Source organism: Mesorhizobium sp. f-mel, from assembly GCF_053850215.1.
Genome location: NZ_JBSPTO010000021.1, coordinates 1 through 103,287, shown reverse-complemented (window position 1 = coordinate 103,287; position 103,287 = coordinate 1). Strand labels below are relative to the sequence as shown.

88 protein-coding genes and 9 pseudogenes are annotated in these 103,287 nt (G+C 59.4%); 48 read left to right on the top strand and 49 right to left on the bottom strand.

The genetic code is table 11. The features are described from left to right. The coding region (locus ACWUKX_RS22670) for an ATP-grasp domain-containing protein (protein WP_456009075.1) at window positions 1-497 on the bottom strand (497 nt) is incomplete at its 3' end. Between the two features lie 1,297 nt (window positions 498-1,794). Between ACWUKX_RS22670 and ACWUKX_RS22665 the strand changes: the two genes are divergently transcribed. From ACWUKX_RS22665 to ACWUKX_RS22625, 9 genes are all read left to right on the top strand, one after another. Beyond that, on the top strand, window positions 1,795-3,048 hold the full coding sequence (locus ACWUKX_RS22665) for a methylaspartate ammonia-lyase (RefSeq protein WP_456009074.1): 1,254 nt from the start codon (window positions 1,795-1,797) through the stop codon (window positions 3,046-3,048). 16 nt (window positions 3,049-3,064) lie between these two features. Next, window positions 3,065-4,216, top strand: a complete 1,152-nt coding sequence (locus ACWUKX_RS22660; protein WP_456009088.1) for a CaiB/BaiF CoA transferase family protein — start codon at window positions 3,065-3,067, stop codon at window positions 4,214-4,216. A gap of 134 nt (window positions 4,217-4,350) precedes the next feature. Beyond that, complete coding sequence (locus ACWUKX_RS22655; RefSeq protein WP_456009072.1) at window positions 4,351-5,253, top strand: HpcH/HpaI aldolase/citrate lyase family protein; 903 nt, start codon at window positions 4,351-4,353, stop codon at window positions 5,251-5,253. A gap of 136 nt (window positions 5,254-5,389) precedes the next feature. Next, window positions 5,390-6,316 carry a LysR family transcriptional regulator gene (locus tag ACWUKX_RS22650; protein WP_456009070.1) on the top strand — a complete coding sequence of 309 codons (927 nt, stop codon included), beginning with the start codon at window positions 5,390-5,392 and terminating at the stop codon, window positions 6,314-6,316. A gap of 201 nt (window positions 6,317-6,517) precedes the next feature. Beyond that, window positions 6,518-7,951 carry an NAD-dependent succinate-semialdehyde dehydrogenase gene (locus tag ACWUKX_RS22645; RefSeq protein WP_456009068.1) on the top strand — a complete coding sequence of 478 codons (1,434 nt, stop codon included), beginning with the start codon at window positions 6,518-6,520 and terminating at the stop codon, window positions 7,949-7,951. A gap of 13 nt (window positions 7,952-7,964) precedes the next feature. Beyond that, a complete protein-coding gene (locus ACWUKX_RS22640; protein WP_456009087.1) occupies window positions 7,965-9,500 on the top strand; it encodes a fumarate hydratase in 1,536 nt (511 codons plus the stop codon). A gap of 198 nt (window positions 9,501-9,698) precedes the next feature. Continuing rightward, the gene (locus ACWUKX_RS22635; protein WP_456009066.1) at window positions 9,699-10,184 is read left to right on the top strand and encodes an Lrp/AsnC family transcriptional regulator; all 486 of its coding nucleotides are present in this window, start codon (window positions 9,699-9,701) and stop codon (window positions 10,182-10,184) included. Window positions 10,185-10,359: 175 nt separating this feature from the next. Beyond that, the gene (locus ACWUKX_RS22630) at window positions 10,360-11,766 is read left to right on the top strand and encodes an aminotransferase (RefSeq protein ID WP_456009064.1); all 1,407 of its coding nucleotides are present in this window, start codon (window positions 10,360-10,362) and stop codon (window positions 11,764-11,766) included. Between the two features lie 1,299 nt (window positions 11,767-13,065). Further along, complete coding sequence (locus ACWUKX_RS22625) at window positions 13,066-13,911, top strand: LuxR family transcriptional regulator (RefSeq protein WP_456009062.1); 846 nt, start codon at window positions 13,066-13,068, stop codon at window positions 13,909-13,911. A gap of 183 nt (window positions 13,912-14,094) precedes the next feature. Here ACWUKX_RS22625 and ACWUKX_RS22620 read toward each other — a convergent pair whose 3' ends face one another. Further along, window positions 14,095-14,937: a 2OG-Fe(II)-dependent halogenase WelO5 family protein gene (locus tag ACWUKX_RS22620; protein WP_456009061.1), complete on the bottom strand. Its 843-nt coding sequence runs from the start codon at window positions 14,935-14,937 to the stop codon at window positions 14,095-14,097. Further along, window positions 14,927-16,186, bottom strand: coding sequence for a diaminobutyrate--2-oxoglutarate transaminase (gene ectB / locus ACWUKX_RS22615; protein ID WP_456009059.1), 1,260 nt, complete (start codon window positions 16,184-16,186; stop codon window positions 14,927-14,929). Before ectB ends, ACWUKX_RS22620 begins: the two co-directional genes overlap by 11 nt. A gap of 1,204 nt (window positions 16,187-17,390) precedes the next feature. On the opposite strand from ectB, the gene ACWUKX_RS22610 reads away from it, so the two are divergent. The 3 genes from ACWUKX_RS22610 (at window position 17,391) to ACWUKX_RS22600 (ending at window position 21,911) form a co-directional block, all read left to right on the top strand. Further along, a complete protein-coding gene (locus ACWUKX_RS22610) occupies window positions 17,391-18,134 on the top strand; it encodes a winged helix-turn-helix domain-containing protein (RefSeq protein WP_456009058.1) in 744 nt (247 codons plus the stop codon). A gap of 986 nt (window positions 18,135-19,120) precedes the next feature. After that, entirely contained in the window at window positions 19,121-20,509 is a 1,389-nt protein-coding gene (locus ACWUKX_RS22605; protein WP_456009057.1) for a metallophosphoesterase family protein, read from the top strand. A gap of 985 nt (window positions 20,510-21,494) precedes the next feature. Then, window positions 21,495-21,911: a hypothetical protein gene (locus tag ACWUKX_RS22600; protein WP_456009056.1), complete on the top strand. Its 417-nt coding sequence runs from the start codon at window positions 21,495-21,497 to the stop codon at window positions 21,909-21,911. A gap of 489 nt (window positions 21,912-22,400) precedes the next feature. On the opposite strand, the gene ACWUKX_RS22595 is transcribed toward ACWUKX_RS22600, so the two are convergent. The 14 genes and pseudogenes from ACWUKX_RS22595 to ACWUKX_RS22530 form a co-directional block, all read right to left on the bottom strand. Beyond that, a complete protein-coding gene (locus tag ACWUKX_RS22595) occupies window positions 22,401-23,186 on the bottom strand; it encodes an ABC transporter permease (protein ID WP_456009055.1) in 786 nt (261 codons plus the stop codon). Next, on the bottom strand, window positions 23,186-24,103 hold the full coding sequence (nodI, locus tag ACWUKX_RS22590; protein ID WP_456009053.1) for a nodulation factor ABC transporter ATP-binding protein NodI: 918 nt from the start codon (window positions 24,101-24,103) through the stop codon (window positions 23,186-23,188). The genes ACWUKX_RS22595 and nodI overlap by 1 nt, the downstream gene beginning before the upstream one ends. Next, window positions 24,088-24,429 (bottom strand): hypothetical protein, encoded by a 342-nt coding sequence (locus ACWUKX_RS22585; protein ID WP_456009052.1) that lies wholly within the window; start codon window positions 24,427-24,429, stop codon window positions 24,088-24,090. Before ACWUKX_RS22585 ends, nodI begins: the two co-directional genes overlap by 16 nt. A 31-nt stretch (window positions 24,430-24,460) precedes the next feature. After that, window positions 24,461-24,715, bottom strand: a complete 255-nt coding sequence (locus tag ACWUKX_RS22580) for an exopolysaccharide production repressor protein (protein ID WP_051505826.1) — start codon at window positions 24,713-24,715, stop codon at window positions 24,461-24,463. A 9-nt stretch (window positions 24,716-24,724) separates the two neighbouring features. Beyond that, complete coding sequence (locus ACWUKX_RS22575) at window positions 24,725-25,048, bottom strand: hypothetical protein (RefSeq protein WP_456009051.1); 324 nt, start codon at window positions 25,046-25,048, stop codon at window positions 24,725-24,727. Window positions 25,049-25,370: 322 nt separating this feature from the next. Then, window positions 25,371-26,726, bottom strand: coding sequence for a chitooligosaccharide synthase NodC (gene nodC, locus ACWUKX_RS22570; RefSeq protein ID WP_456009050.1), 1,356 nt, complete (start codon window positions 26,724-26,726; stop codon window positions 25,371-25,373). Then, a complete protein-coding gene (gene nodB / locus ACWUKX_RS22565) occupies window positions 26,713-27,441 on the bottom strand; it encodes a chitooligosaccharide deacetylase NodB (RefSeq protein WP_456009049.1) in 729 nt (242 codons plus the stop codon). The genes nodC and nodB overlap by 14 nt, the downstream gene beginning before the upstream one ends. After that, window positions 27,396-27,986 (bottom strand): NodA family N-acyltransferase, encoded by a 591-nt coding sequence (locus ACWUKX_RS22560; protein WP_455850758.1) that lies wholly within the window; start codon window positions 27,984-27,986, stop codon window positions 27,396-27,398. The genes nodB and ACWUKX_RS22560 overlap by 46 nt, the downstream gene beginning before the upstream one ends. Window positions 27,987-28,805: 819 nt before the next feature. After that, window positions 28,806-29,006, bottom strand: a complete 201-nt coding sequence (locus ACWUKX_RS22555; RefSeq protein WP_456009085.1) for an SAM-dependent methyltransferase — start codon at window positions 29,004-29,006, stop codon at window positions 28,806-28,808. A 687-nt stretch (window positions 29,007-29,693) separates the two neighbouring features. Then, window positions 29,694-29,864: an ATP-binding cassette domain-containing protein gene (locus ACWUKX_RS22550; RefSeq protein ID WP_456009083.1), complete on the bottom strand. Its 171-nt coding sequence runs from the start codon at window positions 29,862-29,864 to the stop codon at window positions 29,694-29,696. A 189-nt stretch (window positions 29,865-30,053) separates the two neighbouring features. After that, on the bottom strand, window positions 30,054-30,272 hold the full coding sequence (locus ACWUKX_RS22545; RefSeq protein WP_456009048.1) for a hypothetical protein: 219 nt from the start codon (window positions 30,270-30,272) through the stop codon (window positions 30,054-30,056). After that, window positions 30,269-30,597, bottom strand: a pseudogene (locus ACWUKX_RS22540) (transposase); the annotation flags it as partial. The pseudogene ACWUKX_RS22540 and the gene ACWUKX_RS22545, both read right to left, overlap by 4 nt. Window positions 30,598-30,748: 151 nt before the next feature. Next, window positions 30,749-31,807, bottom strand: coding sequence for an NADP(H)-dependent aldo-keto reductase (locus ACWUKX_RS22535; protein WP_456009047.1), 1,059 nt, complete (start codon window positions 31,805-31,807; stop codon window positions 30,749-30,751). A gap of 866 nt (window positions 31,808-32,673) precedes the next feature. After that, window positions 32,674-33,438 carry a sulfotransferase gene (locus tag ACWUKX_RS22530; protein ID WP_456009045.1) on the bottom strand — a complete coding sequence of 255 codons (765 nt, stop codon included), beginning with the start codon at window positions 33,436-33,438 and terminating at the stop codon, window positions 32,674-32,676. A 185-nt stretch (window positions 33,439-33,623) separates the two neighbouring features. Between ACWUKX_RS22530 and ACWUKX_RS22525 the strand changes: the two genes are divergently transcribed. The 3 genes and pseudogenes from ACWUKX_RS22525 to ACWUKX_RS22515 form a co-directional block, all read left to right on the top strand. Then, entirely contained in the window at window positions 33,624-34,565 is a 942-nt protein-coding gene (locus tag ACWUKX_RS22525; RefSeq protein ID WP_456009043.1) for a LysR family transcriptional regulator, read from the top strand. 346 nt (window positions 34,566-34,911) lie between these two features. Beyond that, the gene (locus ACWUKX_RS22520) at window positions 34,912-35,502 is read left to right on the top strand and encodes a NodA family N-acyltransferase (protein WP_027155288.1); all 591 of its coding nucleotides are present in this window, start codon (window positions 34,912-34,914) and stop codon (window positions 35,500-35,502) included. Between the two features lie 138 nt (window positions 35,503-35,640). After that, window positions 35,641-35,987 (top strand): annotated as a pseudogene (locus ACWUKX_RS22515) (hypothetical protein); the annotation flags it as partial. 62 nt (window positions 35,988-36,049) lie between these two features. On the opposite strand, the gene ACWUKX_RS22510 reads toward ACWUKX_RS22515, so the two are convergent. The 13 genes from ACWUKX_RS22510 to ACWUKX_RS22450 form a co-directional block, all read right to left on the bottom strand. Beyond that, entirely contained in the window at window positions 36,050-36,949 is a 900-nt protein-coding gene (locus tag ACWUKX_RS22510; RefSeq protein WP_456009041.1) for an SIR2 family NAD-dependent protein deacylase, read from the bottom strand. Between the two features lie 38 nt (window positions 36,950-36,987). Then, entirely contained in the window at window positions 36,988-37,200 is a 213-nt protein-coding gene (gene nifT / locus ACWUKX_RS22505) for a putative nitrogen fixation protein NifT (RefSeq protein ID WP_027155285.1), read from the bottom strand. Beyond that, on the bottom strand, window positions 37,197-37,523 hold the full coding sequence (locus ACWUKX_RS22500; protein ID WP_456009039.1) for a nitrogen fixation protein NifZ: 327 nt from the start codon (window positions 37,521-37,523) through the stop codon (window positions 37,197-37,199). The genes nifT and ACWUKX_RS22500 overlap by 4 nt, the downstream gene beginning before the upstream one ends. Before the next feature lie 70 nt (window positions 37,524-37,593). Beyond that, window positions 37,594-37,788, bottom strand: a complete 195-nt coding sequence (locus ACWUKX_RS22495) for a 4Fe-4S binding protein (RefSeq protein ID WP_027144865.1) — start codon at window positions 37,786-37,788, stop codon at window positions 37,594-37,596. A 36-nt stretch (window positions 37,789-37,824) separates the two neighbouring features. Continuing rightward, entirely contained in the window at window positions 37,825-39,276 is a 1,452-nt protein-coding gene (gene nifB, locus ACWUKX_RS22490; RefSeq protein WP_456009038.1) for a nitrogenase cofactor biosynthesis protein NifB, read from the bottom strand. A 240-nt stretch (window positions 39,277-39,516) separates the two neighbouring features. Beyond that, window positions 39,517-41,223: a nif-specific transcriptional activator NifA gene (nifA, locus tag ACWUKX_RS22485; RefSeq protein WP_456009037.1), complete on the bottom strand. Its 1,707-nt coding sequence runs from the start codon at window positions 41,221-41,223 to the stop codon at window positions 39,517-39,519. Between the two features lie 657 nt (window positions 41,224-41,880). Beyond that, complete coding sequence (locus ACWUKX_RS22480; protein ID WP_455850695.1) at window positions 41,881-42,180, bottom strand: ferredoxin family protein; 300 nt, start codon at window positions 42,178-42,180, stop codon at window positions 41,881-41,883. Window positions 42,181-42,192: 12 nt separating this feature from the next. Next, complete coding sequence (locus tag ACWUKX_RS22475) at window positions 42,193-43,500, bottom strand: FAD-dependent oxidoreductase (RefSeq protein ID WP_456009036.1); 1,308 nt, start codon at window positions 43,498-43,500, stop codon at window positions 42,193-42,195. An 11-nt stretch (window positions 43,501-43,511) separates the two neighbouring features. Further along, window positions 43,512-44,618: an electron transfer flavoprotein subunit alpha/FixB family protein gene (locus ACWUKX_RS22470; protein WP_456009035.1), complete on the bottom strand. Its 1,107-nt coding sequence runs from the start codon at window positions 44,616-44,618 to the stop codon at window positions 43,512-43,514. Window position 44,619: 1 nt separating this feature from the next. Further along, complete coding sequence (locus ACWUKX_RS22465) at window positions 44,620-45,483, bottom strand: electron transfer flavoprotein subunit beta/FixA family protein (protein WP_027155277.1); 864 nt, start codon at window positions 45,481-45,483, stop codon at window positions 44,620-44,622. Window positions 45,484-45,664: 181 nt separating this feature from the next. After that, window positions 45,665-46,048 (bottom strand): nitrogenase stabilizing/protective protein NifW, encoded by a 384-nt coding sequence (gene nifW / locus ACWUKX_RS22460; RefSeq protein ID WP_455850760.1) that lies wholly within the window; start codon window positions 46,046-46,048, stop codon window positions 45,665-45,667. A 60-nt stretch (window positions 46,049-46,108) separates the two neighbouring features. Beyond that, window positions 46,109-47,287: a cysteine desulfurase NifS gene (nifS, locus tag ACWUKX_RS22455; RefSeq protein WP_456009034.1), complete on the bottom strand. Its 1,179-nt coding sequence runs from the start codon at window positions 47,285-47,287 to the stop codon at window positions 46,109-46,111. Window positions 47,288-47,361: 74 nt separating this feature from the next. Further along, on the bottom strand, window positions 47,362-47,682 hold the full coding sequence (locus tag ACWUKX_RS22450) for an iron-sulfur cluster assembly accessory protein (RefSeq protein WP_455850699.1): 321 nt from the start codon (window positions 47,680-47,682) through the stop codon (window positions 47,362-47,364). Between the two features lie 1,170 nt (window positions 47,683-48,852). Between ACWUKX_RS22450 and ACWUKX_RS22445 the strand changes: the two genes are divergently transcribed. Together ACWUKX_RS22445 and ACWUKX_RS22440 are read left to right on the top strand one after the other, a co-directional pair. Further along, window positions 48,853-50,592, top strand: coding sequence for an ABC transporter ATP-binding protein (locus ACWUKX_RS22445; protein WP_456009082.1), 1,740 nt, complete (start codon window positions 48,853-48,855; stop codon window positions 50,590-50,592). Then, window positions 50,592-52,493: an ABC transporter ATP-binding protein gene (locus ACWUKX_RS22440; protein WP_456009033.1), complete on the top strand. Its 1,902-nt coding sequence runs from the start codon at window positions 50,592-50,594 to the stop codon at window positions 52,491-52,493. Before ACWUKX_RS22445 ends, ACWUKX_RS22440 begins: the two co-directional genes overlap by 1 nt. Before the next feature lie 186 nt (window positions 52,494-52,679). Here ACWUKX_RS22440 and rpoN read toward each other — a convergent pair whose 3' ends face one another. Then, a complete protein-coding gene (gene rpoN / locus ACWUKX_RS22435) occupies window positions 52,680-54,095 on the bottom strand; it encodes an RNA polymerase factor sigma-54 (RefSeq protein ID WP_456009031.1) in 1,416 nt (471 codons plus the stop codon). A 2-nt stretch (window positions 54,096-54,097) separates the two neighbouring features. Continuing rightward, window positions 54,098-54,706, bottom strand: coding sequence for a redoxin family protein (locus ACWUKX_RS22430; RefSeq protein ID WP_455850702.1), 609 nt, complete (start codon window positions 54,704-54,706; stop codon window positions 54,098-54,100). 663 nt (window positions 54,707-55,369) lie between these two features. Between ACWUKX_RS22430 and ACWUKX_RS22425 the strand changes: the two genes are divergently transcribed. From ACWUKX_RS22425 to ACWUKX_RS22340, 18 genes and pseudogenes are all read left to right on the top strand, one after another. Beyond that, a complete protein-coding gene (locus ACWUKX_RS22425) occupies window positions 55,370-56,065 on the top strand; it encodes a nitrogen fixation protein NifQ (RefSeq protein WP_456009030.1) in 696 nt (231 codons plus the stop codon). A 141-nt stretch (window positions 56,066-56,206) separates the two neighbouring features. Continuing rightward, the gene (locus tag ACWUKX_RS22420) at window positions 56,207-57,439 is read left to right on the top strand and encodes a cytochrome P450 (protein WP_456009029.1); all 1,233 of its coding nucleotides are present in this window, start codon (window positions 56,207-56,209) and stop codon (window positions 57,437-57,439) included. A gap of 45 nt (window positions 57,440-57,484) precedes the next feature. Beyond that, window positions 57,485-57,694, top strand: a complete 210-nt coding sequence (locus ACWUKX_RS22415; RefSeq protein ID WP_456009028.1) for a ferredoxin — start codon at window positions 57,485-57,487, stop codon at window positions 57,692-57,694. A gap of 170 nt (window positions 57,695-57,864) precedes the next feature. Continuing rightward, on the top strand, window positions 57,865-58,473 hold the full coding sequence (locus ACWUKX_RS22410) for a nuclear transport factor 2 family protein (protein ID WP_456009081.1): 609 nt from the start codon (window positions 57,865-57,867) through the stop codon (window positions 58,471-58,473). A 140-nt stretch (window positions 58,474-58,613) separates the two neighbouring features. Then, on the top strand, window positions 58,614-60,188 hold the full coding sequence (locus tag ACWUKX_RS22405) for an SDR family oxidoreductase (protein WP_456009026.1): 1,575 nt from the start codon (window positions 58,614-58,616) through the stop codon (window positions 60,186-60,188). Between the two features lie 231 nt (window positions 60,189-60,419). Then, window positions 60,420-61,502, top strand: a complete 1,083-nt coding sequence (locus tag ACWUKX_RS22400; protein WP_456009024.1) for an LLM class flavin-dependent oxidoreductase — start codon at window positions 60,420-60,422, stop codon at window positions 61,500-61,502. A 2,172-nt stretch (window positions 61,503-63,674) separates the two neighbouring features. Further along, window positions 63,675-64,568 (top strand): nitrogenase iron protein, encoded by an 894-nt coding sequence (nifH, locus tag ACWUKX_RS22395; RefSeq protein ID WP_027155260.1) that lies wholly within the window; start codon window positions 63,675-63,677, stop codon window positions 64,566-64,568. Window positions 64,569-64,656: 88 nt separating this feature from the next. Further along, window positions 64,657-66,156, top strand: coding sequence for a nitrogenase molybdenum-iron protein alpha chain (gene nifD, locus ACWUKX_RS22390; protein ID WP_456009023.1), 1,500 nt, complete (start codon window positions 64,657-64,659; stop codon window positions 66,154-66,156). A gap of 122 nt (window positions 66,157-66,278) precedes the next feature. Beyond that, on the top strand, window positions 66,279-67,820 hold the full coding sequence (gene nifK, locus ACWUKX_RS22385; protein ID WP_456009022.1) for a nitrogenase molybdenum-iron protein subunit beta: 1,542 nt from the start codon (window positions 66,279-66,281) through the stop codon (window positions 67,818-67,820). A gap of 60 nt (window positions 67,821-67,880) precedes the next feature. Then, window positions 67,881-69,368: a nitrogenase iron-molybdenum cofactor biosynthesis protein NifE gene (gene nifE, locus ACWUKX_RS22380; protein WP_456009021.1), complete on the top strand. Its 1,488-nt coding sequence runs from the start codon at window positions 67,881-67,883 to the stop codon at window positions 69,366-69,368. An 8-nt stretch (window positions 69,369-69,376) separates the two neighbouring features. Next, the gene (gene nifN / locus ACWUKX_RS22375; RefSeq protein WP_456009020.1) at window positions 69,377-70,759 is read left to right on the top strand and encodes a nitrogenase iron-molybdenum cofactor biosynthesis protein NifN; all 1,383 of its coding nucleotides are present in this window, start codon (window positions 69,377-69,379) and stop codon (window positions 70,757-70,759) included. Then, the gene (gene nifX / locus ACWUKX_RS22370; protein ID WP_027155255.1) at window positions 70,725-71,225 is read left to right on the top strand and encodes a nitrogen fixation protein NifX; all 501 of its coding nucleotides are present in this window, start codon (window positions 70,725-70,727) and stop codon (window positions 71,223-71,225) included. The genes nifN and nifX overlap by 35 nt, the downstream gene beginning before the upstream one ends. A 15-nt stretch (window positions 71,226-71,240) precedes the next feature. Then, window positions 71,241-71,720 (top strand): NifX-associated nitrogen fixation protein, encoded by a 480-nt coding sequence (locus ACWUKX_RS22365; protein ID WP_027155254.1) that lies wholly within the window; start codon window positions 71,241-71,243, stop codon window positions 71,718-71,720. A 225-nt stretch (window positions 71,721-71,945) separates the two neighbouring features. Continuing rightward, on the top strand, window positions 71,946-72,812 hold the full coding sequence (locus ACWUKX_RS22360; RefSeq protein WP_456009019.1) for a universal stress protein: 867 nt from the start codon (window positions 71,946-71,948) through the stop codon (window positions 72,810-72,812). Window positions 72,813-72,927: 115 nt separating this feature from the next. Continuing rightward, window positions 72,928-73,062: pseudogene (locus ACWUKX_RS22355) on the top strand (CCE_0567 family metalloprotein); the annotation flags it as partial. Next, window positions 73,059-73,376 carry a ferredoxin III, nif-specific gene (gene fdxB, locus ACWUKX_RS22350; protein ID WP_027155252.1) on the top strand — a complete coding sequence of 106 codons (318 nt, stop codon included), beginning with the start codon at window positions 73,059-73,061 and terminating at the stop codon, window positions 73,374-73,376. The pseudogene ACWUKX_RS22355 and the gene fdxB, both read left to right, overlap by 4 nt. Window positions 73,377-73,409: 33 nt before the next feature. Then, entirely contained in the window at window positions 73,410-73,604 is a 195-nt protein-coding gene (locus tag ACWUKX_RS22345) for an exopolysaccharide production repressor protein (RefSeq protein ID WP_456009080.1), read from the top strand. A gap of 190 nt (window positions 73,605-73,794) precedes the next feature. Further along, window positions 73,795-74,808, top strand: coding sequence for a 1-aminocyclopropane-1-carboxylate deaminase (locus tag ACWUKX_RS22340; RefSeq protein WP_456009018.1), 1,014 nt, complete (start codon window positions 73,795-73,797; stop codon window positions 74,806-74,808). A 135-nt stretch (window positions 74,809-74,943) separates the two neighbouring features. Here the strand turns inward: ACWUKX_RS22340 and ccoS are convergent. From ccoS to ccoN, 8 genes and pseudogenes are all read right to left on the bottom strand, one after another. Then, window positions 74,944-75,093 (bottom strand): annotated as a pseudogene (ccoS, locus tag ACWUKX_RS22335) (cbb3-type cytochrome oxidase assembly protein CcoS); the annotation flags it as partial. Continuing rightward, window positions 75,090-77,381 (bottom strand): cation-translocating P-type ATPase, encoded by a 2,292-nt coding sequence (locus ACWUKX_RS22330; RefSeq protein ID WP_456009017.1) that lies wholly within the window; start codon window positions 77,379-77,381, stop codon window positions 75,090-75,092. The pseudogene ccoS and the gene ACWUKX_RS22330, both read right to left, overlap by 4 nt. Continuing rightward, window positions 77,378-77,893, bottom strand: a complete 516-nt coding sequence (locus tag ACWUKX_RS22325; protein ID WP_455850715.1) for a FixH family protein — start codon at window positions 77,891-77,893, stop codon at window positions 77,378-77,380. The genes ACWUKX_RS22330 and ACWUKX_RS22325 overlap by 4 nt, the downstream gene beginning before the upstream one ends. After that, window positions 77,890-79,449, bottom strand: coding sequence for a cytochrome c oxidase accessory protein CcoG (gene ccoG, locus ACWUKX_RS22320; protein WP_456009016.1), 1,560 nt, complete (start codon window positions 79,447-79,449; stop codon window positions 77,890-77,892). The genes ACWUKX_RS22325 and ccoG overlap by 4 nt, the downstream gene beginning before the upstream one ends. A 378-nt stretch (window positions 79,450-79,827) precedes the next feature. Beyond that, the gene (ccoP, locus tag ACWUKX_RS22315; RefSeq protein ID WP_456009015.1) at window positions 79,828-80,691 is read right to left on the bottom strand and encodes a cytochrome-c oxidase, cbb3-type subunit III; all 864 of its coding nucleotides are present in this window, start codon (window positions 80,689-80,691) and stop codon (window positions 79,828-79,830) included. A gap of 2 nt (window positions 80,692-80,693) precedes the next feature. Beyond that, window positions 80,694-80,843, bottom strand: coding sequence for a CcoQ/FixQ family Cbb3-type cytochrome c oxidase assembly chaperone (locus tag ACWUKX_RS22310; RefSeq protein ID WP_027155246.1), 150 nt, complete (start codon window positions 80,841-80,843; stop codon window positions 80,694-80,696). A 10-nt stretch (window positions 80,844-80,853) separates the two neighbouring features. Then, on the bottom strand, window positions 80,854-81,585 hold the full coding sequence (gene ccoO / locus ACWUKX_RS22305; protein WP_456009014.1) for a cytochrome-c oxidase, cbb3-type subunit II: 732 nt from the start codon (window positions 81,583-81,585) through the stop codon (window positions 80,854-80,856). Between the two features lie 10 nt (window positions 81,586-81,595). Beyond that, window positions 81,596-83,206: a cytochrome-c oxidase, cbb3-type subunit I gene (gene ccoN, locus ACWUKX_RS22300; RefSeq protein WP_456009013.1), complete on the bottom strand. Its 1,611-nt coding sequence runs from the start codon at window positions 83,204-83,206 to the stop codon at window positions 81,596-81,598. A 147-nt stretch (window positions 83,207-83,353) separates the two neighbouring features. Between ccoN and ACWUKX_RS22295 the strand changes: the two genes are divergently transcribed. After that, window positions 83,354-83,872 carry a hemerythrin domain-containing protein gene (locus ACWUKX_RS22295; protein WP_456009012.1) on the top strand — a complete coding sequence of 173 codons (519 nt, stop codon included), beginning with the start codon at window positions 83,354-83,356 and terminating at the stop codon, window positions 83,870-83,872. Here the strand turns inward: ACWUKX_RS22295 and ACWUKX_RS22290 are convergent. Next, a complete protein-coding gene (locus tag ACWUKX_RS22290) occupies window positions 83,869-84,615 on the bottom strand; it encodes a Crp/Fnr family transcriptional regulator (RefSeq protein ID WP_456009010.1) in 747 nt (248 codons plus the stop codon). The genes ACWUKX_RS22295 and ACWUKX_RS22290 overlap by 4 nt on opposite strands. Before the next feature lie 135 nt (window positions 84,616-84,750). Here ACWUKX_RS22290 and hemN point away from each other — a divergent pair, with 135 nt between their 5' ends. Beyond that, on the top strand, window positions 84,751-86,124 hold the full coding sequence (hemN, locus tag ACWUKX_RS22285; protein ID WP_456009008.1) for an oxygen-independent coproporphyrinogen III oxidase: 1,374 nt from the start codon (window positions 84,751-84,753) through the stop codon (window positions 86,122-86,124). Between the two features lie 319 nt (window positions 86,125-86,443). Here the strand turns inward: hemN and ubiM are convergent, their stop codons facing one another. Continuing rightward, window positions 86,444-87,613 (bottom strand): 5-demethoxyubiquinol-8 5-hydroxylase UbiM, encoded by a 1,170-nt coding sequence (gene ubiM, locus ACWUKX_RS22280; protein ID WP_456009006.1) that lies wholly within the window; start codon window positions 87,611-87,613, stop codon window positions 86,444-86,446. A gap of 195 nt (window positions 87,614-87,808) precedes the next feature. Here ubiM and ACWUKX_RS22275 point away from each other — a divergent pair, with 195 nt between their 5' ends. Continuing rightward, complete coding sequence (locus ACWUKX_RS22275; protein ID WP_456009004.1) at window positions 87,809-88,024, top strand: hypothetical protein; 216 nt, start codon at window positions 87,809-87,811, stop codon at window positions 88,022-88,024. 326 nt (window positions 88,025-88,350) lie between these two features. Here the strand turns inward: ACWUKX_RS22275 and ACWUKX_RS22270 are convergent, their stop codons facing one another. Continuing rightward, window positions 88,351-88,878 (bottom strand): hypothetical protein, encoded by a 528-nt coding sequence (locus tag ACWUKX_RS22270; RefSeq protein ID WP_456009079.1) that lies wholly within the window; start codon window positions 88,876-88,878, stop codon window positions 88,351-88,353. A gap of 343 nt (window positions 88,879-89,221) precedes the next feature. Here ACWUKX_RS22270 and ACWUKX_RS22265 point away from each other — a divergent pair, with 343 nt between their 5' ends. From ACWUKX_RS22265 to queC, 6 genes are all read left to right on the top strand, one after another. After that, on the top strand, window positions 89,222-90,391 hold the full coding sequence (locus ACWUKX_RS22265; RefSeq protein WP_456009002.1) for an MFS transporter: 1,170 nt from the start codon (window positions 89,222-89,224) through the stop codon (window positions 90,389-90,391). A 338-nt stretch (window positions 90,392-90,729) separates the two neighbouring features. Continuing rightward, a complete protein-coding gene (locus ACWUKX_RS22260; RefSeq protein WP_456009000.1) occupies window positions 90,730-91,575 on the top strand; it encodes an efflux RND transporter periplasmic adaptor subunit in 846 nt (281 codons plus the stop codon). Further along, window positions 91,572-91,823, top strand: coding sequence for a hypothetical protein (locus tag ACWUKX_RS22255; protein WP_456008998.1), 252 nt, complete (start codon window positions 91,572-91,574; stop codon window positions 91,821-91,823). Before ACWUKX_RS22260 ends, ACWUKX_RS22255 begins: the two co-directional genes overlap by 4 nt. Window positions 91,824-92,506: 683 nt before the next feature. Then, the gene (gene queE / locus ACWUKX_RS22250) at window positions 92,507-93,142 is read left to right on the top strand and encodes a 7-carboxy-7-deazaguanine synthase (protein WP_456008997.1); all 636 of its coding nucleotides are present in this window, start codon (window positions 92,507-92,509) and stop codon (window positions 93,140-93,142) included. Continuing rightward, window positions 93,139-93,492: a 6-carboxytetrahydropterin synthase QueD gene (queD, locus tag ACWUKX_RS22245; RefSeq protein WP_456008996.1), complete on the top strand. Its 354-nt coding sequence runs from the start codon at window positions 93,139-93,141 to the stop codon at window positions 93,490-93,492. The genes queE and queD overlap by 4 nt, the downstream gene beginning before the upstream one ends. A gap of 4 nt (window positions 93,493-93,496) precedes the next feature. Further along, on the top strand, window positions 93,497-94,225 hold the full coding sequence (gene queC, locus ACWUKX_RS22240) for a 7-cyano-7-deazaguanine synthase QueC (RefSeq protein ID WP_027155425.1): 729 nt from the start codon (window positions 93,497-93,499) through the stop codon (window positions 94,223-94,225). Between the two features lie 184 nt (window positions 94,226-94,409). Here the strand turns inward: queC and ACWUKX_RS22235 are convergent. The 4 genes and pseudogenes from ACWUKX_RS22235 to ACWUKX_RS22220 all read right to left on the bottom strand — a co-directional run. Continuing rightward, a pseudogene (locus ACWUKX_RS22235) lies at window positions 94,410-94,604 on the bottom strand (transposase); the annotation flags it as partial. Between the two features lie 221 nt (window positions 94,605-94,825). Next, on the bottom strand, window positions 94,826-95,092 hold the full coding sequence (locus ACWUKX_RS22230) for a nitroreductase family protein (protein WP_456009077.1): 267 nt from the start codon (window positions 95,090-95,092) through the stop codon (window positions 94,826-94,828). Window positions 95,093-95,141: 49 nt separating this feature from the next. Beyond that, window positions 95,142-95,315 carry an AMP-binding enzyme gene (locus ACWUKX_RS22225; RefSeq protein WP_456008994.1) on the bottom strand — a complete coding sequence of 58 codons (174 nt, stop codon included), beginning with the start codon at window positions 95,313-95,315 and terminating at the stop codon, window positions 95,142-95,144. A gap of 229 nt (window positions 95,316-95,544) precedes the next feature. Further along, entirely contained in the window at window positions 95,545-96,654 is a 1,110-nt protein-coding gene (locus ACWUKX_RS22220; protein WP_456008992.1) for an omptin family outer membrane protease, read from the bottom strand. A gap of 761 nt (window positions 96,655-97,415) precedes the next feature. Between ACWUKX_RS22220 and ACWUKX_RS22215 the strand changes: the two are divergent. Then, window positions 97,416-97,529, top strand: a pseudogene (locus ACWUKX_RS22215) (monooxygenase); the annotation flags it as partial. 28 nt (window positions 97,530-97,557) lie between these two features. Here the strand turns inward: ACWUKX_RS22215 and ACWUKX_RS22210 are convergent. After that, window positions 97,558-98,790: a cytochrome P450 family protein gene (locus ACWUKX_RS22210; RefSeq protein WP_456008991.1), complete on the bottom strand. Its 1,233-nt coding sequence runs from the start codon at window positions 98,788-98,790 to the stop codon at window positions 97,558-97,560. A gap of 184 nt (window positions 98,791-98,974) precedes the next feature. Here ACWUKX_RS22210 and ACWUKX_RS22205 point away from each other — a divergent pair. Continuing rightward, window positions 98,975-99,444 (top strand): annotated as a pseudogene (locus tag ACWUKX_RS22205) (ISNCY family transposase); the annotation flags it as partial. A gap of 1,382 nt (window positions 99,445-100,826) precedes the next feature. Further along, a pseudogene (locus tag ACWUKX_RS22200) lies at window positions 100,827-101,224 on the top strand (transposase); the annotation flags it as partial. A 1,318-nt stretch (window positions 101,225-102,542) separates the two neighbouring features. On the opposite strand, the gene ACWUKX_RS22195 reads toward ACWUKX_RS22200, so the two are convergent. After that, window positions 102,543-102,923, bottom strand: coding sequence for a transposase (locus tag ACWUKX_RS22195; RefSeq protein ID WP_456008989.1), 381 nt, complete (start codon window positions 102,921-102,923; stop codon window positions 102,543-102,545). 174 nt (window positions 102,924-103,097) lie between these two features. Between ACWUKX_RS22195 and ACWUKX_RS22190 the strand changes: the two are divergent. Beyond that, window positions 103,098-103,287: pseudogene (locus tag ACWUKX_RS22190) on the top strand (cytochrome P450); the annotation flags it as partial.

Below are 103,287 nucleotides of genomic sequence, written 5' to 3'. Positions count from 1 at the left end.
CGGACCCCGAGGCTACCGCTGCCTACCGCTGGCTTAACAATCACCGGAAGGCCTATCTCCGCGGCTGAGCGTTCAATATCCGTCGCGTTCGCTGCCAAGCGATAAGCCGGTACTGGAAGACCGGCGTCCGCGAGGAGCTGACGTTGAGAGAATTTGTCACAGCATCGTTCAATCGATGTGGGGTTCGGTCCCGGTAGATTGAAATGCCAGCAGAGCTTGCCAACTGTCGCATAGAAGGACTCGTCGTCGCCCGCAAAGCCAGTGATACCAGCAATCTCAAAGGTCTCACCCAGCCGGGAACATTCGCGGATCAGCGCATCGAGATTGGTCGTATCGACACGGATTGCCTCTCTCCTTTCGGCCGCAAGATAGTCGTACTGAGTGGAATCAGCCGACAGGGTAATTGGATAAAGACCAAGACGCTGGGCCGCTTGGACGTAGAGCAGACCATTACCCTTTGCATTGCCTTCAACCAGGATGAGAGCTCTTTTTGCCATTGACCGTCAACTCCGAGATTTGTGTGCTGTGCGGGTTCTGAGGCTAAATCGGCATCAGCTTTTCTTATACGTGCCTGACCTCAGTTTTGCGGCGAAGCTACCATTGTCAGCGATCTGCGCTCGTAAAGAATAGGTAAAGTTATTTAAAAGATCTGTTGCGACGTGTTGTTTACCGGACATGTGGTATGCCCTGGACATTGTCGGAGCCTCGCAATCGAGTTCGACCTCTAGAAATTTAAACATAAGCTGACAGGCGGTGTCATAGGCCAAGGCGAAAGTCGGGCGTGGAGCAGCGCTCGCGCACTGGCCCGACTTGGTTCTCGGCCGTCACGCTTGTTCATGCGGGCCCGTAGCGCCGGATTCGCATGGCGGCCATCGAGGCAGATCACCGGCAGCCCGTGTTTGAGCCAGAAGCAAACTAGCCTGAGAAATTCAGTGCGCCCCGATGGCGCGTATCGCTAGTGGAGGAAGGTTCCACCCACGATAGTAGTCGCTTCGTCTGGTAGCTGACGAGCGGCTCGGTCGGGCAAACTGGCCGGGTCGAAGCCTCGTGACAAAGCCCGCCTTGGGCGATGAGCAATCCGATGGCAGTAACGTGAGTGAGAGCGCCGGGAGACTGGCAAGGAGTATGTGGTGGAAGTCCACTGCGATGAAAGACTAGCAACCCACGCCGCCCGATCCGTGCGCAGGCGTCCGCGAGGGCTTCGGCGAAGCGTCGGTAGGGGAGCGTGCAGGCTAGCCATGGAGCCACGAAAAGCGTTATGATTTCGGGTGCCGACGTTGTTCACCTGATGGAAGGCGAGATCGGCGGGCGCGTTATTGCGAGCGTCCGACGGACACGGCGGGGTCTGAGACCCTGGCATGTACGGACGCTCCTTGTGCGGGAACCGAGAGATCTCTGGATCGACCATCGCTATCGACTTCATCCTCGGCCTGGCGCGCACCACGACCTTGCGTCCTGCATTCGATGGCTCGCTATCTGATCCCATTGATATTCGCGCGCCTACCAAATCTATCGTTTGCGCGGTAAAGTCTACATGTGGACGCCGACGAGGTGGTGGCGCTCCTTGCGAGACCGCTCAAACTCTGAGGCTCTGGGCGCATCGAACTGTTGGACCACAACAACAGGAAAAGGACATGATATGCGTTAGGGCAAGCGCCAGCCATCTCAAACCGCGATGGCACTATCCAGGACATTATATTGGCGAATTCAACGCCAAGTGGCACATACTAGGCATTAGCGGAACGAAATGCATCCGGCCTCCAACGCTGTCAAATCCAGATCGAGTGAAGTGTAGTGCAGATCAAAGACGTCCTTCTCGCGCCTGGTAATGGCGCATTTTTCTATGACGATCAGGCTGCTATCCGGGCCGGCGCAACCCAGGATAGTCTCATCTATCTCGACGAACCGATAACGCCCGGGTTCGCGTCAATTCGAGTTCCGGCATCTTCGCTCAGCATCGGGCTTGCTCTCACCGACGGCACCGTTGTTTGGGGCGACATGATGGGCGTTCAGTACTCAGGTGCCGGCGGGCGCGATCCTGTGTTTGAAACTGCTCACATCTCGGATTTGATATCGCGGGTCGTGGCGCCGCGGCTTCTCGATGTCGATGCGTCTGGTTACCTTGATGCCTGCGCGAATGTCTTCGACCCCTTCGAACATAAGCGGCTACCTCTCGCCATTGAGTATGGCGTCAGCCAGGCGCTGCTTCGTACTGCGGCCCATCTCCACCGCATGACAATGGCGGAGGTCGTATGTGCTGAATTTGAACTGCCGCTGCCGACGCGCAGGGTCCCGATTTACTGCCAAAGCGGCGATGCTCGGGAAATCAACGTCGACAAGATGATTCTGAAGGCCGTGGATGTTCTCCCCCACGGCCTAATCAACTCAAGGCAGAAATTCGGCGTCGATGGCCAGACCTTCATGGAGTTCGTGAAGTGGGTTGCAGCGCGCACTCGCGAAATCGGCCGCCCGGGGTATCATCCCGTGCTGCATTTCGATGTGTATGGCTGGATTGGCCTGGAAATCGGCCTGAAGCCAGAACGCATCGCCGACTTCATCTGCAGGGTTGCTGATACCGTTCCGGGTTTTACGCTCAACATCGAGTGCCCGGCCGATTTTGGTTCCACACAGGCCCAAATTAATGACTACGCTCGAATTGTATCGATCCTGGATGACCGGGGTTCCAGCGCTCGCATTGTCGTAGATGAGAGGTGCAACACGCTCGAGGATATTCGGCTCTTTGCCGAAGCCAAGGCCGCGCATCTCGTTCAAATCAAGACCCCGGATGTGGGCTCAATTGCCGACACGGCGCGTGCCGTTCTCATTTGTAAGGAGAACCAAGTTGGAGCGTATGTCGGAGGAAGCTGTACCGAGACAGATCTCTCCGCCCAAGCTTCTGTCCACGTATCGGTGGCAACCCAGGCCGACGTGATGCTTGCAAAGCCCGGAATGGGTGTCGACGAGGCATTCTCAATTGTTGGGAATGAACAAAGCCGGTTGCTGGCGATGCTGAACCGTCGTCGGGCTCAAAACGAAAACGTTGGATGAAGAGCGCGGTGCCGCCATGCAGAATTGCCTCGAGGGGATCACTGTCGTTGCCGTGGAGCAGGCCGTTGCTGCACCCTACGCCTCGTCTCGTCTTGCGGACGCAGGCGCCCGGGTGATAAAGATCGAGAGGCCAGAAGGGGACTTCGCCCGAAATTATGACAACTTGGTCCATGGGCAGAGTGCTTATTTCGTCTGGCTTAATCGGGGAAAGGAATCGGTATGCCTGGACCTGAGATCGGAGGTGGACCGTGATGTCCTGGAATCGCTCATCGCCAATGCTGACGTATTCATCCAGAACCTGAAGCCGGGCAGCATCGAAAAACTGGGTTTCGGGTCTGCGGATCTCCGTCGACGCTTTCCGCGGCTGATCACCTGCGATATTTCCGGTTTTGGGGTTGGGGGGCCATTTTCCCACCTGAAGGCTTACGATCTCATCGTGCAAGCTGAAACGGGTCTGTGCGCCATCACCGGTACGCAACAGGGACCAGCACGGGTAGGGGTGTCGGTTTGCGACATCTCGGCCGGCATGACGGCGCATAGCGCCATCCTACAGGCACTGTTCCACCGCGAGCGGACAGGTGAAGGCGCCGGCATACAAGTCTCGCTGTTCGATGCCATCGCCGACTGGATGAACGTACCGGTGCTTCAGCACGGCTATAGCAGCTACGAAACGGTTCGCGCGGGCGTGACCCACCCATCGCTTGCCCCTTATGGCGCCTACCGTTGCGCCGACGGCAAAGACGTCATCTTCTCGGTCCAGAATGACCGGGAATGGGTGAACTTCTGCGAGAAGTTCCTCAAGCAGCCCGGACTCACACGCGAACACGGGTTCGCAGACAACATGGAGCGGCTCGGTAACCGTGCTCGTCTGGATGAGATCATCAAAAGGCGTTTCTCTGAACTCTCCAGCGAGGTAGCGATGCAGGAGCTTGAGGCGGCCGGTCTGGCATACGGGCGATTGAACGAGATCTCGGACGTTTCGCAGCATCCACATGTTCGCAGAGTGAAGGTCGGTACACCTGGAGGGGCAGTCGAGGCTATAGCGCCCGCTGCGATTTTCAACTCCGAGAAGCCTTCACTGCGCCCCGTCCCGGCGCTCGGCGCTCACACGGAGGCTGTTCGCGAGGAGGTCCAGGCCCAGTTACGCCCAAAGGCCCCGTGCGCGTGAACGCGCGATAGCCCATGAGCGGTGAGGCGCTCACGACTTAGGAAACCATCGCTGCCGCCGGCTTGGCCGTCAATCTGGCCGCCAAGAAAGGCAATTGCCACCGCACTCACTCGAAATCGAGTAGGAGAATCTCTATGGGGAGCGACACCATTCCTGCCGTCCGTAGCGCGACCTCAGTTCCCCGCTGGAGATCCCTGCTCTTTGTCCCCGCCCACGTCGCCCAGTTTGTGGAGAATGCTCATGAGCGGGGTGCAGACGGAGTCATACTCGACCTCGAGGACTCGGTCCCGCAGGATCGGAAGGGCGAGGCAAGGCGGCAACTTACTGAATCAGTGACCAAGGTGGGTCGTAAGGGTGCGTCGGTTTTGGTTCGCGTGAACCGTGGCCTGCGCGCCTTGGCCGCCGATCTCGACGTAGCGGTCATGGCGGGCGTTGATGCACTTGTTCTCCCCAAGGTGGAATCGGCGGAGTGGGTGTCAGAGGTCGCGAATGCCGTAACGGGACTTGAACTCGAGAAAAGTCTTGCACTGGGGCACATCCGGTTCATTGCCCAGATCGAGACCCCGGCAGCGTTGCAAAGACTCCCGGCTATTGCGTCGGCCCATCCAAGGATCATCGCAATGGCACTCGGTCCTGAAGACTTCAGTGCCGCTGTCGGCGGCGCTCCGGAATTTGACCTGCTCCTAGCGCCAAACCTTGCCGTGCTGTTCGCTGCCCGTGCGGCCGGCTTACTCCCTCTGGGCTTTATAGGAAGCATCAGCGAGTTCTCGGACACCCGCAAACTCCATGAAGCCGCGATGCATGCGCGACGGCTTGGCTTTGCCGGTGCCCTGGCGATCCATCCGGCACAGGTGGCCATCTTGAACGAGGCTTTTTCGCCCGGCACAGAGGAGATCGAATGGGCGCGCCGTGTCGTCGCGGCGGAAATGGATACCGCAGGGCGGGGTCTATGTGCCTTCGCGATGGATGGCAAGATGATTGACCCGCCGGTGGTGCGGCGCGCCCGCGAAATCCTCGCCCTAGCCGGCAGTGACTGACCTGTACCTCTAGTCAACCAACGGGAAGGCGTGCCTGTTTCCGGTGAACTCGGCGATATTGCAGCTTGCTCACCATCTCGTTTCGCGATAGGTATGACGAGCCTGGGGAGAATGCCTCAGTTAGGTTCCTTAACCCGTGGAAATCAGGCAGTTAAAATATTTTGTTGGCGTAGTGGAGGCAGGCAGTTTTACGAAGGCATCTGCGCTCCTCCACATCGCTCAAAGCGCCCTTAGCCTGCATGTGCGTCAGCTCGAGGAACGCTTCGGCACCCAGCTTCTTGTACGCGACAGAACCGGCATCAGCGTGACGGCGTCCGGAGCCAAGCTACTTGAGCGGGCGCGGACGATTCTTAAGGAAATCCAGCTCACCGAGGCGGAACTGACCAATACCGTGACCTCTCCCTCCGGAGAGGTGACTATTGGCATTCCGTCCGGCGCCGCTCGTGTCCTCAGCGGTCCACTGCTTGAGTCGGTAAGGAACGAACTACCGAGGATCTCCCTCAAGATGATCGAGGGTATGACGGGGCCGTTGGAGGAGTGGATGGCAGCCGGACGCTTCAATCTGGCGGTTCTCTACCGCACCGAAGACAGTGTTGGGCGAATGACGGTCCTGGCGCGCGAAGAGCTTTCTCTGGTGGCGCCGACGGAGGAACCCCCTTTCGAAGACTCGGTATGTCTTGCGGACCTCCACGCGTTCCCGCTGGCGGTTCCTATGCGAAATAACAATGTCAGGCGTTCAGTGGCTGATGTCGTTGCACAGCACGGTTGTATGCTGGATGTCAGGTTTGAAGTGGACTCCCTCTCGACCATCATCAACATGGTCATAGAGGGAAAGGCATATTCTATTCTCGCCCCGTCGGCCGTTCAGAAAGAAGCCGCTCAGGGACTGGTCCGGACGGTCAAAATCGTGGATCCGGTGATTACCCGTTCCGTCGTGCTTGCAGTAAACCCGAAAGATGAGCGTTCTCCGGCCGTCTCCGCGGTCCGCAAACTCATCCCCAAGGTCGCTAGGGCACTGATTGAGAACCGGCACTGGTCAGCCACGGCTCCGGACGCGGGCTGATAAACGGTTCAACCGCATGACACGCTACTCCTCTTGCCGCTGCGGCTAAGGCCGTAACGATCTGGATTCCAGATGGTCTTCGGCAATATTCCATATTTGACCAGCCACAATCATCGCGTTGAAATCAGCGGAAGAGCGAGTTCAGCGGTTTAGATCTCGAACGGGGCTCGTATACAAAAAAACACACAAGCGGAGCACGCAATGTACGACGCCACGAGCTACGAGCTTTTCATTAACGGCATGTGGCGAGCCGGTAGTGACGGAACCACTCTGCCGGTGATCAATCCGGCGACGGAGAAGGTATTTGCATTCGTGACCTCAGCGTCGGCGCCGGATATGAATGAGGCCCTCGCTTCGGCAGAGCGGAGCCGCACGGCTTGGTCCTCATGGCCTGCAAAAGACCGTGGCGAGATCCTCGTAGCAGCAGCCAGGATCCTGGCAACGAAGGTCGAAGCCGCAGCCAGGGACCTGTCGGCCGAACAGGGAAAGACGATTGCCGAAGCGACGGGTGAGTATGCGCGCGCTGTCGAAACGCTGGAGTGGAACGGCAGGCACGCCGAAGAGCTATCGGCCCCGCTCCCGTTGGGCTCGAACCGGATGATTGTGCCGGAGCCTCTCGGTGTCGTTGCTGCCTTTACACCCTGGAACTATCCCGCCGTACTTATCGCCCGCAAGCTCGCTCCTGCATTGGCAGCAGGCTGCCCGGTGATCCTAAAAGGGGCCGAAGAGACGCCAAGCGCGGCTATCCATATCGTCGAAGCCTTGCGCCAAGCGGGTCTTCCGGACGGGGTGGTCAATCTCGTCTTTGGTGTGCCGGTGCTAATATCCCGACATCTTCTCAGTTCGCCGATCGTGAAGGTCCTGACTTTTACGGGCTCCACGGCGGTCGGAAAACAGCTGGCGAAGCTCGCCGCGAATAACTTGCAGCGGTGCATCCTTGAACTCGGTGGGCACTCCCCGGTCATCATATGTGAGGATGTCGACCTGGCAAAGGCCATACCGGCAATCTTAGATTACAAGTTCGAGTGCGCGGGCCAGAGTTGCAATGCGCCCAGCAGAATCCTCGTCGCGCAGGCTCTTTATGAGGAATTCCTGACCCGGATGACTGAAGCCGCCAGCAAGATCAAGATCGGCCCACCGGACGAACCGGCGACCGAGATGGGACCGATGGCAAACGTGCGGCGAATCGAAGCCATGCAGCGTCTGATCAAAGATGCGGTCGATCGCGGCGCACGCGTCGAGACAGGTGGCACCCGCCTCAACCGGCCGGGCTTTTACTGGCCGCCAACCATCCTGACAGGGGTGCGAAAGGATGCGAAAGTGCTTCATGAAGAGCCGTTCGGGCCGATCCTCACTGTGGCGCCGTTCGGCACGATCGAAGAGGCGATCGAAGAAGCCAACGCCACCGAGTACGGCCTGGCCGCCTACTTCTTCACCGCCGCCGCCGATGTGAAACAGAAGCTGATCAACGGCCTTTCAGCGGGCGCAGTCAGTGTGAATTACCTGAAAGGGGTTTCCGCAGACGCGCCTTATGGAGGCGTCAAACAGAGTGGCTATGGATATGAAGGGGGCGAGCAGGGGGTGCGGAGCTTCCAAAACCTGAAAATGGTCAATGGGCTTGGGTCATTCGGATGATTTCGTGAATAACATGACACGGACCATCGCCGGCAAGGACATCACAAGGAGCGTTGCAGACGCCCTTCAATATATCTCGTACTACCATCCTGCGGACTATATCCGGTACCTTTCGCAGGCTTACGTGCGCGAACAGAGTCCGTCCGCGAAGAACGCCATCGGGCAGATTCTGCTGAACTCCCGCATGGCGGCCTTCGGGCGACGCCCGATCTGCCAGGACACCGGCCTCGTGGTGATCTTCGCAAAGATCGGCATGGGCGCCCGCATCAAATCAACGGCCAGTTTCGCGGACCTCGTGAATGAGGGCGTCCGTCGGGCATATCTCGACCCGGACAATCCCCTTCGGGCATCGATCGTGGCGGATCCGCTCGCCGGAAGGGTCAACACTCGTGACAACACGCCGGCGGTCATCCACATCGACCTCGTGCCCGGCAATCGGATTGAGATCACCATTGCCGCAAAAGGGGGCGGGTCGGAAAACAAGGCGCGTTTCACCACCCTGAACCCCAGCGCGTCCGTTGCCGACTGGGTGGTCGACACCGTTTCGACCCTTGGCAGCGGATGGTGCCCGCCCGGCCTGATCTCGGTTGGCATCGGTGGTAGTGCTGAAAAGGCGATGCTGCTGGCCAAGGAGGCCATGAACGAGCCCATTGACATGTCGGAACTGATCGCCAGAGGGCCGTCAAGCGCAGAGGAGGCACTGCGGATTGAGCTGTATGAACGGATTAACGCGCTGGGCATCGGCGCCCAGGGCCTTGGTGGTCTGACGACAGTCGTAGACGTCAAGGTTGCGACCTATCCTACCCATGCGGCGTCCAACCCCGTGGCGCTAATTCCGCAATGCGCCGCCAACCGGCACCTGAAGTTTAGCTTGGACGGCTCTGGACCCATCAGGCTTGAGCCGCCCGATTTGCGCGAATGGCCAGAGATTGGGATCGAGGAATTGAAGCCAGCCGGCGTCCGGCGTGTTAACCTAGATGCGCTTACGAAGGAAGAGACGGCATCGTGGCGCTGCGGGGAAACCCTCCTCTTGTCCGGAAAGATGCTGACGGGCCGTGACGCCGCCCACAAGCGAATGGTCGACTTGATCGATGCCGGCAAGCCGCTTCCGGTCGATCTGCGGGGACGCGTGATCTACTATGTCGGACCAGTCCGCGCGGTGAGGGATGAGGTAGTCGGGCCGGCTGGCCCAACAACCTCCTGCCGCATGGACTGCTTTACTGATAAGATGCTCGCCGAAACCGGGCTTTTCGCGATGGTGGGTAAGGCGGAGAGGGGTCCGGCAGCCATCGAGTCGATTGTCAGACACAGGACGCCCTATCTCATCGCAGTGGGTGGCGCTGCCTACCTGATTTCAAAATCGATCAAGTCGGCGCGGCCTGTTGCCTTCGAGGACCTGGCTATGGAAGCCATCCATGAATTTGATGTGCAGGACATGCCGGTCATCATGGCTGTCGATGTTGAGGGAAACTCCATTCACAATTCCGGACCTGTTGAGTGGCGTAAGCGCATGGCGGCCGACAGTATCGCTCGCAGCATCGGCCTGTAAATCTTTGCGGCTATGCAATCGGGTCGGCCTTTCGAAGCCCATCGAAGCGCTGCACAAGTCCGGCGGATCGTCTTTTGCCCCACTCACCGGCAGCCAACGAACAAATCTCTCCCCCGCCTACCGGTTTGACGTAATTGATTTCAACAATACATTGGTTAGGCATCAATTCCACGCCGACAGCGGGTAGAGTAAAAAGTCATGAAGCCGAAACCCAACACTGTGCGCCTAGACGCCTGGGATATCCGGATTCTCTCGGAAGTCCAGGCAAACGGTCGGATTTCGAAAAGCGAGCTTGCGAGACGCGTTCATCTTTCGGCTTCGGCTTGTTCGGAGCGGCTCCGTATACTTGAAGCTGCAGGTATCATTGAAGGATATTACGCGCGGCTGAGTCCGGCCCTCACTGGGGGCGTGGTCTTCGTGATGGTGGAAGTGGTGCTGAACCGCCACCGTCTCGAGGACCAACGACATTTCGAGACCGCGATTCAAGAGATCCCGGAAATCCTGGACTGCTGGGCTATTGGGGGACGGATTGACTATCTGATGCGCGTCGCAGCTCCTTCAATGGCTGCGTATCAGGATCTCATGGAGGGACTGCTGCAGGCAGGCTTGGGAATCGATCAGTACTACAGCCTTATTGTGACGAAACCCGTCAAATCCAATTCCGCGATTCCCTTGGCCGCCTAGGGATCGGTGACTTGGGGGGGGGGCGTGGTTTCGACGGCGATTGAGGCCAATTCCGCGAATTCGTTGGCTACGGACGCGCATTCCCGCGAAACGCGAGGTGTGTTTGCCGATATGATTATCTCTAAAGAGGCGGTTGACTGGGTGTTCTCCGCCGAACGATTGCAAGGAGAAGACGATGAGCCTGATCAATCTAGGAACCGAGCAACTCCGCGAGAAGGATCGAAGCTTCGTTTTTCATCCATCCACGCACTTAGCCAAGCATAGTCGCGGCGAGACGCCGAACCGGATCATGGCCGGTGCAGAAGGCGTCTACATCTGGGATACGGATGGCCGAAAGAGCCTCGATGGTTTCGGCGGGCTCTACTGCGTCAATATGGGATATGGATGCACGGAGATTGCCGACGCCATTGCCCGGCAAGCCCACGCGTTACCTTTCGCGCATGTCTATGCCAGCCAGGGCACGGAGCCAGTCGCCCTCTTGGCGGAGGCAGTAATCGAATATTTCGGGCAGGAGATGCGAAAGGTCTATTTCGGCCTTTCAGGCTCTGACGCAAACGAAACCAACATCAAGCTGGTCTGGTACTACAACAACATTCTCGGCCGCCCTGAAAAGAAGAAGATCATTTCGCGACATCGGGGCTATCACGGATCCGGGCTGGTCACAGGAAGCCTGACGGGCCTTCCCTTCTTTCACGATTTCTTCGACCTACCTCTGGACTTGGTGCGCCATACAACGGCGCCGCACCACTATCGCCAGGCGCATGACGGCGAAAGTGAGAAAGCCTTCTCCCGGCGTTGCGCCGACGAACTTGAAGCTCTTGTCCTCGCTGAAGGCCCGGAGACGGTTGCAGCCTTTATCGGAGAGCCGGTACTTGGGACCGGTGGCATCGTTCCGCCACCAGAGGGATACTGGACCGCCATTCAAGGGGTGCTCGATAAGCACGATATCCTGCTAATCGCAGATGAAGTCGTCTGCGGCTTCGCGCGAACCGGCGCGAAATTCGGGTCCCACCTCTATGGTATGCGTCCGGACTTCGTCACCATCGCCAAGGGTTTGAGTTCCGCTTACCTGCCCATCTCCGGGTCCATCATCGGCGATCGTGTCTGGTCGGTCTTAGAAGAAGGCACGGAGAAGCATGGGCCTCTTGGCCACGGATGGACGTATTCTGGTCACACCCTCTGTGCTTCGGCCGCGCTTGCGAATATTCAATTGCTTAAGGAAAGAAACATCTTGGAACATGTCCAGGACGTCGGGCCCTACTGGCATGCTCGCATGAAAGCCGAACTGGGGGGCCATCCCATGGTCGGAGAAGTTCGCGGCGTCGGCATTCTTTCCGCCGTGGAATTAATGCAGAACCCAAAAGAACGGGTACCATTCAAGCCCGAACTTCAGGTCGGCGTTCGCGCCGCCGCAGCTCTGCTTGAAAACGGCGTCATCGCGCGTGCCATGCCCCATAGCGATACCCTCGGCTATGCGCCGCCACTGATCATCACCCGCAACGAGATCGACGTCATAGTCGACGCGACCGCAAAATCGGTGGATACGACCTATCGCGCGCTGAAGGCGGAGGGTGCGATGTGATTCTGACGGAGCCAGCGAATACAAGCCATTCAGATCGATCTATGGCGCACATCACTGTGCCGACGGATAGGACGTGATCCTTTCAGTTCAAGCGATCGTGAGTGGGCGAACTGTTGCGCGAACCTCCTGAAACAGCCTGGACTCACGCGCCGTCCTGGTTTCGCCGGCAACATGGAGCGTCTCAGCAATCGGGCCCTCTTGCACGAGATTATTGTTGACGCCTTGCGCAACTACCAAGCGACGAAGCGATGAACGAGCTCGAAGCAGCAGCATCGCCTACGCCGCCTATATCAGCAGGCGGATATTTCGCAGCAGCCGCATCTGAGTCGAGCGGCCGTGTCGACCCAAGGTGGAGACGTCGACGTGATCGCGCCCGCCGCAGTGTTCCCAGAAATAGCTCCGGCGTTCCGCCTGTTGCCGCCCTTAGCGCCAAAGAGTTTCGGATTTCCCTGCGGCAGCAGGCGCACAGGTGATCAACCGATCGCCTTGGCGGTGCGATGTCAAAGACAATAGGTGATGGCCGTTTTCGCTATCTGGCCGCACAGGTGGCGGCGACAAACTGATGTCAGGCGGCCCTGGTCATGGCTTTCCATTGGCTATGGCGGTCAGCCGGTAGAGATCGATCTGGAGGTTGGGCACTTCTGGAGTTCTGGCGTCGCGGGACGAAATGGTTCTGAGCGCAGAGAAGAACGAACGAACCTCTGCAGGCCTACCGGCGAGCGGAAGCCCCTGCATGGTGTTCTCCGTGTTCGTAATGGAAGTGCGGCCGTGGTGTCGCAATCGCCGAGCAAGGCAATTCTTTTCCCATAAGAATGATCGCCAATCGGATCGGACGCGCAGCTGATGCGGCTTTCGGTGGAGCTACGAATCCGGAGCAAGCAAATTCGTTATGAGGATCTGGAGAGGCACGGCGCCTCCATGGCAATGGTCGCCAAAATTCATGTAGGGGCCGATCAATTCAGGCTGCTGCGCCACCCGTTGAGAATCCCGGACGGTCTTCAGCCGCGAGGAACTGATCGGAGGGTCTGGGTCGGAAACATTTCCAGCTGAGCACACGTCGCATAAGCAGCCTAAACTCTTCAGAATTTGAAGAGATGTCTCCAAATTTTAAACTTTCCGAACAGCTAGCGTAACCTACACTTTACTAAAGATCACTTTCCGGGTCGGGTGATGTGATGCATCTTTGGCGATGCCGGCCTGCCGAGGACGGTGAAGAGCAGCCCTACAGCCGGCAGGTTTTGTGCACCAGTGAACATCCGGCGCAAATGGCTGCCCGCAATTGGCTGCTGAGGAGAGACTATGGAACGCCCGCAGATGAATGCGGCCTCTCATTTTCTAGGGCTGGCAACCAGAGTGTCCGACCAGTTTTCTATGGTGCCGTCGCTGCATTTCCCGAAGGCGCCTAGAGGAGAACTTGCGGTCGAGTTTGGGCGCTTTATCGACCAGACTGATGGTATTGCTCAATCCGAGCAATTGTTCGAGCTACTATCGGCTTTTGCCTTGAATCTTGATTTCCCGTGGATCGCCTATGACTCTCTTACACCCGACCAAAAATGTTTAATGCCCGTCTTACGCGATGAGGCGGTCATGCTGAATTATGCTGATGAATGGCAGAAGCGCTATTTCGAGATGGCTTATGACAGGATAGCCCCCATTTTAAAGACGTGTGGAAAGCGGGCAGGCCCCTTTCGATGGAGCGAGGTGTATAACGACGCAAGCACGACTGAAAACGAGCGGCGCGTTTTCGACGAGGCTGCGACGTTCGGCTTGAGGTCAGGCATTAGCGTTCCATTGCACGGCCCCCATGCCACCTTCGCGATCATGAGCTTTGCTCAACCCTGGGCCTGCGAACTCCAAAATAGAACAATTGCTTATTTGCAGTTTGCCGCTTTACAATTTCATCTTAAGGTCGCGAAATATACAAATCCGAGTGACGTCAAGGAGGCGCCTAGTCTTTCTTTGAGAGAAACTGAGTGCATTCTATGGGTTGCGAGAGGTAAATCGTCTTGGGAGATAGGAATAATACTAGGGATATCGTTAAACACGGTCAATTTCCACATAAAAAATGTAATGCGAAAATTGGATGCTGCTAACAGAAGGGTCGCTGCTGTAAAGGCCCTGAACTTCGGAATTATTGAGTTGTAAAAAGCGGTAAGATACTTTGCTATCGCGGCCCGCGGGCCGGCAACATCTGAAACGTCAGGACGAGCAGAATGATGCCGGCCCTTCGAACAGCACGACAGTCTGTGACGGGAGGGCGTTCCCGTCACAAAGGATGTTGACGCCTAAACTGCCGGCGGAAGCCAGTCAGTCGCTGCAACATCAACTTCAGGTCCACCAGAGAACAAGATCCGGCCGCGCAAATCCGAAGAAGCAGTTCAGCAGAAGGCGACGCTTTCCGTTGCCTGATTGTCGGGTGACACCGTGAACGAAACCGCCGTCGATTAGGACGATATCCCCGGCCTTGAGCTGGAAGTCGTGACAAGGAAAGGCATCGAGATAAGCTGCCGAATAGGGATAGCCCGTGGTCTCCACACCCTGCGACTTGCGATCGGTGACTGTCGGCTTATGACTCCATATCCGCACATTGCCGCCTTCCTCGGGCATGCTGGCATAGAAGTTGAGCGCGGCGACGGTGTTGTCCGCCACCGCAGGAATCTCGTAACTGCTCCCGGCAGATACGACTTGAGCAACGTCGTCGTGAGGCTCCAAGGCATACATGCCCGTGCCAGACCAAGACAGGGCACGACAAACATTGGCTTGGCCGTCCTCCGAACGAGCCAGTCGCAATTCAATGCCCTGATTGTGAAGCTCGCGCTTCAGGGCGTCGAATACTCCGCGGACCGGATCAACCAAGGTACCAAAAAGAGCGTTGACGAAGGGTCGCGCATCTTCCGCCTGTGCGAAATAGGTGGCTGCATCGTTCCTGTAGTGTGAAGCGCCGACATACTGTCCGGGAACGCCGTCTTTGCGCTCTTTGAGACCGGGATTGCGAACAAAGTTCGCGGTGATCTCCTCGGCCACTTCGCTACTGAAAGCTTGCTTGATGTGCAGGCCGGTGATGTCACCTTTCAGCACCGAGATTATCTCCGCAGTGCTGATCGAGCCCGTGCGTTCCGCGAGCGTAAGAGGCGAGATGGCTGGCGCCTGAGATACTTGGTCAGTGGTCATTGGCTTGCTCCTGTATTGCCTGATCGAGGATGGCGATGCCATCATGGAGTTCGTCATCGCTGATGGTTATGGGTGGGAGGATTTTGATGACGTCGCGATACGGCCCTGAAGATTCGATCAGCAGGCCGTTTTCGAACGCGACATCGTGCACACGGCCGACAATGGCCGGTGAACGGCACTTGAGGCCGGCCATAAGGCCGCGGCCGCGCTTTTGTTCGATGCACTTAGGAAATTTCGCAACAAGGCGATCAAGGAGTGCTTGCAGTTTGACGGCTGTTCGCTCGACGCCTGCAGTGAACTGCCTGTCGGACCACAATTTGCACATGGCCCCTGCAGTCACGAAGGCGAGATTGTTACCTCTGAAGGTCCCGCTATGTTCTCCGGGATTCCATATGTCCATATCGGGGCGAATCAGAACAATGGAAAACGGACTACCTGAACCGCTGAAGGATTTCGAAAGGCATACGATGTCGGGTTCGATTTTGGCGAACTCGAACGAGAAGAAGTCGCCCGTTCGCCCCGCACCTGCCTGAATGTCGTCCACGATGAAAACGACGCCGTGCCTACGGCAAATGCGCTGAATCTCTGTGAGCCACGCTGCGGATGCGGTGTTCATGCCGCCTTCTGCCTGGATGGTCTCCAGAATGATCGCGGCGGGCTTTTCGATGCCGCTCCCTTGGTCGCCCAATATGTAGTCGATATAACTCGCGGAATCGAAAGCTGGGTTCGGATAGCCGTCGTAGGGCACACGGACCACATCGTGGCGAGCCACGCCGCCTAGCTCCCTGGTTGACGCCGAACCCGACACCGCCAGCGAGCCGAGCGACATGCCGTGGAACGCATTTGTGAAGGCCATGACGCTTGATCGGCCGGTATATTTTCGCGCCAGCGCCAGCGCCGCTTCGTTAGCGTTTGTGCCGGTTGGTCCAGGAAACTGTATCTTGTAAGAAAGGCTCCGGGGTTTCAGAATAGAATCGACAAACACTTCAATAAATTCACGCTTTGCAGCCGTATACATATCAAGTGACAAAAGGATATTCCCGCCGGATAGATATTCAATTGCTGGCGCCATAATGTTCGGGTTGTTATGTCCGTAGTTGAGTGCGCCGGACCCCACAAGGAAATCAATATAACTCTTGCCGGCCTCGTCCCAGATTGTCGCTCCAAGGGCTTTGGTAAACACTGTGGGAAACGACCGCCCATAGCGACGGACGTTAGACTCATAAGCCGCGAAAACGTCGGTATTCATTTAGGGATCCCTCTGCACGTAGGCATTGCGTTCAACTAGATGGCAACTAGACGCGTTTGGTCGGCGATCGATATTCTTCAGCCAATCACCGAGCCACAGGGTATGGATTACGCATTCTGGCCATTCATTTCGTGGATACCGTTGTGGCGCCTTGCCAATCACTCCATCCATGGCGGTCTCCTTCGCAATTAAGTGGTTCAATGACCACAAGCACGCTGTTCTCAGATCGCGCGAGCTGTGCGCGATCGCGGGCCCTAACGTGCGCGCGTTTCGGCGGAAGTTAACTCATATTGAATGACGCGTGTTCGCGCTCACTGACCTGTAATAACTGAGAAGCGCGAACAACCAACCTACTAAGGCTGGTAGTCTCCTGCGATCCAGAGGGACGTTTGTATCCTGCACATAGGCTCGCGTCGTCCATTCCGGATAAACTGACCCGTTTCAGTGTTTCGATGATCGGCTTCCGACCTAGAGGATCAGGAGCTGTTAGCGCTTGATACGCAGCTGATTTAAGTTGTCTGCCGAGTCGTGGAGGTTGGGAGACACTTGCCCCGCGGAGAAATTCCCGTCGACCATTTCTGGGAAAATGCACTGCAACCGACACTAATGTCGGGTTTGTCGAGTCGGCGACACGGTGGCGTTCGGTCTGCTTGTTGCTGCAACTCGCTAGACCTTAATAATATATAGAAAACTTTTTATTGGCTCTTCGCCTTAGTTGGCATGAATCTTGAAGCTCCTTTTCGGAAGGCGGCAGGAGCTGCCGTATCATGTCGTAGATGACATCGCGAACGATGGAACGACGAAAGGAAGCCAAAGTGTCAGGCCTGCATCAGATAGCTCGTGCTCGCACGAAGGGCGTCTCGACTTTGCTGGCGACGCTCCCCCCACAGTTAATAGGTAGCGTGGACGTGGATCCCTCAGAGCACCGCTTCCATTGCATCGGCCGGCGCCGGCTTGGGGGCGCGTTATCGAAAATTGACCTCCATTGCCGCTCCCGGGAGAGGCAGACCGCCGATGTAGGGTACTTTATTTTGGGTGCATCTGTTTACGGCAACCCGAATTTCCGACTGGTCGCAGGCCGTCGCGGGAGTGGTCGGTAGGATCGGACAGATGAAACGATTTGGCAGGTGCAACGGACCGGCCCTTACGAGTAAGTTGCCGATGACACCGGTGCCGCTCCTTGATTGACGCAGGGAGCCCGCAGATGAAGCCACTGGTTCTGATCTGTTCGGAGGATGCTGAGTTCTACCTGTTCCTCAGCCACATCCTGGAGGTGGACGGCTTCGCGACCGAGCTGGCCGGCGGCGTCGAGGAAACGGTCTGGCAGGCCACTGAGCGAGAGCCCCAGGCTGTCGTTCTCGACTGCCAGCCGGCCAGCGCTGTGGGGCAGGCGATCTGTGCCCGGTTGAAAGGCGAAGTTCGGACCAGCGCCCGAAGGGTAGTCGCCCTAATCGCGCCCGGCGCCGAGCACCAGCACCTCGATTTGCTCAAGAGCGGCATCAACGAGAGTTTCGTGCGGCCCTTCGCGCCGGCCAAGCTGCTCGCCTACCTGCGCGCGGAGCTGGGGATGGCGCCCCTTGGTTCCGATGGCGGGGAGGGCGGAGGGTCGCTGATCTTCGGCGAGCTCGAAATCCGGCCTGCCAGCCACCGGGTGCGCTGCAACGGCCATCAACTCCATCTGGGGCCGATCGAGTTCAACCTCCTGTGTCATCTGATCGAGAATCCCGGCCAGGCGTGCAGCCGAGACGAACTGATCGCCACGGCTTGGCCCGCTAACATCCATGTCGGCCCGCGCACCGTCGACGTCCATATCAGTCGGCTCAGACGGACCCTGAAGAAGGTCTCGTCCGAGAACGTCATCCGTACCATACGCTCGGCCGGCTATGCCCTCGAAGAGCACGAAACCTGGCCTGACTGCGCACCAGCAGCTATTGCTAAAGGGCAATAACTTTCGCTTTGGAGTGATATGGCCTTCCCGACCAGGTCCACCGCCTCGTTGACTGCGTCATAGAGCCGATCACGCTCTGCCGCAGTTGCGCAAGATCCCGAATGTCCCCCGCGAAAGCGGCGGACCGGCGCGACCCACCGCAGACTCTGCCGTCTTATTTCGCTGCCCCTGTGGCACAGCGGAAGCAGAAACTGGCGGTTCGACGCGCTTCGAGCCATCTCGCTTCCAGATGCCGAGGGTATGTAAACTGAATTTGACGCAAGCCGTGCGGCGGTTGATCCTCAAGAAAAATGCGCATAGCGCCATCGAAATTGGGAACCTGCAATGCAAGGGGTGTGAGACCTTCCGGAATCTCGAGAACGAGGCAACCATATGGCACCGATACCTCCATCACATCGTGATCTGGATCTCCGGCTACAGCACACTGCAAGGTTCGTGACCGAGCAGCGAGCCTCATCCGGTATCGCCCACATCGTAACGGGGGTATCTGAAGTCGCCGTCGCCGCTTCGATTGACTTAAGCGGCAAGCTGGAAGCCGAGTTCAACCGTCAGAGGGGCGGAGACGGTCGAGATCGGCCCTGCCAAACTCGAACAGAGGGATCGCTGTAACCGGTGCCAAGGTGGGGAGGGCGCGCTTCTTTATGCAGCCGCTGGCACCTCGAACCAGTGGGTTCGTCCGATCTCGTGGTATGCCGCGGTCCGGTATCGGCATGCAACGAGGACGCCTTGATTGTTCTCCATCAAACACAGGTGCGGTCCACAACTAATCGCCGTCGCTTTCCGGTCGCCACGTGGCCGCGAGTTTTGCGCGGCGTGCCCTGCCGGTGTGCCTCCCAACCGGCAGGGCAGTTTTTCAAAGCGCCGGATGGCGCTTTCGCAAATCGATGTTTGAGAAGAAGGTGATCCGCAGGTCGAAATACGTTAAGTGGTAGGACTTTCAAGATTGCGCTAATTATGACTGATTTTCTGTATTCGAGGAGAGGGACTTGGGAACTTGGGGCCGTAGCCTCGCCGCTGCGCTAGTTTTAATTCTTGCAACGTCCTCCCGCGGCGCACAGGCCGAACCAATCGTCATCGGCGTAATCGGCGATCAAACGGGGGCAAGCGATATTGACGCCTCCTATGCGGTCCTGCAACGAGGTGTCGAAACGCTGAACAACGCGGACTCGCTGCCCGATGTCGTGCTGCACGTTGGTGATTTGATTGAAAGCACACAGACGGTTGAGGAGATCGAGAGGCGCTTCGCTCAGGCGACATCAATCCTCGGTACCTTGAAGATGCCCTGGTATCTCACGCCCGGTGATCATGATGTCAATCCACCTAGTTTCGTGCAAAACTCGACTGACAGATCGCGCGAGCAGCTATTCCAGCAATTGTACGTGAAGATCAATCCTGGAATCGTTGGCAGGCTCTACTACTCCTTCGACATCAAGAATTGGCATGTAGTAGCGCTCGACAGCCTCGAGCACCTGCACACCGACCCAAGGTGGGGGAATGTGTTCTACGCCCGGGTCAGCGACGAGCAATATGAATGGCTGGAAAAGGACCTTAAAGCAAACACGCCCGGTAAGGATGGCGTGATCGTCTTTACTCACCAGCCGCTTTGGTACAATTGGACCGGATGGCAGCGCGTCCACTCTCTGCTCGCGCGGTATCGCGTTAGTGCAGTTGTCGCCGGTCACACTCACTACAATCAGCAAGATTCGAAATTGGACGGAATACAGTACTGGGTAGTTGGGTCGACCGGCGGAGACACCAAGCATGGCAGTTCGAATGCAGGTGAACTCCATCACGTGACCCTTATTTCGGTCGCAAAGGACGATGTTACTTTTGCAATGGTCCCGCTAGCACCATTTGTGCAAACGACTTGGACGGACAAGGAAGTCATGGATCAGGTGCAGGCGCTGTCGATCATAATGGGAAACATATACAACGTGGATCGAGCCTCCGCCGTGTTTCTTCAGAATGGCAGGCTCACCGGAAGCTGCGACGCAGATTCGCCCGCCACAATTGCTCTGCCCGAAATCGGTAACGCCATCGCCAGACCTGTGAGCGCGTCCATTGCTTTTTCTTCGCCAACAATAGAAGTCGTCTCGAGCTTGTTCGGCGACAAAATGTGCGAGTTACAGCCCGATCCGTTCACCTGCCTCCTAGAGCCATCCGCGGGTGTGGCTGTTGCCAACAACTCGGTCGTGGAAGTCTCGAAATACCCTCCCGCCGCGGCTCTTTGGACCGCAATGATCGGGCCTAGAAGCGGCCGATCGGTCCAGGTCGGGGATCCAATTTCCGTTGAATTGAAAATGAGCTTCAGCGAGGGCAACCAGACTTACTCGTTGACAACAGTCGGCAAGACCACGGTAAAGGCTTGCAATTGAAGGAACTCCGAGCGCTGCATCTCGCAGGCCTTTTTCGGCGTCGTCGTCCTACCTAGGCGCCCGCGGCTGATGGCGCTCGCCGGGTGCTCGTGAACCGAGCCCGCTTTTCTTCGGCAGGCTCAGGCGGTCTTTCGGCTTCGCCCCTGACGCGGGGCAGCCTCTCGGCTGCCGAGGCAGCGTCGGAGCCGGTTGCGGCGAGGGTTCCGGCGAGGCCGCCGGGGTCTGGTAGCCGAGCGAGGAATGCGGCCTCGCGATGTTGAACAACACGACGAGAGAACGCCCACGGGACCGAGGAACGCGAGTTTCTTTATCCATGGCATCCCTGGGCCGGGCGTTGTGTTCACGTTCATGAGGTGATCGAGAAGGCTGACCGGGTGGTTTTCCGCTGCAGTCTCTCTGGGCACGCCCCCGATCGATGGCTGGAGGTTCCGGCCTGGATGTTTGATCGCGCGGTCTGCGCCACGTGGCGCATTGCCGCTGCCCCACATGTTGATCCCAGAACGCTTGGCGTCTTGGTGACACTGCTGCAGGACGCGACGGCCAATTCCCCCAACCCCATCGCAATTGGAGGATTCGGGCGCAGCATCGGGTCCTCACGACGCGAATCGGGGGGAGGTCCATGCCGCGCCAGCCCACGACATATCAGTTCGATCTGTTCCGGCTGTCTCGCTCGCAAACATGATCCGCCTCCCGGCAACATGGTAGTCTGGCGCGGCATGACCCGCTTGCACGACATCGCCTTCGGCATCTCCATTGGATCAAGCCGACGATGTGGGTAATCGGAAACCTCGCCGGAGGCGTATAGCGCCCGAAGGGTTTTAAGAACGCCGGGGCTCAATGCAACCGGGCTTGTCGGCCGTGTTCGCTTCGTGAGAGGCGAAGGCGGATTATGCGACGCCACGCTGACGGACGTGCGGGAGGAGTTATCAGGGCCAGGAACCGTTGCTCCTTTGCGGCATTTAAATCTGACGCAGGAGCGATCCCGATGAGCGTTATGCAGGACCTCTACCACAGCGAGATAAATGTTTCGGTGTCGTGGTTTTGGGATGGCGGCATCGAGGTGAAGCTCGGCGATCCCCTCAACGGCTTCGTCGCCGAGGATCGCGTTCAATGTTGGGGCCAGGTCGAGCCCTGGCTGCGCGACAAGGCGATCGAACACTTCCCCGACAGCCTCAGGTTCTGGCTGCTCGGCAATCTGCGGGGCGCGCTGGCCGGATGTGTGGCTGGCGGTGGCTGCGCGGCGAGAAGCGCCATTGCAGTATGGCGGCAATCCCGACGCTCGAAGAGGAGGACGCGCGGCGGCCGAATCGCGAACGGCAAACCTTGGTCGGTGAGCAGACGCGGCTCATCAACCGCATCACGGCGATTCTCGCCCGCTTCGGCATTCGCAGCTTCCGCTTAAGTCTGCAATGGTCCGCGCGCGGCAAATCGGCTTGGGAGATCGGCCTGCATTCTGGGAATTAAGCGCCGCACAGCAGCGTTTCATCTCGCCGCTGATCTTAGGCGAGCTCGAAATCCGGCCTGCCAGCCGGTTCGGCCGCGTCGTGGATTTGCGTCACAGAGCCGGTCAAGCTCAACCGCAGTAGCGCAAACTGCCGAATGTTTGCCGCCGAGGCCGCAGAACGGCGCGACCAATCTCCGACGTTGCTCTTACGACGGCTAACTCATCGCACCGATGCCGCGACAATCTGGTAGTGGCCTCTCACCTCGGCAGTACTGACCTCATTTATGCCGGCCACCATCGCACCGTGAGTCGCGCGCGCCCTGCGGCTCCGCATTTCGCTCTCCCAAGCTCACCGTGCCCACGCCGAGCGCGCTTACCTTCAGGCCCTCGAGCAGTTTATGATGTCGCATCGGCCATCTTCTTTTTCTCGTATTGGCCGTCAGTGCGTCAAGGCATGAGGCGTCGGCGTAGCAGTGCCGATGACAGGAAGAACGGCAACACTGTGTAAATGCACAGTGCGCCGATATGCAGGCCGACGCTGACGGCCGGGCGACCAAGCATCGCCGGGCGAATAAGCTCGATCGAATGTGCAAGCGGCAGAAAGCCGCCCACCTGCTGAAAAACGCCAGGCATCCGGCCCACCGGGAAGACAGCCCCGGATAAGAAAAGCATGGGTGTGATGACCAGCGTCTGGTAAAAAATGACGTAGTCGTAACTGGGCGCAAGCGCCGTCACCACCATCGCCAGGCTCGCGAAAGCGAGGCCAGTAAGAGCAATGACAGGCAGTGCATAGAGAGCGGATGGCCATGCCACATAGCCCAGCATTGTGGCCACAATCATGATTCCGGTGCCGGCTAGAAAGGCCTTCGTGGCTGCCCACGCCAATTCACCCAGCACGATGTCGCCGAGCGTGAGCTGTGTGTACAGGATTCCTTCCCAAGTCCGCTGCATGCGGCCGAAAGTTGCATAGATCGTTTCGAAAGTGGAGGAGGTCATTGCGCTCGCGGCGACCATGCCCGCTGTTAAAAACGCAATGTAGGACGTGCCCTCAACGCGCCCCACCATTATTCCAAGGCCGAAGCCGAGCCCGAACAGGGAGATCATAGGGTCGGCCAGGTTGCCGATAAGCGAGGCAAGCGCGACTTTCTTCCATGCTAGATAGTTTCGGCGCCATACAGCAATCCAATTCCACGCATTGGCTGGCATAGCCGCCGCATAACGTTCGCCTATCATCATTTCTCCATCTCGCGTCCTGTCAGCCGCAAAAAAACGTCTTCCAGATTCGGCGGCCGCTGAAGCAGACGCAAACCCGCGCGCCCGTGCAGCTGCACGCGGACCTGCTCCGGATCGGGCGCATAGCAAAAGAGCGTCTCACCGCTCACCTCGATGCGCTGTACATAGGGCTTGATCATCGCAGTCAGTTCATTCGGATCACCACCGTATATCTCAAGCACCTGGCACCCGATCTGTTCTTCGATCAGTGCGTGTGGGCGACCCTCTGCGATAATGCGCCCTGCCTCCAGTACGCACAGTCGGTTGCACAGCCGCTCGGCCTCTTCCATGAAGTGGGTGGTCAAGATGATCGTCTTGCCCTGCGCCAGGAGCTTGCGCAGCCTCTCCCAGATCAGGTGGCGCGAGTGCGGATCAAGGCCTGTGGTGGGCTCGTCCATGACAAGCAGCTGTGGGTCGTTGATCAGCGCTCGCGCGAGCGTCAGGCGGCGCTTCATCCCACCGGACAATGCGCCGACGCGGGCATCGGCTTTGCTCTCGAGGCGAGCGAACTCGAGCAGAGACGGTATGACCGCTTTGACCGCGCGCGTGCTCATGCCGAAGTAGCGCCCGAACACCAACAGGTTCTCACGTACGGTGAACTCAAGGTCGAGGTTGTCGAACTGCGGGACGACCCCGATGCGCCCGCGTGCCAGGCGAGCGCGTGCTGGTACTGGGATGCCGAGCACCGTGATCTTACCGGCGTCAGGCGGTGTCATGCCGAGAAGCATACGCGTAATCGTACTTTTGCCCGCGCCGTTCGGGCCCAGCAGGCCGAAGCATTCTCCTGCCGCAACAGTGAACGACAGCCCGTTCACTACCAATTTGTTGCCATATGACTTGCTCACGCCGTCCAGGTCGATGGCTAGCGTGGTGGACATGCGCTCGCCTCCCCCTGCAAAACGCCGTCGACCAGCACCACGTCCCTTGGAGAAAACTGCGAAGACTCGAGGGGAGAGAGGAGGGGCACGCCGCTGATGACCAGAATCTGCGAATTGGCCTCACCGTGCCAGCACTCGCTCACGCGCTTATCACCATCCCTAGCATCCTGACCGCCTCCCGCGACTGCGGTCCCACTCGTGTCAAGATACCCGGCGATCTGATTGGGCAGACCCTCGTCTTGCCTCTCCTGTTCAAAGTGACAGAAGAGGCATCCGTCCTCGACATGGCCAATCGCCCCGTCACGCGTCAGCTTCATGCCGTCCATGCGCATAGTGCCTCCGTTTGACGCACGCACGCTAGTCAGCCTTCACAGAGAGGTCGTCACTGCTTGCAGTCAGATGCCGTTTCGCTTCCTGTGTGTCTGGTCGTGAACCGGTTGTGGAGCTCCGCTCCGTCCTCCACATCAAATAAAGCATGGCTAAATAGTACCCGACCTGAGTGAGCACGGCGCAGAGAACCGTCTGACCGAACGAACCAGTCAAGTAATAGGTCGCCGCGGCGAAGGCCGCTGATGCACCGATCACGTGTATCAAGAAATATGATGCTTCCATTCGGCTCTCCTAGTCTCCCGCTTTCGTCGGCCGGAATTCGATCCACCCCGAATCGAACTTCGAAACCGGAGCACGCTGTCTTTGTTGATGATTCACATCTGCACCTGCTGACGGTCGGCCTGGTCTTATGGGGCATGCTGTTGCGGTGTCCGCGCCGGCGGCGTGCCCCAGCACCGACCAGTGGCATCGCGCGCTGAACGAAAGCCAAATGCCGCCCGACGCGAGCATAGTCGCCAGCTTTCGGATAGCCGCGCGCATATCGGCCTTGACCGCGGCGGCCGTATAGAATTCCGCAGCGACGATCAGACTGAGCGGCTCCTGGCTCGAGAACATTTCAACCTCTCCGACCCCTCAGGCAGATGTGTTGCGGCTCGTTCATCGGTTCGCGCCTTCGAGGTTGTGCTCGCGGCACGACGGCGATGACCGTGAGCCTGCGGCAGTGCGGCGAATGTTCCGTTAAATCCCCCGGCCGGGCATCCGATTTGGAGCGCGTTTGTAGTAGGCCACTGGGAAAGCGACAGCTCGGCGCTTGCGCGTGAGACTCCCGCTCCAACGGCTTGCTGTCCAGTCGCCATGAATCGTCCGTGGCCAATTCTAGCGACCAGTGGCGACTGTCGTGCTCTGTCAAGACGTGTCCCCAATATCAGATAGGCAATCACTCTTGGCTGCCGATGCCGGATGAGGTCACCGTCGAGAACTCTCTCAAAAGAGTGGGCCTGCGCGATGGCGCCGCATTATCCGGCAGGTCCGTGGCTCTCGAACCAACATCGTGGTCTGTGATCGCGACGCCTTTGCCACCGCCGCTTGGAACCGTGGCAGCAGAGTCTCGCGACAACCAATCGCTGTTGCTCAATGTGCAAAGCGCATAGGCCTTCAACGGAAGCAGAAGAAAGAGATTGATTGGCGTGTGTAGACAAAACCCGAGAAACCGGAGTTCGCGAGCACGAAACGCTGCCACGCCGCAGCGGATCATGGTCATGGCCGCAATCATGATGCCTGTCCACCAAGGCACCGAGCCAGTCAGCGCCAGGTGCGCAATCCCTGTTGACACCGAAACGGCGAGGAGCAGCGGCCCGACGTTTTGTCCGACCACGTCCAAGGTCAGATAGCGATCTAGGCTGGGTAGCAGACGCAGCGAAAGCAACGTGTCTCTGAAGGTGCTCCGTGCCCATCGCAGCTGCTGGCGCAGATATGGCCGCAGCCGATCCGGCACGACCGTTGCCGCAATCGCGTCCGGAATGTACTCGGTTCGCAGGCCTGCTTTCAGCATGAGGATCGTGAGATGGCGGTCCTCACCGAAGTCGCTTAGCTTCCCACGAAACAGCTGCGTTTCGTACTGATCAAGAACCATGAGAAGTGCCGACCGGCGGTACATGGCACATGGTCCACAGCAACACATGACCGCACCGAAACGAGCCTGCGCCGCGCGCTCCTCGTTGCAAGCAAGCCAGTACTCCATGTCGATCAAGCGGGTCAGCCAATTCTCGTTCCTGTTGCTGGCTATCAACTGACCCATGGCCGCGCCGATCTGTGGATCCCTCATTTTCAGCGCAAGCTTCGTGACGACGTCAGAAGCCAGTGTCGTGTCGGAGTCGACGTTGAGCACCAAGTCTCCGGATGAGCGGCGTATGGCGGCGATCTGCGCCTTGCGCTTTCCAACATTCTGCGGCAGCAGAATGAAGTTGAACCTCCGGTCGAGCGCGTAGAGATCGTGAACAGGTCCCAAAGCAAGGCGATTTGCGGAGCCGTCATCGACCACAAAGACCCGTAGTTTTCCGGCGTAATCTTGGTCCGCAATTGAGGCTAGGCAGGCCGACAGCGTGTCCGGGTCCTCATTGTAGCAGGGAATGATGACGTCCACACTCGGCAGAAGCTGGGAGCGGGCTTCGCCATCCGAGGGCGACGAAAGGTCTGCCGGCGAAGCATAAACCGTCTGCATGCTTTTATAGGCCGCCGAGAGCAGCGCGTAGGTTGAGACAGCACCAGTGCTGATGGCGTCAAGCAGGTTCATGGGATTCCACTTCGTTCAGTTGTGTCGGGAGGGAGCGGATTGCAAATCCCCGCTCATGCAGCTCTGGAATGAGACGAGACAGAGCCGTCAGCGTCTGGTCCCGCAGACCGGCCTGAGTGTCCGGCCTGAACTCGTTAGGAGGGCAGCCATCGTGCAAGAGCACGATCGCGCCCGGCCGGACAGAGCCACTTACTGTATCGACAATCGCGTCGACGCCAGGACGAGACCAGTCTCGAGGGTCGATCGACCAGTGGACCGGCGTCAGGCCAGCGCGCACACAAGTCGTGAGTGCTTGTTCCGTCCAGGTGCCATACGGAACGCGCATATGCGCCACTGAGGCTTGGGGGCAGGCAATCCGAATGACCCTGTTTGCCTCAAGTATTTCATAGTGTATCTGGCTAGGTCGGCATTCGGAAAAGTCGGGATGCGTCATTGTATGATTAGCGACCCTGTGCCCTTCTGCAATCATTCGTTGGATGAGTTTGGGCTGGTCTGCCGCATACGCCCCGATGACGAAGAAAGTTGCCGACGCCTGGTTTTCCGCCAGCAGATCGAGGACGTCCGGTGTGCAAACCGGATTAGGACCGTCGTCAAACGTCAAATAAACTGCGCGCCGGCCAGTGCCGTCGGCACATTCACCACGGACTTCGGATATGCAGTTGAGGGCTCTCACAGCTCTGGTCCGTTCCGATCGATTATCGTGCCGGACGGCCATTCGGACATCGGCTGTGCAATCGGGAGAACAATGAGGACTACGTCCTCCGTGCGGGTGGGCGGTTTGTCCAAACGCGCACATGGGAGGGTCGATCGCATGCGGATCCCAGCCATGATCGTCGCCAGACCGTGTCGGCTGAACCTTGCAATATGATGCTGCAGCGCGGGTCGAACCGTCCCGAAGGCGAATGGGATCTTGAGCTCCTGCAGTAAAGGATGCATGACCCGGACTGAATGGCCAATCCAGAGTCCCTCAAGATCCGGACGTACCCCATACAGGCCAAGTTCACCCACCAGCAGATCGACGGCGCCAATCCTGATGAAGCGGCGCAGCAGGCCGATGTGAGCCGCCACCCCCTTCGAGTCGTAGCCGATGGCACGCAGCTCGGGCCTCGCGCCGCCCCAACTTTGGCTGCCTTCGAATGGCTTTGCGTTGAAACTCCCGGTCTGCCCATAGATCTTGCGAAAGAACGCGGCAAGTTCCACATGGTCGTCAAGATCGAGTTCATTTTCCCAGCACAGTCTCCAGCGCAATTTAGAGCGCATGGAACAACTCACCATTTCTTGCTGTTCTGTTGACTCACGCATCACGCGATCCGATTTATAAACAACTTGAAAGCTATCCGTTGCGGTTTGAGCAGATTAGCTGGAGCTTGGTCAGTTAAGCAAGCGCGATGTAGCTTGCTCACACTGACAAAGAGCGTGGACGCAATGGACACGATCCTCGATTGACGCTCTGAATACCACGAGAGGTCTTTCTCCTTACAGATCTGAATCTAAGCTTCGACTGCTTAATGCAGCATTTGCTAAACTAGGTAAAATCGATTGTTTTGATGGAAGTCATCCATGGCGTGGATAAGCCATCGTCACCCTGAGCATCAGGCGTCACGAGCAGCTTGTTCGCCCATTCACCACCCCATGCATTCAGGCCGCGCCTGGCGACGGCCATACTTGGTCCAGATAACCCACGTCTGATAGGCAGACCGGCGCCTTGCTTCTCCTGATCAAAGTCACAGAAAGGTGTCGGTCCTGACACGGGGCGCTCGCCCCGTCTGCGTCAGCTTGAGGCCACAAACTCGCATAGTGCCTCCATGTTCAATGCCCGCGGGCTATCCAGGCTCCATAAAGACATCTTTACTGCTTTCGCTCAGAGGCTGCCGCGGCTCCTGTGTGTTTTGACCGTGGAACTTTTGTGGAGCTCCGCTCCGACCTGAACACGGCATAAAGCATCGCTAAGAAGTACCCGACCGAACGAGCACGTGGCAGAGAACCGTCCGAACGAACGAACCGGTAAGGTAATAGGTCGCGGCGAAAGTCGCCGACGCGCCGATCAAAGTTATCAAGAAACGTGATCCGTCCATTCGGCTACCTTGGCCTCCCGCTTTCGTCTGCCAGAATTCGAGACAGCCAAAGCCGGCTTGGGCTTCGAAAGCGAGCGAACAACAAGTCTTTGTTGATGGATTCACTTCGGCACTGCTGAAGATCGACCTGGATCAAGATCTCGTTCAACATGGCAATTAAGGTCTCGGCGCCAACGACGTGCCCCCAGAGGCCGGCAAGTGGAATTGCCGAAAACCAGATGCCCTTCCGGCGAGAGCATGCTCACCAGGTTTCCGAGGCTGTGCGCACATCGGGTATCCCCCCGAGGAAGTAGTAGACATCGCAGTTCGCGAGCACGGAACGCTGCCACGCTGCAGCGGACCTTCGCCGGCTCCAGGATCATCAGGGGCGGATCTTGGCTGTCATCGCCATGTGCCGCGTGCCGGAGCCGAGTGCTCGTTGATTTCTGTCACAAACGATTCCGCTGTCACAAACAAACCCAGCAAGCCACGCGGTTGCAGCCAGCAGGGAGGACTTCCTCATTTCTGTCTCCGTTAATCAATTTGGGAAGGATTAATCGTGTCAAAGCCACCTGCAATGTGGGTCGCAGGGTGGCGGGCCATCGCAAACCCGAACATAGAGACCATTGCTGACGATATCCTGACGAAGTCGCGGTCATCGTCAAAGATTGGGGTTGGTTTCCGACTTTCAATTACCCACCTCTTGCAGGTGATGAATCGCGCGTGCTTCCTTGTCTGGCACGGAATCACGGGGGCAATGCCATCACGGAGGGCTAACGCATGGTTTGTGGCGCCCCTACTCTTAGCAGATCAGCATGGCCTTCCCCCCGCAACCATCCGCCCTTTGTCCAGGGCCACAATCTTGTCGGTCAAATGAATGGTGCTCAGTCAACGAGCGATGACGACGACGGTCTTACCGGCCCGACGTAGTTCCGCTATCCCTCCCAGGACAGACGTCTCGGGGACCGAAGAGAGAGGAGCCCGCCTCATCGAGGATCAGGATCTCCGGATGCCGGTACAGAGCCCACGCCAACGCAAGACACTGTTTCTCGCCGCCGGAGAGGCGTCGCCGTTGTTGCCGGATAGGGCCGGAAGCTACCGGGCCAGTGCGCTGCTGTATCCCTAATTTAGCAGATTTGCTGGATATTCTCGATGTCCGGCTCGAACTCGCCTATCATGCTGTTGAGAAGTTCACCTGCGAGCGATGAAATCTGCGCGCGTCGCGTTGTTGAAGCAGGATTTTTGCCGTGTAATGGAAGCGTCTTGTTGGATTTCAGTCCAGCCGTGGCCTCTTGTCCATTCCGTCATTGCCCTGGCAGGAGAAAGCGACATAATTGCCCCGCCCGCGCCGAACATCTACCGGTGACGCAGCCGAAGCGAATTCACCGGACCCGTTGGGCCCGAAGAGGATGTAGCCGGGCTCCACCATGTTGCGATAGCTGTCAACATAGTCGGGCATCTCAACGATCCGCCAGCGGCCGAGCAGGTTCATGCCGTGGCAGCCAAATGCCTCGGCAGGCGAATGAGATTGTAGGCCGCCAGGTTCAAGGTGAAGGCAGCATTCACACGGGCACGTCGTCCAGCTTGACCTTGGCCATGCCGGCGGATGACTTGATCCACCAAACACCTCCTCGATCCGCTCGCGGCAGCGCTGGCTGGCGGCAAAACTTTGCCCTCGCGCAGGTCCCTGATGAAAGCGCGCACGTCATAGGCTTTGTCGGTGCCCAGCGTATGCGCCCTTCGTGAGGGCCGGCGCTTCACCATGGCTAGCGCCGCTCCCGCTCGGCCGATCCTGTCGGCGGAGTGACGCCGTCAATGCCGTGCTCCTGGACAACATGTCGGTCGAGCAGCTTGCTCGCGCGGTGGCGATGGTCGGCGCCGTGCGCGATCACAGAAGCACTATCGAGTAGCCAGAGGCTTCGGTCAGAGCCACTGGATCGAACCCGTGGCATCGTGGCGAACGGGTTGTTAGGCTGCGGGTGGCGTTCCATAACGCTGGTAAATGGCTTGAATTCCATCGAGGACCTCGCGTGAAAGGCTGACGTCCACACTGGCGATGTTGTGCTTCAGTTGCAGCACGGAGGTGCCGCCCACGAGGGTACTTGCAACGAACGGGCGGCTGGTGACGAACGACAACGCGCCATGCACCGGGTCAATGCCATGTTCTCGAAAAAGCGTGGTGTAGGCGAGGGCCGCGTGCTGGGCCCTTTCATTGCTGTAGCGAAAGAACCGTTTGAACAAGTTCAGCCGAGAGCCTGCTGGAAGCTGCCCCCCCAAATACTTGCCAGTCAATGTACCCATCGCCAGCGGCGAATAGGCTAGGAGGCCGACCCGTTCGCGCTGAGCCATCTCGGCGAGGCCGTTCTCGAAGTCGAGGTTGAGCAGATTGTACGGATTTTGTATACTTACCACGCGGGTCAAACCGTGTATTTCCGCGTAATGCAGGAAGCGCGCAAGACCCCAAGGTGTTTCGTTGCAGAGCCCGATGTGACGAACCCGACCGCTTTTGACGAGCGCGTCCAACGCTTCCAGCGTCTCCCGGATCGGGACCGTATCCTTGTCGAGTTCGTACTGGTAGTCTAGCGATTGAAAGACGTTGGTGCTGCGGTCGGGCCAGTGCAGTTGGTACAGGTCAATATAGTCCGTCTGGAGCCTTTGAAGGCTGGCGTCTAGGGCCTCGAACAGATTGGCGCGTGTATAGCTGACGCGGCCGCCGCGCACATAGGGCAGGTTCGCCTTGCCTGCTCGAACCGGCCCGATAACTTTGGTCGCGAGCACGACGTCTTGCCTGCGGCCGGTGTTATTGCGTAGCCAACTGCCTATATAGGCTTCCGAAAGTCCATGTGTCTCCGCGCGGGGTGGCACAGGGTACATCTCGGCCGTGTCGACCAGGTTTATGCCAGCCTCTAGAGCTGCATCCAGTTGCGCGTGCGCCTCGGCTTCGGTGTTCTGCTCTCCCCAGCTCATAGTGCCCAAGCCGAGCGCGCTAATCCTCAGGCCGCTCCAGCCAAGTTCACGATAGTGCATCGGGTATCTCCTTCTTCTCGTATTTGTGGTAAGTGCACCAAGGTATCAGGCGTCGACGCAATAGTGCCGCCGAAACGCCTAGATTGAGGCTCTGCCAAACGAACAGAAGGGTTTCTCTCGAGCCGGGCTGCAGACGATCATCCTCAAGGTCCCAAGTTTGAGCTTCGAATTCTTTAATGCAGCACCTTCTAAAATTGGCAAAATCGATTGTTTTGATGGCATTCATCCAAGTCGTGGATGAGGGCGCCGCGAACATGAGCAGCATCAAGCACGACCAGCTTTCGCCCATTCCGTTTGACGCGTCTTATGTAAAGGCCGATGCGACACCATTATGCCAAGTCAACCTTGAGCAAGGCGGCCCGCTCTCGCGGGAGGATCTACAGTCGAACAGCCGACGAAAGCGGCATCAGAACGGGCTAGTTCAAGGATTTCCGTTGCAATGCCATAAGGCGGGGGCCGCAAACATCCCACTGTAAGAGACCCACCGCAGCCGCGCCGAGAAGGGCAAGAGCGTAACAGAGCGATAGTGGGAAGGGGCGACGGCGATTCTCGAGCCGGCAGCATAGGAAGCGCCAGGATCGGATACGCCGTTGCGGGAATGTTTTCCTGTTGCGACACAACGACGTGGTCGAGGCCGTGAATGGTGGCGCCAGTCACCCTGAAAGCGCGAGAACTCGTGCTGGCGAGAGATCATGTCACGGTACTCGTCCACAAGCAGAAGCTGGGCCAATATCGCATGGCGGTGAAGATTTGGATGCCACATGCGCGCCCCCACCGTCGAGCCACTGCGGAGCTGCGCCCATTGCCGCCTAGGGGCAGGTAAGCTCGCGTCCGCCGGAACCCGGAGCCTAACGAGGGACAGGCCGTCATGTGAGATTGGGACGATCCTTCAGATGGTCACCGACGTCAAAAAATCTCGCATAAGGTCCGCCTGCGAAATGGCGCCGCAACTCTTCAAAATTTTCTATCGTTTGATCCAGGGGGCGCGCTTCCTGGCGCTTAAGGATAGGGTTACCAGACAGCCCAAACGCCGGAACCCCCAGGAAATCCCAAATCTTAGCCAAGCACGCCGACGGTTTGCCAAGAAGGCTCTCGTACTCGACCACATGCAAGTCAGTGGACGCGAAGGAGTGTGCGACGCGATTGTGGAATTCGTCCGCGGCCTCGAAATAAGCTTCGCAGCAGGCGATTGCCAGTTTGACGGATGGAGCCGCATCGTTGTCCGAACTGACCTTCAGCCACTGCCGGGTTTGCCTCGCCTGTGTCAGTGATCGCAGCGATTCCAAGGTGTTTTTGCGGACCAGCAGAATGACCTTGAGGCCTGGCCATCGGGCGAGCTCAGCAAAAAACCCCGGACGCTCATTGAACTGAGGTTCGTTGATCTTGCAACCAACACGCGTCACCTTCTTGTTGGTTGCGTTGGGGTAGCGCAAGTAGGCAAGCTCAAGAAGCGCGCGATCGCTGCCTGCCAAGCGATCTTTATCGAACCAATTCGTATCGTAGGTGTTGAGCAACTCACCGTTGCTCAACACGTTCGGATGCTCGTTCAGCAATTCTTCCAGGTAGTGCGTGCCCGTCCTTGGCATCGCAAGGATCACAAATGGGCCAGGCGACGGCATGGGATGGCTCATTGCCTCTGTCTCCGATCAACATTGCTGATGATAATTCGTCTGGGCCGAAAGCAGGGCAAGTGAACAGCCTCTTTATATATGTCTGAAGGTAGCTCTCGCGATTGAATTTTTTCTATGCAGGACTTCACAAACCGCGTAAAATTGATTGTTTCGATGTATCCCATCCGCGTCATGGATAATGACACATGCGCTTCAAGGGCCTTGATCTAAACCTGCTCGTCCCGCTTGACGCTTTGATGAACGAGCGGAACCTCACCGCTGCCGCACGCAGCATCAATCTGAGCCAGCCCGCCATGAGCGCGGCCGTCGCCCGGTTGCGCGACTTTTTCCGCGATGAGCTATTTACGATGAGGGGCCGCGAACTTGTCCCCACTCCGCGTGCGCAAGATCTCGCCCCCGCGGTTCGCGAAGCTCTGCTTCACATCCAGCTCTCAATCATTTCCTGGGACAGGTTCAACCCAGCACAGTCGCAGCGCCGCTTCAAGATCAGCCTTTCAGATTTCATGACCCTTATATACTTTCAAAAGGTCGTAGAGCGTGTCGCGCGGGAAGCTCCCGCCGTCAGCTTCGAGTTCGTACCTCTCACCGATCACCCTGACGAGCTTCTCCGCCGCGGTGAGATCGATTTTCTCATCCTTCCGGACGTGTTCATGTCGAGCACGCATCCCAGAGCAGCACTGTTCGACGACACACTCGTGTGCGTCGGCTGCCCCACAAACAAGCATTTATCACGCCCGCTTACGTTTGAGCGATATATGTCGATGGGACACGTTACGGTCAAATTCGGGCGTACGCGGCAGTCCTCTATCGAAGAATGGTTTTTGCTCGAGCACGCTCGCAAGAGACGTATCGAGCTCATCGTGCAGGGCTTTAGCATGATCCCGGCTATGCTGTCAGGCACAGAGCGGATAGCGACCATACCCTTGCGGTTGGTGGAATATTTCGCACAACTGATACCCCTGCGGATCGTCGAACTTCCGGTGCCGCTTCCCGCATTCACCGAGGCCGTACAATGGCCCGCGCTTCACAACAACGACGTGGCAAGCATTTGGATGCGGGAAATACTATTACAGGAAGCATCCCGCTTGGCTTGTTCGCACCACGCTGGAGCGCTCAAGAGCTCCTAGTTTCGAAGAACGCAAGGAGGTTTCCGTGCTGATTGCCTTGCCCAATCCGGCCTGAGGACAGTTCTTCTAGCCGTACGAGACCTCAGCAGGGGACCGGCCGCGTGGCTAACGGGGCGACATGCCCGACTCGTGTGGTTTATACTCGCCCCCACGGCGTGGGACCTGTAGGCGGAAGGCCGTACTCGAAGGCAGGTAGCGCACTCCCATTCATGACGTCGATGGTGTTAATCCAAACAACAAATTTTACCAACCTCGGCCGGGTGTTGCATGAACCACGCCCAGAGTGAAGCAGCTGTGCCTGGCACCGGACCAGTGCTTCGAATGATGTAAGCAAGGGGTAGCGTCCATGAGCTCTGAAGTGCGGTGGAAATTGTGTTGGGAGAGTGAGCTGGAACTCTCCGATCACAAAGAACTCGCCGAGTTCTTCAGAACTATCTTTGCACGGACCGGCTCCTTCAACGCGAAGCCATTCGAAAGCCACCGCAGTTGGGCCGGTGCCAGGCCTGAGCTGCGCGCAATCGCCTACGATTCGCGCGGCGTAGCGGCTCATTTGGGCGCTCTGCGCCGTTTCATAAAGGTTGGCGATGAAGATCTGCTGGTGGCCGAGCTCGGATTATACGGTGTGCGCCAGGATCTTGAAAGGCTTGGGATAAGCCATTCAATCAGCGTCATGTATCCGACGTTGCAGCAGCTTGGCGTGCCCTTTGCTTTCGGTACCGTTCGGCACGCGATGCGCAGCCACATGGAAAGGTGGTGTCGGGGCGGTCTAGCGGCCATCAAATCGGGCGTGCGCGTCCGGTCGACCCTCCGGGATGTGTTTGCCGACCTGCCGCCCACTCGCGTCGAGGACGCACTCGTGGTCGTTGTGCCAGTTGCGCGCCAGATCAATGAGTGGCCCTCGGGTACCTTGATTGACCGAAACGGCCCGGAGCTATGAAAGGACACCTATGCCCACTATCCGACAGGCCAACCAGATTTCTTGGAGCAACCGGCCGTCCTCAAACGCAGGGGCGCGGTGCTGGCACTGATCGCGGGCCCGCTGGCCCCATCGGCCGCATGTCGAAGGAATGGGAAGGGGCCGCAACGCGCGATGCGTGCCTGCCTGGCCGATGCCGGGCAGGAGGTCGAGGAAGTTGACTGTTTCAACGCGCACGGCAGCGGCACAAAAACCAACGAAACCGGAACAGTCGCGATCAAGCGTCGCCTGCGTGATGCCATATGTGAAGGTGTCGTGCCGCCTACGGCCAACTATCGTGAGCCGGATCCCGATTGCGATCTCGACACTACGCCCAAGGTGGCGAGCGAGAGCGAGAGCGAGTGACGCTGAGCAACACTTTCGTTTTTGGCGGCACGAATGCCGTTGTGTTCCAGGAGGGTGTAGGCATCCGACACCGGACCTTGGTGACGAAGCCGTCGCCATAGGAGCGCCGCCAGCCGCACTCATCTCAGCCGGGGGCGTGATCCAGTGTCGACTGGAGCCTGGCTCAACGGTCCTGGCCACTTGGTAACAGGCCTGAGCCGGCAAGCCGAGCCGCAGCTTCGCTTATCGGCATGTCAATGACTGTGACTGCGCACGCTGCCAGGAAACGGCGTTCGTTTCTGGTCAGCACCGACCCATCGATTAGCGCGAAATGTGGGCCGTCGGAGCGCTTCATGATCTGCCGGGCATAGGTGCGCAGCATCTGATCGTCGAAGCGGCAGCCGACGAAGAAAAACCCCCGCTTGCTGCGCCGCTGCTTCACCTGATCAGGGATCGGCGTCTGGATGTCGATGTCTGTCAGCGCTTCGACATAGTCGGAATCTGAGATCAGGAAGTTTGCCGCCGGCCTGACACTGCCATGAGGCACATAGAGGACCGTCTCAACCGGTGGTACCGCGTCGAGTTCGTTTCCGGACAAATCATAGGCTTTGGTCCAAATGTCCCTGGTTTCTTTCGCCCGCGTGACGCCTTGTATCTCGACGACATCCGTTCGGCCGGTCGCGACCAGGGCCGCGCGCATGGCGCCATCATACCAACTGTCGACGATGAGCGAGAGCGGCAGCGTGGCGAGCCAGGCGTGGAGGACCGTCGGCGCTGCCGGCCCGGCGAAGATCTCGGCCATCCAACCCTGGAGCGTCCGGCGACGCCGGCGCTGCTCAATAAACTGCGCGACAGACCACATATTGGTGCGGATCTTGGATGGAGCCGGGGCGCGCTTGGTAAGGGCCGCGGCCACCGCCTCAGGACTATGCGGTACAACGGGCTTTGCGCAGCCGAGCTGGAGGAGACCCGGGCCAAGGTAAGGAATGATCGCGTCGGCGGCGAGCGCTCCCTTGAGCAGGTCAAGCCGCGTGTCCGCATGGCTGTCCCGAGTGATTAAAAGATGGCGCGGGAAGGTGTTCATGCTCAGTCCTCTTGGCTTTATGCCGTCAATCCGCCGTCCTAATCCCCGTCGGATATTTTCCTGGCCTCAACGGTGATTGGCAGGCGCGTATCTCGCGGAAGGTCGGGCAGGACGAAGCGCCAGCCGTTCCTGAGCATTACGGCCCCGCCCCACAAGCCTTCATTCTCAACCTGAATGATCGGCTCTTCGAGATCCTTCTTGGGAACATAGGCCGACAGGCCGGCGCTGGTCCTGCGGATCATCAACTTCATCCGGCTGCTCCCTTGCTAGGAGCAGACGTAATTTCCGCGCTACGAAGAACCCCGGGATTCTCGAGGCTCACCATTTCGCGCGCCCGCATTCCCACGACTGTGCCACGGCCGATCCATTCGACCGCATAGATGTAGAACTGCTGGAGAAAGGTGCCGATGTCACGCACGTACCCTTCGTCACCCTTCAACACGAGGTTTTCCCCGATCTCCCTGCCGGGGTAGGTCCCGTCATTCTTGATGTGACGGGTTGCGCGGACCCGTTCACCCGGCATGAATCGTGGAGGCTTGCGGATTTCGACCTCCTGTTCGCGCCAGAGAATCATGGCTGTTCTTCCTTTTCGCGGTTGGAGGTTGGAATGGAGAACTCAAGGCGCCTCGCCAGCCGATCGGACGTCAGGCGGGAACGCAGGTCATCTCCACCGGACAGACCGAGGCGCATTGCTGTGTGTCGAAGGTGTCCTTGCATTCGGTGCACTTCTCCGCGTTGATAACGTAGGCCTCGCCTTTGAATTTGATCGCACCGGAAGGACATTCGAACTCGCAGGCACCGCATTGGGTGCATTGGGATGCGATGATCTTGAACGCCATTTTTTCTTCAACTCCTGGTCAGTTGATTGAGAGATCTCAGGCCGTCGCGGCCAATGGTTTGGCCCCAAATTCGGCGGCGTAAACCGTGCTGATCGCGGTCTCGATATGCTCATAGCCATAATCATCCATTGCCCGGATTCCGGCGCCCCTGAGCTGAGCTTTCGGGCAATCCCCGATCTTGGCGCACAGCACGACGTCTATTCCTTCGAGGGCAGCGATCACGCCTTTTAGGGTGGCATCTTCACCCCAGCCACCCAGGCAATACTGCTCGACCGTCCGATGCCCGACCAAGCTGATTCCTTTCGGCGAGGCCTCGTAGACCTGGAACTCTCTCGCGTGACCGAAGTGTGCGTTGACGCGGCCGCCGCCCTTGCTGGCCACGGCGATAAGAAGTGACTTGCCCGAGCCCGCTCTTTTGACCAGTTCGGTCGCCTGGCTTTTAGCCACCGCTCGATCGCCGCGCTCGCGCGCGACCACCTCACGATAGGCCTCGCGCCTGCTTGCGTCATAGGTGACCTCGTCGGAGATCTGTTCGAGCGTGAACTCCTGGCCACGATCATCGCCCAGCAGGCCAACGGCATCGGCCCGGCACTGCCGGCAATGGCGCATCAATTTGGCACCGCCGTCCAGACGATCTTGAAGAGCCTTCAGCTCCATCGCCTTTGGGCCTCGCTGCCCGGTCAGGCCGTAATGGGTACCGTGCTCTCGGTTCGAAATCAGCGGCATGATGTTGTGCAGGAAGGCGCCGCGCTCCTTGACCCATTTATTGACCTCGATCAGGTGCTCGTCGTTGACGCCGGGGATCATCACTGAATTGATCTTGGTCAGGATGCCACGCGCCGTCAGCATCTCCAGGCCCAACATCTGCCGCTCGTGCAGGATCCGGGCGGCTTCGACCCCGGTGTAGCGGCGGTGCTTGTAGAAGATCCAAGGATAGATCCTTGCGCCGACTTCCGGGTCGACCATGTTGATGGTGATTGTCACGTGGTCGACATTCATGTCGCAAAGCTCGGCGACATGGTCCGGCAACGCCAGCCCGTTGGTCGAGATGCAAAGCTTGAGGTCGGGGATTTCGTTGACGATGCGTTCGAATGTGGCCTTTGTCTTGTGCCAGTCGAAGCAGGCGTCGCCCGGTCCAGCGATGCCGAGCACGGAAAGCTGCGGTACTTCATTGGCGACCGCGATCACCTTGCGCACCGCCTGGTCTGGTGTCAGCTTTTCCGAGACGACTCCAGGTCGGCTCTCGTTGGCACAGTCAAACTTGCGATTGCAGTAATTGCACTGAATGTTGCAGGCCGGGGCGACCGACACGTGCATGCGCGCGAAATAATGGTGCGCCTCTTCTGAATAGCACGGGTGGTCCTTGACCTTCTCCCAAATGGCCGGCTCCATGTCGCTAGGCCTTGCGGACGAGCCGCAGGTTGAAGACGCGCATCCAGCCGATTTCGCGGTGGTTTCGCTTTGAAGCGAAATCTTCGGTGCCGACATCGAATGGCTCTGCTCCTGGCTGACTTACACATCCAGTCGCAAGAGCTATGCCAGCCCACCAAAAGGGGACATTCACCCGAAATCTCGGCTTTTGGTGTCTGATTTGTCAGATTGCCTACGACCTGGATTTGTCGGGCTTCCGACATTGGAGAAGCGTATGGGCTCGCCAGAGCGCTTGTCTCTGGTCCCGCACAGGGCGGGGGACTCCGAAACTTCACATGGTTCAGACGTTAAACTCGTCTAAAATTTCTTCACCTCGATACCGTGCCGGCGTAGAGCATAGCCGACTTGCCGCGGCGTGAGGCCGAGGAGACGAGCCGCTTTAGCCTGGTTGGAGCCTGCCTTTTCCATCGCGTCGATCAGCCGCTCGCGTTCCGTCAGGCGCGGGCTGCCCATTGCGTGACAGTTGGGATCGTTCCGATCGGCCGACGGCTGCGATCCATCTCGGTCCATGGTGCCGCGAGCGAGATCGACCACGCCATTGGTACCATTCGAACAACCAGTTCCCTTCCAAATGAGCGAAGAAAGACACTGGCCATTCCTGCAGGCGAAATCCGACGGAACTATCGTCTTCGACCGGGCAAGTGTCGCCGTCCTTCGCACGCAGTTTTCCAGCTCGCGAACATTGCCAGGGAGGTAGCATTGCGACACGACGTCAAGGGCCGAGGGCGCGAAAGCAAGCTCACAATGGTTCTCCTTGTTGAACCGGTCGAGGAAGGCTTCGGCCAGACGGGGAATATCGCCAGGTCGGTCTCGCAGTGGAGGCAGGATAATCGGAATCACACTGATGCGATAATAAAGGTCAGCCCTGAACTCACCATTCACCACAGCCCTTTCAAGGTCCTTGTTGGTGGCGCATATAAGCCGAACGTCGACTTTCAGTGTTCTGTTGCCGCCGACCCGCTCCAGTTCACCTTCCTGCAACACGCGCCGCAGTTTGGCTTGAAAGGCAGGCGAAATCTCACCGATCTCATCAAGCAACAAGGTACCGCCATTCGCCAATTCGAAACGGCCGGCGCGTTGCGCGATCGCCCCGGTAAAGGCGCCCTTCTCATGGCCAAACAGCTCCGATTCCAGAACGCTTTCAGGCAATGCGGCGCAGTTCAATTTGATGAAGGCCTTCGTGCTGCGGGTCGAAAGTTTATGGATCGCTTGCGCGAAGAATTCCTTGCCGGTACCGCTTTCACCCCGCAGAAGAACGGTCGTATTGGTCCTCGCGACAATTGGAACCAGATCGAGAACCTGCTTGACTGCCGGGCTTTCCCCGATGATTCCGTCGATTTTGACGGAGGGATATCGGCCGCGATCGGACCTTTCGTCGTCGCGCCGTTTGCCCGGTCCAGCTTGCCGTTCGACCAGATGCTGAGCATCAATGTTTCGCACGCGGTGAAGATGGACAACTTGGCCGACAAGATCTGCGACCATGGTCAGGAAGCACAGGTCCTCGTTGTGATGAACGTAGCTCGGTTCTTCTCTGAGTCGCTCGATCGACAATATTCCGAGGGCTTCATCCTGCGCCCTTATCGGGATACCAACAAAGCTTAGCCCAATAGCTTCGTCGTTGGACGCCCTTGCGACGTCACCCTGAAACGGTTCGGACTTGCTGACGTCCTCTATGATGACCGGTTTCGCCGTAGCGACGATCTGGTCGATTATAGCCTGTGGTATGGCGTGACGAGTGATGGATTGCGGTGGATTGACGTTGCCGGGCGTTGCGGCGATCTCCGGCTCTCCATCAGCGCTCAGGACAATGATTGCTCCATGACGCATTCGCACAAATGAAGACAGGATCGTGACGACATTGGCCAGTGTCGTCTCCAGCGGGGCAGGGGCGGTTAGGATCTTCGATATCTCGTACAGCCCCCTGAGCGAGATAGCCGTTATGCGCATGGTTTCGGTGGCCCAAGGCCCTGCTTTATCGCCCTCATCCCGCCGCAAGTGACCCATGGAAGTGCCTCCGAATTTGTCTAGGATGCACTCGCCAAGCACACCTTTACGCTGAGTTTCTGAGATATGTGTCCCTAGCAATCATGACAAGATTAGGGTCGACTTGCGGCTTGCGGTTGGTGCAAACGGTCGGCCGGGGCGGCCTGTACACCCAGGCACAGATCCTTGAAGCTTGCCCGCCAGCACCGCCATCACCCGATGATGGCGCAACTCGTCGCGGTCGTTCAAGTCCTCATAGCCGAGCGATGGCGAAGATGCGCTGACCCACCAGCGTCCTCACCGCGTGCTCATCAATGCGGCATTGCGGACATCCATGAGCATTGGGCAAAGGGGCCAACCAACCCGATCGCCAGTGTCCGCCAGGCCCAGCAGAAGTGCGTCAGTATCCGAGCGTTCGTTCGACCGTCAAAACCGGCAATTGGCGTGCCGTTCAGGCAGGCGCAAAAATCGAATTGATCCGTCATCACTGTGGCTGCATCGGGGCGCTCCTCATTAAGGCTAAGCTGGTTTCGTAAAACAACTTTCCCCTTTTCGGAACCCCGATGCACTTCAACAATGCGAGAGGTGCGCGGTTAACGGGTAGAATGCGATGCGACGTGTTGCCACAATTATAAGTTGTACCCGGGCTCGCTCTGCTAAGAACGCTGAATGCGCCAACTATCCGAACTTGAAGAGGACACCGAAACCGCCGCGCGGATAATTCCACGTGATCTCGCCACTGGCCTCGCACAGCACTCGGCATGTGCCACACTCCATGCACCCGTCGGCGGCGATCTCAACTTGGCCCGTGGCGTTCAGCTCATAGCATTTGGCAGGGCAGATGCGTGTCAACGCGAGCAGGTTCGGGCTCGGGCTTTGGTGAGGTCGCACCTTGATATGCGGACGCCCTGCATCAATGAGATAACGGTTTTGATATAGCTTATCCTCGACGCGTACGGCCGGCACTGTGATCGTCATTTTTGCTCTCCCTCAGCGCCAGGCGAATGCCAGGCGAAGCGCGTCGCTGACCAGCCCCCAGCGCGAACGCGCTTTTATGAAGGCATCAGTGGTCGCTTTTTCCTTATCGATTTTCGGAGTGCCGTCGACCCGCACGAGGTTCTGAGCGGCCAGAGAAATCAGCTGCGGGTATGTCATGAAGAAATTGTGCGAGTTGGTGTGCAGCAGTGCCGGCATGTCCTTATGCTTTCGCAAGTCTTTGAGGACAAACGAATTGTCCAGCATGGTTTTGTAAAGGACGAGGTTACGCTTGGTCATCGGGGCGTTCCGGCTCTTGATCTGAACGATCGCCTCGCCTGCGATGCGGCCGGACGTCATGGCGAGGTTCGAACCCTCACGGTGAACCGCGTTGTTCAATTGCGCTGCATCACCGACTGCCACCCAACCGTCGCCGAAGAGCTGTGGGATCGCCTTATAACCACCTTCGGGAATAAGATGGGCGGCATATTCCTTCACCTCCGAGCCCGCTATCAGCGCCCGGACCGAAGGGTGGTTCTTGAATCCGTCGAGCAGGACGTAGGGGCTCTCCATCGTGGCGGCGAAATCGGAAACGAGGCAACCGATGCCAAGTGAGATCGATTCCTTGTTGGTGTAGAGAAACGCTAACCCGGTCATGCTGCGGGAGATGGTGCCCGCCGCCTCGATCACGCAGCCTTCATTGCCCTTGAGGCCGAAGCGCTGCTCGATCACCTCTTCGGGCAGGAAATGCATTTCCTTGACGGCCAGTGCCACGGTTTCTGGCCTCGGCATTTCGCGCAGGCCCGACCGCGTGCCAAGCAGCCCGTTAACGCCTTCTGCGAGTACGACCACATCCGCCAAGATCCTTTCGCCGGCTCTGTCGGTGCGAACGCCTATGACCTTGCCCGTGATATCGTATGCGAGCTCCGTCGCCGTCGTCTCGCACAGGACGGTCGCGCCGGCCTCGCGCACCTTGCGTGAAAACCACTTGTCGAACTGGGCGCGGATGATTGTGTAACGGTTTGGCTTTGCCTCGTTGAAGTCGTCGGACCGATAGTGGATCCCAGCATGGGATGTCTTGTCCATCATCCAGAAGCGCTGCTCGATCAGATGCCGCTCAAGAGGCGCGTCATCCCGGAAGTCCGGGATGATCTTCTCCAGCATGTGCGCATACATGATGGCGCCCTGGACATTCTTCGAGCCCGGATACTCGCCGCGCTCCAACTGCAACACCTTCAGGCCGCAGCTTGCCATCGTGAAGGCAGCTGCGTTCCCGGCCATGCCGGCCCCTACGACGATAGCGTCGAACTTTTCCTCGAGCATAGCCGTCTCCCTTAGCTCGCAAGCTTGTCGCGACTGTGCGGCGACAGCCGCCGGGTGAAGGCTTCCGTCAACGCCGGCAGGAAGCGGATCGCATCGGTGGCGATACCGATATGGGCGAAATCGAAAATCGGCGCGTTCGGATCGGTATTGATGGCCACGATCAGATCGGCGCTTTCAATGCCCACCCGGTGCTGGATGGCGCCGGAAATTCCGGCCGCGATGTAGAGCTTCGGCCTGATGGTCTTGCCCGTCTGGCCGATCTGCCGTTCCGCCGGCATCCAGCCCTTCTGGACCAGCGGACGCGAACAGCCATATTCGGCGCCGAGCGCCCGCGCGAGCTTCGTCACAACCTGCAGGTTCTCCGCCCCGCCCAGCCCGAGGCCTCCCGCAACGACGACATCGGCATAGGCCAGATTTGCCTTTACCGACTGCGCATCGGGCAGGAAGCCAAGGACCTTGGTGACGATCTCGTCCTCGAGCATCGACACCTTGTGTTCGACGACCCGGCCGACCGGCTTTTCCATACGCTGCGGCATCGCCATGACTCTCGGTCGCACTGTCGCCATCTGCGGCCGGCAGTTGAGCGTATAGATGGTGCATAGCAAGGAACCCCCGAAAGTCGGCCGGGTCGCGGCAAGCGAACCGTCAGGATCCACGTCAAGTTGAGTGCAGTCAGCCGTGAGACCCGTCAGCAGGGTAGTCGCCACGGAGCCGGCAAGATCCCGGCCACGCATGGTGGCACCCAGAAGCAGGATCTCGGGTTTGTATGTATTGACCAGGTCAGTCATTGCCCTAGTGAAGGGCTCGTTGCGATAGTCGGCGAGCAGCGGCGTCTCCACGATATAGACAAGATCGGCACCATAGGCGAAGGCCTGGGCGACGGCATACCAAGAGGCCTCTCCCGGCGGTCCGAGCACGACTCCCGCAAGCTGCACGCCAAGCTTGTCGGCCAACTTGCGACCTTCCCCGAGCAGTTCGAAAGAAACCGGATGGACTTCGCCGCGCTCCAGCTCGATGAAGACCCAGACGTGCCGATAATCCTTGAAATGCTCGGGCAGATCCTTCTTCATGCCGGCACGATTGCCGGCAGGCGGGGTTTCTCGGTTCACGCTCGACATCCTAAGCTCCTTGCCCTGAGCCACCCTCGAAGGCCAATTCGTGTTCCAGCGCCGGCTGGCGCGCGAAAATTGCGGCAATCAGCTCGTCAGCGAGATCACGCAGCGCCTTATCTGCGGTGTCGATTTGCACCGCCTTTTCTGCCCGGCTGGTCGGGGCGAACACACGCTTCACGACAGTGGGCGATCCGCGAAGACCGCATTTGCCGAGGTCCCCGATACCGGCGTCGGCCGCACTCCACTTTACGATCTGACTGCGGGCGGCGCGCAGGGCATCGTGCAGCGAGCCGCGACGGATCTCGTTAATACCTTCCAGCACCGTAATGAGACAAGGAAGCTTGCTCTTCAGCTTCTGCGTGCCGCTCTCCGTACGGCGCTCGACCGTGATCTCGCGTGCATCGAGATCAAGGGAGGCGATCCTTGCGACGTAGGTGAGTTGCAGGAGGTCGAGGCGCTTGGCGATGCCCGGCCCGACCTGGGCAGTGTCGCCGTCTATTGTCTGCTTGCCGGTAAAGACGATGTCTGGCGGGCCGAACGTCTCACCGATCTTGCCAATTGCCTGAGAGAGGGCGAACGAGGTCGCCAGGGTGTCGGAGCCGGCAAAAAAACGGTCGGTCAGGAGCACCGCGCGGTCGGCGCCGTAGGTGAGCGCCTTGCGCAGTGCGTCCTCTGCCATAGGAGGACCCATGGTGAGCACGGTGACCTCGCCGCCATCGATGTCGCGTAGTGTGAGTGCTGCTTCAAGGGCGAACAGATCGTATGGGTTGATGATGGTCGGCACACCCTGGCGCATGATCGTGTTGGTCACCGGGTGGACGCGTATCTGCGCGGAGTCCGGGACCTGCTTGATACAGACGACGATATGCATGCGGTCTCTCTGGCTCCTATCGGGATGCGGCTTGGCGCTTCATCTGCTTGCAAGCACCATTCGTGCCAACCGTTGAGCATCGCTCCATACCTTTGAGCCGCGGTACTCTGCTTCTGAGGTGTGTCCGTGAGAGGCGGGTTTGTCGGCTTCACGACATTGTCGTGTCGCAACCGTGTCGCGTTCACTCCTTTCCGAACGGTTTCAGGATGGAATCGAATGGGACGAAGGGGCGGCCCGGCGTGGCGGGGCGATTTGGATCGTGGTCTTTGAGCACCTTGAAGACCCGGTGCCTGAGCGGCGAGGACGTCGCGAAGTCCTCATAGGCCCGTTCCAGTGTCGCGCGCGCGCGCGCCGCGATCACCTGGTCGGTGAGACCGGAGAAATCCTCTTCGGCGAGATATTGGCCCATGCGCTTCATGATGTGGAGCCGCGAGACATCGAGCACCTTCGGATCATAGGAGACGCCAAGGGCCACGAAGAACTCCTCCGCAGCAGACAAGCCTTTCAGCCGCGTGAGAATGTCGGTGACGTCGATGATTGGCCTTTCGGTGGAACAGTGGCTCATTGTAAACTCCCTGGTAATGATGGTCTCGGGCTCGGCTTCCTTCTCGACCAAGATCCGCATTCAAATCCCATCGCCGTTTCCGGTGCAGGCCGGGAAGGGATCACGGAGCTTCGCCACGAGTGCGGGCACGACCTCGAGCACCCGGTCGATTTCCATCCCGTTGTTGTCGCGCGACAAGGAGAAGCGGATTGCCCCTTGTGCCGCGCTGCTGGCAACGTTCATTGCTTTCAGGACATGGCTGAGCTCCTGCGAGCCGCAACCGCAGGCCGAGCCAGAGGAACAGGCGATCCCCTCGCGATCGAGAAGGAGCAGCAGGCCATCGGCCTCGACATTCTCGAACGCGATGTTGGTCGTATTCGAGAGCCGATCCAGCGGATCGCCGGTCACGAAAGCGTCTGGAATGCGCTGGAGAAGCCCGCACTCCAACCGATCGCGGAGAGACTTTATGAGCTTGCTGTCCTCAGCCATGAATTTCATGGCAAGTTCGGCTGCCTTGCCAAGCCCAACGATGCCAGGGGTATTCTCCGTGCCGGCGCGCCGGTTGCGCTCCTGGTGCCCGCCCTTGATCAGCGAACGGAAGTGCACGCCGCGCTTCACATAAAGTGCACCGATCCCTTTGGGGCCGTGCAACTTGTGACCGGAGAGCGACAGCATGTCGATTGCCGTCGATTTCAGGTGGATCGGGAGTTTACCGACCGCCTGCACCGCGTCCGTATGGAACAGGGCACCGACTTCCTTGGCCAATTCAGCAAGCTCGGCGGCAGGGAAAATCGTGCCGGTCTCATTGTTCGCCCACATGATCGAGACGATTGCCACGTTCGTGGTCAGCGCCGCCTTATAGGCATCGACGTCGAGCCGGCCACGGTCATCGACCGGGATCTTGTGCACCTTGAGGCCGCACGTCTTCTCAAGATGCTCGCACAGCTTCAGCACAGCCGGATGCTCGACCGCGGAGGTCACGATCTCTGTGCGGTGAGGCATTACCCCCAGCGCCGAAAGGATCGCCGCATTGTTGCTTTCCGTTCCGCCCGATGTGAAGGCGATCTCATCGTCGAATTCCGCGCCGATCAGCGCTTGCACCTGCTGGCGCGCCTTTTTCATGGCCACGCTCACGGCAGCGCCAAATCCGTGCTTTGACGAAGGATTGCCGAACTGATCCATAAACAGCGGCCGCATTGCTTCATAGACTGCAGGATCCACTCGCGTGGTCGCGTTGTTATCGAGATAGACCGGCCTCATGAAGCTCTCCTTAGCTGACCGAAAACACGCATTAGGGCAGACCCGAACGTCGACGGGTCTCTTCTCTCAGGCCATCAGCCGAAGGACTTCCCACAAGCGCATTTTTCACGTCCGTTCGGGTTATCGAAGACAAAGCCAGAGGATTCGAAGCTGGTGACGAAATCGACCGTCATACCGGCGACATGGAGTTGCGAGCTTACGTCCACGAACACCCTGACGCCGCCTGTCTCGATGATCGCATCGCCCTCACGTGCGAGGCTCTCCAAGCCCATCAGATACTTCAGTCCCGCGCAGCCGCCCCCCTCGACTTTAATGCGCAGGCCTTCCGCCGGCTCCTCGGCTTGGGAAAGCGCGGTCCTTACCGCGGTGACAGCATTTTCGGTGAGCGTGATCATGGGACGCCTTCTCCTCGAGTGCGCGATGCGTTCGCCGATGGCGACGCATGTGCCGTGCCAAGGAGAAAGGTGTTTTCTAAAACAACGTGATGTTTTTAGCACCGGCACGTCGCAGGTCGTAAATCGTCGGACATCGCACAACACGCAGCCGGTGCGATGGCGTGGGTAGGGCTTTTCCCGCGCATCCGCTCTTTCCCTAGAAATGCTGGGCACCAAACACCCACTGTCGGCTTTGTCGAACCCACAACATCGCGGTGGCCCGCCAGCCTCTCTTCAAGCCATTGAATAATCTGGAAAGCTGTTCTGTGAGGCTCTTTCGAGGCAGTTGGCATAAGTTTTGATGCTCCTTCGTTGCGAGGCGGCAAGAAAGCGACCGCCATTCATGTCACCCGTGACATCGCAGCGAAGGAAGGACAGCATCATGTCAGGTCTGCCTCAGATCCCCATTCAATGGGCCTCGTGGCATTTACATTGGCCACCTCCCAAAACACGTTCGCCGCCATTGTCGACCTTCGGCAAAAGATCTTGATCATCAGCTGCGACCCATCGCCGATTCCATCGGCACACCGCCGCTTCTGCTTCGACGTTTCGGAGCGCGCAGAGACCGGTAGCGAACTGATTGACGATGAGATCGCAGCCATAAAGATCGATGCCGGCGAGGCGACTACAATGGAGTCAGCCGGCTTTCGCGTGGCGAGCTGCGGGACGTCCTGCCCCGCAGTCTCCTACCCTTATCACTACCAGCGGTCTTCGCCTTCGAAAAGCTGATCGACCCCGATTCGATGTGGATGCGATCGCATACCCGCCGCCGACCCATTGGGCCGCGGTATGGCAAAGATCATCCGACGCAGTGCCGTCTCAATGACCATCTCGAAGGACTCGCGTCTTTCGATCACGCCGAGCTCAGCCGTTCACCTGCTCGTCACGCTGAACTTTAACGCCGGGAACATCGGAAAAATGGAACGCCAACCTTGGGTAATTGTGCTCCAGCAAGTGCTTGTGCCGGTAGGCCGCCCAACGTGCTCGCCAGTGCTGCGGCAAACAGATCTGGAACTTACGCCCGTGAACAGTCATGCCGATGGCGCAGCAAACAATCCGAGGAATCCGTTCGCACATGTCGAGGCGGCGGGCTGGGGCCAGGGCCTGAGAACGCTCACGCGTATTACCTATATGAATTTGCGTCACCGGTGGCAGGTTGCTTTCGCTATTGGATCGACGGTCATCGCCGCAACCCTCCAGCTGCTCATTCCTAAACTGCTCGGTCAGGCCGTTGACCAGGTCCGGATCGGTGAGGCCATCTCCGGCGGTGCCGTCGAACAAGCGCTTTGGATATCGGCTCTCCTGCTGCTCGCCGTCAGTGTGCTGCGCGGCCTATTCACGTTGGCGCAGAACTACTTTGCCGAATCGGTCGGGCATCACTTCGCCTATGAGCTGCGGCTCGCCTGCTATGAGAAGATCCAGCGCCTCAGCTTCTCCTTTCACGACCAGGGGCATTCAGCCGATCTCATCACCATCTGCATGCTCGATCTCGAAGGTGTGTGCTGGTATTTCTCCACAGCGCTGGTCCGCGCTGTCCTGCTGGCCATGTTAATCGGCATTGGCGCCTACATTCTGCTCTCCACCAATCTGGAGCTCGGTGTTCTGGCGCTGAGCTTTGTGCCCTTCGTCGCATGGCGCTCATCGCGAACCCAGCTCAAGCTGCGCGCCACCTGGTTCGAACTGCAGGGGCGGCTCTCTGTTCTGAGCCGCGTCATGGAGGAAAATCTCTGCGGCATCCGCGTTGTCCGCGCTTTTGCCGCACAAGCCTATGAGATGCTGAAGTTCGAGCGTGCCTCCAAGAACGCGCTCGCACTTGCCCAGGAACGCGCCGACATCTACGCGCGCGACACTTCGGCGATGACCTTCTCCTTCTTGTTTGCCATGGGGCTGGTCCTCTGGATTGGCGGCAGCAAGGTCATCGCCGGTGAGATCAGCGTCGGAACCCTCACGACCTTCCTGACATTCATGACCGTCCTGCAAATGCCGGTCCGCCAAATCGGTTTGATGATCAACGCTTTCGCTCGCGCTTCGACATGCGGTTCACGTCTGTTCGGCTTCCTCGACCTGGACATCACGATTAAGGACGCACCCCACGCTAGTCCCCTCGAGATCAGCGAGGGCACTGTGCGCTTTGATAATGTCTCGTTCGCTTATCCTGGCGCTGAAAACCGCCAGATCCTGCGGAATATCAGTTTCCAGGCCCGTAGAGGTGAGACTGTCGCTATCGTCGGTCCACCTGGCTCGGGCAAGTCGACAATCGCTCACCTGATCCCGCGTTTTTACGATGTCACCGGCGGCACCATCACGCTTGATGGGCAAGACATCCGCAATGTCACTCTTTCCTCGCTTCGCACGGCGGTCGCGGTCGTGCAGCAAGATCCATTCTTGTTCACCACAACGGTGGAGAACAACATCGCTTATGGAGACCCCTGGGCCAACGAATCGCGGATCGAGCGCGCAAGCGAATCTGCCCAGCTGCACAACTACATCCTGGGTCTGCCCGCTGGCTACAAGACGGTCGTGGGCGAACGTGGCGTTTCCCTCTCGGGCGGCCAGCGCCAGCGTCTCACAATTGCCCGCGCGATGATGCTGCGCCCATCAGTCATTGTTTTTGACGACTCGACCGCGGCGATCGACGCGGCCACCGAACAGCGCATTCGCTCGGCCATGCGCCGTTTCGCCAAAGACCGCGTGACGATCATCATTGCCCACCGGCTGAGTTCCGTCATGCACGCCGATCAAATCCTTTTCGTTGAAAATGGCGAGATCGTCGAGCGCGGGACTCATGAAGAACTTCTGGTCAATGCAGGGCGCTATGAGGCTCTTCACAATCTTCAGACGCGCCCACGCGATGATGACGGCGCGAACTGATGTCGCAGATCGCCGACGCTGAAAGCGAACGCAACGGTGTCCGCGACGGTACGCGCCCGCCGCGCGCTGTCGTCGGCTCGCATCGGATCGAAGACGAGGTGTTCGGACAGGCTTTTGACAAGAACATTGTTCGGCGGATCTGGGCATTCGTTGAGCCTTACCGGATTAAGGCTGTTATCGCGGTTGTCGCAGTCCTGATCTGCGCCGGCGTGCAGCTTCTCATCCCGCTGATCATCCGCTACGCGGTCGAGCACGCCATCACTCCGGGAAGCCGCGATCGCTCTGCGCTGCTTGCGGCCGCTGGCGCCTTTTTTCTCGCGATTCTGGTCAATCGCGTTGCCAGCTACATGCAACAGAGCGTGATCGGCAAAATGGTCGAGGTTGTGCTCTTCGACATTCGCCGCGCCATGTTCGGCCATCTGCAGAAGGTGTCCCTTTCCTTTATGGACCAGACCGAGGTCGGACGTCTGATGTCGCGACTCCAGGGCGATGTCAGTTCAATCCAGGAATTTCTCGAGACCTCAGTGCTTTCGGTGGGCGATATCGCCCTTCTATTCGGCATCATCTTCGTCATGCTGTGGCTGGACTTATCGTTGGGGCTCCTTACGCTTTCGGTCTTGCCAGTCCTCTTCATCGTCCGCATGGTCTGGCTGCCGAGCGCCCGCAATGCCTTCATGGCCGCGACTGAGACCAACTCGGCCACCAATGGCGCGCTGGCCGAGGCCATTCATGGCGTGCGGGCCGTCCAATCCATGGATCGCCAGCAGGTCAACTTTCTCCTCTATGACGACAAGGCCCATGCCAATCTCAAGACGCAACTGACAGCTGCCAAATACGCCCAGGTCATGGTGCCGATTGTCGATACCCTCACGGGCCTTGCCATGGCCGCCATCGTCCTGGGCGGTTCAAAGGTCGTGAACGACCCCACTGATGTGGGCGTGACCATAGCATTCCTGTTTTATATCCAGCGCTTCTTCGACCCGATCCGCTCGCTCACGCTGCAGTATTCTGTCATGCAACGCGCAATGGCGTCGGGCAAACGGCTGACAGAGGTGCTCGACCTGGACATCGAGATTCAGGACAAGCCGGACGCCAAGGCGCTTTCGCCGCAGATGGACGGTTCGGTCGAATTCAGGAATGTCACTTTCGGCTACGATCCCAAACATCCGGTGCTGAAAAACATTTCCTTGAAGATCAGCCCCGGGGAGACGGTCGGTCTGGTTGGCCCAACCGGTTCGGGCAAATCGAGCGCCATGGCACTCGTTCACCGCTTCTATGACGTCCAGCGCGGCCAAGTGCTGGTCGGCGGACATGATGTGCGCGATCTGACCCAGGAATCGCTCGGACGGCAGGTCGCCATGGTCCTGCAGGAGCCGTTCCTCTTCACGGGGACGATTTTCGACAACATCCGCTATCACAGGACGGACGTGACGCGCGACGCGGTGATCGAAGCCGCCAAAGCCGTCGGCGCCCATGACTTCATTGTGAGCCTGGCCGGCGGCTACGATGCCCCTTTAGGCGAGCGCGGCGGCAATCTCTCGCTCGGCCAGCGCCAGCTCATCAGTTTCGCTCGCGCTCTCGTGGCCGATGCCAAGATCCTGGTCCTCGACGAGGCGACCGCCAACATCGACAGCTACTCGGAAATGCTAATCCAGAAAGCTCTGACAAAGCTTCTGGAAGGTCGCACCGGCTTGGTGATTGCCCACCGTCTTGCCACGATCCGCGATGCCGACCGCATCATCGTGCTGCAGAACGGAGAAGTGATCGAAACCGGCAACCACGATCAGCTGATGGCCATGGGCGGGCTGTACTTCAAACTCTACAATCTCAATTATGCCTCGTTCGACGACCTTCCCGAGGAGCAACTCGATATCACCGCGCAAACGGGGGGCCGAACTTGATGCCGCGGGCAGCTGTTCACGCGATTGCCAGGACCGGGTTCAGCACCCGGCGGAGCGACCGCACCCCAGCGGGGCGCGACCTGAGCCGGACAAACGCCACAGCCACCTCTCACACCAATCAAGAACGCCCTCGACTTGAATCATGAAGCTTTCGCCGCGGGGACGAGCGGGCAGATTTGATTGCCATCAACGCCAGCCACGCTTCTCCCGGCGCCGTTGCACGGAGGAGGGGATGTTCATTGCCTCCCGGTATTTCATGACGGTGCGGCGAGCAAGGTCGATGCCGTTTTCCCTCAGCCGCACAGCAATGTCCTCATCGGAAAGCACGGCATCTTCTGCGGCGATCATCGCCTTGATCTGATGGCGAACGGCTGAGGCGGAGTGGGCGTCGCCGCCTCCGCAAGAGCCGATGGCGACGCTGAAAAAATATTTCAGTTCGAACACGCCACGCGGCGTGGACATGTACTTGTTCGACGTCACCCGGCTGACAGTCGACTCATGCATGTTGATAGCATCAGCGACGGTTCTGAGATTGAGGGGCCGCAGATGCGCCACGCCATGTCTCAAAAAGGCATCCTGCTGGTGCACGATCTCAGCGGCCACCTTAAGGATCGTCTTTTTGCGTTGATCGAGGCTGCGGACAAGCCAATGCGCGTTCTCCATGCATTCGTTTAGGAATGCCTGATCCTGTGGGTTATGGGCGGTGAGCCGCGAGACTTTGACGAAATAACTTTGGTCGATCAGCACCTTGGGGAGCGTGTCAGGATCAAGTTCGACATTCCATCCACCTTCGCGCGACGACTGCACCCAGACCTCAGGTTGTATTTGTTCCGGCCCTCCTGATTGGAATCGGTTGCCAGGCTTGGGATCGAGCGCATGCAGTTCGTGCAGCATGTCTACAAAGTCGTCGTCATCGACCCCGCAAAGCCGCTGCAATGCCTTGAAGTCACGGTCAGCAAACATCTCGAGATTGGCCACCAAAGCTGCCATCGCTGGGTCGAACCGGTCTTGCTGACGCAACTGTATTTCAAGGCACTCGCCGAGAGTTCGCCCAAATAGCCCCGGTGGGTCAAAAAGCTGCAAGGCTGCCAGAACCCTTTCCACGACAGACAGGGGAACATTCAGGATTCCCGCCAACTCCAAAAGGTCCACCCGAAGGTACCCGATGTCGTCCAGATGATTGGCAAGCGCGCCGGCAATCATCCGCTCCTGTGGGTTGAACGCGGTGAAGGCGATCTGGCGAGCGACATGTTCGAGCAGTGTTTCGGGATTGGCGACATAGCTTTCCGGGGTATGGTCTTCCCCTGACCCGGCAGCGGGTTTGTCGCGCGTTGACTTCTCTTCCCTGAGCCGCTCAGAAGGCTCGGCCCCGTTTTCGCGTTCGCCCCTGGGCGGATCCTCGCCCAAAACCGACGGGACATCACCATCAGCCTCACTGTCGTTTGGAGCCAGCTCCAAAAGGGGGTTCTTCTCGACTTGCTGCTCTACGAATTGGCGCAGTTCAATATGCCCCAGTTGCAGTAACCGAATCGACTCGATGAGTTGAGGTGTTAGAACCAGAGATTGCTTCTGGCTCTGAAGCAGGCTTGCTGAGGGCTTCATGATTATCGCAATGCCCCTAGCGTGCGCGCAACCGGGCTCTGTGGGACGTTGACTCCACTAGGCCATACCGCGGCCGTGGTTTTTGCGCCCCTCAGGGTTTCAAGAATGTTCTGCGGGGACGAGACGCCATAGGGGTCGGTTTCGCAGTTGTCGGAGAAACCTTCCTCCTCGAACCATTGCTCCACCACACCATCGTTGATCACGGCGGCGTAACGCCAGGAGCGCATGCCGAAGCCGACATTGTCCTTGGCCACCAGCATACCCATCTTGCGCGTGAACTCGCCCGAGCCGTCCGGAATGAGCTGAACTTTCCGCAGCCCCAGGGCCTTGCCCCAAGCATTTATGACGAAGGCGTCGTTGACCGAGACACAGTAGATCGCCTCAACCCCCTCTTTCTCGAACTCATCATAGAGCGCTTCAAAATCCGGCACTTGGTAAGTCGAGCAAGTCGGCGTGAAGGCACCAGGCAGCGAGAACAGGATGACGCGCTTGCCCCTGAAATAGTCGTCGGAAGTTTTGTCATCCCAGCGGAACGGATTTGGCCCGCCAATAGATTCGTCGCGAATACGTATGCGAAACGTCGCGAAGGGAATCCTCTTGTTCACGGTCATCAAGTATTGCTCCTATAGAAGGGAAACTGGCGCAGTGCTTCTCTGTGGGGTCGACGCAACATCGACACTGGCCGGCATGGGTCAGGCGTTCTGGGGCCCGATCCTTGCCGTCTGCGGCAACGGTCAGGCTCCCGCTCTTCGGCACCCGGCGACGTCGATCTGGGTGACTTAGGTTCTCTGGCACGCCTTCTACGGCCATGCCGTTGGAAGGGGTATCGACGACGAATTGCTTGTCCTCGAGTGGTGGCCAACGTAGCCGCCAAAGGCGGTCGCATATGCGTTTGTCCAGCATTCAAGCCACATCGACATTGCCCCTCGCTCTGCAAGGCTCATCTCCTCGGTCCGTGAAGCGTTCGCTCATCTCCATGCACGGATCGTGCCAAAGGAGAAATCGCTTCTGAAACAAGGTGGCGGTTCCAATTTGCTTTGTCGCATGTCGGACATCGGCGTCGGGTTTGTCGAATCGGCGACGCTCGTGTCGTCCGCGTTCTTCTGCGCTCCCACTAAACGCACGAGAAATGCCTTCCAGGTTCTTGTTGTGTCGCTGGCGGCGCAGTTGGCACGGCGTTTGAATCTGATCACCACGAGCGGCTGGACGCTGCCGGTAGGCTTTCAGGTCGCGGGCGACATCGCGGGTCGAGGCAACGAAGCAGGGAAGCAAAAATGTCAGGTCAGTCCCACGAGGGCATTATTTGGAAAACGGGCGTCACCCGCCGAGTTCGAACGCCCTATCGCCCTGATCGGTTACCACACGCACAGTCACCCGGCGCCGGCCAATGGCCTTCGATCGATCCGGCGGTCAGGTTCGACGAGCATGTCCTTGGCTGTGTCCTCTCAAGAGCGCTCGAGGAGATCAATGCCGGCGAGGCGACCGCGACACAGGCAACCGGCCTTTCGCGTGCCGATCTGCGTGATGTCCTGACGGACCGTTTCCGCCATCTCCCTATCAGTGCGTTCGCCCTGGAAGAGGCGACCGACGTGGAGCCGGAGATGGAGGAACAACTCCTACGCGACCTGCTGCTGGCGCAGGCCCGGCCGCAAGATCCGGCGAGCGCCCGGTTTGCCAAAATTATCGCCCGGCGCGCCATGCGCGATCACCATCTCTGGCAGGATCTTGGCCTATTCAACCGGGCCGAACTCAGCCTCTTGCTCGCTACGCATTTTCCGGGACTGGCAGCCGGCAACACCAAGAACATGAAATGGAAGAAGTACCTTTACCGCATGCTCTGCGAGGCTGAAGGCCTTTCCATATGCACTGCGCCTAGTTGCCGCCAATGCAATGATTTCGAAAGCTGCTTTGGCTCGGAGGAAGACGAAAGCTGCCTTGCACGGATCAGGAACGACATCGGCCTGAATTAAAAGCTGCTTCCGTCAGAGGTATGAGGCCGCCAGAGCTCACACGGCGGTGTCGCTGGGAGGAGGGAAGTTCCATCGCTTCGCACTTGTGACAGTGCGCTCGAGCCGGAGGCCGAACCCCATACGGTCCCAAGGAGGCGTCAGATGAGGAAAAATGAAGGTACGAGCAGTCCGGTCCCGGACCATGTCCCGCTCGAACTGGTAAGGGACTTCAGCCTGTTCACGTCGCCTGGGATGCCACCCACGGCCAACGGGGATCCCCACGCAGCCGTGGCCTGCGTCCATGCCGGGCCACCGATCTTTTACGCCCCCCACAACACGCGCGATGGCCGGGGTACCTGGGTCATCACGCGCGCCAGAGACCAGCGCAGGGTGCTGCAGGACACCGAAACCTTTTCCAGCCACCGCAGCATCTTCGCCTCCGCGCTCGGCGAAAACTGGCCGATGATCCCACTCGAACTTGACCCACCGGCTCATGGTATTTTTCGTTCACTACTCAACCCACTGTTTTCACCCCAGCGGGTAAGAGCGCTGGAACCAGCTGTCCGGGAGCGGGCGATCGCACTCATCGACAGGATCGCCGCCTCTGGCACAAGCTGCGATGTCATGAAGGATTTCGCCTTCCCTTTCGCGGTTAACATCTTTCTTCGTTTTCTCGGGCTATCCGACCACCGCCTCGACATATTTGTCGGCTGGGGGAAGGATCTCCTCCACGGCGAGCCTGTCAAAAGGTCGGCAGCGGCCCAGCGGATTGTCTCTTTCATCGACGACCTTGCAGCCCTGCGCCGCAAGGTACCTGTCGGTGATTTCATGACCTTCGTCGTGCAGGCTAAGGTCGAGGGTCGCCCGCTGACCGACAAGGAAGTCCGCGGCATCGGCGTGCTCGTGTTCGTCGCGGGGCTCGACACGGTTGCCGCAGCGATAGGCTTTGATTTGTCCTATCTTGCGCGCAATCCGAAAGACCAGGAATGGCTGCGGAGCAAGCCCGAACGCATCGTGCTGGCAGCCGAAGAATTGCTGCGCGCCTTTCCGACCGTGCAGATGCTCCGCGTGGCAACCAAAGATATCGACTTCGAAGGCGCGCCCATCCACAAGGGCGACTATATTTCCTGTGCCACGATGATTGCCAATCGTGACCCGACGGAATTCGCATGCCCCGACACGGTCGATCTGGCACGAGAGGAGAATTGCCACACCGCCTTTGCCCATGGTCCCCACCGCTGCCTTGGCTCACACCTTGCACGGCGCGAGATTGTCATTGGCCTGGAGGAGTGGCTGGCGCGCATCCCGTCGTTCCGGATCAAGGAAGGTACAGCGCCCATCACCCACGGCGGCCATGTGTTCGGGATCGAAAATCTGATCCTGGATTGGTGCTGACCAACGCCGTCCCCGAGCCGGGAGAACAAATATGGAGCTCGTGCCATGCGCATCATCGTCGACAAGGCCAAATGCCAGGGGCACGCGCGATGCTGGGCACAAGCACCGGACGTCTTCAAGCTTGATGACGAGGGCTACATCCTGCCCGGTGACATCAAGGTGGCAGTGGGAGACGAACCGCTGGCGGCAAGGGGCGCGCGATCCTGCCCCGAACGTGCACTGGAAATCGATGGCACGGCCGCAGCCGATTGGTGACCGTCTTTGTCATCGGGCGTGTCGCGGCTTGGCCGCATCAGGCCGCGCCCAAGACACGCAAACAGCCAGGCGAGGGGCGGTCCACCGTGTCGATCGAGCGCCGAACAATCGTTGTTGCGCAACTGAATGCGCCAAAACGCCTCTTCCAACTTAGAACTTGGGACAAAGCAATGGACCATGCAAAAGTTATCGAACTGCTCGACCGGGAGGCCATCCGCGATTGCCTTTATCGGTACTGCCGCGGAATAGACCGCGCCGACGAGGCGGCACTGCGCAGCGCGTACTGGCCCGATGCGCATGACAATCATGGTGCCTATTGCGGCCCGGCCGAGGGGTTCATCCAGTTTGCGCTGGATATCTTCAAGACCCGACCTCGCTACGTCCATCAGGTCACGAACATCCTGATCGATTTCATCAGCCCGGCTAAGGCCGCCGTCGAGTGCTATTTCACCGCGCTTCAACGCGGACCCGACAAGGCCGGCGAAATACGCCAGGAGCTTCTCTGCGGCCGCTATTGCGATGTGTTTCAGAAGCGGGAAGGGGCGTGGCGCATTGCCGAACGGACGGTGGTCTACGACTGGCAGGAGGAGCAGATCCCGCCGGCGGGCTTCGAGCCAGAGCGGTTCGGGCCCCGGCAGCCGGTCGGAGCACCGCATCCAGTCGACCCGGTCTACGCGCTCGCCGCGCGCTGCGGCGGAGGCGAAAAACTAGGACTGTGCTGCAATGTCCCATCCCCTCTTCCGGCGGAGGCCTGTCCGCTTGCCATGCTGCGGAGATAATGGGTGACCCAGAGCGGACCGGGCCCACTTGGGGCGGAAATGAACTGTCACCAGGACGTGCTTCTGTGCCGAAACCGATCCTTCCGTCACATGGCGTCGCAGGGCCGAGATCGGTGGGCGCTGATGGCAGCGAAGCTCTCATGAAGCCGCTGGCAGCACGCATCGTGATCATAACAGGCGCTGCAGGCGGGATCGGCCGTGTCCTGGCCGATACGCTTGCCGCGGATGGAGACGTCGTCGTTGCCGTAGACCTTCCCGGCAGGGGGGTGCTTGAACTGGCCCGCCATCTCGGCCGCCCGCATCTCGGCCTCGAGTACGATGTCTCGAAAGAAGACGACATCCTTGCGCTTTACCGCCGGGTCGAAGCACAGTTCGCGCGGATCAGCGTACTCGTCAACAACGCGGGTATTGGGCCCACCGTGGACGCGACTGTCGACACCAGTATCGAATCCTTCCGACGCACCCTGGCGGTAAACCTGATCGGGCCCTTCGTCATGGCCCGCGAAGCAGCGAGGCGGATGCAGCCGGGCGCTGTCATCGTCAACGTCGCCTCGATATCGGGCTTGGTCAGCAATCCCAAGCGCCATGTCTACGCTGCGTCGAAAGCTGGCCTGATCTCCTTCACGAAATCTTTGGCGTGCGAGTGGGCTTCGCGCGGCATTCGCGTCACGGCGGTAGCACCGGGCTATGTGCGCACTTCGATGACCGCGGCACTTGAACGTGACGGCAAAGCGGACCTGGCGGCGGTGCGCCGCCGCGTGCCGATGGGGCGCGCGGGGCGCCCCGACGAGGTCGCCCGGGCCGTACGATTTCTGGCCAGCCCGCAAGCGAGTTACATCACCGGTTCGGTGCTGACGGTTGATGGTGGTTGGATGTCCTTCAACCAGCCGGGCGATGCACATCCGCCGGTGGATGGGACGCCAGGAGCCGAACTCTCCCGTCCAGCCGAGCACACCGGCGCGCGGACCGTGCTTGTCACGGGCGGGGCAAAGGGCATAGGCGCGGCCGTCGTTCGTCGCTTTGCCGCGAACGGGGACACCGTAGTGATTGCCGACAGAGATCGCACTGCCGCGACAGAACTCGCTCGATCGCTCGGCGGCGAGCATGTCGCGAAAGCCGTGAACCTGAACGTCGAAAGCGACGTGGTGGCGCTGTTCGACGCATTGAGGGGGCGCTTCGGCCGGTTGGAGGTCCTCGTCAACAGTGCTGTTGTTGCCAACATGTCGGCGGTCGACCAAATGCCGGCACAGACCGAACACGTTCTTGATGTGACTCTTACCGGCGCCCTCACTTGCGCGCGTGAGGCGATCAAGATGATGCGCCCCGGAGGCATGGTCCTTCATATTGCACCGTTCAACACCTCTCTGCCCTTGGCACCGCGCCATGCATATGCGGCATCCAAGGCGGGGTTGGAAATCCTGACCCGGTGCATGGCGGCCGAACTGGGTCCGGACGGCATTCGGACGGCCACCGTCGCTCCTGGCTACATCCGCACGCCTGGCAGCAGCATCGACCCGAAAGCGATCAGCCGGCGCATCCCGATGGGCAGGATGGGAGAGGCGGAGGAGGTCGCGGACGCAGTGCTGTTCCTCGCTTCGCCAGACGCTTCATACATCAACGGCTCGATCCTCTACGTGGACGGCGGTTGGACTTCGTTCGGCGCTGCAGGATTCGCCAGCGAACGCGATCAGGAGTCAACCGAGGACTTGGAATGATTGTCGACTGAGCTGGCGGGCTGCGGCTGGTGCACGGAAGCGCGGCGCAAGGCGAGGCCGCATTAGCGCCAACCTTCCGGGCGCGGCTGCGATCGCCGAACCGGAAGCGGCTTGCCGCAATCGTGGTGGACTGAGCCACCACGAAGACAGCATCGACACCGCGGCCAACGCCGTCGACACACGTCTCAAGCATCCCCCGCTCAGCCAACCTCCGTGAAACAAGGAACCACCATGGAATTCGCGACATTCATCCTGGCCGCTCAACGCGGCTATCATCAATCGTCCAGCAGTGTGATCCGCAACTCCATCGAACAGGCGGTGGTTTCGGAGCAGGCTCAATTCAACACCGCCTGGTTCGCCGAGCACCACTTCAATAATTACAGCCTGATTCCGTCGCCCTTGATGATGGTGGCGCACTGCGCCGGCATGACGAACACCATTCGGCTCGGCACTGGCGTCTGCGTTCTCCCGCTCTATCAGCCACAGCGCCTGCTCTCCGAGATCGGCTTCGCCGACGTCGTTTCGAACGGCCGCCTCGAACTCGGAGTCGGCTCGGGGTACCAGCAGTTCGAGTTCGAGCGTTTCGGCGTCGATGTCGATGAGGCGCCGGCTGTATTTTCTGAATATTTGGCGATTCTACTCAAGGGCCTCAACCAGAAGATCTTCGAACACAATGGCCAGTATGAGAAGATACCGCCGACGGCGATCTCCGTACGCACCCTTCAGAAGCCGACCCCGCCGATCTGGATCGCCGCCGGATCCGCGCGCAGCATGGGCCGGGCGTATCGTGAGGGACACAATCTTTTTGTCACAGCATTCCACAACAGCTTGGAGACCATGCGCATGCTGCGCGAAGGCATCGAGAAGGCGGCGGCTTCCGAGGCTAAGAACGTCGCGCACTCGAGGATATCGCTGCTGCGCTGCTGCTATGCCAGCGACAACGCCGCGGAAATCAACAGCTATCTCGACAATGCCCGTTTCCAGCGCCGGCTATCTGAAGCACTGCATCAGCGCCGCCAGCAGAGCCAGGACGGCTACCTGCTGCAGGAAACACCTACGCAGCAGGATCTGTCCTTCGAGAATATGCGCGAGAACTTGCCGATCGGCAGCGTGAATCGCGTGATCGATCGCCTACTGGAAGAGATAAACATCCTGAAACCGGACCAGATCGCGATTCAGACCCAATTGGGAGATTTCGACCACAACACGATGCTGCGCCAGCTCGATCTCTGGGGGGACAAGATCATCCCGGCGGTCAACAAATCGCTTGGTCACACCGTGGTTTCAAATTCGCAGCGGCCTGGTTTGAATTAGACTGCATTGGCGTGGCGCTGTTCGCCATCGGAGATCGTCACCGGACGCTTGTCGATGCTGCCAGCATATCGCTTCAGGCCGCGGTTCGGTCGGGATCCTTTTCAAACAACGTCGCTCTTGGTTCGACAAAGCGCGCCCCCGCTTTCACGGCATTTGGAATCGGAAACCAGTTTCAACCTTCGGCGTAATGGCGCGGTTCGTCAGGCTGTCGTCAGCAATGACCTCTATCGGGGCCCTAGTGATCCGCCTGCGAGTCAAAGCCGGCAGGGTGACTTTGATCCCGAATTGATTACGGAGTAGAAATGAAGAGGTCCTTCCTGCTGGCTGCCACCGCGATTGGCTTGCTCGCTGTGTTTATGACGGCGAAATCGTTTGCGTCCGAAGTCAACGACCGCTCGGCTCCGGCACCCACAGCACCCACAGCACCCACGGCACCCACAGCACCCACGGCACCCACGGCACCTACGGCACCCACGGCAATCACGGCACCAAGCGACGGCCGCCAAGATGCCACCCGCGATGCGACCAATTATCTTATGACCGGCCAAAGACTCCTCTGCTTCCTACGGCTAGCGAAGTGCACCGATCCTCGGTTCTGAGCGGTGTTGGCTCTCTCCATAGGAATGAGACCTTGCCGTTGGCCATGCTGATGGCCGAGATCAGTCAGCATCTACGCCGATCTGCCTGGCCCGTGATGGCTGTTCCGTCAGGACGTCGTCAGCAGCGGTGCATAGGTTCATTACATCGACCCGCCCCCACCCTGCGGCTCAAAGCCCGCAGAGTGGCTTCGACTCTATCTGCCGTTCCCAAATTGACCAACGGAGACAGAAATGAAGAGGACCATTCTGCTGGTAGCGACCGTAATTGGCTTGCTGGGTCTGCTTGTGACAGCAAGATCGTTGGTGTCCGTGGCGGCTCCGGTAACGGCCACGGCACCAAGCGACGACCGCCAAGATGCCACCCCCGATTCAACCGATGATCCTGATTTAATACCCGACGACGAGTTCATCTGCTGGTTCTTACCGCGACGGATCTGCGGGAATTAAATCTGAGGGCGAGATCTTTTGCGTCCGATGTCAACGACCACTCGGCTCCGGCAGCCACGGCGCAAAGCGATGCCAACCCCCGATGCGACCGATGGTCTTGGGGCCGGCGAAAGAGTCTTTTGCTTGCTAACGGTTAGGAAGTGCGCTGATCCTCACTTTTGAGTGTAGCGGCCTCAAATGCCACTCAGGGGAATTGGCGATAGTGGCGCGAAGGGTATCCGCCGAGATCAGTCAGCATCTACGCCGATCCGCCTGGCCGTGATGGCTGCTCCGTCAGGATGTCGTCAGCAGTGCATAGGTTCATTAAATCGACCCGCCCCCACCCTGCGGCTCAAAAGCCGCAGAGTGGCTTCGACTCGATCTGCCGCTCCCAAATTGATCAGTGGAGACAGAAATGAAGAGTGCCATTCTGCTGGTAGCGACCGCGATTGGCTTGCTGGATTTGTTTGTGACAGCGAAATCGTTTGTGTCCCTAATCGATCAATCGGCTCCGGTAACGGCCAGGGCTCCAACCGACGATGATAGGCCATAACGCCACAACCGAAGCAGATGGTCATGCTGTAAAGGACAACTACGATTTCATCTGCCTGAACCCACCGCGATGCGCTTGCTGGGGTCATATCTGAGAGCGAAATCGTTTGCGTCCGAAGTCACGACCACTCGGCTCCAGCAACGGCCGTGGCAACAGGCGATGACAGCTTGGATGCCAGCGCCCATCCAGCCGATGATCCTGCTGGTGGAGGCCGACGGCAGCACCCAGGTCGCACACGGGCTCTCTCGCGCCCGCCACTGGCGGTTTTGGTAGGCGGAAGTCTCTCACGATAGCTGTATGAACGGCGTCATCCACGTGGCCATGGTCAGGGTTTGTCGATTGCGGAGCTGTGGCTATGGGCCATCGTCGACATAACCAATCGACACCTCTGTAGGCTTTGTCGGATCCGCGACATGGGTATTTAACCAATCAGCCGTCTGCATGAGGCTAAGCAGCTGAAAACAGTCAGTAATTTTTTCTTTCAGGTCGGTCCAGGCAGGTTGGCACGAGTTTTGATCCTCTTGGGAGCGGCATGATCTGCCGACCGGTCATTCGCGTATTGGCCCAATAGATGGAACAAGGAAGGAAAGCTACATGTCGCGTTTGCGTCAGATCGCATTCTACGGAAAGGGGGGCATCGGGAAGTCTACTACCTCCCAAAACACGCTCGCTGCCCTGGTCGACCTCGGGCAGAGGATTCTCATCGTAGGCTGCGACCCTAAGGCCGACTCTACCCGTCTCATCCTTAACGCGAAGGCGCAAGACACCGTGCTCCACCTCGCCGCACAGGAAGGGTCCGTCGAAGATCTCGAACTCCAAGACGTGCTGAAGATCGGTTACAAGGACATCAAGTGTGTCGAATCCGGTGGACCCGAGCCGGGCGTCGGTTGCGCAGGCCGCGGTGTCATCACTTCCATCAATTTTCTTGAGGAGAACGGCGCCTACGAAGACGTGGACTACGTCTCGTACGACGTGCTCGGTGACGTTGTGTGCGGCGGCTTCGCAATGCCTATCCGCGAGAATAAGGCACAGGAAATTTACATCGTCATGTCCGGTGAGATGATGGCGCTCTATGCTGCCAACAACATCGCCAAGGGTATTTTGAAATATGCCCATTCGGGAGGCGTGCGTCTCGGCGGTCTGATCTGCAACGAGCGCCAGACCGACCGCGAACTCGATCTGGCCGAGGCTCTCTCTAAAAAGCTGAATTCCAAGCTCATCCACTTCGTGCCGCGCGACAACATCGTCCAGCACGCCGAACTGCGCAAGATGACGGTGATCCAATATGCGCCGGACTCCAAGCAGGCCGGGGAATACCGCGCGCTTGCCGAAAAAATCCATGCCAATGGCGGTCAAGGTACCGTCCCGACTCCGATCACCATGGAAGAGCTGGAAGACATGCTGCTCGACTTCGGCATCATGAAGACGGAGGAGCAGATGCTTGCCGAACTTGCCGCAAAGGAAGCCACACCTGCGGCCGCTCAATAGTCCCGCCCAGGGCGCCGGGCATCCCGGCGCCTTCACCGAACGGGCGTCTACCAGGCGCCAGCCGAAGAAACTCAAAAAGGGCAGCTTTATGAGCCTTGACTCCCAAAATGACGGCGCCTTGCACACCAAGCTCATTGAGGAAGTGCTATCGCGATATCCAGACAAGACGGCAAAGCGGCGCAAGAAACACTTGGGCGTCGCTACCAGCAGCCAAGAGGTTGCCGGAGAAGCGGAGGCTCTCTCCGAATGCGACGTCAAATCGAACATCAAGTCCATTCCCGGTGTGATGACAATCCGGGGCTGTGCCTATGCCGGTTCCAAAGGCGTGGTGTGGGGACCGGTGAAGGACATGGTCCACATCTCGCATGGGCCCGTCGGGTGTGGCCAATATTCCTGGTCGCAGCGCCGCAACTACTATGTCGGCACCACGAGCATCGACAGTTTCGTCACGATGCAGTTCACTTCCGACTTTCAGGAAAAGGATATCGTCTTCGGCGGCGATAAGAAGCTGGAAAAGATCATCGACGAGATCGAAGAGCTTTTCCCGCTGAACAAGGGCATTAGCATCCAGTCGGAATGCCCGATCGGGTTGATCGGCGACGACATCGAGGCGGTCTCGCGCAAGAAGGCCAAGCAGCACGAAAAGACCATCGTGCCGGTGCGCTGCGAGGGATTCCGCGGGGTCTCGCAGTCGCTCGGCCATCACATTGCCAATGACGCAATCCGCGACTGGGTCTTTGAGAAAAAGGACGCTGAGTTCGAGCCAGGTCCTTACGATGTCAACGTCATCGGCGACTACAATATTGGCGGTGATGCCTGGGCGTCGCGTATCCTGCTCGAGGAGATGGGCCTGCGCGTGGTCGGCAACTGGTCAGGTGACGCTACGCTCGCCGAAATCGAGCGCGCGCCGAAAGCCAAGCTCAACCTCATCCATTGCTATCGATCGATGAACTATATCTGCCGACACATGGAAGAAAAATACGGCATCCCCTGGATGGAGTACAATTTCTTCGGACCCTCCCAGATCGAGTCCTCGATGCGCACCATCGCCAAGCATTTCGGGCCGGAGATCCAGGAGAAAACCGAGTACGTGATTGCCAAATACCGCCCGCTGGTGGATGCGGTCATCGACAAGTATTGGCCGCGCCTGGAGGGCAGGACGGTCATGCTCTACGTCGGTGGCCTGCGCCCGCGGCACGTGATCTCCGCCTACGAAGACCTCGGGATGGAGATCGTCGGCACAGGCTACGAATTCGGGCACAACGACGACTATCAGCGCACCGGTCATTACGTGCAAGAGGGCACGCTGATCTATGACGACGTGACCGGTTACGAACTGGAGAAGTTCATCGAGGGGATCCGTCCTGATCTCGTCGGCTCCGGCATCAAGGAAAAGTACCCGGTCCAGAAGATGGGAATACCATTCCGCCAAATGCACTCCTGGGACTATTCCGGTCCCTATCATGGGTATGACGGCTTCGCCATCTTCGCCCGCGACATGGACTTGGCCATCAACAACCCGGTCTGGGACCTCTACGACGCGCCCTGGAAGAACAAACCCGCGGCCGCGGCCATCGCAGCCGAATAAAAACCTTGCTTCGCATCGCCTGCGAGGCCTCGAGCGCCTGCGGTCCTTGATCCGCAGGAGACCCGAACATCATGACGTCCCTGTGCCGCCGGATGGCGCCGCCAGATCAAAAGAGGTACTCCATGCCGCAGTCGGCCGAAAAAGTTCTCGATCACGCTCCTCTGTTCCGTGAGACGGAATACAGAAAGATGCTGGCCGCAAAGAAGCTGAATTTCGAATGTCCGCACCCGGACCAGATCGTCACCGACCAAAGCGAATTCACCAAAACCTGGGAATACCGGGACAAAAACCTCGCTCGCGAAGCGCTGGTCGTGAATCCCGCCAAGGCCTGCCAGCCCCTTGGCGCGGTGTTCGCCGCCGCGGGTTTCGAACGCACGATGTCGTTCGTCCACGGCAGCCAGGGATGCGTGGCCTACTATCGTTCGCACCTGTCACGCCACTTCAAGGAGCCGGCGTCGGCGGTATCGTCCTCCATGACCGAAGACGCAGCGGTGTTTGGCGGCCTGAAGAACATGATCGACGGGCTCGCCAACACCTACAAACTCTACGAGCCGAAGATGATCGCGGTCTCCACCACTTGCATGGCAGAGGTCATCGGCGACGATCTACATTCGTTCATCGAAAATGCCAGAAAGGAAGGCTCAGTCCCGCAGGACTTCGAAGTGCCTTACGCACACACCCCAGCCTTCGTCGGCAGCCATGTCGACGGCTATGATGTTATGGTCAAAGGTGTATTGGAAAACTTCTGGAAGGGGAAGCAACGCTCCGCAGTCGCCAACACGGTAAACATCATTCCCGGTTTCGACGGCTTCTGCGTCGGCAACAATCGCGAGCTTAAGCGTCTGCTGGACCTGATGGGTGTGTCCTATACGTTCATCCAGGACGCCTCCGACCAGTACGACACGCCGTCGGATGGCGAATTTCGCATGTATGACGGCGGCACCAAGATCGAGGACGTGAAAGCGGCACTCAACGCCGAGGCAACGCTGTCGCTGCAACACTACAACACCCGCAAGACGCTGGAATATTGCCAGGAGGTCGGGCAGACAACGGCCTCCTTCCACTATCCCGTCGGAGTCGAGGCCACCGACGAGCTCCTGATGAGGGTGTCGGAGATATCCGGCAAGGAAATCCCGGAGGCGATCCGCCTCGAACGTGGCCGCCTGGTTGATGCGATGGCCGATAGCCAGTCGTGGCTGCACGGGAAGAAATACGCCATCTATGGTGACCCGGACTTCGTCCACGCCATGGCCCGCTTCGTCATGGAGACAGGCGGCGAGCCGACCCACTGCTTGGCTACCAACGGCACCAGTGCCTGGGAAACTGAGATGAAGAGGCTGCTCGCAGCCTCCTCCTTTGGCAAGGACGCCCAGGTCTGGGCGGGCAAGGACCTATGGGCGATGCGCTCTCTGCTCTTTACAGAACCGGTGGACCTGCTGATCGGCAATTCTTACGGCAAGTATCTGGAGCGCGACACGGGTACGCCGCTGATCCGACTGATGTTCCCGATCTTCGACCGTCATCATCATCACCGTTTCCCGCTCATAGGCTATCAGGGTGGACTGCGCGTGCTGACGACGATCCTCGACAAGATCTTCGACAAGCTCGACCGAGAGACGATCGAGACGGGCGTGACCGACTATTCCTTCGACTTGACCCGCTAAAGCAGCGGCCAGCCACCGGGGCTGGGCGCTATTCCGGACGGACTTTTGGAGACCGGCGCAATGTTCTTGCCCAATGCCAAACTGCGGGATGCCTTCAGCGAGCCCGCTTGCGAGAAGAACCAGGGCAAGGATGCCAAAACGCGCAAAGTGGGCTGTTCCAAGCCGCTGACGCCGGGAGCTGCAGCCGGAGGCTGCGCCTTCGACGGTGCCAAGATTGCGTTGCAGCCCATCACCGACGTCGCGCATCTGATCCACGCGCCGCTCGCCTGCGAGGGCAACTCCTGGGACAATCGGGGCGCGACGTCATCCGGGTCGGCCTTGTGGCGCACAAGCTTCACGACCGATCTCACCGAACTCGACGTCGTAATGGGGCAGGGCGAGCGCAAGCTTTTCAAGGCCATTCGCGAGATCAGCCAAGCTTATGCGCCGGCGGCGATCTTCGTCTATTCAACCTGCGTGACCGGGCTGATCGGCGATGACATCGATGCCGTCTGCAAGCATGCGGCGGCAAAGTTCGGCTTGCCCGTGGTGCCGATCAATGCGCCAGGCTTCGTCGGCTCTAAAAATCTCGGCAACAAACTCGCAGGCGAGGCGTTGCTCGACCACGTCATCGGTACCGCAGAGCCCGATGATGCCGGCCCTTGCGATATCAACATCATCGGCGAGTTCAATCTCTCTGGGGAGTTATGGCAGGTAAAACCACTCCTTGATCGACTGGGCATCCGCGTGCGCGCCTGCATTCCGGGCGATGCACGCTACCTCGATATCGCCTGCGCGCACCGCGCCCGAGCAGCGATGATGGTCTGCTCAACCGCTCTCATCAATCTCGCCCGCAAGATGGAAGAGCGCTGGGACATCCCCTTCTTCGAGGGTTCCTTCTACGGCATCACCGCCACCTCGCAAGCACTTCGCAACATCGCTGATCTGCTCGTCAGGAAGGGGGCCGATCCGGCGCTCGTCGACCGCACCGAGGCGCTGATTGCACAGGAGGAGGCGCTTGCTTGGAAGAAGCTCGCCGCCTATCGCCCAAGGCTCGAAGGCAAGCGCGTGCTGCTCAATACCGGCGGTGTCAAGTCCTGGTCGCTCGTCGATGCGCTGATGGAGACCGGCATCGAGATCGTCGGGACCTCGGTCAAGAAATCGACCGTTGAAGACAAGGAGCGCATCAGACAGACGCTAAAGCAAGAGAACCAGATCTTCGAGTCCATGGCACCGCGCGAACTTTACGCCATGCTCTCACAGCGCAAGGCCGACATCATGCTGTCGGGCGGGCGCACGCAATTCGTCGCGCTGAAGGCAAAGACACCCTGGCTCGACATCAACCAGGAGCGTCACCACCCCTATGCCGGTTACGACGGCATGGTTGAGCTCATACGCCAGATCGACCTCGCCATTCACAATCCAATCTGGCGCCAGGTGCGCGAGCCGGCACCGTGGGATAGCCATCCTGCCCTGTGGGATGAACTGACGAGCATAACAAGCGCCGGCACGACCGACAGCGCGCGTGGGAAATTCCCGGGGAACTCCAAGGCCGCGGGCCAGGGTTGAGCAAACCGATGGCCAGCATTATTCCCCAGACAAAATCGGCCGCGGTCAATCCGCTGAAGTCGTCACAGCCGCTGGGTGCCGCGTTCGCCTTCCTCGGAGTGGATGGTGCGGTTCCGCTTTTCCACGGCAGCCAAGGCTGCACCAGCTTCGCTTTGGTGCTCTTCGTGCGGCATTTCAAGGAAGCGGTCCCCTTGCAAACAACGGCAATGGACGAATTGGCGACGATCCTCGGCGGGGCGGACCATCTCGAAGAGGCGATCCTTAACCTCAAGACCCGCACCAAGCCAAAGCTGATCGGGGTCTGCACCACGGCACTGGTAGAAACCCGTGGCGAAGATTTCGCAGGCGACATTGCCAAAATCAAGCTCGACCACGCGGAAGAACTCGCCGGTACGGAGGTCATGCTGGCCAACACGCCGGATTTCGACGGCGCGATCGAAGAGGGCTGGGCCAAGGCTGTCACCACGATGATCGAAGGCATTACACGGCCCGGCGAGCAGGTGCGGCAGTCCAAGAAGATCGCGATCCTGCCCGGCTGGAACCTCACCGTGGCCGACATCGAGCACTTGCGCGAGACGGTGGAAAGCTTCGGCCTCGAGCCGGTGATCCTGCCGGACGTCTCCGGCTCGCTCGATGGTACGGTACCGGACCGCTGGATTCCCACCACCTATGGCGGCACCGGCGTCGAGGACATTCGCGAGCTTGGCACAGCGGCCCATTGCATCGCCATTGGCGAGCACATGCGCTGCTCGGCGGACGCGCTGCAGCGGCTGACAGGAGTGCCTTATATGCTGTTCCACTCCCTAACCGGATTGAAGGCCGCCGATCGGCTTGTCTCGCTCCTTTCGTTGATTTCGGGCGCCGCGGTGCCGGCCAAGATACGCCGTCGTCGGGCTCAATTGCAGGATGCCTTGCTCGACGGACATTTCCATTTCGGCGGCAAGAAAATTGCGATCGCTGCTGAACCAGACCAGCTCTACCAACTGGCGACCTTTTTCGCCGGTATGGGCGCCGAAATCGCGGCGGCGGTGACCACGGCCGATAGGTCAAAGATTCTCGAGAAAATTCCAGCGGAATCGGTCCAGGTCGGCGATCTCGGAGATCTGGAAACCCTTGCTGCTGGCACTAACCTTCTTGTCACCCATTCCCACGGGCGCCAGGCGGCAGAGCGCCTCGGCATTCCGCTCATGCGCGTCGGCTTCCCCATCTTCGATCGTCTCGGCAGCCAGCACAAGCCCACAATCCTCTATCAGGGGACGCGCGACCTGATCTTCGAGGTCGCCAACATCTTCCAGGCTAACCAGCATGCGCCGAGCCCTGAGACCCTTGATCCATTCCGAAACCGAGAAATCCCAGATGACCTCGCTTCGTCGCCTCTCGCTCGTCACTGACGAGGTCCACGCCTTGCCGCCGGAAAGGCAAGCCGGGGCATTACGCGTGGCGATCGCCACGCAAGACCTGAAAGAGCTTAACGCCCATTTCGGATCGGCCAAACGCTTTGCCGTCTACGACGTGACGCCCGCCGAGTGGAATTTCGTGGAAGCAGTGGCGTTCGATGACGTTTCCGACGAAAGCGGAACGCATCGAACCGAGGGCGATGACCGCATCGGCCCAAAAGTGTTGGCGTTGAAAGGCTGCCATCTATTGTTTTGTCTGGCGATCGGCGGGCCCGCCGCAGCCAGGCTCGTTGCAGCAAAAATCCATCCGATCAAAGTGCAGCACCCCGAACCTATCGCTAGCGTCCTGTCGCGAACCCAGGAGATGCTCAGGAAGGCTCCTCCGCCGTGGCTGCGCAAGGTGTTAGCGGACGCGGGCGTTCCCCGAAAGAAACCGTCCTTCAAGGATGACGAAGATTGAACGAGGAGATGCGCAATGGCTGATGCGGCGGTCATCGCTGATGTCAAAGAGGTCGAGGCGGCGCTTGCCACGCCTTTCGTCAAGTGCCTCGTGCGGCTGGTTCGCGCACAGGACTCTTACGGCTCATGGGAAGGCAAACCGGACCCGGAGCTGCTGGCCGACTTCATTGTCACCAAGGAAAAGCGTCGTGAAATGCCAATCATCGGCGATCCTGATCCAGACGTGCTGTGGAGACTGGATATTTACTACGCCGCTGTCGGGCTCGCGATCGAGGAGCGCTCCGGCCTGATGGCATCGCCCATGATGAAAATTAGCCACGAGGGCTTTGGGCGCGTGCTTCTCACGGCCGGGCGATTGGTGGTTTTGTCGAAGACGCTGCGCGACGTCCACCGGTTCGGCTTCGAGACGTTTCGGAAGCTTGCTGAGGCCGGTACGAAACTGGTCGATGATGCAATCTCGGCTATCGAAATCTATCCCGACGCGGCCCGGGCGTGATGCAACGCTCAGACCTTGCCGGAACTGGGAGGGAATTCGAGGGTGCTGCAGGTCGACCATCTGTGCCAACCCAAGCTAGACAACGAACTGGCCGGCTACGCTCTCGATGAGCAGGGCGGCACACAATGAAACCAATACGGTGACCACCGCCCATTGTCCCACCTGCTGGGCAGGTGCGGCTTCGAACGCGCGCACATACAAGAATACTTGGAAAGAAGCAGTCAGATGGCCTTTAAAACCGTGCTGTGTGTGACGGAAGTTGAGCACTCCGATCAGGACGTCAGAACCGCCGCCGACCTGTGTGCCGAGGTTGGCGCACGTCTGTCCGTACTGATCGTCAAATTTGTCAGCCGTCGGCCGATCGGCGCAGGCGTCTGCCCCGAGCACACAGCAGACGTGCTCAGACTGGAAAGACGAATCCGCGAAATCGATAGCCTTTCACAGGGTATCGCCAGACTGGAAAAACGGTCCAGGGAAATCAAGACACTGCTGGAAGCCATGGGGGCTCCCTGTGAGGTGGACACTGACTATTGCGACCAGGCCTGTGTCGGTGACGTGGTGCGGCAGCGGGCGCTCAACGCAGACCTGACAGTCATCGGACCCTCACTCCTCAACGACGACGATCTCGGACCACTTGCTCTTGACGCCAGTCTGGTGGAATCGGGAAAGCCGGTACTTGTTGTTCCGCACGGCGCTAAGGCCTCTCTGCGGCCGCGGCGCATGCTGATCGGCTGGGATTCGCGAGCGGAGACGTCGCGTGTGGTTCGGGCAGCGCTGCATCTGCTATCCGGTGCAGAGGAAGTTCGTGTCGCACTGGTCGATCAGGAGGCAATCGGGAACGGCAACGGCACCGGGCAGCGAATGTACATTGTGACCTACCTCGCCCGACACAATATTCGGGCAGCTATCGACCGGCTGCCGAGCGCCGGCCAGTCGCTGACCACAGTCCTCACGCAGCATGCGATCGATACGTCCGCCGACATGGTCGTCATGGGCGGATATGGCCAGCGGCCGCTGCGTGCGCGGATCTTCGGCGGTGTGACCAGATGGATAGCTGAGAAGCCGCCATTGCCGCTGTTTGTGGCGCGATGAGGCTGTTGTCGCACGAAGTAATCGAGCCTCGCCGGAACGGTTCGGCTGGAGGTCAGCCGAAGAGTCACCGCCAGCGCGCCCAGTGCAACCGGTTGGGAGGAAGGAAGTCATGTCGGACTTGCACGACCTTGCCGAGGACCTCCCGGTCGGCTGGCGCAAGATAAAGACCGTCGCCGAGAAAACGTTCGACGTTTTTGCGGAGTTGGATGCTGCAAAGAGAGAACTCGCCGCGTTGGAGAAGTCACGATGACCAGCCCGTTCGTTACCCGCGACGGCTCCAGATGGATGCCCGATTATCTGACCGCTATCGACGGCGCGACCTGCATCGGGTGCGGCCGCTGCTTCAAGGTGTGCTCGCGCGAAGTCATGCACCTTTACGGCGTCGACGACGCGGGTGAAATCCTCGGCATTTGTGACGACGAGGACGACTTCGAAGGCGAACTCAATCGCATGATCATGGTCGTCGATCATGCCGGCCGCTGTATCGGCTGCGGAGCCTGCGCCCGCGTCTGTCCGAAGAACTGCCAGACCCATCTTGCGGCCGACACCCCGCAGCATGACTGACGAACAAGCCAGGAGACGTCCGTGCCTCTCAGGATGTTTTACCGCGTCATGGCGTTGGTCCTGCCCACCAATGCTCTCATTATTCCCTTCGTCTCGCACTCCATACGAGCGGCAATGGTCAAGACTCTGGGTTGTGCGCTGGTTCTCCAGGCAGGCTATTTCTGCGCAAAAGGCCAAGCATTGCGATGGCGACCGGGAAGTTCGGCGCCAGTCGCCAACCTGCCGTGAGGACGAGGAATGAACCTTCGGATGTCGCAGCACCGCGTGCGCCTCGCCTCGTTTCGCCCGCCAATGAGATGAAATCAATGACGGGTTCTCTTTGGATGTCGAGGGGCGCAACTGACCCGAAAACGAGTCCGACGCTTGGAAGGACTTGTGGATAGCAGTGTTAGCTCAATCATAAACCGCCGGAGAAAACATGCTGGAGAAATTCGAACGCCACCCGCTCACCTTTGGCCCAACCCCGATCGAGAAGCTCGACCGACTCGGCCAACATCTGGGGGGAAAGGTGGACATCTACGCCAAACGCGAGGACTGCAACTCAGGTCTCGCATTCGGCGGAAACAAGCTCCGCAAGCTCGAATACATCATCCCTGACGCGATCGCGTCAAATGCCGACACGCTTGTCTCTATCGGCGGCGTCCAGTCCAACCACACACGCATGGTCGCTGCGGTCGCCGCCAAGACCGGCATGAAATGCCTCCTGGTTCAGGAGAGCTGGGTGCCGCATGAGGATGTCGTCTACGACCGGGTCGGCAACATTCTCTTGAGCCGCATCATGGGAGCAGAGGTGCGGCTGGTCGACCAGGGCTTTGACATCGGCATCCGCCGCAGTTGGGAAGAGGCACTCGATGAAGTCAAGGCAAGGGGCGGCAGACCCTACGCGATACCGGCTGGGGGCTCCGTTCACAAATATGGCGGCCTTGGCTACATCCGGTTCGCGGAGGAGGTGCGCGCGCAAGAGAAGCAGCTTGGATTTGCCTTCGACTATATCGTCGCATGCACGGTCACCGGCTCGACGCAAGCCGGCATGATCGTCGGCTTTGCTCAAGACGGCCGACAGCGCAACGTGGTCGGCATCGATGCCTCCGCAACCCCCGAGCAGACCAGCGCACAGGTGCTAGCAATTGCCAATGATACTGCGAAGCTCGTCGACCTTGGCACGGAATTCACAGAGGATGACGTGGTGCTGCTCAAGGAGTACGCATACCCGTATTATGGCATCCCGTCGGAGGAAACAAAGCAAGCCATCCGTCTGTGTGCCCGCCTCGAGGGTATGATTACAGATCCCGTCTACGAGGGCAAATCGATGCAAGGCATGATCGATCTCGTCCAGAAAGGTTTCTTTCCAGAAGGTTCGAATGTCCTCTACGTCCATCTCGGCGGGGCGCCGGCAATCAACGGTTACGGTTATACGTTTCGCAACGGCTGAGGTCTGCAGATACTACCCGCAATCCAGCTCGTATGCTTGGCGACAGGTGAACTCCAATTCCCAGTTGGGCCGCTACGCTCGCGGCGATCCGCCGCTCGAATTCCACTTCCACATGGTCGCGCGTTCAGTCAAACCGTCCGGCTTGTCGTCCCGGTCGATCAGGATGCGCTCTGCCGCTCCGTCGAGATCCTCGTATTGGCCGCTACGCAGAGCCCATAGGAAACCGGCCAATCCAAGCGCGCCCAGAAAGAGCGCAACGGGGATCAGATAGACGAGGGTCGTCATCGGGACTGGACCAGTATGTCAGGCCGTGCGCGCTTTTCGGGCAGAACATTCCCAAGCCCCGTACGCTTCGTGAAGGCGTGAAGCCGCATGGCGTTTCCGACAACGATCAGTGACGAGGTGGACATCGCGATCGCCGCGAGGAGCGGCGTCACGTACCCTGATATGGCGATCGGCACGGCAAAGATGTTGTAGACGATTGCAATGGCTACGTTCTGGCGGATCAGCCGGCCTGCCTTTCGTGAAATATCCAATGCCAAAGGCACCGCCAGAAGGCCCTCGCGCAGGAAAACGAAATCGGCGGCATTGCGACCGATATCGGCCGCGGTGGCGGGAGCCATCGAGACGTGCGCAGCCGCCAGAGCCGGCGTATCGTTGAGCCCGTCGCCTACCATCAAGACCTTGTGGCCGGCCCTGGTCAGCGCCTCGATGCGCTCCACCTTGCCGGAAGGAAGAAGCGAGGGCACGAAGTTGCTGATGCTCAAGGACTTGGCCACCTCACCGCAAGCCTTTGCGGTATCCCCGGACAGCATTTGGATGGACACGCCAGCATCCTTCAATTCCTTTACCGCGGTCCAGGCGTCGGCGCGCGCGGCGTCCTCAAAGTCAAACGAGGCGACGATCACGCCGTTCCTCGAAAGCACCGTCCCGCCGTAGCCGCCAAACTTACAGTCCCCACCGGTCCCAGCCTTCCATTCGGCCCATCCCCGTCGGCCCAGGCGCCAAGTGTTCGCCTCCGTGGTGGCCTCGATGCCGAAGCCCGGGTGCTCGCTGATCGAAGCCAGCCTCGGCTGATTGGAAGAGCCTGAAAAACCGGCGATCGCCGTCGAGAACGGATGGCGCGAATGCATGGCCATGCCGGCTGCGATCGCCAGCATGGCCGGATCGATGGAGGGCGCGTTGACAAGCCGCGGCCGTCCAAGGGTGAGCGTTCCGGTCTTGTCGAACACGGCTATGTCGATGGCCGCCAGCCGTTCCATGGCCGAACCATCCTTGACCATGACGCCGGCATCGAACAAGCGCCGCGCCGCGACCACCTGCACCATCGGCACGGCAAGGCCGAGCGCGCATGGGCATGTAATGATGAGAACAGCGATTGCGGTTGTCATAGCCAGACGCCAGTCGCCCGATGCGGCCATCCAACCAAGGAAGGTCACGAGTGCGGCCAAATGCACTACCGGGGCGTAGAGGGCAGAGACGCGGTCGGCAATCCTGCGGTACTGCGAACGACTGCCCTCGGCGGCTTCCATCAGCCGAACCATTTCCGCGAGAAACGAGTCCTTCGCGGCCGCCGTCGCCCGCATGGTGAGCGAACCAGTGAGATTGAGCGTGCCGGCCTGGATATGTGCTCCCGGGCCAACGGTACGCGGCGTGCTTTCGCCGGAAACGAGCGAGCAGTCGAGATCCGAGCTGCCATTGAGGATGTCGCCATCGACGGGCACGCGCTCTCCGGCTGCAATCACCAGATCCATACCCGGCTCGATCTCGCCGACCGGCAGGTATTCGCGGGTCCTGTCGCTGCGCAGGATGATAGCGCCGCGTGCGGCTAGCCGCGAAAGCCCACGCACGGCGGTGCGTGCCCGTTCACGCATCACATGGTCCAGCGTGCGACCGATCAACAGGAAAAAGAGCAGCGACACCGACGCATCGAAATAGGCATGCTCACCATGCGTGATCGTTTCGTAGAGGCTCATGGCATAGGCGAGTGAGATCCCGACGGCGATCGGCACGTCCATGTTCATCCGCCCATGGCGAAGCGCATTCCCCGCCGAACGGAAATAGATGCCCCCGGCGAAGGCGAGGGCAGGGATGGCAATCAGCGCCGAAACCCAATGGAAGAGGTCGCGGGTGGCTCCTTCCGCACCGGACCAAACCGACACTGAGAGCAGCATGATATTGCCGGCGGCAAAGCCGGAAACGGCAACCGCCCGGATCAGCTCCGACAAGGTCTTGTCCTCCTTGGCGGTCTGCGGGTCGAACAGATGCGCCTGAAAGCCAAGCCGTCCCAGTGTAGCGAAAATCGGTGGCACCTGGTCGCCATGCCATCGCACCGACACACGTTTGGTAGATAGATTTACGCGAGCGCTTTCGATGCCCTCCAGCTTTCTCAAGGCCGTCTCAATGGCGTGTATGCAGGCCGCGCAGTGAACTGTCGGCAACGACAGATCGGTCTGGTGCGTGTCGCCGCCCAAACTGCGGCTGGCCAGTTTGACCTCGTCGCTTGACGGCAGGGCGGATGCTGCGTCGACGACGACCAGTGCCGCGTCGGCGCCCGGCGCGCAGCAGCTCATCGCAGCGCCCCCTTCGAGATCATGATGCGGCGGACATCACGAAATGGCAGAGCAAGGCCCGCATCGGCGTCGATCTCGACGATCCAGACCCCATCTTTCGGTGTATGACGCGCGGCAAATTCCCCGAGGCTATCAGGACGGCCACCTGACGCCGCGGCAAGTGTCACAGCTCTGTCCTGCGCGTCGTAGGCCGGGTGCCGAAACAGGACCCGCACGCCGTGCAGCGGAACCATTGTGCCCTTAGCATCGGAAACGCTGTAGCGAACCTCGCCGGAGACTATGGTCAACCTGCCTTCCCAGCCAAGTGCCGCTTGTACCTGTCCTTCCCTGGCCTTTTCGTTGAACTGCTGGCTGGCCACATATGTGTTCTCCACCACAAGGCCGGTCCAACTCGTGCTGGCGAGCGTTGCCATGGTTAGGTTGACGCCGATCACGATGCCAAAGAAACCGAGAACTGTCAGGAGCATATGCTTGCCAGTGAATTCGCGTCTACTTTGCGTATTGGCTTTCATCTGGCGATCTCCGGCGCATTGAAGCTGGCGGTGTACTCGGCCGATTCAGAGCTTGCCTCGTCCCCAATCCGAAACTTGAAGCTTTGCACCGGTTTGTTGATTTGGTCCGCCGGTTGGCGGACGAAAACCTTGAGCATTGTGAGCCGGTCCGGCTCCACTGGAACGGCGAATGAACGGCCGGCTGGAAGGTCGACGCCGACGATACTCATTTCCGCGCCGGCGAGCCCTTCCAGGGTGAGCACGACCGTCCTCGGCTGGGGGATCATGTTGAGCAATTTGACGATGTAGCCGTTGCGGATCGAGCCGTCCGAAAGCGTTACAAATTGCGGATTGCGGTCGTGAAGGACATTCAATTCCAGCCGCTCACGCGTGAGCAGCCAAGTGATGAGCACCAATCCGATCGCCAACCACGCCCCGAGATAGATGAAGGTGCGCAACCGGAAGATCTTTCGCAGATGGAAGTGCGCGACACCGTCGACGAAGGTGGTGCTCGAGTTCCTGATCAGCGCCGGGTTGATGGCACCGGTGCCGCCGGCGGTCGCCAGTGCCAAGTTGGCATTGTAGTCCGCCAGCGTTGCGTAGGAGATCAACCCGCGCGCGCGGCCGAGCTTGTCCATGACGCCATTGCAGGCATCGATGCAGAGCGCGCAGGTGATACACTCCATCTGCTGGCCATTCCGGATATCGATACCCATCGGGCAGACCGCCATGCAGGAATTGCAATCGACGCAATCGCCGACAGGCTGTCCGGAGGCCAAGGCTTTCTTGGCATGGCGCCAACGGGGTTCGCCGCGCCAGTCGTTGTATGTCACGGTCAGCGAATTTTCGTCGAGCATGGCGGCCTGGATGCGTGGCCAGGGGCACATATAGGTGCAGACCTGCTCGCGCATCAGCCCGCCAAACACGTATGTGGTTCCGGTCAGGATGGCGATGGTGACATAGGCGACGGGTGCCGCCGTGCCTGTGGCGACTTCGCCGAACAGCTTCGGCGCATCGGCAAAGTAGAAGATCCAGGCCCCGCCCGTGGCAACTGCGATGACCAGCCACACGGCATGTTTGATCGCACGCAGAAGCAATTTGCCCGCGCTCCAGGGACCGGCTTCAAGTCTTATGCGGGCATTGCGATCGCCTTCGATCGCGCGTTCAACGAAGAGGAACAGGTCGACCCAGACCGTCTGCGGACAGGTGTACCCGCACCAGGCCCGCCCGACCGTAGACGTGACCATGAAGAGGCCGATGCCGGCCAGCATCAAAAGGCCCGCGACGTAATAAAATTCCTGCGGCCAGATTTCGATGAAGAAGAGGTAGAAGCGCCGGTTCGCGAGATCGAGCAGCACGGCTTGGTCCGGCGCGAAGGGGCCTCTATCCCATCGCAGCCATGGCGTCAGATAATAGATGGCGAGTGTGATCACCATGACCAGCCATTTGAACTGGCGGAAACGGCCCGAAGCACGCTTCGGGAAAATCTTCTTGCGCGCTGCATAGAGCGGTTGCCGAACGTTGGCAGAATTTACAGCCTCGGCTGCGCGCCGTTCGATCTGCCTTTGGTCCAGCACCGCGCCTCCAGTCGAGCAGTCTGCAGCTTCCCGTCGAGCAAGCTTTGCCCCAGAGGCGGCCGCGCCACCTTGATGCAAATCAATCCCGCGAGCCATAAGGTAGGTCGAGGCCCGGCTACAGCCGGGCCTCGTCGCTTGACGGTGGTGGGTGGTGAATAGGCCGCTTCTCCTATTCCCGCCAAGCGAATGCACGTAGACCGCAAGCTCCTTCACTTTTGTCTCCCCCAGACGCGCTCCCCATGCTGGCATTACACCCTGCTTGGGTGCGCGGACCTGCGCGGCGATTGCGCTTTCGCCCGAGCAATAAGGTAGGTCGAGGCCCGGCTACAGCCGGGCCTCGTCGCTTGACGGTGGTGGGAGGTGAATAGGCCGCTTCTCCTATTCCCCACCGCCAAGCGAATGCACGTAGACCGCAAGCTCCTTCACTTTTGTCTCTCCCAGACGCGCCCCCCATGCTGGCATCACACCCTGCTTGGGTGCGCGGACCTGCGCGGCGATTGCGCTTTCGCCCGAGCCATAAAGCCAGATCGCGTCAGTCAGGTCGGGAGCCCCAGCCTCCCGGTTTCCCTTTGCGTTTTCGCCGTGACAGGCAGCGCAATTGTCCGCGAACACGTTGGCGCCGGACTGGATCAGGGTTTTGTCGCGCACCGGCCCTGAAAGGCTAGCCACATACGCGCTGACCTGGCTGATCTGCTCGGGTTGAAGCACGTCTGCGAAGGCCGGCATTTCCGACTGGCGAGTATCCAGGTCGGGAGCAAAGCGGATGCCGTGGGTAATGGTCTGCTGGATCTCCTCGGCCTTGCCGCCCCACAGCCAGTAGTCGTCGTTGAGATTTGGAAAGCCCTTGGAGCCTTGAGCGCCCGAGCCATGGCACTGCACGCAATTGACCTTGAACGTCGCGCCGCCGGCTGCGACAGCGAATTCACGCAGCGCATCATCGGCAGCGATTTCGGATATGGTCTTCTGCTGAATGGCGGCGATATATTTGCCTTTGGCGGCTTCCGCTGCCGCCAGCTCGTTCTTGACGTCGTTGCGGCTGGAATAGCCCAGCACGCCCCTGGTCGCTGAAGACAGCATGGGCCAGGCGGGGAAGGCAACGGTGTAGGCCAGCGCCCAGGCGATGGTGACGTAGAAGGTTATCACCCACCACCGCGGCAACGGGTTGTTAAGCTCCCTGATGCCATCCCATTCGTGACCGGTCGTTGAGATGCCAGAGACTTCGTCGATATGCTCGCAGCTCATGATCAGTCATCCTTGAAAGGGATCTGGGCGGCTTGATCGGCCCGTGTTCTGCCACCGGGGCGCAGGGCAAAGACAATGCAGCCGACGAAGAACAGCGCCATGGCAAGCAGGCCCCAGCTGTCGGCGAACTCCCGCATCAAATTATAGCCCATGCGTCCCCCCTTAGCGGTAGCCAGCTGCATCGTCGTAGGTCCTGAAATCGACCAGCGTGCCGAGCATCTGCAGATACGCGACCAGCGCGTCCATCTCGGTGACCTGGGCTGGATTGCCGTCGAAATCACCGACCTTGGCTTTGGTATAGCGCTTCTCAAGGGCCGTCGTATCCGCGGCCGGGTCTGCCTGTGCTTTCAGATCGGCGTTGGCACTGGCGATCATGTCTGGCGTGTAGGGAACGCCGACGCGAGCGTTCGCCACGAGATGGGTTGAGAAGTCTTTCACGGCGATTTGTGTGTCCTTGAGGAACCCGTAGCTCGGCATAATCGATTCAGGCACGACCGAGCGCGGGTTTGTCAGGTGCTGTGTATGCCACTCGTTGGAATATCGGTCGCCGACACGCGCCAGATCCGGACCGGTACGTTTTGAACCCCACTGAAATGGATGGTCGTACATCGACTCGGCCGCTAGGCTGTAGTGACCATATCGTTCGACCTCGTCGCGAAACGGCCTGATCATCTGGCTGTGGCAGAGATAACAGCCCTCGCGGACATAGATGTTGCGTCCGGCGAGCTCCAGCGGCGAATAGGGCCGCATGCCTTCGACTTTCTCGATCGTGTTATCGAGATAAAAGAGGGGAGCGATCTCGATGATGCCGCCGATGGTCACCACCAGCAGCGACCCGACGAGGAGGAGCGTGGCGTTTCTCTCGATGAGGGCGTGTTTGGCCATCAAGCCCATGTCTGGCTCCTTATTCGGCAGGTTGGAAAGCGGACACGGAACCCGGCAATGGCTGTTCTTCGCGCTGCCGGCCAAGAATGGTCATGGTGATGTTCCAGGCCATGATCAGCATGCCGGCGAGATACATCGAGCCGCCCGCGGCGCGCATGACGTAGTAAGGATGCATGGCTGCTACGGTCTCGGCGAAGGAATAGACGAGAAAGCCCTGCTCGTCGTATTCGCGCCACATCAACCCCTGCATGACGCCGGAGACCCACATCGCCGCCGCATAGACGACGATGCCAAGAGTCGCCAGCCAGAAGTGCCAGGTGACGAACCGCAGCGAATAGAGACGTTCGCGGTTCCAGAGTTTCGGCACCATGTAATAGAGCGCGCCGAACGAGATCATGCCGACCCAGCCGAGCGCGCCCGAGTGAACATGGCCGATGGTCCAGTCCGTGTAGTGCGACAGCGAATTGACCGTCCTGATGGACATGACCGGACCTTCGAAGGTCGACATGCCGTAGAAGGCGATCGCGGCAACCATCATGCGAATGATCGGGTCGGTGCGGATCTTGTCCCAAGCACCTGACAAGGTCATCAGGCCATTGATCATGCCGCCCCATGAGGGCATCCACAGCATGATCGAGAACGCCATGCCGAGCGTCTGCGCCCAATCGGGCAGGGCGGTGTAATGCAGGTGATGCGGACCGGCCCAGATGTAGAGGAAGATCAACGCCCAGAAATGGATGATCGACAGCCGATAGGAATAGACCGGCCGGTTCGCCTGCTTGGGCACGAAGTAATACATCATGCCGAGGAAGCCGGCCGTCAGGAAGAAGCCGACCGCATTATGCCCGTACCACCATTGCGTGAGTGCGTCCTGGACACCAGAAAATGCCGAATAGCTCTTCGATCCAAGCAACGACGCAGGGATCGTGAGGTTGTTGATCACGTGCAGCATGGCGATGGTCACAATGAAGGACAGGTAGAACCAGTTGGCGACGTAGATATGCGGTTCCTTGCGCTTCAGGATGGTGCCGAGGAAAAGGATCAGGTACGCGACCCAGACAATCGTAAGCCATATATCGACATACCATTCCGGCTCGGCATATTCGCGGCTTTCGGTGACGCCCAGCAGATAGCCGGTCGCGGCCATGACGATGAAAAGCTGATAGCCCCAGAAGACGAACCAGGCGAGATTGCCGCCGAACAGCCGGGCGCGGCAGGTTCGTTGCACCACATAGAGCGAGGTGCAAATAAGCGCGTTGCCGCCGAAGGCGAAGACGACGCCGGATGTATGAAGGGGCCGCAATCGACCGAAGTTGAACCAGGGTTGAATGTTGAGGTCCGGGTAGGCCAGCTGTAGCGCGATGACCACGCCGACCAGCATGCCCACGACGCCCCAGAACACTGTGGCGATGGCTCCATAACGGATCGGCCCATCCATATAGGCCGAAGGATCAATCGGAGCTGCCGGTTTGAGTTCGATGTTGCGCAGCAGAATGGCCGTGAAACCGGCAAGGACAAAGAACAACACCCACATATGTTGCCGGAAAGGTCCGTCCACACCGAAGCCGGCGCCGACCAGGGCCGCGAATGCGCACAAGCTCAAAACGACGATCTCTGTGGCAAATCTCATGACATGTCCCTGACGCCGCATTTGATGCGGACGCGGGTCCGCTCCCCACTAATTTCGTAAACGGCGTGTTGGCGCCATGATCCATGTCAAGGGCGATGATCGCCAGTCGGACAATTCTGCGTCTTGAATTCACGCGGAGACGCCCAGATGGCCAGCTGCAAATCTTCAATCGTTGTCAAATGCAAGGCCTGGCCGTATGTCGAAGGCTGCCTTCATGCCAGCCGGCCGTGCCAGGATGTCTGTCTCTTTCACGATCGCAAGTTGCGGATCTGCGACGAGCTGGAGGCGATAGCCGACGGATTGCCCTCGGTGGATCGGTTGAAGTGCCTGCTGATGGCAAACGAGTTGGTGCCGCTGCTGCGCATGAGCCATGCCCGTGAGGAAGAGCATCTCTTTCCAGCGTTTGCGAGAGACGCAACTGATGGCAAGCGGATGGCTTCGCTACGTCGCTTGCGGGCCGAGCACATCGAGGACGAGTGCGCGGCACAGGATTTAACCGATACCCTGCTGACGATCGGGCATGGAGGTGGCGTCGCCAACCCTGAGGCCCTCGGTTTCATGTTAAGGGCCTTTTTTAGAGCGTCACGGCGACACATCGCATTCGAGCGCGAGCACGTCCTGCCGCTTGTCGTACAGCAGAATCGGACGAACCGACCGGAGACCTAAGCGTCAGAACACGCCCAAGTGCCCGAACAGCGTTGCAGCCGGCTTACGCTATCGACCACGACATGGCGACTGTTCTTGATCCGGATCACGCCGTCGGCACGAAGCTTTGTCAGCTGACGGCTGATGGTCTCGACAGTCAGCCCGAGAAAGTCGGCAATATCGGCACGGGTGAGCGGCAGATCGAAAGTTGCCGATGCCTTGCTGGTGTCCGTCGCCGGATCGATATTCCTCGCGATCAGGAAGAGAAAACTCGCTACCTTCTCAACCGCCGTCTTACGGCCCAGAGTCACCATCCACTCGCGAGCCTCATCCAATTCTGTCAGTGTCTGCTTGAGCAGGCGGTGTTCTAGAGCCGGTGCCTCCCTCATCATCCGCTCGATGGCCGCTTTCGGGAACGAGCACAGCGAGACTTCGGTCGCGGCCTCCGCGTTGATCTCGCTTTCCGACTTGAACGGCCGGCCCAGAAAATCGGGCGCGAATTGAAGCCCGACGATCTGCTGGCGTCCGTCCCCAAGAACCTTGGTCAGCTTTACAACGCCCGAGAGCAGGTTCGAATAGGTTTCGATCGGTTCGGCGTCTCCGATCAGCTCGGTTCCGGGCGGAATGCAGTGTCTCGACGATGCCTTGGCCAAGTCGACCAATTGGGCCGGCTCGAGCGCCCCGCACAGCCCGTGGTACCGCGCATCGCATGATTGGCAAAGCACAGGAAGGACATCGCTTTGAACGTCTTGTCGGATGGTCATCGTGCGGCCCGAAAGGATAATGATGGCAGCAAGATAGCATCGCTGCTGCGTCAGGTGTTGCGTCAGTTTGTCCTGCCCCCGCAATCGTGATCGAAATCAAGGCGGCTGCGCTTTGCACAGGGCAAGTTGCCCCCAATGCATGAAACAGCAACCAACCGCAGCCGTCCCGAACTGACCGCCATGCTGCGCGAGAACGTGCCGCGTTACACAAGCTATCCGACCGCGCCACATTTTCATTCTGGTGTCGATGCCGGTCTGCTTCGAGGCTGGATCAATGCCCTCAAAGGCGACGACGAGTTGTCGCTCTATCTGCACGTTCCTTATTGTGACACGCTGTGCTGGTTTTGCGCCTGCCACACCAAGCACACGCGGCATTATGCGCCGGTGGCAACCTTCCTGCGCGCTCTGCATACCGAGATCGAAACGGTCGGGCGTCTCATAAGGGGCAGGGGCCGCGTGCGTGCTGTCCATTTTGGCGGCGGCTCCCCGACCATCCTGAAACCCTACGACATGCTCGCGCTCGGAAAGGCCTTACGGGACCGGTTCGATCTTTGCCCCGATGCCAGTATAAGCGTAGAGATCGAACCCCGCGACATCGACGAAGCCCGTCTGGATGCGCTCGCCGCGATCGGCATGACGAGAGCAAGTCTTGGCGTACAGGATTTCCATCCCAAGGTGCAGAAGGCCATCAATCGCCAGCAGAGTTTCCGGCTGACCAAGAGTGTGGTCGAGGGCGTGCGCGCCCGCGGCGTGAAATCGGTTAATCTTGACCTGCTCTACGGACTGCCGCACCAGACGCTTGAAAGCCTCGCCGCGACGGTCGCGCACGCCTTGACGCTGGAGCCCGACAGGATTGCGCTGTTCGGCTATGCACATGTGCCGTGGTTCAAGAAGCATCAAACGATGATTGACGAGGCTTGGCTGCCCGATTCCGCCGAACGGCTAGCGCAGTCGCAGCTTGCCGCCGGGATCATCGTGCGAGCCGGCTATGAGGCGATCGGGCTTGATCATTTTGCCAGGCCGGACGATTTGCTCGCCATCGCGGCGCGCACGGGCAGCCTGCGCCGCAATTTCCAGGGCTACACCGAGGACAACTGCGAAACCCTGATCGGTCTTGGCCCATCCTCCATCAGCCGCTTCCGGCAGGGCTACGCCCAGAATACCGTCGTGACGGGCGAGTATGAGAAGGCTGTGATCGCCGGCCAATTGGCAACCGCACGCGGCATAGAATTCAGCATCGATGATCTGGCAAGGGGCTGGGTCATCGAGCGCCTGATGTGCAACTTCGCCTTCTCGGCGCTCGATTTGGTGGAGCGTTTCGGTGAGGTTGGCCAAAGGCTCATCTGTCAGGCAAGCCGCGTCGCGATCGGCGGCTCAGGCAGGCTGCTACAAATTGACGGCAATAATTTTGTCGTGCCGCAGGAGAGCCGTCCTCTTGTCAGGACTGTGGCGGCGAAATTCGACAAATACCTTGAGACAGGAACAGGCAGGTATTCCGTGGCCGTCTGAGTGGGTGCAGTGGGCACGTCTGGGCCGGAGGTGCTCGCCATCTCGAACACCAGCATGGGCTATGTTGCCAGAGCAAACCTTGCGCAGAACGGGGCAGTTTCGAAGTCGGGCAGAACGCAGGGATGGCTATACGGTTCGGCCCATATCCAAACTTCTGCCCTGATGTTGCGTACCGCCGCCTGTCAGCCATGGATGCGAAATCGGGCGACGCGTTGCTTCTGAGTAGAAGGCGCAAGGGACTTGTCGTGGTGCAAAATCAAAGTCGAATTCGTCGCTCGAGGCGCGGCGGTCAGCCGGCCCCGAGCCTCTAAGATCGCACCTAGCGCCTCAGCACGGCAGAAATCCCACGTCGGACAAATGGCAGATTTTGACCGAGCCGAAGGCCAACATGCCTTGCGACCTGCGCCAGCGGGCGCTCGTCTGTGTAAAGCTTAACCAGCATGTTGGTGGCATGGTAAAGCGGCGCGGCGCTCAGCCTTAGCCGGGCTTCATATCGGCGCAGCAAGGTTGGATCGGCGATATCGGTTCCTTTGCGCCAAGCCGTCAGAATTTCCTTAGCAAGCCGATGCTGACCGCCAAGGCCGATGTTGAAGCCATGCGCTGTGACCGGATGCATGCCGACGGCCGCATCCCCGATGAGCGCGGCGCGCGGCGTCCAGAACCTGTCTGCCCAAGTCGTGACGAGTGAGTAGGCGTGGCGGCTGCTGGCCAGCGACATCTTACCCAACCGTCCACCACAGCGCTTGGTCATCTCTGCGAGAAAAGCAGCATCGTTCATCAGGACAAGCCGGGAAACCTCGTTTGCGGGAAGTGTCACAAGCAGTGACGACACGCCTTTCGCAAGCGGCAGCATCGCGATCGTCTGCTTATCATCAAACCATTCCGTCGCGATGCGGTGGTGGTGCAGCTCATGCCGCACACGGCAGATCAGCATCGAGCAGCCGAGCCGATTGACGTGCGCGGCGATGCCCAGCAGATCGCGCAGGACAGACAGGCGTGAATCCGCCCCCACGAGGAGCTGGGCTTGGAGCTGTCGACCATCTGAGAGGGTCACCGTCGCGCCACCGCGATTGATTTGGGCGGCGACGACGTTGCAGCCAGCGAACACACATGCATGCTCCCGTGTGCGGACAACGCTGAAAAGGGCACTGCGAATCCAATGATTGGGGACCAGAATCCCCAGTGGCTTCGCGCTTCCCGCTGGCGCATCGAAGCTCAGCGCGAAAGGATTCGATCCGTTGAGCACCCGCGCACCAAGCAGGGGCGATTTCTCCGAATAGGGAATGGCATCCCATGCGCCGAGCTCTCGTAGAATTTTGACTGAAGCTTGAGTGAGTGCAATCTCGCGTCCGTCGAAGCCGGGCTGCGCCAGATCTGCCATCGACCGGCGTTCGATCAACGCGACCTTGAGGTCACTTGCGGCAAGCGACGCGGCAAACGCCAGTCCAACCGGGCCGGCCCCGACGACAATGATGTCAAAGCTGGTCATCTTGCGCTAACGCCGTCGCGGTGCAGGCCAAGGCGAAAAAATGTAAAACCAGCAGAGTTGCCCGACAGTGTTTCGGATGACACGGTTCGACATTTTACCTCTCAAGTATAAGAAATTTCTGCGAAGTTGATCCAGGTCAATGCCGCCCCGCGCGTTCACACGATTCTTGTAAAAAGCGATATTAGTAGGTGATACATGACCGAAACCGTCTCGAAGCTTGTCCGGGAGTGCAATACAGCGCGGGGCAAAGGTGTGGATTTTCCAACGATCTGGCAGACAACGCTGAAACAACATCCCTATGTCGCAGGCCAGCCGCTGCAACATCGGAACGAAGCTGGCCCTGCGCTCATGATCCCGTTGATCACTGGCCGTCATCTCATATTTGACGCTTCAGGTTTTCGGCTCGGCTAAAAGGCAGCGTGATAGCGACTCGCCGCCCGGTTCCGACCAGGGATAGCCACGGGTTGCATGCTTGATGAGATTGCGAAGCAGCACAAGCCCATCATTGTCATGTAAAGTCCAACCACCAGAAATTGAGATCTCAGGTCAGGCCGAGCCGAGAACGGTGAGTTCCGAGAACCGGAGCGGAGCGTACTTTTGGTACGTGAGCCGCGCATGATTCCGACATCGAATTTGATTTCGGAAAGGTCATGCGCGCGCCCAAAAGTCGCGCGGCGCTGTAATAAGCGCAGGAAGTCGCCGTTTGCAGGCCGGCATCACCTGAATATCAGCACACCTTAGTTGACCTCGAAGCCCAGCTTCTGCCGCAGCCGCAGTACCCGCTGGTGGGATATCTTCACGGGTTGCTCACCAGCCTGCGCCGCGCGGTTCACCATCTGCAGCAAATCGTTTCGCTCAGTCACATCCAGACGTTCGCGCAGGAACGGCGCCAGCTTGTCGACGACGATCGTGGCATCGTCGATCTGTGACGCCGCCCATTTGGCGTAGACCACGGCCTCATCGGTCTTCTTGTCGTCCGCAATCTCCGAAATCACCGACCGAATCGCGGCTTCGCGCTGCGGCAGGACAGGGCCGTCCTCGGAAACGATGGCGGTGATCAGCGTCGCGGCCGCCACGACCGGATCGTCGATCGCCGTCAGCGGTGAGAGCGCCGCCTGCTTGCGCAGTCTCTTGCGGCGAATGTTCCCCTGCACGCGCCCAACGACGTCCGCGACCTCGCGCGCCGCATCCTTCATGGCCTTCATCCGATACCACCAGAACGCCGCCGCTCCCAATAGCCCAATTGCAGAAATCAGTATATGCATGCCCGTGATCCCCAAAGGTTTTCCGCCGTCATATCATTCTCCTTGAAGCCGGGTGACGAGAGCATGCCGTAAACGGACAAGCCTTGATCTGGGTCAAGCACCACCGAAGATTGATCGAAAACGTGTCTGAATCGGCCGATTTGCCAAGGTCGGCGTCGGCATCTCAGCCGGAAAGCCCTTCTCTCGCGGTATGGACCAGCGTGGCATTCGGTCCGATGTCCGACGATGTCGGACATGCGACGTAGCTGTATCAACGGCATCGTCTTGTTTCAGCACGACCTCTCGTTTGGAACGATGCATGCATGGCTGTCCGTGAATCTCCCCGAGCGAGTCTGGACGCCCCATGCCTTTGCCGATCCTTGCGCTTGCCATTGCGTCCTTCTGCATCGGCACCACCGAATTCGTCATCATGGGCCTGCTGCCGGAGGTCGCCGCCGATCTCGGCGCGTCCATCCCTTCGGCGGGCAGGCTGGTCACCGGCTATGCGCTGGGGGTGGTCATCGGCGCGCCAATGGTCGCCATGGCCACCGCGCATCTGCCGCGCAAGCCAGTCCTGGTCGGGCTCGCCGCCCTGTTCGTCGTCGGCAATCTGTTTTGCGCCATCGCGCCCAGCTATTGGACGCTGATGGCGGCGCGCGTCTTTACCGCTTTCGGCCACGGCGCCTTCTTCGGCATCGGTTCGGTCGTTGCCGCGAGCCTTGTGCCGCGCAACAAACGGGCGAGCGCCATAGCGCTGATGTTCGCCGGCCTGACGATCGCCAACATCCTTGGCGTGCCCGCCGGCACGGCGCTTGGCGAAGCCTTCGGCTGGCGCGCCACCTTCCTTGCGGTGGTCGGCATCGGGTTGATCTCGGTCGCGGCGATCGCCTGGCTGGTACCGTCCGACGTCGCCGAGCCCAGCGGCGGCGGACTGCGCGGCGAGCTGCGCGTACTCGGCAAGCTGCAAGTGTGGCTGGCCATGCTGATCGCGGCACTCGCCTCGGCCAGCCTGATTGCCGTCTTCACCTATATCAAGCCCTACCTCACCGACGTATCCGGCCTGTCCACGGCGGCAGTCACCTGGGTGCTGCTGCTGTTCGGCGCCGGCATGACCATCGGCAACATCATTGGCGGCCGGCTGGCCGACTGGAAGCTAATGCCGACGGTCATCGGCACGCTGCTGTTGCTGGCGCTGCTGTTCGTTGCCTTCGCCGAGTTCGGCGCCATCGCCACGGTGGCGGTGGGCATCGTCTTCCTGTGGGGCCTGCTTGCCTTCGTCGTGGTGCCGCCGCTTCAGATCCGCGTCGTGGAAGCCGCTTCCGAGGGGCCGAACCTCGCCGCCACGTTGAACCAGGGCGCCTTCAACGTCGGCAATGCCAGCGGCGCCTGGATCGGCAGCGTGGCTCTTTCCTGGGGCGTTTCCTATGCCAACCTGCCGCTGGTCGGCGCGGTGCTCGCTTTGCTGGCGGCGACCGTCGCGGTGCTGCTGCAGTTTCTCGATCGTCGGACTGTCCTGCAAACGGGGATGGCGTAGGCAGCATCTCGGCATCACACACATTCCGCGGGATCAGCCCGTGTCCCACCCTTGAGCAGCAGGAGCCGGAGGGTCGGATCAGAAGGATAAGAGAGATTGGTCGCTACGGCCGAAAAAGATGTGAGGGCGGCGCTGAAATGGCCACGATCCACAAGGGATGGGAGTTCGAGGAATTGGGAATAAAGCAACCGACCGACTGCCGGCCCGGTCCGGCTCCTATCCACCAAAACCAAGCTCTCCTCGAAATTCTAGCAACAAAAAATCAGTGACTGGTATGAGATCATGAGACGATGTGTTTTCCTCCTTGGGCTTTCCGTGTGTGCCGTTGGGGCAGCTGTTTGGCTCGCTTCAGCGCCAAGCAGGCAATCGTCCAATTCGGCACCGGCCGCTACTGTGCTACTGTAAAGCGGGGCTCGCTGGCGGAGACCATAACTGCAATCGGGGTTCTGGAACCCTCACCGCTTGTGCAAATCGGTACGCGAGTCTCGGGCCAATTGACGGCGTTTCACGTCAGCTTGGGGGACAGCGTTCACGCAGGTGATCTTATTGCGGAAATGGATTTTTTCGAGCAGCAGAACCGATTGCACGTGGCGAGGGCTTTGCTTTCCCAGAAACAGGCAGCCCAACGCTCGAGGCAGTTCGAGCTCGACCGGGCCAAGCGTGCCCTGAGGCGTCAGCGCCAACTCTCTGCGAGCCAAGTCATTTCGAGCGCTGCTCTTCAGGATGCCGAAGTCGCCGCCGGGATTGCCAGCGCCAAGCTCGATGAATCGACAGCGCAGGTCGAAGAAGCGGCTGCCGGGGTCGAAAAGGCCCAAAAGGATCTCGGTTATACACAGATCACAGCCCCGATAGACGGACGGGTGATCGCTCTCGAGGCCAAACGGGGACAGACGCAGACCTCGCGGGTGATTGCTGTCGTCGCGCAGACCGACGTGATGAGGGCGCGAGTGCAAATTTCCGAAGCAGATGTCGAACACGTCAAGGTCGGGCAGCCGGTGCATTTCACCACAGCGGGAGATAGAAAGACGAACCGAGCTAGCCTGGTGATGGAAGTGGAGCCGGCCCCATCCACTCTTCTGACGAACCAGGCACCTCCTGGCGGCGGCTGCTCGGGGGAGCCGCAGGCGGTCTGTTACAATGTTTTTTTGAGGCACCCAACAAGGACGGAAAGCTTCTGCCGATGATGACCGCTGAGGTGACGATTACGGTGAGCGTGGTTGATGACGTGTTGCTTGCCCCGAGGGGTGCGCTCGTCGGCCCAGATCCGCAGGGTTTGTACAGCGCGAGGGTCGAGACAGGGGACGGCGCGACCGAGCCACGCCGCGTGCGTGTGGGGCTGGTGAACCAAATGGACGCAGAGATCGTTGCTGGCCTTGCGGAGGGCGAAAAGATCGTTCTGCGAAAGGACAGCGGCATCACCGACACGGACTGACCGGTCCATCGCAACGTCGAAAGACAAGCGCAGCGCTGGCGGGGCGCGGACCCCGTACTGGCACCTGAGCTCGCGCGCGTCTGTGCCACATCTCTGATGGACTGCTCGAGGCCAGCTACCGCCTGCTGAGGCAGCCAAGTGCGGACACAAGGGTGGGTGTGCCTTGTGTCGGCCCTGACATTTCCCCCGCTTGACCGAACTTCCAACCCCGATGCGGTGGCGAGGAAGGGCTGGCTCCAAACCTGAGTGTAAGCCGATCCGTGTCGTCCGTTTCACCGAAATCTGCTCAACGACAGAGTGCAATCGATGATTGGCATCGCCCCGCGTCAAGAAAAGGGGTCTGCCAGCCGCAATCCGGCAGCTCTACGATATGCGCGGCGAGAGATCCAAGCGGCCTAAAATTGAGAAGCTCTCATGCAGGATTGTGTGTTGCCTTTTGCCAGAGAACCCTGTCGCTAAGAGTATGCGATTCAGGTGCTACATATGATGACAGGCTACCGGGAGCGAGAAGCCTCCGCTCGGCTGCCGCCCTCTGACGTTAGCTTCGTGTCCGGGGTGAGTGGGTCTTCGGGAATGGGCATCGAAGCGGGAGCGCTGTCCAGAACGTGCCTTCCCGACATACGCCAATTCTCGCCCATGGTGTGGGAGGGAGCGGCACCCGCTCAATCGAAGGTAGCCTAGCCATGTCATACGCCGTCAAGGAGATCTTTTACACGCTACAAGGTGAGGGGCGTAATGCGGGGCTGGCCGCCGTATTTTGTCGCTTCGCGGGATGTAACCTTTGGTCGGGCCGTGAAGCCGACCGCGCTACGGCAATCTGCAGATTCTGCGATACCGATTTCGTTGGTACGAAGGGCTCTGGGGGCGGACGCTTTGCGACCGCACAGGGGCTTGCATCTGCCGTTGAACGGGCCTGGCGCGGGTCTGGGCTAAGGAAGCGCCTTGTCGTTCTTACCGGAGGGGAACCCCTTCTGCAGGTTGATGAAGAGCTGATAGAGGCACTGCACGCCGCAGGTTTTGAAATTGCTGCGGAGACCAACGGCACCATCCTTCCGCCGGCTGGCATCGACTGGCTGTGTGTCAGTCCGAAAGCCGGTGCTCCACTCGTGGTCAGGGCCGGCGACGAACTCAAGCTTATTTATCCTCAGCTTAATGCCGAGCCGGAGTGCTTCGAAGGCCTGGCGTTCGACCACCTGCTGCTCCAACCGATGGATGGACCTGAACGCGACGCGAATACCGCGGCCGCGGTCGCCTATTGCCTTGCTAATCCACGCTGGCGGCTCACCCTTCAAACCCACAAGTTCTTGGGAATTCCATGAAAATCACGCAAGCTTTCACCTTTGAGGCAGCTCACCGCCTTCCCCGAGTGCCCGAATCCCATCGTTGCCATCGAATGCATGGCCACTCATACCGTGTGGATCTTCGTCTCGCAGGCTCAGTTGATCCGGACACGGGTTTTGTCGTGGACTTCTTCGATGTCGAGGCTGCTTTCGCCCCCCTTTTGCAGCGCCTTGACCATCACTGCCTAAATGAGGTCGAGGGTCTAACAAATCCGACCGCCGAAAATATCGCGATCTGGATCTGGGAGCGAATAAAACCCATCCTGCCGCAAATTGCGTCGGTAATAGTTTGGGAAACGCCGCAATCCTGGGCCGAATATGAGGGGTGAGACGATGCAACAAAATTCCGAGACTGCGCTCGTTCTCTTCTCCGGCGGCCAAGATTCAACCACCTGTTTGGCTTGGGCGCTCGAGACATTCGCGCGCGTCGAGACGATCGGCTTCGATTACAGGCAGCGTCATCGGGTCGAATTAGACGTCCGGCCCCGCGTGCTCGATCAACTACGGAGGGACTTTGCGGGTTGGAGTGCTCGACTGGGCGAGGATCACCTCGTCGATATAGCGGTGCTTGGAGATCTGAGCGAAACTGCGCTCATCCACAGTGTCGAAATCGCGATGCAGGAGAATGGGCTCCCGAATACCTTCGTGCCTGGCCGCAACCTTCTCTTCTTGACGTTCGCGGCCGCTGTCGCTTATCGCAGAGGCGTGAGGCATTTGGTAGCTGGAGTCTGTGAGACGGATTACTCGGGCTACCCCGATTCCCGAGACGACACGATCAAAGCGATGCAACTCGCTCTGAACCTTGGAATGGAGACGCGCTTTGTGATCCACACTCCGTTGATGTGGATCGATAAAGCGGAGACTTGGGAGCTGGCGGAGCGGCTAGGAAACGAGGCGCTGGTCAAGCTCATCTGTGAGGAAACCCACACCTGCTACAATGGCGACCGCGAGCACGTTCACGCCTGGGGTTTCGGGTGCGGGACCTGTCCAGCATGCGAACTGCGTGCCCAAGGTTGGGAACGCTTCCTCTCCTCCAGGTCGAACCCAAACCCGCGCCCATAAGGCAATTTGGCTTCGGCGCGTTGATGGATATTTCCTTCTCGTTCCATTGAACAGCAAAAACTCAACACTGGACTTTGGAAGCCGTTGTCCCCGGTATATATTGTGGCGCCTGCGATTTGGCAAAGGCGCATACTTTTACAGCCGACTCGCTCCTCTTTAGCTAAGCTCTTCTGTGGTCCGATCGCTTGGTGACCGCAGCCTTGATGCCCTCATGGGCGTCGGAGACGACAAGCTTGACGCCACGCAGTCCGCGACGCGTCAGCTTGCGCAGGAACTCCGTCCAGATCGCTTCGGATTCCGAGGTGCCGATCTCCATGCCGAGCACCTCGCGCCGGCCGTCACTGTTGACGCCAACGGCAATGATGACAGCGACCGAGACATAGTTCTACTCCCGAGCCGGATGAGGGAGCCTGACGGCCCGCTCGCGGGCGGGGAGATGAGAGGACGACCGCTCTCGCAGCAAACCGCTCGGTGACAAGGGCCTGGCCGGGCGTTGGAAGGCGGCGGGCTTTAGGCTGGTGGAGGAGCTTCGGTCACTTGAGCGCGCATCCACTTGGGCGGCGGTCGCCATGACGTTTGCAGGGTTGATTGTATTCACGGTTAGATCCCTTTGGGGGCGAAATCGATGTCAGTGCTCACCTTCCTGATCGTCGCCCAATAGACGGTTCGACACAGTCGGTCGCGAGCAGTTCCCGTCACCACGTACACTTTCCAGGGCTGCATGTTTGTCCCGGAAGGCGCGCGTGCAGCTTCCGCAAGAATAGCTGACACAGTCTCCGAAGGAACTGGCGTCGCAAGAAATCTGCGCACTGACCGACGCCCAACGACGGCTTCTCTCACACCAAGCGTCGGGACTGCATTTCGCATCCCTCTGGCACGGCCCCCCTCGCGATGTTCGCACCGCTGAGAATCGTCATCATCCATCGGCGCGGTCCTTCAATGCAGCGAGTTCCTTACGTCGACTCTGTCTCAGAACGAAGCGCTGAACCTTGCCGATCGCCGTCTTTGGAAGCGATTCGACGAAATGAACATTGCGCGGATGAGCGTGCGCCGCATACCGGGACTTCAGCCAGTGCTGAAGATCACGCACCGTATGGATTGAGGACCTCGCATCGAGCTAAGCGCAACAAGTGCTTCGAGAAGGTCGCCGCGAACGTCGTCGGGAACTCCAATCATGGCACATTCGCCCACCGCGGGCGGACGGCGAGAGCAATTCGACTCGCTACGGACCAATTAGGTCGCCGGCAATGATGACGACTTCGTCATCCCGCGATGAAAGCGAAAATGGCCATCGTGTCCTTCCCACCAACATGACCTCTTCAAAACTTGAACTTGAAGCCGACCGATGTGGTGACGGCGTAGAAGTCCATGCCAGCTGAGCCCTTGTCGAGGTGAGCACCTTTGGCGTCGAACGTAGTCGTGTCGCCTCTCTCTCGGAGGTAGCGATCAAAGTCGGCGGCGAGGAAGATGCTGACGCTCTCAGCCACTTGATAATTGGCCTTGGCGCCGAGCGAGATGAAGTCGATCGAGCTGAAGCGATCTTCGAATAGACCTCCTCCCCAATGGTAGTCGTCAGCCTCGGGATGGACCATCCGGCCGCCACGAAGCAACCCCGATAGGGTCCAGTCGCTGAGCTTCGTGGTTATCTCCGCGCCAAGGAATACGCCCGGAAAACGCTGTTCGTAGCTGATGCCGGGTTGGCCGGGCGGCCAGGACACGGGCCAGTTACGGAAGCCACCATAGCTGTAGACTCCCCAACCCCCATAAGCAGTCCACTTGATGTTGGTATATTTGAAGCCGCCATGCAGATTGAGTGTCGTGGCATTGTCGATCGGGAAGTCGTGGCCGACTGCGATGTCGACGTTGATGTAGCGGTCGAGCCTGGTGTCGGGATGCACCGATAGCTCCGACCAATGGTCCCAATTAAAGTTCACGTTGTCCGGAGGCTCCTCAATATTCTTCAAATCAAGCCCCCAATCGTAATCCTCCATGTAGCCGTTGCCCGATAAAGCGATCACAGCGTTGGCCGACATCGTCCAACGGTCATCCATCTCAGCCTTGAAGCCGGTGGTCAGAGCCGGGGCCTGCGTTTCCCAGATCAGTTGGCTGATATGATGGCCTGCCTCGTCCAAGACGAACTCGTTGGCTTTGAGCCAAGTATACCCGATACCACCGAGAAATATGATGCCGCCGTCAGGCGCAGCGTAGATTGTCTGATCAGCCATGGCACTTGTCGAGGATGTGCAGAAAGCAAGAAGGGCGAACAAGATTGCGCGGCTGTTCTCTGCGAGCTGTGCAGTGCATGTGCGATAGATGCGGCCAACTGCGCCGAGCAGGGACTGGGAAGCGGTGGAAGACATCGTGAAGGCAAGCACGGTTTTTTGCGTTATGCGTATTTTCTCGTTGGCATCGCAGTTGTGGGGTGTCACTGGCTTCCTCGTTGCTAAAATGAAGGGGATTGGACGCTGTGAGCAGAGCCTTGCCCCTCGCGACAAGGGCACAAAAGCTTGCTTCCGTTGCCACAGGCGAATGCCGCGATCGGCATGCCGCTCGCGGCAACACTATGCTTCAGTGGCCTGACCTGTTGATGCTCTCCCCTCCCGGGGCGTAACCCAGGCGCGTGCGTACAGGCCCACCCATCATAGATCGTGCTAACGTAAGCTTCCTTTGAAAACAACGGGATGACCGTCAGAGGCGGTGTCTGACAGCTGACATTGTCGGATATCGGACAGGGGCATCAAGGGGCGGTCTCCCGCAGCCAGGGGCCCCCTTTCGGACACAGCTGGCATGAGACCTTAGCTGCCTTCTCGACTTTTGACGACGAAGTCGACGCGTGGTCGAGCTTTCCCGCAACCCTCCGCTCGGGAGAAGGCGCGCACATTCCGGATTTCCTAGTCAGGCGCGAACGCCGGCACACGTTTGTCGACGCGGGATCGGGGGTCGGACACCCTCGGCTCGAAGACGCCGCCAGCGAGCGCAGTTGCGAATACGAGGTAGCGTATGGGCGTTTCGACAGCGATCTCCTGCCCGAGTGAGCGGCGGCCCGATCATTGCCGAACTCGGGCTGCCGATGGCCCCCGACGCTGGCGGATCACACCGCGTTACGGCAACATTGATGGAGAATTTTTGTTGCGATAGCACGCCCATCAGCGCGCTGATGACCGTGGCCGAAGCGGAAAGGAGAGGTGGCGCCGCAGGTCGGCGGGCTGGGGCTGGGCCGCAAGGATTCACCCCGGATTCAGTGATTCTCGGTTCGCCGGGGTGGCTGGTCTCAAACGATGGAGGCGAGCATGCCCGGTTACGCACGCAGTTGTTCGAGACTGCCGCACTCTCTAGGCGATGGAAGGGCGGAAGGTGACCGGCAGGCGCTGCGGGCAGCGAATGACGTAAGACGGCATGTAGACGACATCCTCCGCGGCGATGGTCAGCGCCAGATCCTCCAGCCGCCCGAACAGCGCGGGGAAGGCGCAGCCCAATTCCAGGCGCGCCAGCGCGGCGCCCATGCAGACATGCGGCCCCTCGCCGAACGACAGGTGCGGGTTGTGCCCCCGGGTGACATCGAACCTGTCGGCGCCGGGACCGAAGGCCTTTTCGTCCCGGTTCGCCGCATGGAACGCCATCAGGACGGCGTCGCCGCGGCGGACCCTGGATCCGTCGATCTCCACGTCCTGGGTGGCATAGCGGAACGGCAGATTGGCCACTGCGCTGCCCCAGCGCAGGATCTCCTCGATCGCCTGTGACCACGGAACTTTGCCGCTGCGCACCAGGTGCAGTTGCTGCGGATGTGTGAGTAATGCCAGCACGCCATTGCCGATGACGCCGGTGGTGGTCACGAAGCCCGCAGAGAGCACCATGAACAGCATGTCGATGAGCTCGGTGTCGGAAACGATCTCGCCGTTGTCGCGCGCGACGATCAGGGCCGAAGCCAGATCGTCGCCGGGCTGGCCCCGCTTGAGAGCGATCAGGCGACGGAAGAACTCCGGGATGCGCTGCCGCGTCTGTCGCACCTCTGCGGCTGTGGCGGAGGTGTTGGCCAGGCTGTAGGTGAGCGCGACGATCTCCTCGCGCTGTTCCTCCGGCAAACCGAAAAGTTCGGCGATCACGATGGTGGGCAGCGGAACGGCGAACTCGCACATCAGATCGGCACTGCCGCCGCGCTGCGCCATCTCGGCCAGGAGCCGATCGACGCATTGTTCGATCCGTGGCGCCAGCAAGGCGATACGACTGGGCGCGAAGCTCCTGGACAGCAGGCCGCGCAAGCGCCGGTGATCGGCGCCATGCGCCGTGACCATGTTGTCCACTTTGCACATCCCGATCAGCGGATGATCCTCGGGAATCTCGCCGTCCTGCAGCGCCCGCCACTGTCGCCAGTCCCTGTTGAAACGCGGGTCGGACAGCATCCGCCTGAGCGTCTGGTGACCGCCTGCCGCCCAGGTCACCACATCGCCTGGCAGCGACACTCGCGCCATCCCTCCCTGCTGCAGAATCGCAGACGACAGCTTATCAAGTTGCGTGGGAGCGACCGACACACCGATCACATCGCGATGATGGTTTTCTACGCGCATGCCAACAACTCCTTGAAGAACCATAATATAAAGTTACAAAATCTTTGTAGTTTCCTATAAAAAACTGAATTTCCCCTCCGGTCGCTCAGACGCGCACGCCTTGGACCAAAAACGGGGAAAAGATTAGCTTCAGAGGTCCTTTCGTCAAAGACGTGCTCGCCCGCCACTGAAGCAGGCGACCTAGCGATTGGCCGTGGCGAGCACATCGTCCACCGCACTGTGGCAGCTCCAGGTCCATCACTATCGGCCGTTGGTCGAACGCATCATCCGACAAAGCGAGCGGCGCGTGCTGGACGGCGAGCCGGTACCGGCCGACGAGAAGTTGGTCAGCCTGTTCGAAAACCATGCCGCTATCATCGTCAAAGGCAGCCGTGACACCGAATACGGCCACAAACTCAACCTCACCACCGGCAGGAGCGGCATGATCCTCGACCTGGTGATCGAAGCCGGCAACCCGGCCGACAGTGAGCGCTTGCTGCCGATGCTGGAGCGCCACATCGCCTTGTATGGGCATGCGCCGCGGCAGGCGGCGGCCGATGGCGGCTTCGCCACTCGCAACAACCTGGCCACAGCCAGGCGTGGGGCGTCTGCGACATGGCCTTCCACAAGAAGGCCCGCCTCAGGATCGAGGACATGGTCAACGCCCGCCTGATCCCATACTGCGCCATCATAGCGCTCAAAGCCCAGCATAAGTCCTTGCAATCGCCGCAAAATACTTGTGTTTATGGACGGAAACTAGCTAGTCGAGGACCTTTGGATCGCCAATGCACAATGCCCTAAGTATACAACTTCGCCAGCCAACCAATAAGCTTTGGTCGGAGTAGTGCTTGTCAGCGTCTTGGGTGACGGCTGGAGCTGGAGCGGTCATTACAATGGCCAACGCCGTGGCAGCAAGTATCGTTCGTGGCCAGTGAGACCGCAATTTCAGGAGCCTTGAGCGCCCCACAGCGTCTTTTTCTGAGGTAGGCATTTTTTTCCTTCCTTTTGGATCATCACGGATTTGAAGAGGATCTGGTGTTATGTGCCATTGGGAGAGCCGGCGAAGCAGCCGATATTCATGTGGTCGAGTCATAAGTTCTCCTGAATGTTTGTTTTACGAGACCCCTTATGGCAGCCCTAGCTGACAGCCTGAAAGCGGTCTGCGGGATGGCGATCCTGTCTGATCGCAGCGAGATCCAACGAAGCTGGGGCGTCCCATGGGATGCGCAGCCTGTATTACGTTAGGACGAATGTCATGTGAACTCCTGGGCTAAAGACTGCGCGACGGGCCATGTGGGAACACGTATTATGGCTATGAATATGCAATTGGCATGCCACCAAAAGGGTTGTGAGCAGCGACCCTAAATCGGAGGAATCGCCCCGGCCGGCTTGATCCTACCCCCTAGGATGTCTGGATCTGAACACAGATTGTCGTCAATCGGACGCGGACAAAATGCTGTGACCAGCTTTGGCACCGGCTGACGCCAGAGTTCTCGGTTGAGAATTGCGCGTGTGAGAGCGGGATTGAGCAAAGCGATCGCCGGGGCCCGTCGAGTTGCGCAGCCGTGTGTTGCTGTTAGCGTGGCTGCATAGGGCCGCAGCTGTGATCCGAGCGCCGAATGCTGGCGCCGTTCGCTGCATCCGGCGACCCATCTAGCGATCCTGATCGCGCGTGATCGAGGTTTCATACTGAGAGTATCTCGTTCGCTCGCTCGTCCCGCTGCGGCCGTTCAAGGCTTCGCAGATTCCGTTCTGCATCGGCTTGGAGCGAAGGTGCTGCCCTCCTGCCGTCCAGGCGAGCTTGGCGTTCGAGATGGACCCGGTGCCGTGGTCCGACGGAAATCAGATTGCGTCTCGCCCCGACTTGGCAAGCCAGACGGATGAAAGACGAAGCCTCTATCCTTCTCTTGAAGCTGCTGCTTTGTCCTTAGCTAGTTTCCGTCCATGAACGGCAAAGTTTGAGCGAGTCGTAGCTTTGTGCAAGCAAGGCCCGGCGGCTTCAGGTAGTTTTGCATCATGCCACTGATTCCAAATCCCTGCCATCGCCGGAGCCGACAATGCGTCAAGAACGCACCGTCCAAGTCAGCTTACTCGATCTTTTCGCCGCGCACGAGATCGATCGCGAGTGGAAACGATGTCGCGATGGCTGGATGAGTATCGCGATTTGCTTGGCTTGGTGGCTCGCGATTTGGTGCGGGTCGGGGTCAAGGCCACCGGGCGGCGGGGCCTGCCCGCTGAAGCAGTGCTACGCTGCGCTCTGCTGAAGCAATATCGGCAACTGAGCTACCAGGAGTTGGCCTTCCACCTCGAGGACTCAGCCTCGTTTCGCGCCTTTGCCCGCTTGCCGTTGTCCTGGAGCCCGCAGAAGTCGGTGCTGCAAAAGACGATCAGCGCGATCCGGTCTGAGACTTGGGAGCAGATCAATCGGATACTGCTGTCGGGTGCCCGGCAGGCGACGCGCCGATCCTTGCGGTGGAGAGGGCTGTGCACGGACCAGGACCGCTTTTGAGATCCTCACGGAAGGAACCCAAAAGAACGGTTTCACCTCTACATCGCGCCCATGGCAAAGCCGTTGACGCGCAGGCTGTGACGTCCTTCTCGTCGGCGATAGCGTCGACCCGAACAGCGCGAGGAGCTTTCGATCCCGTCGAAAGTTCGATAGGGAACGGGATCCCGTCCTGCATGGCTCGCCGCCGGCAGGAAGGCCCCGCGGAACGGGTGGCATCGAACTCTGTCCGGGCGGCCATAGCGGGCCAGCAAGGCACGAAGCGATCAGGAAGAATTGGCGCCCGCGCCGAGCTCAGGCAACCGCAAAGCGAAGGTGCAGCAGCTTGCCGGTCGCGTCTTCGATGTAGACGAGCAGCGTCGGCCCCTGATAGCCGGGAGTTTTGCCGGCTGAAATCAGCGGGGTCCGTTTAGGTGCGTGTCCGCCTCCCTCGGGTACGTCACGAGCCGTGGTAACCGGTCGAGCGCGATGCACGTGCTTTGGAGACCATCTTGTCTACCATCTTGTCCGGTGCTGGGAGCGCGGCGATTTGTCGGCTCTCGACGCAGGGGACCTTTGCTGGTTCCCGCTGATGACGGGCACTGCCTATGCCCCGGATGTATTCGGTCCGTCCATTTTGTAAGGAATTCGACAAACCAACGTTACCCGCTCACCTCGAGACGTGATGGAATTCAACAAGAACCGACTGCTGCGCCTCTGGCATGGCTCTTGCTCTTACAGCTGTGACATTACACGCCAACTACAGGTAGCTATCTCAGTTCGGCAAAACGACAGTCCCATCCCCATAGCGGAGAATATCCATGACACGCGCCCTTGCAGCAGCAGCTTTCCTCCTCACGGCTTTGGCCTCAGCCCAAGCCTCATCAAATGTTAGTTCGCATTCGAGCACCTGGAACGGGCAGCCGGGACACACATTGAACCGTTCGCCGTGCGGTCCTCGCTATGTGCTGTGCTTGGCGCATTATATCCCTTGGTGCGAGCCGGACCCAGATGGTCCCGTGGCCGACCGCGATCATGCCCCAGGGGGTTCTCTAATCGCCTCTGTCAATGCGCTCCTTCCTCGCAATTGATGCAGCGCGTGCCGGGCTCAGAGTTCTCTCCGGGGTCGATCGCAAGGGTCGTCGCATATTTGCGTTGGAACGGGTGGGTCGAAGTGGTGTTCGCGGGTTCCGTTGGCCCGCATGCCAGGGAGCAACCTCATCCGCGCCGCGTCCCGGCAGGACGCATCTCGGGAAAAGGGGTTTGGGTAGGACGGCGAAGCTCGTCCTCAGGCTGGCGCATCCGCGTAGCGGAACGGCTCCTTCGTCTTGCACATTCCGTGGAGGATGACGGCGAGCTTGCGCGCCACTGCGACCTTTGCCTTCTTGGAGCCGGCGCCCTTGGCGATCTTCAGGCCCCAGGCGTTCAGAGAAGAGAAGCCAATCTGTCGCGTGAGGATCACATTGGCGGCTTCATATTGGTGGGTTCGCGTGAGCTCGTCGCCGCGCTTCGAAACGCGGACCTTTCGAGTGACCTCGCCGGATTCATAGCGCTTGGGCGCGAGACCGAGATGGGCGCCGGCAATGGAGGATCGACGAAAGCGGGAAGCATCGTCGCAGGTAGAGGCAACCGACAGCGCGATCACGCCGCCGCCGCCGGGAGCCGTCATGAACAGGCGGCCCTGGTATTCTGTTTCGCGGCAGTGCGAACGCGCGCGTCGAGAACCTTGATCCGCTCAATGGTGAATCTGCAGGCCTCCATCATCGTCTCTACGATTGCCTTGATCTCCAGCGCCTGCCGGTCACATTCCGCCCTTCCATCCCTTAGAGAGTGAAGCGCCACCATGTCCGAACAACCCTTGGCGACGCTGCCGATGTGGCGCGTCGATCACATCGAGCCCTCGCCCGAGATGTTGGCGCTACGCGCCAACGGCCCGATCCACCGCGTGCGCTTCCCGTCCGGGCACGAAGGCTGGTGGGTGACAGGCTACGATGAGGCCAAGGCGGTGCTGTCCGACGCGGCGTTCCGGCCCG

Excerpts from the sequence above, each read along its gene's own strand:
- ACWUKX_RS22600 (WP_456009056.1), top strand. The coding sequence starts at position 21,495 with ATGAGCGTTATGCAGGACCTCTACCACAGCGAGATAAATGTTTCGGTG.
- nifA (WP_456009037.1), bottom strand. The coding sequence starts at position 41,223 with ATGGGTCACTTGCGGCGGGATGAGGGCGATAAAGCAGGGCCTTGGGCC.
- ACWUKX_RS22310 (WP_027155246.1), bottom strand. The coding sequence starts at position 80,843 with ATGGGCTATAATTTGATGCGGGAGTTCGCCGACAGCTGGGGCCTGCTT.
- ACWUKX_RS22465 (WP_027155277.1), bottom strand. The coding sequence starts at position 45,483 with ATGCATATCGTCGTCTGTATCAAGCAGGTCCCGGACTCCGCGCAGATA.
- ACWUKX_RS22405 (WP_456009026.1), top strand. The coding sequence starts at position 58,614 with ATGAAGCCGCTGGCAGCACGCATCGTGATCATAACAGGCGCTGCAGGC.
- ACWUKX_RS22345 (WP_456009080.1), top strand. The coding sequence starts at position 73,410 with ATGTTTTACCGCGTCATGGCGTTGGTCCTGCCCACCAATGCTCTCATT.
- ACWUKX_RS22530 (WP_456009045.1), bottom strand. The coding sequence starts at position 33,438 with ATGAGCCATCCCATGCCGTCGCCTGGCCCATTTGTGATCCTTGCGATG.
- queE (WP_456008997.1), top strand. The coding sequence starts at position 92,507 with ATGTCATACGCCGTCAAGGAGATCTTTTACACGCTACAAGGTGAGGGG.
- ubiM (WP_456009006.1), bottom strand. The coding sequence starts at position 87,613 with ATGACCAGCTTTGACATCATTGTCGTCGGGGCCGGCCCGGTTGGACTG.
- ACWUKX_RS22595 (WP_456009055.1), bottom strand. The coding sequence starts at position 23,186 with ATGATAGGCGAACGTTATGCGGCGGCTATGCCAGCCAATGCGTGGAAT.
- nifE (WP_456009021.1), top strand. The coding sequence starts at position 67,881 with ATGTTCTTGCCCAATGCCAAACTGCGGGATGCCTTCAGCGAGCCCGCT.
- ACWUKX_RS22425 (WP_456009030.1), top strand. The coding sequence starts at position 55,370 with ATGTCAGGTCAGTCCCACGAGGGCATTATTTGGAAAACGGGCGTCACC.
- ACWUKX_RS22470 (WP_456009035.1), bottom strand. The coding sequence starts at position 44,618 with ATGTCGAGCGTGAACCGAGAAACCCCGCCTGCCGGCAATCGTGCCGGC.
- ACWUKX_RS22510 (WP_456009041.1), bottom strand. The coding sequence starts at position 36,949 with ATGAACACCTTCCCGCGCCATCTTTTAATCACTCGGGACAGCCATGCG.
- ACWUKX_RS22255 (WP_456008998.1), top strand. The coding sequence starts at position 91,572 with ATGATGACCGCTGAGGTGACGATTACGGTGAGCGTGGTTGATGACGTG.
- ACWUKX_RS22655 (WP_456009072.1), top strand. The coding sequence starts at position 4,351 with ATGGGGAGCGACACCATTCCTGCCGTCCGTAGCGCGACCTCAGTTCCC.
- nifK (WP_456009022.1), top strand. The coding sequence starts at position 66,279 with ATGCCGCAGTCGGCCGAAAAAGTTCTCGATCACGCTCCTCTGTTCCGT.
- ACWUKX_RS22620 (WP_456009061.1), bottom strand. The coding sequence starts at position 14,937 with ATGACCACTGACCAAGTATCTCAGGCGCCAGCCATCTCGCCTCTTACG.
- ACWUKX_RS22635 (WP_456009066.1), top strand. The coding sequence starts at position 9,699 with ATGAAGCCGAAACCCAACACTGTGCGCCTAGACGCCTGGGATATCCGG.
- ACWUKX_RS22535 (WP_456009047.1), bottom strand. The coding sequence starts at position 31,807 with ATGCACTATCGTGAACTTGGCTGGAGCGGCCTGAGGATTAGCGCGCTC.
- ACWUKX_RS22415 (WP_456009028.1), top strand. The coding sequence starts at position 57,485 with ATGCGCATCATCGTCGACAAGGCCAAATGCCAGGGGCACGCGCGATGC.
- ACWUKX_RS22585 (WP_456009052.1), bottom strand. The coding sequence starts at position 24,429 with ATGGACGGCATGAAGCTGACGCGTGACGGGGCGATTGGCCATGTCGAG.
- ACWUKX_RS22330 (WP_456009017.1), bottom strand. The coding sequence starts at position 77,381 with ATGAGCTGCTGCGCGCCGGGCGCCGACGCGGCACTGGTCGTCGTCGAC.
- ACWUKX_RS22500 (WP_456009039.1), bottom strand. The coding sequence starts at position 37,523 with ATGATTCTCTGGCGCGAACAGGAGGTCGAAATCCGCAAGCCTCCACGA.
- ACWUKX_RS22495 (WP_027144865.1), bottom strand. The coding sequence starts at position 37,788 with ATGGCGTTCAAGATCATCGCATCCCAATGCACCCAATGCGGTGCCTGC.
- ACWUKX_RS22545 (WP_456009048.1), bottom strand. The coding sequence starts at position 30,272 with ATGAACCTGCTCGGCCGCTGGCGGATCGTTGAGATGCCCGACTATGTT.
- ACWUKX_RS22210 (WP_456008991.1), bottom strand. The coding sequence starts at position 98,790 with ATGCGCGTAGAAAACCATCATCGCGATGTGATCGGTGTGTCGGTCGCT.
- ACWUKX_RS22360 (WP_456009019.1), top strand. The coding sequence starts at position 71,946 with ATGGCCTTTAAAACCGTGCTGTGTGTGACGGAAGTTGAGCACTCCGAT.
- hemN (WP_456009008.1), top strand. The coding sequence starts at position 84,751 with ATGCATGAAACAGCAACCAACCGCAGCCGTCCCGAACTGACCGCCATG.
- ACWUKX_RS22430 (WP_455850702.1), bottom strand. The coding sequence starts at position 54,706 with ATGACCGTGAACAAGAGGATTCCCTTCGCGACGTTTCGCATACGTATT.
- ACWUKX_RS22445 (WP_456009082.1), top strand. The coding sequence starts at position 48,853 with ATGAATTTGCGTCACCGGTGGCAGGTTGCTTTCGCTATTGGATCGACG.
- rpoN (WP_456009031.1), bottom strand. The coding sequence starts at position 54,095 with ATGAAGCCCTCAGCAAGCCTGCTTCAGAGCCAGAAGCAATCTCTGGTT.
- ACWUKX_RS22400 (WP_456009024.1), top strand. The coding sequence starts at position 60,420 with ATGGAATTCGCGACATTCATCCTGGCCGCTCAACGCGGCTATCATCAA.
- ACWUKX_RS22290 (WP_456009010.1), bottom strand. The coding sequence starts at position 84,615 with ATGACCATCCGACAAGACGTTCAAAGCGATGTCCTTCCTGTGCTTTGC.
- nifT (WP_027155285.1), bottom strand. The coding sequence starts at position 37,200 with ATGAAGTTGATGATCCGCAGGACCAGCGCCGGCCTGTCGGCCTATGTT.
- nifS (WP_456009034.1), bottom strand. The coding sequence starts at position 47,287 with ATGAGGCCGGTCTATCTCGATAACAACGCGACCACGCGAGTGGATCCT.
- ACWUKX_RS22365 (WP_027155254.1), top strand. The coding sequence starts at position 71,241 with ATGGCTGATGCGGCGGTCATCGCTGATGTCAAAGAGGTCGAGGCGGCG.
- ACWUKX_RS22195 (WP_456008989.1), bottom strand. The coding sequence starts at position 102,923 with ATGACGGCTCCCGGCGGCGGCGGCGTGATCGCGCTGTCGGTTGCCTCT.
- nifW (WP_455850760.1), bottom strand. The coding sequence starts at position 46,048 with ATGAGCCACTGTTCCACCGAAAGGCCAATCATCGACGTCACCGACATT.
- nifH (WP_027155260.1), top strand. The coding sequence starts at position 63,675 with ATGTCGCGTTTGCGTCAGATCGCATTCTACGGAAAGGGGGGCATCGGG.
- ACWUKX_RS22630 (WP_456009064.1), top strand. The coding sequence starts at position 10,360 with ATGAGCCTGATCAATCTAGGAACCGAGCAACTCCGCGAGAAGGATCGA.
- ACWUKX_RS22420 (WP_456009029.1), top strand. The coding sequence starts at position 56,207 with ATGAGGAAAAATGAAGGTACGAGCAGTCCGGTCCCGGACCATGTCCCG.
- ACWUKX_RS22230 (WP_456009077.1), bottom strand. The coding sequence starts at position 95,092 with ATGCGAAATGCAGTCCCGACGCTTGGTGTGAGAGAAGCCGTCGTTGGG.
- nodI (WP_456009053.1), bottom strand. The coding sequence starts at position 24,103 with ATGTCCACCACGCTAGCCATCGACCTGGACGGCGTGAGCAAGTCATAT.
- ACWUKX_RS22340 (WP_456009018.1), top strand. The coding sequence starts at position 73,795 with ATGCTGGAGAAATTCGAACGCCACCCGCTCACCTTTGGCCCAACCCCG.
- ACWUKX_RS22580 (WP_051505826.1), bottom strand. The coding sequence starts at position 24,715 with ATGGAAGCATCATATTTCTTGATACACGTGATCGGTGCATCAGCGGCC.
- ACWUKX_RS22480 (WP_455850695.1), bottom strand. The coding sequence starts at position 42,180 with ATGACGATCACAGTGCCGGCCGTACGCGTCGAGGATAAGCTATATCAA.
- ACWUKX_RS22440 (WP_456009033.1), top strand. The coding sequence starts at position 50,592 with ATGTCGCAGATCGCCGACGCTGAAAGCGAACGCAACGGTGTCCGCGAC.
- ACWUKX_RS22520 (WP_027155288.1), top strand. The coding sequence starts at position 34,912 with ATGAGCTCTGAAGTGCGGTGGAAATTGTGTTGGGAGAGTGAGCTGGAA.
- ACWUKX_RS22295 (WP_456009012.1), top strand. The coding sequence starts at position 83,354 with ATGGCCAGCTGCAAATCTTCAATCGTTGTCAAATGCAAGGCCTGGCCG.
- ccoN (WP_456009013.1), bottom strand. The coding sequence starts at position 83,206 with ATGAGATTTGCCACAGAGATCGTCGTTTTGAGCTTGTGCGCATTCGCG.
- nodC (WP_456009050.1), bottom strand. The coding sequence starts at position 26,726 with ATGAACCTGCTTGACGCCATCAGCACTGGTGCTGTCTCAACCTACGCG.
- nifX (WP_027155255.1), top strand. The coding sequence starts at position 70,725 with ATGACCTCGCTTCGTCGCCTCTCGCTCGTCACTGACGAGGTCCACGCC.
- nifN (WP_456009020.1), top strand. The coding sequence starts at position 69,377 with ATGGCCAGCATTATTCCCCAGACAAAATCGGCCGCGGTCAATCCGCTG.
- queD (WP_456008996.1), top strand. The coding sequence starts at position 93,139 with ATGAAAATCACGCAAGCTTTCACCTTTGAGGCAGCTCACCGCCTTCCC.
- ACWUKX_RS22265 (WP_456009002.1), top strand. The coding sequence starts at position 89,222 with ATGCCTTTGCCGATCCTTGCGCTTGCCATTGCGTCCTTCTGCATCGGC.
- ACWUKX_RS22525 (WP_456009043.1), top strand. The coding sequence starts at position 33,624 with ATGCGCTTCAAGGGCCTTGATCTAAACCTGCTCGTCCCGCTTGACGCT.
- ACWUKX_RS22475 (WP_456009036.1), bottom strand. The coding sequence starts at position 43,500 with ATGCTCGAGGAAAAGTTCGACGCTATCGTCGTAGGGGCCGGCATGGCC.
- ACWUKX_RS22625 (WP_456009062.1), top strand. The coding sequence starts at position 13,066 with ATGGAACGCCCGCAGATGAATGCGGCCTCTCATTTTCTAGGGCTGGCA.
- ectB (WP_456009059.1), bottom strand. The coding sequence starts at position 16,186 with ATGAATACCGACGTTTTCGCGGCTTATGAGTCTAACGTCCGTCGCTAT.
- nifB (WP_456009038.1), bottom strand. The coding sequence starts at position 39,276 with ATGTCGGCACCGAAGATTTCGCTTCAAAGCGAAACCACCGCGAAATCG.
- ACWUKX_RS22645 (WP_456009068.1), top strand. The coding sequence starts at position 6,518 with ATGTACGACGCCACGAGCTACGAGCTTTTCATTAACGGCATGTGGCGA.
- ACWUKX_RS22275 (WP_456009004.1), top strand. The coding sequence starts at position 87,809 with ATGACCGAAACCGTCTCGAAGCTTGTCCGGGAGTGCAATACAGCGCGG.
- ACWUKX_RS22660 (WP_456009088.1), top strand. The coding sequence starts at position 3,065 with ATGCAGAATTGCCTCGAGGGGATCACTGTCGTTGCCGTGGAGCAGGCC.
- ACWUKX_RS22575 (WP_456009051.1), bottom strand. The coding sequence starts at position 25,048 with ATGTTCTCGAGCCAGGAGCCGCTCAGTCTGATCGTCGCTGCGGAATTC.
- queC (WP_027155425.1), top strand. The coding sequence starts at position 93,497 with ATGCAACAAAATTCCGAGACTGCGCTCGTTCTCTTCTCCGGCGGCCAA.
- ccoP (WP_456009015.1), bottom strand. The coding sequence starts at position 80,691 with ATGAGCTGCGAGCATATCGACGAAGTCTCTGGCATCTCAACGACCGGT.
- ACWUKX_RS22610 (WP_456009058.1), top strand. The coding sequence starts at position 17,391 with ATGAAGCCACTGGTTCTGATCTGTTCGGAGGATGCTGAGTTCTACCTG.
- ACWUKX_RS22640 (WP_456009087.1), top strand. The coding sequence starts at position 7,965 with ATGACACGGACCATCGCCGGCAAGGACATCACAAGGAGCGTTGCAGAC.
- ACWUKX_RS22560 (WP_455850758.1), bottom strand. The coding sequence starts at position 27,986 with ATGCGCTCTAAATTGCGCTGGAGACTGTGCTGGGAAAATGAACTCGAT.
- nodB (WP_456009049.1), bottom strand. The coding sequence starts at position 27,441 with ATGGCCGTCCGGCACGATAATCGATCGGAACGGACCAGAGCTGTGAGA.
- fdxB (WP_027155252.1), top strand. The coding sequence starts at position 73,059 with ATGACCAGCCCGTTCGTTACCCGCGACGGCTCCAGATGGATGCCCGAT.
- ACWUKX_RS22270 (WP_456009079.1), bottom strand. The coding sequence starts at position 88,878 with ATGCATATACTGATTTCTGCAATTGGGCTATTGGGAGCGGCGGCGTTC.
- ACWUKX_RS22410 (WP_456009081.1), top strand. The coding sequence starts at position 57,865 with ATGGACCATGCAAAAGTTATCGAACTGCTCGACCGGGAGGCCATCCGC.
- ccoO (WP_456009014.1), bottom strand. The coding sequence starts at position 81,585 with ATGGGCTTGATGGCCAAACACGCCCTCATCGAGAGAAACGCCACGCTC.
- nifD (WP_456009023.1), top strand. The coding sequence starts at position 64,657 with ATGAGCCTTGACTCCCAAAATGACGGCGCCTTGCACACCAAGCTCATT.
- ACWUKX_RS22325 (WP_455850715.1), bottom strand. The coding sequence starts at position 77,893 with ATGAAAGCCAATACGCAAAGTAGACGCGAATTCACTGGCAAGCATATG.
- ACWUKX_RS22450 (WP_455850699.1), bottom strand. The coding sequence starts at position 47,682 with ATGATCACGCTCACCGAAAATGCTGTCACCGCGGTAAGGACCGCGCTT.